Consider the following 87,190-nt stretch of genomic DNA (forward strand, 5'->3'; position numbering starts at 1 on the left):
CATGCCAGCGGGCCTGTTCCACGAGGGGCGCTCGTTGAACCGAGCCGTCCATCGCGGAAACCGGCAATGGGGTGGCCTGAACGGCCTGCCCCAGTCCAATCGCCCCGCCCAACATGCCGAAACAGACGATCATCCAACGCAAGACACGCATGACGTTCACCTCCCTGTCACTCTACGGGTGCCGGTCCGCCGGTGGTGGACCGGCGACGCCGGGGAAGAGGAACGGCCACGCTGGCAAAACGGTTCGGTCTGCACCACTTCGTGATGGTTCCGGCCGCGCGGCGAAGGTTGCCGCCGCACCGATTGTCCCCGTGAAGACGAGAGCCCATGCCGATCACGATTCCGGCCCGACTGCGCGCGTTCCTTCCCCGGCGGTGGCGTAAATCCAGGCCCCGCGTCGCGGTGATTCGTCTGAGCGGCGCCATCGGCGCGGTGTCGCCGTTCCGGTCCGGGCTGTCCATCGCCGGTGTGGCCGGCAGCCTGGAACGCGCGTTCGCGATGCCGGGGATCGCGGCGGTCGCTCTGGTGATCAATTCACCGGGCGGCTCGCCCGCGCAGTCCCATCTCATCCATCGGCGAATCCGGGCGCTGGCCGCGGAGAAGAAGCTGCCGGTGATCGCGTTCGTGGAGGATATCGCGGCATCCGGCGGCTACATGATCGCCTGCGCGGCGGACGAGATCATCGCGGACCCGACCTCCCTCGTCGGTTCGATCGGGGTGGTCTCGGCCGGCTTCGGTTTCGACAAGCTCATCGACCGGCTCGGCATCGACCGGCGCGTCCATACCCAGGGCGAGGCCAAGGGGATGCTCGACCCCTTCCGTCCCGAAGACCCTCTCGACGTCGTGCGCCTCAAGGCGATCCAGGCCGATGTGCAGGACCTCTTCACGACTCTGGTGAAGGGACGCCGTCCAAGCATCGACCCGAACGGCGAGAACCTGTTCACCGGCGCCGTCTGGACCGGCCGTCAGGGTCTGCGCCTGGGCCTCGTCGACGCTCTGGGCGATGCGCGCGCGACCCTACGGGAGCGCTATGGCGACAAGGTCGAACTCAGGTTCATCGCGGAAAAGCAGGGGTCTTTCGTCGCCCGTCTGCTGCGCCGAGCGGCACCCGGAAGCACCGCCACTGGGCTCGCGGCCGAATCCCTCGCGGCGGTGGAGGACCGAGCGCTGTGGGCGCGCTACGGCCTGTAAGCGGATCGCTTCAGCGTATGCAGCCGTCGGCCTTCGCGCCGTAGCCGGCATAGACCACCCGAACCTTCCGCGAGCAGGTCTCGGTCGCGACCGGCGCCGGCACCGTGACGACGTCGATCGGAGTCACCATTGCCGGCATCTGGACGCTGTCGGAATGATCAGGGGTCGCCAGAGCGTTCGACGCGGTAATCACCAGCGGCGTCGCGACCAGGGAAGCGGCAACGATGGCGGCGAAGACTGTGAGAGACTGGCGCATGGCGCGATGTTCCGAACTGTTCGACCGTCGGTGACGACGGTGTCGACCCCTTGATTGCTGCATAAACTTGGCAGCAAGCGAGACAGTTCCGGCCCTAAATCCGATCGTGGCGAAATTGTGTGTGTTGGCACACCGGAAGCGTCGCAATTCGCTCGCTTGACACCCTCGACCCGGCTCTTAAACGCTGGCCGCCCCTTCACGGACCGGATTGCCCATGTCGAGCGCCGTCGATCTCGCGCCCAAAACCTCGTTCCAGGGCCTGATCCTGACGCTGCAGCGGTTCTGGGCCGCGCAGGGCTGCGTCATCCTGCAGCCTTACGACATGGAAGTCGGCGCCGGGACCTTCCATCCGGCCACCACCCTGCGGGCGCTCGGGCCGAAGCCCTGGAAGGCGGCCTACGTTCAGCCCTCGCGCCGGCCCAAGGATGGCCGCTACGGCGAAAACCCCAATCGTCTGCAGCATTACTACCAGTTCCAGGTGATCCTGAAGCCGAACCCGCCGAACCTTCAGGAACTCTACCTCGCCTCCCTCGATGCGATCGGCGTCGATCTCAAGCTGCACGATATCCGTTTCGTCGAGGACGACTGGGAGAGTCCGACGCTCGGCGCCTGGGGGCTTGGCTGGGAATGCTGGTGCGACGGCATGGAGGTGAGCCAGTTCACCTACTTCCAGCAGGTCGCCGGCTTCGAATGTTCTCCGGTTGCGGGCGAGCTCACCTACGGTCTCGAGCGCCTCGCCATGTACGTCCAGGGCGTCGAGAACGTCTACGATCTCAACTTCAATGGAGCGGAGGGTGACGACAAGGTCACCTACGGCGACGTCTTCCTCCAGGCCGAGCAGGAATATTCACGTCACAACTTCGAGGCGGCCGACACTACGATGCTGTTTCGCCAGTTCACCGACGCGGAGAAGGCCTGCCGGACCTACCTCGACGCCGGTGCCCCGGCTTCGGAGACAGAACGCCATAAGATGGCTCAGCCGGCCTACGACCAGTGCATCAAGGCGAGCCACGTCTTCAACCTGCTCGATGCCCGCGGGGTGATCTCGGTGACCGAGCGCCAGAGCTATATCCTGCGGGTGCGCGAGCTCGCCAAGGCCTGCGGCGCGGCGTGGCTGAAGACGGCCGGCGGCGGTGCCGCATGAGCGCGTTTCGCCAGCGGCTGATGCTCGGCATTGCTCTGCTCCTCGCGTGTGCCGCCTCGCCTGCCCTGGCGCAATCGGCCACGGACCCGGCCGAGACCGTGCGCGAACTCTACGCGGCCGACGACATCACGGTGTGGCGCTTCCACGCGCGCAGCCTTCGCGCCTTGTTCGAGAAAGACCGCAAGGACGCCCAGGGCGAGATGGGCCGGCTCGATTTCGCCTATCACGTCAACGGTCAGGACACCGAGGACGACTGGGCCAAGACCCTGACCGTGACGACCCTCGCCAACGACGAGACCCGGGCTGAGGTCCAGGCCCGCTTCCGCAATTTCTCCGCCCAGGACATCCGATACGACCTGGTCAAGGAAAACGGCCGCTGGCTGGTGGAGGACGTGCGCGCCCTCACCAAGGCGCGCTGGCGGCTCTCCACGATCCTGAAGGGCGAGGCGCGCTGATCGCGGCGTCCGATCGCCCGAATTCGCGTTGTGGCGCTGGCCGGTGACGCCCGGCGTCGCCGTCGCGGTCCTGTTCGCCGCCTTTCTGCATGCGGGCTGGAACGCCCTGCTGCTCGGCGGCCAGGACCGGCATTGGGCGTCGGCCCTGATGTGCCTCGCGATGGCGGCGGTCTCGGCCCTCGTGCTCCTCGCGGTGCCGGCCCCGGACCGGGCGTCGTGGCCCTACGCCGCGGCGTCTGGAGTCCTGCATATCGGCTACATGTTCGCGCTGACCGCGACCTACCGCTCGGGCGACCTCGGCGAGACCTACCCGATCGCGCGTGGCGTCTCGCCGGCCCTGGTGGCGTTGGCCGCCGCCCTCGTCGCGGGCGAGACGCTCGGCCTTGCCGCCGGGATCGGTGTGGTGCTGGTCTCGTGCGGCATCGTCTCGCTGGCACTCGCGCGGGGCGGAATCCGGCTCGGCACCCTGCCGGCCGCTCTGCTCACGGGCGTGTTCATCGCCGGCTATACGGTGGTCGATGGGATCGGGGTCCGTCACGCCGGTGATCCCGTAGCCTACACCGCCGCGATGTCGCTCGGCTGGTGCCTCGTCCTGCCGCTCATCGTCGTGGTGCGGGCCGGCGGCATTCCGCCTGTCTCGCGGAGGCAGACGCTGTCCGGACTCGCGGGCGGGCTCGTCTCGATCGTCGCCTACGGTATCGTCATCGCCGCGATGCAGCGCGACGCCATGGGGCCAGTGTCGGCCTTGCGCGAGACCAGCGTCGTGTTCGCCGCCCTGATCGGCTGGATCGCCCTCGGCGAGCGCCTGACGCCGCGTCGGATCGCGAGCTGCCTCGCCATCGCGCTCGGTGCCGCCTGTCTCGCGATTCCGGGGTGATGCGCGCGGGCATGCGCGGCCTCTCGACACCCCCGGCGAGCGGCCTTATTGCCACGCCATGCCCGATTTGCTCCTCGAACTCCGCTCCGAAGAGATTCCCGCCCGCATGCAGCGGCGTGCGGCCGAGGATCTGAGGAAGCTCGTCACCGATGCGTTGGTGGAGCGCGGCTTCCTCTACGAGGGCGCCAAGGCCTTCGCCACGCCGCGCCGCCTCGCCCTTCATGTCGCCGGCCTGCCGGCGCGCGGCCAGGACGTTCGCGAGGAGCGCAAGGGTCCGCGCGTCGGCGCGCCGGACGGCGCGGTCCAGGGCTTCCTCAAGAGCGCGGGGCTGGCCAGCCTGGATCAGGCGACCATCGTCACGGACCCCAAGAAGGGCGAGTTCTACGTCGCGGTGATCGAGCGGCCGGGTCGCTCCACCCTCGACGTGCTCGCCGAAATCCTGCCCGCCATCATCAAGAGCTTCCCCTGGCCGAAATCGATGCGGTGGGGCAAGGCCTCGGCCCAACCCGGCGCCCTGCGCTGGGTGCGCCCGCTGCAATCCATCGTCGCCACCTTCGGTCCCGAGACCGAGACGCCCGATTTGGTGCCGTTCGCGGTGGATGGGATCGTGGCCGGCACCACCACCTACGGCCACCGCTTCCTGGCCCCCGAGGCGATCGAGGTGCGCCGCTTCGACGATTACGTGCCGGCGCTGGAGCGGGCCAAGGTCGTGCTCGACGCGGACCGGCGCAAGGACATCATCCTGCACGATGCCCGCGACCTCGCCTTCGCCCGGGGCCTGGAGCTGGTCGAGGATGACGGCCTGCTGGAGGAGGTCGCCGGCCTCGTCGAATGGCCCGTGGTGCTGATGGGGTCGTTCGACGCCGCCTTCCTCGACATCCCGGCCGAGGCGATCCGCGCCACCATCCGCGCCAACCAGAAATGCTTCGTGCTGCGCGAGCCCGGCGCCGAATGTCTGGCGCCGGCCTTCGTCCTCGTCTCGAACCTCATTGCGAGCGACGGTGGCCTCGCGATCACGGCGGGCAACGAGCGTGTGGTGCGCGCCCGGCTCTCGGACGCGAAATTCTTCTGGGAGACCGACAAGGCGATCAAGCTGCAGGATCGGTTGCCGAAGCTCGATTCCATCGTGTTCCACGAAAAGCTCGGGACGCAGGGCGAGCGCGTCCAGCGCATCGCGGCGCTTGCCCGCGAACTCGCGCCCCTGGTCGGCGCCGACCCGGACCTCGCCGAGCGCGCCGCGCGGCTGGCCAAGGCCGACCTCGTTACCGAAATGGTCGGCGAATTCCCGGAGTTACAGGGCCTGATGGGCCGTAAATACGCGACGCTGGAGGGAGAGCACCCGAGCGTCGCGGCAGCCATCGAGGAGCATTACAAGCCGGTGGGACCGTCCGACCGCGTGCCGACCGATCCGGTTTCGGTGGCGGTGGCGTTGGCGGACAAGCTCGACACGCTGGTGGGTTTTTGGGCGATCGACGAGAAGCCGACAGGGAGCAAGGACCCTTATGCTCTGCGGCGGGCGGCTTTGGGCGTGATCCGGCTGATCCTCGACGAGGAGGCCCGCCTTCGCCTGATGCCGATCATTGTCGGGCGCATGGCGCTGGTCCAGGCCGTGACGAAGGTCGATGGACACGATGCCGAAGTCGCGGAAACCTCACCCGGTCTCCAGTCCGACAAGGTGAAGCAAGACGTCCGCAAGGGAGTGAGTAGCGATCTCCTCGCCTTCTTCGCGGACCGCCTGAAGGTCTACCTCCGCGATCAAGGCGCCCGTCACGATCTGATCGATGCCGTTTTCGCCCTGCCCGGTCAGGACGATCTGCTGATGGTCGTCCGCCGGGTCGAGGCGCTGGGCAAGTTCCTCGAAACCGACGACGGCAGGAACCTGCTCGCCGGCTACAAGCGCGCGGCCAACATCCTGCGCATCGAGGAGAAGAAGGACGGCCGCTCCTACGAGGCCGCGCCCGATGCATCCCTGGCGGCGCGGGGCGAACCCGAGGAGCGGGCCCTGTCGGACGCCCTCGCCAGCGCGCGTCAGGCGGCTTCGACCGCCGTCGAACGGGAAGACTTCGCCGGCGCCATGCAGGCCTTGTCGAGCCTGCGCGCGCCTGTCGACGCATTCTTCGAAAAGGTCACGGTGAATGCCGAAGACCCCGCCTTGCGCGAAAACCGCCTCGCCCTGCTCAATGCCCTGCGGGCGGCGACCCGCGAAGTCGCGGATTTCTCACGCATCGAGGGATGAGACGGTGGGCGGGTGCGCGGCTCGCGCAACCTGAAAGACCGGCGCGTTGGCCCTCACAGAACCTTGACGTAGCGCCAAGCCTCCATCCCGTCCTCGTAGTAATCCGGGATCACCGCGAAGCGCACGTAGCCGCGGCGCTCGTAGAGGCGGATGCCGGCGCCGTTATCGCCCCGGACTTCGAGGCGCAGGCGGCTGCAGCCATGCTGTTTCGCGTCGGCCTCGGCGGCGTCGAGGACGAGGCCGCCGAGGCCCGAGCCGGCACGGGCCGGCGAGACTGCGATGGAGGAGAGTCGCGCATTGAGGCTGCCGCGGCGGCGCTCCAGGGTGGCGGCGCCCACCAGCATGGGGCGGCCCGTATCGTCCTCGGTGAGCGCCACCAGGAGGCTCATGCTGGCCGAGCGGATCGCGTGGCGGATCGCCCGGCGTTCGGCCCGGTCGCCCGAGAAGGCGGCGTGTTCCAGCGCCACGAGGGCGTCGAGGTCGGCCAGGACCGCCGGGCGAATCGCGATGGCGGCCGGCGCCTCGGACTTGTGCGACGTGACGCTCACGCGGCGGTCCAGGGATAGACCCAGGTCTCCGACAGCGCCCGGCCATTGGCCCTCAGGAAGGCGCGCAGGTCCGTCGTCTGGCCAATGGCCTCGACGGTGACGTCGATGGCCGCACGCAGGCCCCCGGTCTGCGGGTTCGGGATGATCGAGGTCGCGGTGATCCGGGCGCCCGAGGCTCCGGCGACCACCTCCACCCGGCTCGGATCGGCGAGGTAATAGGCGAGGTCGCCCCCGGCGAAATCGACGAGGAAGCGGCGGCTGAGCGCCCCCTTGGTCTCGTCCCCTTTCGCGGTGCCGCTGGCGACGGTGGCGGCGGCGAAGGTGTTCACCACGCGCGCACCGGGATGCAGCGCCTCTGCGCCGATGGCCCGGACCCGGTAGGACAACGTCACCGGTTCACCCGCCGGATAGGGCTCCTTGGGGTGCCACCACGCCACGATGTTGTCGTTGGTCTCGGTGTCGGTGGGCAACTCCATCAGCATCACCGCGCCCTCCCCCCAGGCCCCGTCCGGCTCGACGAAATAGCCGGGGCGGCGGTGATAGGCGGCTTCGAGATCCTGGTAGCTGCCGAAGCTTCGGTCGCGCTGCATCAGCCCGAACCCCTTCGGATCGCGGTCGGCGAAGGTGGAGATGCGACGACCGGCCGGATTGTCGAGGGGGCGCCAGAGCCATTCGCCGCTGCCCGCCGCGATCTGCAGCCCGTCCGAATCGTGGAGTTCCGGCCGGTAATCGTCGGAATGCCGGCGGTCGTTCTCGCCGATGAAGTACATCGACGTCAGCGGCGCGAGGCCGACCGCCGCCAGATCGACCCTCGGGTTGAGGGTCGCGCGGACCGAGACGCTGGTGGACTCGCCCGGATCCACGGTGAACCGGAACGCGCCGGTGACCGAAGGGCTGTCGAGGAGCGCGTGGATCACCAGGGATTCGGCGGTCTTCTCGGGCACCGAGACCCAGAACTCGCGGAACACCGGGAATTCCTCCGGGCCGCCCTCGCCCGGCACGTTGAGGGCGAGCCCGCGCGCCGAGAGCCCATAGAGTTCGTCGCGGCCGAGGAAGCGGTAGTAGCTCGCGCCGAGAAACACGATCAACTCGTCGAGGAGATTCGGCTTGTTGAGGGGCGCGTGGATACGGATTCCGGCAAAGCCGAGGTCGACGGGGAGCGGCTTGTCGACCTTGGTCCGGCCCATGTCAAACAGGCTAGCCTGGTAGGCGATCGGGGTCGCCACCCCGCCGCGCACGAGGTTCACGGTCACCGGCCGGTTGTAGAGGAAGCCGAGGTGGAACAGCTGAAGGCGGAACGGGCTGCCCTCGGCGCCGAGGAACGCCTTGTCCGGCTTGAAGCGGATGTCGCGCCAGGCATCGTAGTCGAGCTTGGCGATGGGCGCCGGCAGGGCGGGGATGCGCGCATCGTAGGGAGACTTGGCGAGCTCGCGGGCGCGGCGCTCCACGTCCTCGAACCCGAACGGCTTGGGCCGTCCGTCCTGGGCCTCGCCCAGGGCCGGCAGCAGCGCAGTGGCCGCGAGGCCCGCGACGACGGCGCGACGGTGAAGCTCTGTCATGATCCTGCGCTCTGGTGAGACCGTCTTCTGCGAAATCGCCCGCTTGATGACCCGTCCGCAGCGGCTTGGAAAGGGGCGGCTGCGGTGAGCGCGGCGTTTGTGCAACAAACAGAGACTGCGACGGGATCACGCGTGGAAAAACCGCGTTTTTCCTTGTGGCCGGAAGGCCCTGCCCGTATATCGCACTTGCCCAATTTCGCACGTGCCTGTGGCCGCGTGTCGGTTGGTGGGCATCCGGCCAACTGCCGGACAGCCGCCAGGGGTCTTAAAGGATCGATGGTCGATAGGGTGGATTCCCTCCGGCCGGCATCCAGGTGGCAACACCGGACCCCGACAACAACCGGCAGCCGGAGGCGAAACCGGCGAACCCCGCTCTCCACGGGGGACGCAGCTTAAAGCAACGACGAACGGGCTTTTTTGGTCTCGTCGGCCCTCCAAAGGCCGGCACCGAAGAGGCTTGTTTCTCTTTGCCCGGCGTGCGGTGGGGATCTCCCTTCCAATCCAAGGCAGCTTCCGGGTGTTCTCGCGCCCGTGTTCGACGTCGTGTCTCCACAGCACGCCGCGCGACGCGTCGCATGACCCCAGACGCCGGACGACGTCACGTCGTCCTGACATTCGACAACGCGTCCCCGCGAACGGGCGCCTGCGAACCCATGGGTTGGAAACGTCATGACCGATCGCATCCGCGACTTCCTGCGCGCACGCCGCGACATGGGCCAGGACGAGGGCCCGGTGATGGTGCTCGACCTCGACGTCGTCCGTGACAACTACACCGCGTTCGCCCGCGCACTGCCGGACACCCGCGTGTTCTACGCGGTGAAGGCGAACCCGGCTCCCGAGGTGCTGCGCCTCCTGGCCGAGATGGGCTCGTGCTTCGACACCGCCTCGGTGGTCGAGGTCGAGATGGCTCTCGCCGCCGGCGCCACCGCCGAGCGCATCTCCTTCGGCAACACCATCAAGAAGGAGCGTTGCATCGGCCGCGCCCTCAAGCTCGGCGTGCGCCTGTTCGCCGTCGATTGCGAGGCCGAGGTCGAGAAGATCGCGCGCGCCGCCGAAGCGGCCGGCATCGTCGCCGGCGAGGTCCAGGTGTTCTGCCGGATTCTCTGCGATGGGGCTGGGGCGGAATGGCCGTTGTCCCGCAAGTTCGGCTGCGTGCCGGAGATGGCGGTGGACGTGCTGGAGCACGCCTGCCGGCAGGGGCTGCACGCCTACGGCGTGTCGTTCCACGTCGGCTCCCAGCAGGGCAATGTCGGCGCCTGGGACGGGGCGTTGGCCTCCGCTTCGATGATCTTCCATGCCTGCGCCGAGCGCGGCATCGCCCTGTCGATGGTCAATCTCGGCGGCGGCTTTCCCACCAAGTACCTCAAGGCGGTGCCGGGCGTGGAATCCTACGGCGACGCGATCTTCCGGGCGCTCACCAAGCATTTCGGCAACCACCTGCCCGAGACCATCATCGAGCCGGGCCGCGGCATGGTCGGCAATGCCGGGATGATCGAGGCCGAGGTCGTTCTCGTCTCGAAGAAGTCCGATGCCGAGGACGAGGTGCGCTGGGTCTATCTCGATATCGGCAAGTTCGGTGGCCTCGCCGAAACCATGGACGAGTCGATCCGCTACGCGATCCGCACCGACCATGACGGGGATCGGATGTCCCCCTGCGTGCTCGCCGGCCCGACCTGCGATTCCGCCGACGTGCTCTACGAGAAGGTGCCGTATCCGCTCCCGGTCTCGCTCTCCATCGGCGACAAGGTGCTGATCGAAGGCGCGGGCGCCTACACCACCACCTACGCGGCGGTGGCGTTCAACGGCTTCCCGCCCCTTCAGCAATACGTCATCTGATCCGTGCGAGACCGTCGCGCGCCCGCCTTCGACGCGGGCGCGGCATAGTCCCCAACTCACCCCGGACGAACGGCCCAACCCGGTCGGACGCGAGGATCGTCGCGTCGCCTGCCCAACGCTCGGGAAGGGTGCAGTCATGGTTCTGATTCGCGATGAACGGCCGGGTGATCACGTCGCCCGCGACCGGTTGCTCGACACCTGCTTCGGCGACAGCCGACTGATGAAGACCTCTGAGCGTCTGCGCGAAGGCCGTCTGACCGCGTGGGGGCTTGCCCTCATCGCAGAACGGCAGGGCCGGACCATCGGCACCGTGCGGCTCTGGCATGTTGAGGCGGGGGCTGGCCGCGCCGCGCTTCTGCTCGGGCCAATCGCAGTGGATCCGACGCTACAGAGCTGCGGCCTCGGCGGGAGACTCATGCGGGCGGCCCTGCAGCGGGCGCAGGCGCTCGGTCACGGCGGCGTGGTGCTGGTCGGCGATGCGCCCTACTATGCCCGCTTCGGCTTTGCGCAGGGGATCGTCGAAGGGCTGTTCATGCCCGGCCCATTCGAGCGCAAACGCTTTCTCGGCCTCGAACTGCGCAGGGGGGCGCTCGACGGCGCCAGAGGCGTCCTGCGGGCGAGCGGCGTCTTCGACCGGACCGGTCTGCCAGCCGTCGCCGACGCCGCTGCGGCGTCGCGACGACGGGTAGCCTGACGTCGGTTCGATCAGGCGCAAGTTCGATCAAGTGCCAGTTCGATCAAGCGTCGGTGTGGCGGGCGGTCTTGGCGGCGAGATCGCAGCGACGCTGGAAAGCGGCGTCGTGCTGACGACCGATGGCACGCAGGACGGTGGCGGCCAGGGTGATCACGCCGGGATCGCGATCGAGCGGCTCGTCGGCGGGGCGGGGCAAGTTGGAAACGAGAAAGGCGAGCATGGGCTGAAATCCGTGGCGTCGGGTGACGGTTTCCTCGTGGTTTGTTGCAGTGCAATATCGGCTCGGCGACAGAGGCTCGCAACGCCATCTGGTGGGACTGCGCCCTGCATTGGGGACATGCGGGCGTTTAATCCTTGTTAGCCTTTCGCTTTCGTCGGGGCGGCCGTGATTGTCCGATGGTTGACCCGCATCCCGCCAGCGGCCACTAGAGCGCCTTCGCCTCAAGTGGTCCCGGCTGACGTTGGAAGACGACGCGACCACGCGACGACGGGGACGGCATTAGCCCGTCGCTCGCTCGTCATTTCCGCCGACTAAGGACGTCGGTCGCTCGCAGATATCAGCGACGCATCGAGAAGGATCGTCATCGCATGACCGAAGCCGCCACTTCCTGGCCTGTCCACGGCCGCATCACCGGCCCCATCGTGATGATCGGCTTCGGCTCCATCGGCCGCGGCACCCTGCCCCTGATCGAGCGCCACTTCGCGTACGACAAGGCGCGCTTCACGGTGGTGGAGCCCTCCGACGCGCACAAGGACCTCGCCGACAAGCACGGCCTACGCTTCGAGCAGGTGGCGCTGACCCGGGACAACTACCGCGAAATCCTCACTCCGCTGCTCACCGAGGGCGGTGGACAGGGCTTCTGCGTCAACGTCTCGGTCGACACCTCGTCGCGCGCGATCATGGAACTGTGCCGGGAACTCGGCGCCTTCTACATCGACACCGTGGCCGAGCCCTGGCCGGGCTTCTACTTCGACAAGACCAAGAGCCAGGGCGACCGCACCAACTACGCGCTGCGCCAGGACATCCTCGACGCCCGCACCGCGAGCCTGGGCGGCATAACCGCGGTTTCCTGCTGCGGCGCCAACCCCGGCATGGTGTCGTGGTTCGTCAAGCAGGCGCTCCTCAACGTCGCCGGCGACATCGGTCTGACCACCGCCGAGCCGACGGACCGCGCCGGCTGGGCGAAGCTGATGCAGGAGGTCGGCGTCAAGGGTATCCACATCGCCGAGCGCGACACCCAGCGCGCCAAGACCCCCAAGCCCATGGGCGTCTTCGTCAACACCTGGTCGGTGGAAGGCTTCGTTTCCGAGGGCAACCAGCCGGCCGAACTCGGCTGGGGCACGCACGAGACCTGGCGTCCGGACAACGCCCGCGATCAGGAGAAGGGCTCGCGCTGCGCGATCTACCTGCTGCAGCCCGGCGCCGACACCCGCGTGCGCTCGTGGACCCCGACCGCGCAGGCGCAGTTCGGCTTCCTCGTGACCCACAACGAGGCGGTGTCGATCTCGGATTACTACACTGTGCTCGAAGGCGAGCGCGCCGCCTACCGCCCGACCTGCCATTATGCCTACCACCCGGCCAACGACGCCGTGCTGTCCCTGCACGAGATGTTCGGTAAGGCAGCGGCGGTGCAGGAGAAGCACCACATCCTCGACGAGAACGAGATCGTCGATGGCATCGATGAGCTCGGTGTCCTGCTCTACGGCCACGAGAAGAACGCCTACTGGTTCGGCTCGCAGCTCTCCATTGAGGAGACCCGCCGTATCGCCCCCTACCAGAACGCCACAGGCCTGCAGGTGACCTCGGCCGTGCTCGCCGGCATGGTCTGGGCTCTGGAGAATCCGGAGGCCGGCATCGTCGAGGCCGACGAGATGGATTTCCGCCGCTGCCTCGAAGTGCAGATGCCGTATCTCGGCCCTGTCGTCGGCGTCTACACCGACTGGACTCCGCTCACCGGCCGTCCCGGCCTGTTCCCGGAGAACATCGACGAGACCGATCCCTGGCAGTTCCGCAACGTGCTGGTTCAAGGCTGATCGCAGCGCGAGCGATGCCGTCCGCGTGAGCTCGGGCGGCAACTTTGCAGTGACGCATGGACGGTGACCGGCACGGGTCTGAAGCGAAGGCCCGGTCGGCGACGCGCATCGGAAATCTCTCGACGGGCACTGTCATCGCCCGCTGCGCGCTATCTGCCGATCGTCGCCGATCTCATCGGGCGGCACGCCGCGCGCGCGTTTACTCGCACAGCCGAGGCGGCATCGTGTTCTGCAACGGAGTCGAGCGCCGCCGTTGCAGGTCGCTCCCGGAATGCTACCATCCTGGCTTCGGTCGGGAGAGACAGACATGGCCGTCGCAGCGCGACGCGAGACCCGCAGGAACGTCGCCGATTCTTCCGGCTGGGTCGCGGAGCGGCCAGACGACGAGCCCTGCGCGCCGATCGATCGCCGCACCCTGTCCGATCTTGCCATCCCGAGTACTACCACCGTCGATCTGGCGCCGATTCCGGTTTTGCGCGTAACTGAGGCGCCTCGGCTCCCGACCATTCCTTCGTCGGACCGGATCCTTGTCATCGCTCAAGAGGAGGTACGGCGCGGTGCTGCATCCGGTCCGGCATCGACATTTCGTCCGGTGACGGCATGCTCGACCTGATGGAATGCGGCGGGTCGGTTGCGGCCCGCCACTTCGACACCGACATCGTCTCTTAGACCTGCGCAACACCCGGCGCGCCCATTCAAGGTTTTGCCCTTGCCCCACTTCGAAGATTTCTACGCCGACAAGCTGCGTGGCTCCCTCGGCGTCACCGATGCCGAATCCGTGCTCGACCTGCGCGGGACCAACCGCCCGACCGCCGAAGCGTCTCTGAACGACATGCTGGAGCGGAGCCGGTTCGGTAAGGGCAAGACCGTGGCGATCCGCTTCGACCCGCCGCCCGAAGGCGGAGGCGAGACGCTGTTTCAGCCGATCGGTCGCCTCCTTCTCGACGCCAAGCGCAAGGGCCTCGTCGATCGGCTGCAGACCCTGCCGGCCGGCGACGGTCTCGGATTCTACGTGGCACTCTCCGGCAAGGCTGCGCGTCCCGCCGACTGACCCCGTGACCGGACGACGCGTGATCGTGCCCCCCACGAGCGGGATATGCCCTTCGCCAAATTCTCCGACCATCGACGAGACCGACGATGCGGTCCTGCGGGCGGGATGCTGGGTGACCTGACCACCGCAGCCGTCGCGTTGACAGACGGACGGCCGGTGCCGATACCCGCCCGGTCCCGGAGCCCCTGGACCCGGAGCCCATGCAGAAGCGGACTTTCAAGACGGCGGTGATGGTTGTCCACGATCTCGTGGCGACGGCCCTCGCCGTCATTCTCACCTTCGTATTTCGGTTCAACGGCGATCTCCTCGCGGAGCGGCTGCATGCATTGCCGCTGCTGCTGCCGCCGTTCCTGATCTTCGCCGGGCTGACCTACGGCTATTTCAAGCTCTACCGGACCAAGTGGCGCTTCGCCTCGCTGCCCGATCTCGCCGGGATCGTACGGGCGGCGAGCGTCCTCGCGATGACGCTGTTGATCCTCGACTACGTGCTCGTCTCATCGACGATGTACGGCTTCTACTTCTTCGGAAAGATCGCCATCGCCCTGTACTGGGTACTGCAGGTCTTCCTGCTCGGCGGCCCGCGACTGGCCTTTCGCTACCTGAAATACACCCGCTCGCGTCAGACCCACGCAAAGGCCGCCACGACGCCGACCCTGTTGCTCGGCCGCGGCACCGATATCGAGCTCCTGGTCCGGGCCATCGAGGCCGGCTCGGTCAAGCGCCTCAGCCCGAAGGGCATCCTCTCGCCGCGCGCCGACGAGACCGGGCAGATGATGCGCGGCGTGCCGGTACTCGGCGGATTTGTGGATCTGGAACGGGTGGTCGCGGCTCTGGCGGAGGAGGGCACGCCGGTACGTCGCCTCGTCGCCGTGCCGAGCGCGCTGGCGCCCGAGGCCGAGCCCGATGCCCTTATCGCCCGTGCCCGCCGCCTCGGACTTCCCCTTTCCCGGGTCACGAGCCTCGGCGAAGGCACGCGCGACACCGAACTCGCACCTCTCGAAATCGAGGATCTTCTGCTCCGGCCGACGGTGGCCATCGACCGGCCGCGCCTGGAGCGGTTCCTCGCGGGACGCCGGGTCATCGTTACTGGCGGCGGCGGCTCGATCGGCTCCGAAATCTGCGCCCGCGCCGTCGCCTTCGGCGCTTCCGCTGTTCTGATCCTAGAGAGTTCGGAACCGGCCTTGCACGGCATCCTGAGCCAGCCGACCGTGACAGAGTCCGAGGCCGAGGTGACGGGCGTTCTCGCCGATATTCGCGACCGAGAGCGCCTCCACGCAGTCTTCGCAGCGTTCCGGCCCGATTACGTGTTCCACGCCGCTGCGCTGAAGCAGGTGCCCTATCTCGAGCGTGACTGGACCGAGGGCATCAAGACCAACGTGCTCGGTTCGATCAATGTCGCGGACGCTGCCGTGGCCGTGGGCGCCCGCGCCATGGTGATGATCTCCACCGACAAGGCGATCGAGCCGGTGTCGCAACTCGGCGTCACCAAGCGTTTCGCCGAGATGGTCGCCCAGGCCCTCGATGCCGAGCAGGCCGCCGGCGGCGCCGCGCACCCGACGCGGCTCGTAGCGGTACGCTTCGGCAACGTCCTCGGCTCGGTCGGCTCGGTGGTTCCGGTGTTCAAGGCGCAGATCGCGCGGGGCGGCCCGGTGACTGTGACCCACCCGGACATGGTCCGTTATTTCATGACGGTGCGCGAAGCGGCGGACCTCGTCCTGACCGCGGCATCGCACGCCGATCGCGAGGCGCGCGAGACGAAGTCGGCCTCGGATCAGCGTGCCGCGGTCTACGTGCTCAAGATGGGCCAGCCTGTCCGTATCCGCGAACTCGCCGAGCGCATGGTGCGGCTCGCCGGGTTCGAGCCCGGCGAGGATATCGAGATCGTCTTCTCCGGGTCGCGGCCCGGGGAGCGCCTCAACGAGATCCTGTTCGGGCAGGAGGAGCCGCGCGTGGCCCTCGACGGAATCGACGGGGTGATGGCGGCCAAACCGGTCTTCGCGGACAGACCGGTGCTCGAGGGCTGGATCGACCGTCTCCGCCGAGCGGTGGCGGTGCAGGATCGTGCGGCGGCCGAGTCCGTGTTCGACGAGGCGATCCCGGAGTTCAGGCATCGAGCCGGTGGCCCTGGGCAAGAGGCGAGCGTGGTGGCTGCTGCGCCCCCTCGCCTCGCATCGGCACCGACGTTTTAGCCCCATTTCAGGGATCGGCCGGGGGAACTCTCCGTTCTGGTGCGCTGTTCTCACCCCTCAGTTTGGGGAACCAACGGCTGCGCTTCGCCATTGAGGCGCTGATCATGGACACGACGACGCGTGTTTCGCGTTCGCGGTGTGTCTCGACGTCCATGCGAGGAGGTTTATGTGCAGACGATTTCCAAGATAATGGCCGGTACAGCGCTGGTGATGAGCATCGGCCTCGGTGCCGCCCCCGCCTTTGCGCAGGGTATCTCCATCGGACCCGGCGGCGTACAGGTCGATCCCGGCTATCGCCGCGGCTTAGACGATCGTGGTCCGCCGCGTAGCGAACTCAGCCGGGGCGACGCCGCGCGCATCGCCCGTCGCGAGGGCTTGGTCGACGTGGACGGCGTCGACCGTCGCGGTCCCCGGATGATGGTGCGTGGTTCGGATCGTCGCGGCGACGACATTAGTGTCATCCTCGACAGCCGTTCGGGCGATGTGATCGACGTTCGCCGCTGATCGGACCGATCGGACAAAGAGGTCGGCCCGGCTTTCGAGCCGGGCCTTTTTTATGGGCGGGACCCGATGGGTCGCGTCAGGGCCGCGAGCCCATCGCGAGGCCTTATCGGAGGCTGCCAGCCCAGCTCAGTGAGGCCATCGGCACGGGCGACGAGACTGGTGGACAGGCGTTCGAACATCTCGTCGCGCCGGGCGATCCGGCAGCCCCATCTCAGCAAGGCCTGCGGCATCGGCACGATTCCGGGGCTTCGCCCGAGCCCGGACCGCAGAGCGCCGATCATCTCGGGCAGCGTCAACGGCTCCGGCTCCGCCACGATGAGCGGCCCTGCGATCCGGTCGGGTGCGTTCAAGACCGTGACGACGGCCTCCGCGAGGCTTTCCACCGAGACGAGAGAGCGGCGCCCGGCAAGGCTGCCGAGGGGCAGCGGATACGGCGTGCGGGCCAGCCGCATCAGGGCCGCCATATTGCCCTTCACACCGGCCCCGTAGACCAGCACCGGACGCAGGGCGACCCAGTCGAGGCCGATCTCCGCCAGGGCTTCCTCTGCCGCGAGCTTCGAGCGGCCATAGGCGTCAGTGGGCGCCGCCGTATCGGCTTCCGTGACGATCCCGTCGGCGAATGCCCCGGTCTGTGCCCGGATCGACGACAAGAAGACGAAGCGCTGGACCCGGGCTCGCGCTGCGGCCTCCGCCAGCCCGCGGGTCGCCTGCGTGTTGGAGCTGCGATAATCGTCCTCCGGCGCGCCGGACATGGCGTGGGCGAGACCCGCGGAATGGACCACGGCATCGACGCCCGCCAACGCCGCAGCCATGTTGATCGGCCGGCTCAGATCGCCGACCACGGCGCCGCTGGCGCCCTCCGGCACCTCCACCGGCCGCCGCAGGAGGACGCGAACCCGAAACCCCCGCGCGGACAATGCCTGCAGGAGATGGCGCCCGATGAAGCCGGTGGCCCCGGTCAATGCGATGAGTTTGGTGCTCAACGGACGAGCCTTCCCTTGTCTTGCCCGGGCTGGCGGCCGCGCGCAAAATCGCGCAGCACCCTCGTGACGAGGCCAGCACCCAACGCCCCCGCTCCGACGGTGGCGGGCCAGGACGGCCAAAGCAAGGTGACGGCGGCCAGTGCAGCCAGCGCAAGGTTCAAAGCGAAGACCCGCGTCACCACCGCGATCACCGACCAGCCGTTGGCGGTGGCACGCTGGTAGTAATGGCTGCGATGGGCCTGCCAGACCGGCTCACGCCGAGCCGCGCGCTGGGCCAGCGTCAAGCTCGCATCGGCGAGATAGTAGAGCGGCAGTAGGATCGCGGCGGCCAACGCCCCCTCGAGGGCGAGCCGGTAGAGCAGCCACGCGACCAGGAGCCCGATCGGCAACGAACCGACGTCGCCGAGGAAGAGCCGGGCCACAGGCCGGTTGAAGGGTGCGAAGCCGAGCATCGCCCCGAGTAGGACGGCGGCTACCAGCATCGGCAGGAACGGCACCCCACCCACCATACCGATGAGCATCAGCGCGCCAGAAACCGGTACGATCTCCGCCACCGTCATCCAGTCGAGCCCGTCCATGAAGTTGACGAGGTTGACGAACCAGACGCCGGCCAGGATCGCGAGACCGCGCTCCAGCGGCAATGGGATTTCAGGAAGCAACCGCCCGCCGACCGCCGCCACGAGGCCTGCCACCACGAGGATCTGCGCCCCAAGGCGCAAGGAGGCCGGCAGCGGCCGGATGTCGTCGACGGCGCCGACAATGGCGAGGGCGAGGACCGCATGGGCGAGGACGAGCGCTTCCATCGCCTCAAACCCGACTCCCGCCACCGACAGTCCGGCGCCTGCCGTGACGAGGACCGCCAGCACGATGGCGATGCCTGCCCCCTGGGGCGTCGGCACGGTATGGCTGGAGCGGGCGGTCGGCCGTGCCAGGGCGTAACGCTGCAGCCACGGCCGAAAGGCCACGATGAGGGCTGCGCTCAGGCCTGCGGCGAGCGGAACGGCGATGAGCGGCGCGAGGACCATGCGGAGTGGTGGTTTTCGGGGGGGGCGGTGAGGAGCCGGCTGGCCCCTATCCGGCTTTTCTGTTGGCAAGGGAAGCTTGCTGCCGACGGAAAGGTTCAGCGCGTCAGGTCGTGCACTGAGGAGGGGCCGGATTGGGTTGCCGATCCGAAAAGACCTTCGACGGACGCGCCCTGGGCTCCTGACGCGCACGACAGTCGCTGACCGTGCCGTCCCGACCTCCTACTCCTCCTCGTCCTGAGGTGCAGTCGCGAAGCGGCGGCCTCGAAGGAGCGCTTCCATGATCGCACTGCGAACAGGAGATCTCTTTCGAGGCCACTGACGCGGCACCGCGATCAGGTCGAACTCGCAGCCTGCGCCGCTTGGTTAGAACACCTTCTCGGCGCCCTCGGCGCGGCGGCCGACGCCATCGGCCTTGTCTGCCGCCTGCTTGTCGAGCGCCCGGTTCACCACCTTGGCGAGACCGATCATGATGGTGTCGAGGATGTAGTCCTTCGGGGTGAAGACCGCCGTCACGCCCATGTTCTTCAGGACCAGCTCGTCGTCCGGCGAGATGATGCCGCCGACGACCACGGGGATGTGGTCGAGGCCGGCCTCCCGCATCTTCGCCTTGACGTCGCGCACCAGCGGTACGTGGCTGCCCGACAGGATCGACAGGCCGACCACGTGGGCGCCGGTCTCCTTGGCCTTGGCGACGATCTCCGCTGGGGTCTGACGGATGCCGTCATAGGTCACGTCGAAGCCGACGTCGCGGGCGCGCAGGGCGATCTGCTCGGCGCCGTTGGAGTGACCGTCGAGGCCCGGCTTGCCGACCACGAGCTTCGGGGTCTCGCCCAGCCGCTCGCCGAGATCGGCGATGAGGAGCTTGGCTTCGTCGGCGGCGCCCGACGAGACCGTGTCGAGGCCGACGCCTGTGGGCGCACGATACTCGCCGAAGACCTGGCGTAGGCGCGTGCCCCATTCACCGGTGGTGACCCCGGCCTTCGCCGCCGCGATGGAGAAAGGCATGATGTTGGCGTCCGAGCGGGCTGCCGCCTCCAGATCAGCGAGGGCCTTCTCCACGGCCTTGTCGTCGCGCTTCGAGCGCCATTCGCGGATGCGCTGCTCGGCCTCCATCTCGACCGTCTCGGAGACGGTGAAGATCGCACCTTCGCCGGCGGTGAGCGGCGATGGCTCGCCCGCCTGGAACTTGTTGACGCCGACCACGACCTGATCGCCGGCCTCGATGGCCGAGATGCGTTTGGCGTTGGACTCCACCAGCGCGCGTTTGAGCGCGCCTGTCTCCACCGCCGCCACCGCGCCGCCGATGCTGCCGATCTGTTCGAGGGCCGCGCGTGTCTCGGCCTTGAGGGATTCGACCTTGGCATCGATGACCTTCGAGCCGTCGAAGATGTCGTCGTATTCGAGGAGATCGGTCTCGAAGGCGAGGATCTGCTGCATGCGCATCGACCATTGCTGGTCCCACGGCCGGGGGAGGCCGAGCGCCTCGTTCCAGGCCGGCAATTGCACCGCACGGGCGCGGGCGCGTTTCGACAGCGTGACTGCCAGCATCTCGATGAGGATGCGGTGGACGTTGTTCTCGGGCTGCTGCTCGGTGAGCCCCAGCGAGTTCACCTGAACGCCATACCGGAAGATCCGCTTCTTCGGGTCGGTGATGCCGTAGCGTTCCTGGGCGATCTCGTCCCAGAGCTCCGAGAATGCCCGCATCTTGCAGATCTCGGTGACGAACCGCATGCCAGCATTCACGAAGAACGAGATGCGGCTGAAGACGTCGGCGAAGCTCGCCTCGTCGAAATCGGGGTCGTCGCGCACGGTGTCGAGCACCGCGATGGCGATGGCGAGTGCGTAGGACAGCTCCTGGACCGGCGTCGCGCCGGCTTCCTGCAGATGGTAGGAGCAGACGTTCATCGGGTTCCACTTCGGCACTTCCTTGGTCGTGAACAGGATCACGTCCTTGGTCAGGCGAAGCGAGGGGGCGGGCGGGAACACGTAGGTGCCGCGCGACAGGTATTCCTTGATGATGTCGTTCTGCGTGGTGCCCTGAAGCCCCGAGAACGGCACGCCCTGCTCCTCGGCCACCGCGAGGTAGAGCGACAGCAGCCACGGCGCCGTGGCGTTGATCGTCATCGAGGTGTTCATCTGGGCGAGCGGAATCTTGTCGAACAGCATCCGCATGTCGCCGAGGTGAGCGATGGAGACGCCGACCTTGCCGACCTCGCCGCGGGCGAGTTCGTGGTCCGGGTCGTAGCCCGTCTGCGTCGGCAGGTCGAAGGCCACCGAGAGGCCGGTCTGGCCCTTGGCGAGGTTGCCGCGATAGAGCGCGTTCGATTCCTTGGCATTGGAATGTCCGGCGTAGGTCCGGATGATCCAGGGCTTGTCGCGCTTGACCTCTGCGGGGGCCGGGTTCGCACTCATTCGGGTGGCTCCGTCTCGATCGTGTCATGCCGCGCACGAGACGCCGCCTGTTGGGCGGCACCCTAGCCAAGCCTCCGACGCACGTCATCCGGCACCGGCGCGTTTGCCGGCCCTGCCGACCTCAGGATGCGTGAAATAATTCTTGGGCCAGCCATGAAATCCACTGACGACGCCAAGGGCTGATCGCCCCGGCGTCGCGTCGCGTCGCGTCTCGTCTTCGACGGCGGTAAGGATGAATATTGAATACGTGCCGAGTCTGAGCCGGTCGGAACTTTTTTCAAAGCAGCGGGAAAGATTCTTGGCCTTTCTGGGGCCTTGGAGGGTTCCGGGTTCGCCGATATAGGGTCGCACGACAATAGACTGACGGGGAGGCCGAAATGGCTGCGAGCGCTGCGTTGAGCCCGGTGGGCGGCAAAGACCTGTACGAGATGGGCGAGATTCCGCCGCTGGGTCATGTGCCCGCCAAGATGTACGCCTGGGCGATCCGGCGCGAGCGGCATGGGCCGCCGGAAGAGTCGTTCCAGCTCGAAGTGGTCCCCACCTGGTCGATCGGCGACGACGAAGTGCTCGTCTACGTCATGGCCGCGGGCGTGAACTACAACGGCGTCTGGGCCGGGCTCGGCGAGCCGATCTCGCCGTTCGACGTCCACAAGGGCGATATCCATATCGCCGGCTCCGATGCGTCTGGCATCGTCTGGGCGGTGGGCGCCAAGGTGAAGCGCTGGAAGATCGGCGACGAGGTCATCGTCCACTGCAACCAGGATGACGGCGACGACGAGGAGTGCAACGGCGGCGATCCGATGTTCTCGCCCTCGCAGCGCATCTGGGGCTACGAGACCCCGGACGGCTCTTTCGCGCAGTTCTGCCGGGTGCAGTCGCGCCAGCTGATGCCGCGCCCCAAGCACCTCACCTGGGAAGAGGGTGCCTGCTACACCCTGACCCTCGCCACCGCCTACCGCATGCTGTTCGGCCATGCGCCGCACACGGTGCGCCCGGGCCAGAACGTGCTGATCTGGGGCGCCTCCGGCGGCCTCGGCGTGTTCGGCGTGCAGCTCTGCGCGGCCTCCGGCGCCAATGCCATCGCGGTGATCTCCGACGAGAGCAAGCGCGACTACGTCATGAGCCTCGGCGCCAAGGGCGTCATCAATCGCAAGGACTTCGATTGCTGGGGCCAGCTGCCGAAGGTCAACAGCCCCGAATACAACGTCTGGCTCAAGGAAGCCCGCAAGTTCGGCAAGGCGATCTGGGACATCACCGGCAAGGGCAACGACGTCGACATCGTGTTCGAGCATCCGGGTGAGGCGACCTTCCCGGTCTCGACCCTGGTGTCCAAGCGTGGCGGCATGATCGTATTCTGCGCCGGCACCACCGGCTTCAACATCACTTTCGATGCCCGCTACGTCTGGATGCGGCAGAAGCGCATCCAGGGCTCGCACTTCGCCCACCTCAAGCAGGCCTCGGCCGCCAACCAGTTCGTTCTGGATCAGCGCGTCGACCCGTGCATGAGCGAGGTGTTCCCCTGGGAGAAGATCCCGGCGGCCCACACCAAGATGTGGAAGAACCAGCATCCGCCCGGCAACATGGCCTGCCTCGTCAATGCCCCGCGTGCCGGCCTGCGGACGCTCGACGACGTGATCGAGGCCTACAAGGGCTGATCCACGCCTCCAAAGACGGTCTCGACGGTCACCTGCCCTTATCATTCGAGGGCAGGTGCTTGGCGTAATCCTCGCGCTCCTCGCGCTGCTTGATGAGGTCCGCGTAAGCCTGCCGCATCTCCGGCGAGACCGTCACCGACCGAGTTTTCTCCTTCTTGCGCTTGGGCGCTTTCTTGAACTGGTTGGCGGTCTCGGTCATCGGATCGTCCCGGATTGGTCGCGTCGCCCCCAGCATAGGCGAGCGGGACGACGATCGCGAAACGCGATCGTCAGGCGCTTTCGATGTCGCGGGCGCGCTGATAGACAGGGCGCCAATGCACGACGCGGCTTCTCGGGCGTCGGGACGACGGGCGAAAGACCATGGACAAGTTCACTACCCTTGAGGGCGTCGCGGCGCCCATGCGGATCATCAACGTCGACACCGACCGGATCATCCCCAAGCAGTATCTCAAGACGATCAAGCGCACCGGCCTCGGCAAGGGCCTGTTCTCGGAGATGCGGTACAACGACGACGGTTCCGAGAATCCGGATTTCGTCCTCAACCGTCCGGCCTATCGCAACACCAAGATCCTCGTCGTCGGCGACAATTTCGGCTGCGGCTCCTCGCGCGAGCATGCGCCGTGGGCGCTGACGGATTTCGGCATCCGCTGCGTGATCTCCACGAGCTTTGCCGACATTTTCTTCAACAACTGCGCCAAGAACGGTATCCTGGCGATCGTAGTGTCGCCGGAAGACCTCGAGAAGCTGTTCGAGGATGCCGAGCGCGGCGCCAACGCGACGCTTTCGATCGATCTCGCGGCCCAGACCATCAAGGGGCCGGACGGTGGAACTCTGCATTTCGCGATCGATGCCGGCCGCAAGGAGAGCCTGCTCAACGGCCTCGACGAGATCGGCCTGACCCTCAAGCGGGCGCCGGCCATCGACGCCTACGAGGCGAAGCTCGCCGCGCGCGGCTTCGCCTGACGCGGATCGGCCTAACGCGGATTGGTCCGTTCGTCTCAACCGTTCGTTAACCGTGGTGTCGCCTGAATCGCGCATCACATTTTGCGCGAACGTCGGTAGGGAGATCGCGATGGCATTGGGCCTCTGGGACAAGACGGCGAGGCTCCCCCTCGGACTCCTTGCCACCCTGCTCGCGACGACCGGGATGGCGCGGGCCGACTTCCAGGGCTGCCTGTCCGGCCTGCAATCCCAGGCCGCGGCGCAGGGCGTTTCCGCGCAGACGTTCCGGGCCGCCACCAGCGGGATCAGCTACGACGACAAGGTCATCGAGCTGTCCCAGGCGCAGCCCGAGTTCAAGACGCCGATCTGGGATTACATGGCGGCTCTGGTCGACGACGAGCGGGTCGACGACGGCAAGGCGGCGATGAAGCAGCACGGCCAAGCACTCGCCAATGCCGAGGCGCGCTACGGCGTCGATCGCTACACCATCGCCGCGGTGTGGGGTGTCGAGTCGAACTTCGGCAAGAACCTCGGCAAGATGGGTCTGGTGCAGTCGCTCGCGACCTTGGCCTGCTCTGGCAACCGCAGGCGCGACTTCTTCCGCGGCGAGTTGATGGCGACGCTCAAGATCATCGAGCGCGGCGACATCGCGCCCGAGCGCCTCACCGGCTCCTGGGCCGGAGCGTTCGGCCAGACCCAGTTCATGCCGACCACCTATCAGCGCCTCGCAGTCGACGGCGATGGCGATGGCCGCCGCGACGTGGTCGATTCCGTGCCGGACGCCGTGGCCTCCACCGCGAACTTCCTGCACGTGGCCAAGTGGTCGAACGGCCAGAGCTGGGGCTACGAGGTCCGCCTGCCCAGGGGCTTCAACGCCGGAGCGGCGGGGCGCAAGAACAGACATCCCACCGGCCATTGGGCGTCGATGGGCGTCACCCGCGTCGACGGGCGTCCGCTCATCGGTGAAGGCCCGATCGGGATCATGATCCCGGCGGGCGTCGACGGCCCGGCCTTCGCGGTCACGAAGAATTTCGACGCGATCTACTCCTATAACGCCGCCGAATCCTATGGTCTCGCCATCGCCGTGCTGTCCGACCGGCTGCGCGGCCGGGCCGGCATCCAGGCGGAATGGCCCACCGACGATCCGCCGCTGTCGCGCGCCGAGCGCCGCGACCTCCAGGCCCGCCTGACCGCGCGCGGCTACGATGTCGGTGAGCCGGACGGCAAGGTCGGCGCCAAGACCCGCGATGCGATCAAGGAGGTCGAGCGCAGCCTCGGCATGCCGGCCACCGGACGTCCCGGGGCGAAGGTGCTGGAAGCGCTGCGGCGCGGCTGAGCGGGAGCCGTCGACCCTGAGCGCGGTGACGCCGGCTTTTCGCCTCGGTGCGTAACCGGTACGGCGAGCGCGGCGAAAGGCAGGCGACGGTCGTTTGTCTTGATAGGGTGGCCGTGACGCACGATGCCGCTCGGCCGGGAGGGGGCGAGGCGTATGCTGCGAGTGTCCGCGGCGCCACGGCGCCGATCGATCGTCCTCGCGCTGCTGCGTGGCGTCTGGCGGTTCTACGCCCGCTTCGTGCGGGTGCTGATGTCGGTCCTGTTCGGGATCACGCTCCTCTTCCTCGGCGTGCTCTTCCTCAATTACGTCGTGCTCTCCACGAGCAAGGCCCGCGCCTACCGCAATCTCGACCCGTCGGCTCCGGTGTGCCGGGATGGTCTCGCCACCGGCTGGACGATCCTCGCCGATCTCGGGCGGGACGCCCTGCGGAATGCCAAAGAACCGGATGACGGCGGCTGGGTCGATGCCAGCAACGACGAGGCCGCCGCTTTGGCCCGCGACGGGGGGTGGGGGACCCGCCTGCGCTGCGCCCTGCAGCGCCACGTGGTCCCGGCGGTCAAACCCGAGAACAAGTCCCTCGACTACCACCTCGGCTTTCTCGAATTCCAGGAGAACGGCGAGCCCTACGCCCTCGTCGCCGGCGGCCTCGGCATGCAGGACAAGGCGATCGACAGCGCGATGCTGGGTAACGCCATGCAGCGGGAGATGCATCGCCGGTCGGCCCCGGTCGCCGAGATCCGGCCGGTTCTGAGCCAGCTCGATGCGTTGCGCGATCACTTCGCAAGCGGCTCGCATTACGTTCTCGTCTTCATCCATGGCTGGCGCCACGATGCCCGGATTGGCGATGGTAATGTCGCGGACCTGCGCCTCTATGCAGCCCATGCCGCCCGGTTCCTGGCGCAGCGCTGCCCGCTCGAGCCGTCCTATTGCGACATGAAGGTGACCGCTCTGTATATCGGTTGGCGCGGCGCCCGCGTCGACGAGAAGGGGCTGCGGGCCTATTTCGGCAATGCCATTGGCGGGTTTTTCGGCGATCTCTCCGCGGGCGCCACCCTGTTCGATCGCAAGCCGGTGAGTGAGGCGGTGGCGCCGGCTGCGATCTCGGCGCTCCGCACCATCGAGGGTGTCCTGACCAAGCCCGGGACGGACGGCGCGGCACACAACCGGATGATCGTGTTCGGTCACAGCCTCGGCGGCAACATGCTGGCGACGGGGCTCAAGGACGACCTCATCAAGGCGGTGCGCCGGCACCGGTTCGGCGAGACCCTGCCCAACGTGCTCGGCAACCTCGTCGTCCTGATCAATCCGGCCTCGGAGGCGACGAAATGGACCGCGATCCAACGCGAGGTCTGGAATCGCACCGCGTTTCACACCGACGCGAATACCGGCCCCGCCGACGTGGCACGCGACCAACGGCTTTTCCCCGACGACCAGCGCCCGGTGATGGTGTCTGTGACGGCTGCCCTGGCGTTTCCGGCCGGCGGGCTGCGCGCCGGGGATTGCGCCTGGATCGGGCTCGATCTCGACGACGGCTATCGCATGGCGCGGGAGAAGATCCGCAGGCGGCTCGCCAACACCGACACCATGTTCGCCTCGGGCGTCGATTACGACTGGGCGACCCATGACCTGTTTCCGACCTTCAAGTTCGATTTTCGGCCGGCCGCGGGCTACCTCGACAGGGTGGCGGCCCGCATCGAGGGACGTCAGCCCGCCGGTGAGAGCTGTACGGCGGGAGCCCGCGCCGGCCTCGTCGCCCGAGCCGAGACCCTGCCGATCCGGACATTGGCGCTGCTCGCCGAGACCTTCCCGTTCCAGAACTCCGCGCCGGAGGAATCGCACACCATCGGCAATCTCGATCCACCGCGCCCAGCGGCGGGCGTGCTGGCGGATGCCTACCCGTCCGCTGCCCCGTTTGGGACGACACACGAGTTGCTGGGTCTTCACGCGGCGGGCGCCGAGGCGCACAACCCCTATGCGACGCTGGCCGATGCGGCCATCGATTGCCCGGTGGCGAATCGCTGGCTGACGCGGGCGCGCATGCGGCGACAGGAGAGTTTCGGTCAGTTCTGGGACAGCGAAGACCTCGCCGCTCCCGCGCCGGGACTTGCCGGCCAGGGCAGGCCGGCGGCGCAGTTCCTCCACGGTCAGCACCTCACCGGCATCGCACCGATTACTCGCGCCAACGATCCGTTCTGGAATTTGCGCGCGTTCGACAACGCTCTGTCGCGCCACGACGGCTATCGCCTCACCTCGTTCATCTGCGCGATGAACCAGCTGGTGATGGACGACATCACGCAAGCGCCGACCCGGATGGAGCGCATGATGATCGACGAAAGCGGCATGGCCGCCCGGATGTCGGCTCCCTAGACTGCAACGAAAAACCCGCAGCGTTGCAGCTGCGGGTTGACCGATGCGGACGTCGCTACCCCGCCTCGCGGCGCGGGCAGCAGATTCCGAGAATTATTCGGCGGCGGTCTTCGCGGCGGACTTGGCGGCCTTCTCGGCCTTGCGGGCGTCCTTGTTCGCCTTCGACGCATCGGCCTTGGCGGCCTTCTCGGCGGGGCGGTCGGCGCGCTCGACGATACGGGCGGACTTACCGCGACGATCGCGCAGGTAGTACAGCTTGGCGCGACGCACCTTGCCGCGACGGACGACGACGATCGAATCGATCAGCGGCGAGTAGAGCGGGAACACGCGCTCGACGCCTTCGCCATAGGAGATCTTGCGGACGGTGAAGCTCTCGTTGAGGCTGCCACCGGAGCGTGCGATGCAGACGCCTTCGTAGGCCTGAACGCGGGTGCGCTCGCCTTCCTTCACCTTGACGTTCACGGTCACCGTGTCGCCGGGCTGGAAGTCGGGGATGGTCTTGCCGAGCGAAGCGATCTGCTCCTGCTCGAGCTGCTGGATGATGTTCATCGGTCAAGTTCCTGCCGGTGCGCGCCCGTGATCCCCGGATGGGTTCGCGGGCGTCAGGATTTCGGCATCCTGTTTTGAGTTGAGGCGGCGGATACACGAGGCCGGCCGACTTGTCCAGAAAAGGGGCCCGAACCGATGGGTCGCGTCGGCGACGCAAATCATCGCCACCACGTCACGGTTGAGAAAATCACCCGCGCGGTCCACATGTGAGGGTGTGCCGGGCGCTCCCGGTGCCATTCCCGGCCGGCCTTGAACCGGCGCAGCGGACGAGGATTTTTGTCGCCATGTTCATTCAGACCGAAGCCACCCCGAACCCCGCCACCCTGAAGTTCCTGCCCGGCCGGGTGGTGATGGCCGAATCGACCTTCGAGGCGCGCGACGCCGCGGCCGCTGCCCGTTCGCCGCTGGCGCAGCGCCTCTTCGACGTGCCGGGCGTGTCCGGCGTCTATCTCGGCCACGACTTCATCTCGGTGACCAAGGCCGAGGACGACAACCTCTGGCCCCAGGTGAAGCCCGCCGTGCTCGGCGCGATCATGGAGCATTTCCAGTCCGGCGCGCCGGTGCTGGCGGAGGGAGTGGTCAGCGGCGAGGACGACGCCGAGGAGTTCTTCGATCCGGCCGATGCCGAGACCGTGGTGACCATCAAGGACCTGCTCGAGACCCGCGTGCGGCCGGCGGTGGCCGGTGATGGCGGCGACATCACCTTCCGCGGCTACAAGGAAGGCGTGGTCTATCTCGAGATGAAGGGGGCCTGCTCGGGCTGCCCGTCTTCCACCGCCACTCTGCGCAACGGCGTCCAGAACCTGTTCCGCCACTTCCTGCCGGAAATCCGCGAAGTTCAGGCGATCTGACCCGGCTGCGACGCAAAGCGGCAACACTGCGCCTCGAATTCACCGCGATCGGCCGCCCCGCACTGACGGGGCGGTCGTTTTTGTCCTAACGTCACGCTCCCGGCGGGAGCGCACCGAGCTCGTCGGATCGCGGCACGATCGGGAGTGACGTTGCGTATTCTGGCCATCGACACGGCGCTCGACGCCTGTTCCGTCTGCATCGCGACGGACGCGTCCGACGATCTCCTCGCGCAGGAGTCGATGATCCTCGGGCGCGGCCATGCCGAGGCGCTGCTTCCCATGGTGGAGCGCGTGGTGTCCCGCGTGGAGGGCGGTTTCGAGGCCCTCGACCGCGTTGCCGTGACGGTGGGCCCGGGCAGCTACACCGGACTTCGCGTCGGGCTTTCGGCCGCCCGCGCCATCGGACTGGCCGCCGAGATTCCCGTGGTGGGGGTCACCACCCTGTCCGCCCTGCTCGCTCCGCTTCTCGCCACCAACGGCATCGGCCTCATCGTCGCGGCGATCGATGCGCGCCACGGCGCGGTCTATCTCCAGGCGATGAGCATGGCCGACGGGATCGTCGTGCCGCCGAGCCTCGTGAAGATCGAGGACGCCGTCGCGATGCTCGACGGCATCGTCACCCTGGTGGGCTCCGGCGCCCCGGCGCTCGCCGCCGCCGCCACCGCGCGCGGCATCGATGTCCAGGTCGCCGGGACCGGTGCCGCCGACATCGCCTGGATCGCCTCCCTCGGGATGCTGGCCGATCCCGAACAGGCCCTCCCCCGGCCGCTCTATCTGCGCGGCCCCGACGCACAGCCGCAGGATCACGCGAGGCTCGCCCGCCGATGACGCGACCGATGACCCCGTTCTGGCCCCTCGAGGTCTGGTCCGCCTGGTGGGAGGCGTGGGGAACCGCGCCCTACGTCGCCCTGCTGCGTGATTCGGGGCAGGCCCGTGTCCTCGCGCGCCTCCACGCCACCGCCTTCGCCCGCCCCTGGGACGCGCACGAGTTCGAGCGCATGCTGTGCGAACGCTCCACAGAGGCGCATGCCTTGTGGAAGAGCGGCGCGATCCAGGGCTTCGTCCTGTCGCGCCGGGCTGCCGACGAGGCCGAAATCCTCACCGTGGTGCTGGCACCGAACATGCGCGGCGGCGGTCTGTCGCATCGCCTGGTGCGCGAGCATCTGGCGCATCTGGCGTTGAGCGGCGTGCGCAACGTCCATCTCGAAGTCGACGAGGGCAACGCACCGGCGCTGAAGCTCTATGCCCGGCACGGCTTCCAGCAGGTCGGCGAGCGCACCGGCTACTACACCCGCGCCGATGGCGGCCGCGCCACCGCACTCACCATGACGGCTGTGCTGTCGTGAGCGCCCCGCGCACGGCCTGACCGAGGAATGACGCGCTTCGGCACGATCGTCCGCCTCGTTCTCTGTGCACTGGCTTTCGGGCTCATGGTCGGCCCGCAGGCGTTGAGCCTGCGCTACGGCCGCGGGCGCATCGCCGCCCACCTGCCGACCTGGTTCCACCGGACGTTCCTGTGGCTGTTCGGCGTCCGCGTGACCCAGAGCGGCACGCCGCCGGCGCCGGGTGAGCCGGCTCTGGTGCTCTCCAACCACGTGTCGTGGCTCGACATCATCGCCCTCGGCTCCCTGCGCCCGCTCTCCTTCGTCGCCAAATCCGAGATCGCCGGCTGGCCGGTGGTCGGCATGCTGGCCCGGCTGCAGCGCACCGTCTTCATCGACCGGGCGCGGCGCGGCGCCACCGCCAGCGTCAACGCCACGGTGGCGGGGCGGCTGGCGGGTGGCGACCTCATCGTCCTGTTCGCCGAGGGCACCACCAGCGACGGCACCCGCCTGTTGCCGTTCCGCTCGTCGCTGGTCGGCGCCGCCCGCACCGCCCTCGACGGGGCGGAGGGCGGCCTCGACCGCGTCCGGCTCCAGCCGCTCGCCATCACCTATCCGCGCCGCAACGGCCTGCCGCTGGTCCGGTCCGAGCGGCCCGAGATCGCCTGGTACGGCGACATGGATCTGGCCCCGCACCTCGCCGTCTTCCTGGCTCAGGGGCCGATCGACGTCCACGTGGTCTGGGGGGCACCAATCGCGTTCGATGCCGCCACCGACCGCAAGCGCGCCACCGCCCAGGCCGAGGCGTCCGTGCGCGAGGCGCTCCAGCGCGCGGTGACCGGGCGGGCGCCCCAGGGACCGGTCTGGACGGGCGGGATCAGGCCGAGCGGCGCGTCCGACCTGTCCGATTCGGGCGTGCCGGCGGTCTGACGCGATCCGCGACGCGGCGGAGGAACCGTGCTACAGGCGTGGCGCGAAAACGATCGTCGGGACCGGACTTTTGAAGAAAGCCTTCGTCAAATCCTACGGCTGCCAAATGAACGCCTACGACGCCGCCCGCATGGCGGACGTCCTGACCGCCGAGGGCTACACCCCGACCGAGGTGGTGGAAGAGGCGGACGTCGTCGTCCTCAACACCTGCCACATCCGTGAGAAGGCCGCCGACAAGGTCTATTCGGAACTCGGCCGCCTGCGCGTCCTCAAGGCCGCGCGCGCCGAGGTCGGGCAGGATACGACGATCGTGGTGGCGGGCTGCGTCGCCCAGGCCGAGGGCGCCGAGATCCTCGCGCGCGCGCCCGCGGTCGATGTGGTCGTCGGCCCGCAGAACTATCACCGTCTCACCGACCTCCTCGCCCGCTCGCGGGTGAAGCGCGTGGTCGACACCGAATTTCCGGTGGAGGACAAGTTCGACCACCTGCCCGCGCGGCGGACCCAGGGCGTCTCCGCCTTCCTCACGGTTCAGGAAGGCTGCGACAAGTTCTGCGCCTTCTGCGTGGTGCCCTACACCCGGGGTGCCGAGGTCTCCCGGTCGGTGGCGGCCATCGTCGCGGAGGCGACCGCGCTGGTGCGGGGCGGCGTCCGCGAGATCACCCTGATCGGCCAGAACGTGAACGCCTATCACGGGCACGGCGCGGACGGCGCCTCCGCGAACCTGCCGGTTCTGTTGCGTGCGCTCCAGGACATCCCCGGTATCCTGCGCCTGCGCTACACCACCAGCCATCCCAACGACATGGCGGCGGACCTGATCGCGGCGCATGGCGAAATCCCGGCGCTGATGCCCTACCTGCATCTGCCGGTGCAATCGGGCTCGGACCGGGTGCTGAAGGCGATGAACCGCAAGCACGATGCCGAGACCTATCGGGACATCATCGCGCGGGTGCGGGCCGTCCGGCCCGACGTCGCCCTGTCGTCGGATTTCATCGTCGGCTTCCCCGGCGAGACCGATGCCGAGTTCGACGAGACCATGCGGCTCGTGGCCGAGATCGGCTTCGCCAGTGCCTACTCGTTCAAGTACAGCCCCCGCCCCGGCACGCCCGCGGCGGACTGGGCCGATCCGGTGCCGGAGGACGTGAAGTCCCGGCGCCTCGCGGCCCTTCAGGGTCTGCTCGACGACCAGCGCCACGCCTTCAACGCGGCGGCGGTGGGCACCGTGGTCGAGGTGCTGGTGGAGAAGGCCGGGCGTCATCCGGGACAGGTCGCGGGCAAGACGCCGCACCTCCTCCCCGTTCAGTTCGATGCGCCCACCTCTACCATCGGCACTCTGGTTCCGGTCCGGATCGTGCGGGCGGGGTCGAACAGCCTGTTCGGCGAGGCCGTGTCCGACGCCGCAGCCGCGGCGTGATCAGCGGGCCGACCACTCCACGAGGGAGCATTGCGTGCCAGGATCTGAGGGTTTGAGCGGACGCGGCGGCGTGCGCGGCCGGGGGCCGGCGACACGCGCCGACGAGATCGTCGAATCCGTCGAAGTTTCGCTGACATTCGACGACAACCGCCTCGCGAGCCTCGTCTTCGGCCAGTACGACCAGAACGTCGCCCATATCGAGCGCCGCCTCTCGGTGACCGCCACGGCGCTCGGCAATCACCTCGTCCTCAAGGGCTCACCGGAAACCGCCGAGAAATCGCGCAAGGTGTTCGAGCGCCTCTACGCCCGCGTGAAGGCGAGCGGCACCGCGCTCACGCTCGGCGACGTCGACGGCGCGATCCAGGAGACGACGCAGCAGGGAAATCTGTTCCCGGCCGCCGAGGTCAGCGCCGAGCCGGACCGCGCGGTCTTCGACCAGATCGCCACCCGCCGCCGTGGCGCCGTGCGCGCCCGCAACGCGGCGCAGGACGCCTACATCAAGGCCTTGCGGACCAACGAACTCGTCTTCGCCGAGGGGCCGGCCGGTACCGGCAAGACCTGGCTCGCGGTGGGTCACGCGGTCTCGCTGCTGGAACAGGGCCATGTCGAGCGCCTGATCCTGTCGCGCCCCGCCGTCGAGGCCGGCGAGCGCCTCGGCTTCCTGCCCGGCGACATGCGCGACAAGGTCGATCCCTACCTGCGCCCGATCTACGACGCGCTCTATGATTTCATGGAGGCGCGCCATGTCGACCGCAGCCTGCAGACCGGCATCATCGAGATCGCGCCGCTCGCCTTCATGCGTGGTCGCACGCTCACCAATGCCGTGGTGCTGCTCGACGAGGCGCAGAACACCACCTCGATGCAGATGAAGATGTTCCTGACCCGGCTCGGCGAGAATTCCCGGATGATCATCACCGGAGATCCGAGCCAGGTCGACCTGCCGCCGGGCCAGCGCTCGGGGTTGGTCGAGGCGGTCAACATCCTCGACGGCGTCGAGGGCATCGGCCGCGTCACCTTCCGGGATGTCGACGTGGTGCGTCACGACCTCGTGCGCCGCATCGTGACGGCCTATGAATCGGCCGCCCACGGCGAGCACGAGGCGGACCGCAACCCCAACCCGCGTCGCCGCCTGTATTGACGAGTGCCATGACCAACGCCATCGAAGCCGAGATCGACGTCGCCGTCGCGGACCCGCGCTGGGAGACGGTGGCGCCCGATCTCGAGGCGTTCGTGATTCGCGCCGTCGAGGCCGCTCTGGCGATCGCACCGAAGCCGCCGGACAGCGCCGTCGAAATCAGCATCCTGCTGACCACCGATGCGATGGTCCAGGACCTCAATAAGACGTGGCGCGGCAAGGACAAACCCACCAACGTCCTGTCGTTTCCGGCCCCGCCGCAACCCGCCCATGCGGGTGTCGCGACCCCGCTCGGCGATGTCGTTCTTGCGTATGACACGATGCTGCGCGAGAGTGCCGAGCAGTCGAAGCCGCTCAGCCACCATCTTGCGCACCTCCTCGTCCATGGCACCCTTCATCTCCTCGGCCAGGACCACGAGACCGGCGAATCGGATGCGGAGGCTATGGAAGCCCTCGAAATCGCGGCGCTTCGTGCTCTCGGTGTGCCCGACCCCTACGCCGATTGAGCGGCGATACCGGCGATACCGCCTGAACTCCCAGATCAGAGAGACATGACCAACGATCGAAGTCGCGGCGCGGCCCAGGCCGCGTCCAGCAGCAGTGATGGCGAGGCCCACGTCCGTGAGCCTTGGTACGACCGTCTCCTGCAGGTTTTCCACCTTCGGCCGCGCGATTCGTTGCGCGACGATATCGAAGACGCCCTGGCCGAGCCCGGCACGGGCGAGAACGCGTTCTCGCCGCTCGAGCGGGCGATGCTCAAGAACGTGCTCGGCCTGCACAAGGTGCGGGTGGACGACGTGATGATTCCGCGGGCCGATATCGTCGCCGTCTCGATGGAGACCAGCCTCGGCGATCTCCTCAAGCTGTTCCGCACCGCCGGCCATTCGCGCCTGCCGGTCTATGGCGACACCCTCGATGACCCGCGCGGGATGGTTCACATCCGCGACTTCGTCGACCACATCGCCGCCCGCGCCGAAGCGAGCACCCGGCGTCCCGCCACGCCGCCGCCCGCGACCGATGGGGTCGTCGAGCCCGTCGCTCCGGTGCCCCGTGCCCGGCGCGGGGTCAGGGCCCAGCGCGCGCTCAACCTCGGCAACGTCGATCTGTCGGTGACGCTGGCCGCCACCCGCATCCAGCGCCCGGTGCTGTTCGTGCCGCCCTCGATGCCGGCCATCGACCTGCTGGTGCGGATGCAGGCGACCCGCACCCACATGGCCCTCGTCATCGACGAGTATGGCGGCACCGACGGCCTCATCTCCATCGAGGATCTCATCGAGATGGTGGTGGGCGATATCGAGGACGAACACGACGTCGCCGAGGGACGCCTCGTCCATCGGGTCGACGGCGAGGGCGATGTCTTCGTCGCCGATGCCCGCGCGGGTCTCGCCGAGGTCTCGGAGGCCAGCGGCGTCGATCTCGTGGCGGCCGTCGGCGAGATGGCCGAGGAGATCGATACCATCGGCGGCCTGATCGTGACCCTGGCCGGCCGGGTGCCGTCGCGCGGCGAATTGATCGCCGGGCCGGGCGATCTCGAATTCGAGGTGCTCGACGCCGATCCGCGCCGGGTCAAGCGCCTGCGCCTGCATCGCGGCCAGGCCAAGATCACCGCCGTGGTGCCGCTGGCCCTGCCCCCGCCGAGTTCCCCCGTCGAGGCGCCCGCCCCGTGACGGACTCGGTATGATGAGCGAGACCTTCGACGGCCCCGCCGCGCACGCCTTTCGCGCGCCGGCGACGGGCCCGCTCTCGGGGCTCGCGCACTGGGTGATGCTCACCTCGGGCTGGCGTCGCCTCGTGCTCGCCGCGATGGCCGGTGCGTTTGGCGCCTTGGCGATGCCGCCCTTCGGCCTGCTGCCGGCCCTCGCGGTCTCGCTCACCGTCGCGGTCTGGCTCATCGACGGGGCGGCCACCGGCCGGCGCGGCAATCTCGGCGCGGTCCTCGCCTGTGCGGTGATCGGCTGGGCCTGGGGCTTCGGCTATCTCACCGCCGGCTTGTGGTGGCTGGGCTCCGCCTTCCTCGTCGAGGCGGAGGAATTCCTGTGGGCCTTGCCGCTCGGGGTCGTCGGCCTGCCGGCGGTGCTGGCGCTGTTCTATGCCTTCGGCTTTGCCCTCGCGCGGCTGGTCTGGTCGCGCGGCAATGGCCGTCTGTTCGCCTTGGCCTTCGGTCTGGCCACCTGCGAGTGGCTGCGCGGCCACCTGTTCACCGGCTTTCCCTGGAACACCCTCGGCATGGCGCTCGGCCAGAATCTCTGGCTGATGCAGGGCGCGGCGGTGATCGGGCTCTACGGTCTGACCCTCCTCGTCATCGCCATCGCCGCCGCCCCGGCGACGCTGGCGACAGCCGACACCACGGCCGGGCGCCTCGGCCCCGTTGCCCTCGCCGCAGTGGCGCTTGCCGCCCTCGCCGCCTTCGGCGTGGCGCGTCTTCCCGCCGGCCCGGATCCGCGCGTGGCCGGAGTGCGGCTTCGCCTCGTCCAGCCGAACCTCAATCAGGACGCCAAGTTCCGCCCGGAAAATCGCGAGGACATCCTCGATCGCTACCTCGCATTGAGCGACCGCGCCGCCGCTCCCGACCGCTCCGGCATCGCCGATGTCACCCACGTGATCTGGCCCGAATCGGCATTCCCGTTCCTGATCCAGCGCGATCCGCGGGCGCTCGCCCGCATCGCCGCCGCGTTCCCGCCCGGCAAGCAGCTCATCACCGGGGCGGCCCGCGCCGAAGAAGCGTTGCCCAACGAGCGCCCGCGCTTCTTCAACGCGATTTTCACCATCGCCGCCGGACCGAAGCTCGGGGACGTCTACGACAAGGTCCACCTCGTCCCCTTCGGCGAGTACCTGCCGGCGCCCCTCGATGCGTTCCTGCGTGCCCTCCACATCCGCCAGTTCGTGTCGATCCCGGGCGGCTTCACCGCCGGCACCCGCGCCGGTCAGCGCATCCTCACCGTGCCGGGCCTGCCGCCGGTAGCGGCCACCATCTGCTACGAGGCGATCTTTCCCGGTCAGATCGTCCCGATGGCGGCCCCCGGAGCGCCGCCGGTGGTCCCGGGCCTGATCCTGAACCTCACGAACGATGCGTGGTTCGGCGATACGCCCGGCCCGCGCCAGCACTTCGCCCAGGCCCGCCTGCGGGCCGTCGAGGAGGGGCTGCCTCTGGTGCGCGACGCCAATACCGGCATCTCGGCGGTGGTCGACGCGCACGGGCGCATCACCGCGAGCCTGCCCCTCGGTGTCGAGGGTGTGCTCGATGCGGATCTGCCGGCGCGGATCTCCGGTCGGACGCTCTATGCAAGCCTGGGCGATGCGCCGTTCGGCATCCTGCTCGCGGCGAGCCTGCTCTGCGCCATCGCGGCGAGGCGACGCGGCGCGTGACATCCGGGACGCAGACCACCACGCGGCCCGTTCTCGTCGGGCTCGGGATCGTGTTCGTGGCGTTCAACATGCGTCCGGCGCTCACCACTGTCGGGCCATTGCTCGCGACGATCCGCAGCGACATCGGCCTGAGTGCGGCCGGCGCGGCGTTCCTCACCACCCTGCCCGTCCTGTGCATCGGCCTCGCCTGCGCCCTCGGGCCCTTAGTGATCCGGCATCTCGGCCCCGACCGGGGCGTGCTCGCGGCGGTGGTGATCGTGGCGATCGGCTCGGCATTGCGCGGTTTTGGCGGCACCGTCCCGCTGTTTGCCGGCGCCTGCCTCGCGGCCCTCGGGATCGGGCTTTCCGGCGTGCTGTTGCCCGGCCTGGTCAAGCGCGATTTTCCCGGCCAGGCCGGCGCGATGACCGGGCTCTACACCATGGTGTTGTGCCTCGGCGCGGCCGCCGGCGCCGGCCTCTCGGTGCCGCTTGCCGACACGCTGGGTGGCTGGTCCACCGCGCTCGCCGTATGGGGCGTGCCCGCCCTTTTCGCGGCTTGCGCCTGGGCGCCCTTCGCACGCGCCGCCCCGCCGGCCGAGGGCGCGGTACGTCGCCCTTCGCTCTGGCGCGACGGGCTCGCGTGGCAGGTGACCGGCTTCATGGGACTGCAATCGTCGCTGGCCTACATCATGTTCGGCTGGCTGCCGGTCCTGCTGCACGACCGCGGCCTGAGCGCGGTCGATGCCGGGTTCGTGTCGTCGCTGATGAGCCTCGGGCAGGCGCCGGCCGCGCTTCTGGTGCCCACCCTCGCCGCCCGTGTCCGCGATCAACGCCTGTTCGTGGTCGGACTCCTCGCGCTGGCCGTCGGCGCGCTGCTCGCCTTGGCGATCGGCCCGGTCGGCCTCGCCCGGCCGATCGGGATGCTGCTCGGCTTCGGCCTCGGCGGCCTGTTCGGCCTCGGGCTCACCATCATCGTCCTGCGCGCGCGCGACGCCGCCTCGACGGCGTCCCTGGCGGCGATGTCCCAGAGCGTCGGCTACACCCTCGCCGCCTTCGGTCCCTTGAGCTTCGGCCTCGCCCACGACCGCAGCGGCGGGTGGGGCGCCTCCATCGTACTGTTCTGCGCGATCGCGTTCGGCGCCCTGGTTTTCGGGCTCGGTGCCGGCCGCGATCGCAAGGTCGGCGCTCCCTGACGAACGCGCGCGACGTCCGCTCTCGACGTCCCGCAGCCCCGTTTGGGGTCGATGCACGCTGTCTTGGGAGACGACGAAGCGCGGTTCAGGCGATAGCCCGAATCGAAGGGTAATTTTCCGTCGTGCCGGTCGCCGTAATTGGGGCGGTGATAGCGTTCTGCGTTATCCAGGCGAGGGTCTGCGTCTGCGGCATGGGCCGTGCGAAATAGTAGCCCTGCAGGACGGGACATCCGAGACCGGTCAGTATCTCCGCCTGCGCCTTGGTCTCGATGCCTTCGGCGACCACATCGACTCCGAGGGATTGCGCGAAGGCGAAGATCGCTCCCGTGAGCCGGCGATCCTTATGGTCGCCACCGACATCCTGGATGAAGCTCTTGTCGATCTTGATGCCGTCGAAGTTGATCGTGCGCAGGGAGCCAATCGACGAATAGGCGACGCCGAAATCGTCGACGATGATTCGGACGCCCATCCGTCTCAAGGCGGCGAGATCGTCGCCTCCGCGCTCGGTGGAGTACACGGCCTCTTCGGTGATCTCGACGGCGATCGATGTCGGGGCGATCCTGTGCGTCGTCAGTTCCTCGGCGATCATGTCGGCGACCCGATAAGTGCCGAACTCGTCAGGCGAGACATTGAGCGACACGACGATGTCCGGGCGTCCCAGCTGCGCGAGGACCTGTGCCATGCGGCACACGCCCTGAAACACGGCCCGGGTGAGACGCTCGGATTGCCGTGTGGCGGCCGCGGCCTTGACCACATCGGGCGGTGACAGCCATCCGAGTTCATGATGCTTCCAGCGCAGGAGCGCTTCCAATCCGCAGACCTTGCCGGTCCGGCTATCAACCTGCGGCTGGAACCAGACCTCGATGCGTCCCTCGTCGACAGCGAGGGTGAGGTCCCGTCCGATCCGTTGCCGGGTCACCGTCTCGCGCCGCATGTCGTCGCTGAAGGCGCACCAGGTCGAGCGGCCAGCCGACTTCGCGTGGTAGAGGGCGATATCGGCGCAGACCTGGAGGTCCTTCATCGTGGCACCGTCTTTCGGAAAGCGTGCGAAGCCGACGCTGGCGCCGGCTTGCCACGCCCGATCGGAGAGCCGGAAAGGCTCGCGGAGCCTGTCCACGATCGTTGCGGCGATCGCCTCGTCCTCCGCCTCCATCCTCGGCCGGAAGATGAGCGCGGCGAATTCGTCGCCGCCGAGACGTGCGATGAGATCGTCGGGGGTGAGAAGGCTGTTCAGCCGGCGAGCAACTTCTATCAATGCCTCGTCGCCTTCCGCATGTCCGAGCGTGTCGTTGATCTCCTTGAAGTGGTCCAGATCGATCAACATGACCGTCACATCGCCCTCGCCCGAGGAGGAACGCGTCAGAAACTGGTCGAACGCCTTCTGATAGGCGACCCGGTTGGCGAGACCGGTGAGGTGATCGTGGTTCGCGACGTATTCCAGGCGATGGACAGCCTGCGTCGCCACGACATTCGCCGCTTGCAACGATTCGGCGAGGTGAGTCGCCTCGTACTTCAGGCGTGTGGAATCCTTGAAGTGCCGCTCGGTCTTGCTCGTGGACCTGACCATCATGACGAAGAGCAGGAGCAGGTTCATTGCGATAACCCGCGATGCGATCAGGTCGGCGCTCGCGTAGAGCAGGATCAGCACGAGATTGCTTGGGAGGACGAAGGCGGGGACGACCCCCCGGTGTGCCCGCGATTCGATCACCGCACCAGCCGTAATCCCGCAAAAAGCCAGACCCGTTGCGATGGTGTAGGCCTGCCCGGCAATCGCGATCCCGATGAGACCGACCGTCCAGCTGAGGCCGGAGAAAAATGCGCCGATGGTCAAATAGCGGAGCACGCGATCGGGGTGCCGCTCCGACGTCCCGCTCCGCCACCAGTATGAGGCCAGGCTGATACGAATGGCGTTGTAGACGGCATTGGAGCCGACCCAGGCGAGCAGGAACCTGTGGTCGACGCTGGGCCACATCATGAAGGTGAGACAGAAAGAAACGAAGACGTTCGAGATCAGCGTGGTGAATAACGCATGGTGGACGGCGCTGAGTTGATCTCGCATTACGAGCGACTCGATTGTCTGCGACTGTCTGCTCATCGTTCGCGCAACCTGCTCACCGTGGCGAAAAATGATTCGCACAACCAGACCTCCCCAATAGGCAGCGAGAAACATGAAAAAAATCTTGCCAGCAGGCGGGAGTGGTGACGAGATACAAATAGTCTGGTGAATAAATTTGTGGATAGACGGTATTATACAGAGATTAAGCCGATTCTTATCAAGAATTAATCGAGAATATAGACGTATATACCGGTAAATATCCGGCAACACGACAATCCGATTTTCGGAGATAAGCTTTTGGTGCGAAAACGGGCTTGCGATTTCTAGCAGGCCATGACGCCACATCGCTGCTGCGTCGGGGCGCGTGCCGGCGGTTTCTTCATCGGCACGTCGCGTGCTTACTGTTGCTTGTTGAGCGTCGTCTCCAACTTGCCCAGGGTCGCATCACAGTCACCGCTCTGTCGGCCCGGCCCCGGCAGGGCGCCGCATTTGGGCACGAAAAAGCCCCGCAGGGTCGGAGGACCCTGCGAGGCTCTTGGCCGTCCTGGAACGACGACGATCTCAGTTCACTCGGCGGCGACGCGGTGGGCGTGGCTGCCATCGGTGTAGGTCTCGGCCTGGAGACGCTGTCCCGGAGCCGCGCGGCCCGGCAGCGGCGGCAGGGCAAGGGCCTTTCGAAGGTCGATGCCCGCCCCCTCGGCGACCCGGCGGCCGTAGTCGGCGTCGGCATGAGAGAAGTGCCAGACCATCCGGAGCTGGATCGCCTCGGGGCATTCCTTCATGTCGGCCACGAGATTGGCGATCAGGTCGTCGCGCTCCCAGGTCTCGAACGAGCGGTAGCGCACGCCGGCCTGGACGTAGTCGTCCTCGGTGCGGCTCGTCTGATAGCGACCGAGCTGCCCCTGGATCGGCTGGTGATACTCGCGCGCGGGCTTGGGTGCCTCCGCGAGGCCGCCCTGGATCGTGCTCGGCTCGTAGTTGACGTGCTTGTTCGAACCGAGCCCGTCGACGTAGTGGGTCATCTGGCCGTCACGCTGGTTGCTGGCGACCTTCACGCCGGGAGCCGGCGCGTTGATCGGAAGCTGCAGGTAGTTCGGGCCGACGCGGTAGCGCTGGGTGTCCGAGTAGGACAGCGTGCGCCCCTGGAGCATCTTGTCGTCCGAGAAGTCGATGCCGTCCACGAGCACGCCGGTACCGAAGGCCGATTGCTCGACCTCGGCGAAGAAGTTGTCGGGCACCCGGTCGAGCACCATCCGGCCGCAGGGGCGCAGCGGGAAGTCTTCCACCGGCCACAGCTTGGTGTCGTCGAGGGGATCGAACGACAGGTGATCGTTCGGGCCGTCCGGCATGATCTGCACCGAGAATTCCCACTCGGGGAAATTGCCGGCGGCGATGGTGTCGTACAGGTCCTTCGTGGCGTGGCCGACATCCTTGGCCTGCACCGCTTCGGCCTGGGCCGAGGTCAGGTTCCGCACGCCCTGCTTCGGGGTCCAGTGGAACTTGCACAGCACCGCTTCGCCCGCATCGTTGACGAGCTTGTAGGTGTTGACGCCCGAGCCCTCCATCTCGCGATAGTTCGCGGGGATGCCCCAGGGCGACTTCAGGTGCGTGACCATGTGGATCGACTCGGGGTGGGCCGCCACGAAGTCGAAGAAGCGCCAGGCCTCCTGGCGGTTGGTCACCGGGTCGGGCTTGAACGCGTGGATCATGTCGGGGAACTTGATCGCGTCACGAATGAAGAAGACCTTGAGGTTGTTGCCGACGAGATCCCAGTTTCCGTCGACGGTCTTGAACTTCACCGCAAAGCCGCGCGGGTCGCGGGCGGTCTCGGGGCTCTCCTTGGCACCGGCCACGGTGGAGAAGCGCACGAACATCGGCGTCTTCACGCCGGTCTCGTTGAGGACGCGGGCGCGGGTGTACTTGGAAGCCGGCTCGTCGCCGATCGTGCCATAGGCCTCGAAGAAGCCGTGGGCGCCGGTCCCGCGGGCATGCACCACGCGCTCGGGGATACGCTCGCGGTCGAAATGCGTGATCTTCTCGATGAACTGGTAGTTCTCGAGGGTCGCCGGGCCGCGCTCGCCGACCGTGCGGGTGCTCTGGTTGTCACGGACCGGATGGCCCTGGCGGGTGGTCAGTATCGGACGTTGATCGCTCATGCGGCGCGCGCTCCTCGGCTCAAGGCGGCCAGGACGGGGATGCGGGGGGACATCGGCCTCGCCCTTCTCCGACCCTGGAATGGTTCTGAGACCGCGTTATGAACCGGTCTCCACCCTTTGACCAATGCATCGTGGCAAAGGTTCTGATAGGCTGAGCCTATGAACCTATCGGGATTGTCGCTCCGTGACCTCGAATACGTGGTGGCGGTGGCCGAGGAGACGCATTTCGGGCGGGCGGCCGAGCGCTGCAATGTCAGCCAGCCGACCCTGAGCGTTCAGGTGCGCAAGCTCGAAGAAGCCTTGGGCCTGGTGCTGTTCGAACGCAGCAACCGCCGGGTGATGCTGACCCCCGCCGGCCAGGGCATCGTCAGGCAGGCCCGCATCGTCCTGGCGGAGGCGCAGCGGCTCCTCGTGCTGGCGAGCGAGGGGCGCGGCGCGCCGCTCACCGGCCGGTTGGTGCTGGCCGCGATCCAGACCCTCGGACCCTACCTGTTCCCGCTGGTGCTGCGCAGCCTGCGCCAGGAATTCCCGCTGCTGGCGCTGGCGCTGAGCGAGGCGCGCACCGCCGAGATCCTCGAAGGGCTCCGCGACGGCCGCATCGACGCGGCCCTGGTGTCGCTGCCGGTGCCGATCTCGGGGCTGGCGATCACGCCGCTCTTCGTCGAGCCGTTCCTGCTCGCCTGCCCGTCGGACCATCCGCTGGCGCAAGGCGGGACCCCGCGCGCCCGGGACATCGCCGGGCCGGACCTGCTCCTCCTCGACGAAGGCAATTGCCTGCGCGACCAGACCGTCACGGCCTGTGGCGCCGGAAGCGCCGCCGGGCGCCATGCCACCAGCCTCGAGACCCTGCGCTCGATGGTGGCGGCCGGCGCCGGCTACACCCTGCTGCCGGCGCTGGCGGTGCCGTCGGGGCCCGATCCGAGCGGCCTCACGGTGACGCGCAGCTTCGACATCGACGGGCCCGGCCGCACGGTGGCGCTGGCCTGGCGCTCCAGCGACCCGCGCGGCGCCGGCCTCGCCCATCTGGCGGCGTTCTTCAGAACCCACGCGCCGGAGGGGACCACGGCCTGCATCGCCGACGAACCGGCTTCGCCCGGCCCGCACCGTGACAGCGCGGGTCATCCGGTGTAGCGCCCGGCCACGCTTCCGATCCTCTCATTCGGCTGACCGCGTGTTCTCCATCCGATCGATCGGCCTGTGGGCGGCCCTCGTCCTGACCTCCGGTGCCCTCGCCTACGGGTTGTCGGTGGCCGGCTTTCCGGCGGCGCTCCTGCTCGGGCCGATGCTGGCGGCCATCGCCTTCGGGGTGAAGGGCGCGCGGCTGTCGGTGCCGAGGGCGGGATTCCAGGCGGCGCAGGCGATGATCGGCTGCCTCGTCGCCAAATCCGTCACCGCCGAGATCGTGGCGACGCTCACCGGCCACGGCCTGCTCATCCTGGCGGTGGTGCTGGTGACGGTGCTGGCCGGCGCCGTCGTCGGCTGGACGCTGACGCGCCTTCGCGTCTTGCCCGGCACCACCGCCGCGTGGGGGTCGTCCCCCGGAGGGGCCGCCGCCATGGTGGCGATGTCGGAGGATTACGGGGCCGACCCGCGCCTCGTCGCCTTCATGCAGTACGTCCGCGTCGTCGCCGTGGTGCTGTCGGCGTCCCTCGTCGCGCGGCTGCTCACCGACGTGTCCACCCCCGGTGGCGTCGCGGCCGCCGCCGCGGAGGCGAGCACGCCGCTCTCCGTCGCCGCGACGCTGGCCATCGCCGCCGCCGGGGCCGGGATCGCGCTCGCCCTGAGGATGCCGGCCGGTGGCCTGATCGGACCGATGGTGCTCGGTGCCGTGCTGCACGCCACCGGAACGGTCGCGATGGCGCTGCCCCTGCCGCTCCTCGACCTCGCCTATGCGACGATCGGCTGGTACGTCGGCCTGCGTTTTCGCGAGGAGACTCTGCGGGAGACGGTCACGGCCCTGCCCGGAATCCTCATCGCAACGCTCGGCGTCATCGCCCTGTGCGGCCTCTGGGCGTACGGGCTGACCTACCTGCTGCCTGTGGACTTCCTCACCGCCTACCTCGCCACCAGCCCCGGCGGCCTCGATTCGGTGGCGATCATCGCGGTCGGTTCGAAGGTCGACGTGTCGTTCGTCCTCGCGGTGCAGACCCTGCGGCTGTTCGTGGTGCTCATCACCGGTCCGGTGCTGGCGAAATGGATCGCCCGCGGCGCGCCCACCGACAACGCCTGAGCCCGCGATGCACGCCCTCTACCTCGCCTTCCTGAATTCCTGGCGCGGCCTCGTCCACGGGGCCCGTACCGAACGCGCGGTGCGCCTCGAACTGGCGCTCCTCGGCATCGGCGTGCCGTTGGCGTGTCTGGTGGGGGCGAGCCTGTGGGTGCGGGTGGCGCTCATCGTGAGCCTCCTGCTGATGCTCGCCGCCGAATTCCTGAACACCGCCATCGAGAAGCTGTGCGACCATCTCCACCCCGACCACCATCCGCGGATCGGGATCGTCAAGGATCTGGCCTCGGCCGGGACCTTCCTGGCGCAGGGCATCGCCGCCCTGGTCTGGCTCGCGGCCCTCTACGAGCGGCTGCCGTAGCGGCCGAGTAAGCGCGGCGGATATCGGCAAGGCCGCCCTTTCGAGCATGACGTCCGCCGCGAGGGTGAAGTGGTCGCGCTCGCTTCTGCGCTGCACAAGACCTATGTGCGAGGAGATAGACTCGACCGTATCCTGATCCGGGGCCCGCGTTTCCTTGACCGACTACATCCGCAAGATCCTCACCGCCCGCGTCTACGACGTCGCCATCGAGAGCCCGCTCGATCCGATGCCGCGCATGTCGGTGCGCCTCGGCCGTCCGGTGCTGCTGAAGCGCGAGGACCTGCAGCCGGTCTTCTCGTTCAAGCTGCGCGGCGCCTACAACAAGATGTCGGGGCTCTCAGCCGAGGTTCTGGCGCAAGGGGTCGTCTGCGCCTCCGCCGGCAACCATGCGCAGGGCGTCGCCCTGGCGGCTGCGCGTCTCACCGTGCGCGCCGTCATCGTGATGCCGCGGACCACGCCGGCCATCAAGGTCGATGCCTGCCGGGCGCGCGGCGCCGAGGTGATCCTGTTCGGCGACACCTTCGACGAGGCTCTGGGCCATGCCCGCAAGCTCGAGGTCGAGCAGGGCCTGACCTTCCTGCACCCGTTCGACGATCCCGACGTGATCGCCGGCCAGGGCACCATCGGCATGGAAATCCTGACCCAGCATTCCGGTCCGATCGAGGCGATCTTCGTCCCCATCGGCGGCGGCGGCCTCGCGGCCGGCATCGCCACCTTCGTGAAGTACCTGCGCCCCGAGACCAAGGTCATCGGGGTCGAGCCCGACGATGCCGCCTGCATGAAGGCCGCTCTGGATGCCGACGAGCGGGTGATCCTGCCGACGGTGGGCCTCTTCGCCGATGGCGTTGCCGTGCGCCAGGCCGGCGAGGAGACGTTCCGCCTGTGCCGTGAGCATCTCGACGAAGTCATCACCGTCGATACCGACGCCATGTGCGCGGCGGTCAAGGACATCTTCGACGACACCCGGGCGATCTCGGAGCCGTCGGGCGCCCTGGCTCTGGCCGGCGCCAAGGCCTACGCGGCGCGGGGCGGCGATGCCGGCGGGACCCTCGTGGCGATCTCCAGCGGGGCCAATCTCAATTTCGACCGCCTGCGCCACATCGCCGAGCGCGCCGAAATCGGCGAGCAGCGCGAGGTCTTACTCGGTGTCACCATCCCCGAGCGACCGGGCGCCTATCGGACCTTCATCCGCACCCTCGGGCCGCGGGCCATCACCGAGTTCAACTATCGCTACGCCAGGGATGCGGATGCGCAGATCTTCGTCGGCATCAACCTGGCCGGCGGCGCGCCCGAGAAGCGCGCGCTGATCGCGGATCTCCGCGACAACGGCTACCGCGTGCTCGACATGAGCGACAACGAGATGGCCAAGGTCCATATTCGCTACATGGTCGGTGGCCGGGCGACGGGATTGGCGCATGAGCGCCTCTACCGCTTCCAGTTTCCGGAGCGCCCGGGGGCGTTGCTGAAGTTCCTCGACTGTCTCGGCGACGGGTTCGACATCTCCCTGTTCCATTACCGCAACCACGGCGCCGATTATGGCCGGGTGCTGGCGGGCATCGACGTGGCGCCGGCCGATCGTACGCGCTTCGACGCGGCGGTGGCGGCGCTCGATTATCCGTGCGTCGACGAGACCGACAACCCGGCCTATCGGATGTTCCTCGACGATGGTGCGCAGGATTCCGCCGGTGGCTTGCCGGGCGCCTAAGACGTCGAAAGCCGCGTCAGCGGTTTCCGATGAACGCGTGCGGGCCAATCATGCAGATCTCGGAACGGCATCGAAAATTCCGAGTCGATCGACGCACCCGATATTGGCGATGTGATTTTCCGCGCATGGACTTACCCTGACTTGGGAAATCGAGCGGAACGAAAACTGAAAGGATTTTCTTAAAGCGCTGTGTGCGATGCCATGAGGGTTCCCCGTATCGGTGCTCTCATGTCCCTGTTCGCCAGCCTCAATACCCGCCTCCCGGCGATCATCGTCGGCCTGGCCCTCGTCAGCTCGACCGCCATGGGTGGCTTGAGCTGGTACTCGGCCCGGGCTGGCCTCGTCGCAGCGGCCGAAGACCGGCTGGATCTGGCGGCCACTGCCCGCAAGACCGGCATCGAACTGGTGGTGGAACGCGCCGGCGGCGATCTCGCCACCACGGCATCGAATGCGCAGGTCAGCGGCAATTTCGGCGATCTGGTTGAGGCGCTCGACCCGGCCAAGCCGGACTTCGCCCAGCTCGTCCAGACCTATTCCGGCGCGGCCACGCCGGAAGGGCGGATGGCGGCCGAGGCGCCCGCAACCATGTACGGCCGCCGCCATGCGAAGGTGCAGGAAGTGGCGCGCAAGCTCGTCGAGCGGCCCGGCTACGCCGACCTCGTCTTCGTCTCCGAGGATGGACGGATCGTCTACACCACCACGAAGGGCGCCGATTTCTCGCACGACCTGTCCGAGCCCGCCTTGAAGGAGACCGGTCTCGCCAAGCTCATCGAACGCCTGAAGGCGGCCGATGCGGACGCGACCCTGTTCGAGGATTTCGCGCCGTATCCCGCGGAGGCGGCTCCCTCCGCTTTCCTCGGCCGCGCGGTGGCGCGTCGCGCCAACGTGGCCATGGGCACCGGTCAAGCGGCCGCCCGCATCGGCTTCGTCGTGATGCGGGTGACCCCGGCCCTGTTCGACCGGACCCTGTCCGATCGCGGCGGCCTCGGCGACACCGGACGGATCATGGCCGTCGGCACCGATGGCCTGTTGCGGAGCAATCCGCCCCTGTCCGGTGGCGAGAAGGCGGGCAGCCCCGTTGCCCAGCTCGGCATTGACAAGGCGGCTTTGGGCAGCGCCCATCCGTTCACCTACACCGCTGCGGACGGAACCCGGATGGCCGCCACCGCGCAGGTCTCCGTCATGGGCGCGCCGTGGACGATCGTCGCCGAACAATCGCAGAACGAGACGCTGAAGGCGGTCGGCGCCCTCACCCGCTCCCTGGCCCTCGTGGCCCTGCTGGTTCTGCTCGCGACCGCCGTCCTCGGCTTCGTCTTCTCCCGCAGTATCGTCGGGCCGCTCGGTGCACTCACCCGTGCGCTGGAAGCTCTGGCCCGCCGCGAGACCCTAGCCGAGGTGCCCGGCAGCCGCCGCAACGACGAGATCGGCGGGATTGCCCGCGCGGTGGTGACGATCCGCGACATCTCGCTCGAGGAGGCCGCACGCCAGCTGGAGACCACCCATGCCGAGCGGATGCGCCAGGAGACGGAGCGTCGCGAGATGCTCAAGCACCTCGCCGACGATTTCGAGCGTTCCGTCGGCCGGATCGTCGAGCACGTGGCCCAGGCGTCGCACGGCCTCCAGGACGCCTCCGGTACCATGACCCTGGCGGTGGAGGGCACCGCGCAGCGCTCGAACTCCGTCGCCCTCAACGCCCATGAGACCGCCGGCAACGTCAACACCGTCGCGGCGGCGGCCGAGGAACTCGGCGCCACCGTTCAGGAGATCGGCCGTCAGGTCGAGCAGGCCGCCGAGATGTCGCGCTTTGCAGTGGACGAGGCCAACCGGACCGCGGAGAGCATGCGTTCGCTCTCGGCCGCTGCCACCCGCATCGGCAACGTGGTCGGCCTCGTCTCGCAGATCGCCTCGCAGACCAACCTGTTGGCGCTCAATGCCACCATCGAGGCGGCGCGCGCCGGCGAGGCCGGCCGTGGCTTCTCCGTCGTCGCGGCCGAGGTGAAGAGCCTCGCCGAACAGACCGCGCGGGCCACCACCGAGATCGGCGAGCAGGTGCAGGCGATCCAGGGCGCGGCCGGCGGTGCGACCGGTGCCATCCAGGGCATCGTCACCCGCATCGAGGGCATGAGCATGGTCACCAGCAGCATCGCTGCGGCGGTGGAGGAGCAGAGCCTGACGACCCAGGAGATCGTGCGCAACATGAGCCAGGCTTCGGCCGGCACCAGCGCGATGACCACCGATATCGAGGAGGTCGCCCGCTCGGCCGCAGAGGCCGGCGCCTCCGCCAGCCAGCTCATGCAGGCCTCCGGCGACCTGTCGCGTCAGTCGGAGAGCCTGAGCTCCGAGGTCGCCCAGTTCCTCGCCACCGTGCGGGCCGCCTGAGCGATCGCCGCAGCGCAGGGTGTCGGAAGAGGCGCGAACCGACTCAGAAGTGACTGAACGATCCGGCGGACGGGAGCGCAATGGGCCCGTCCGCGGATCGGAAGACGGGCGCCCCCGCCCCCGCCGTGACGGTGCCGATCACCGTCATGGGTACGCCGACGGCATTCGCGTCGAAGAGGCAGGCGGCGAGATGCTCGGGAGCCACCGCGCAGAGGATCTCGTAATCGTCGCCGCCGGTAAGGATCGTGGTCAGGAGATCGGGTGCGAGGGCGAGCGCCCGGGCGGCAGCCTCCGACAGCGGCAGGTCGGCGAGCGCGATCGCGGCCGAGCGTCCCCCACCCTCCGGCGCCGTGCCTTTCAGCATCTTTGCGAGGTCGCCGGCGAGGCCGTCGGAGATGTCCATCGCCGCGCGTGCGTGCCGGCGCAGGACCGGCCCCAGCGCGAGGCGGGGCTGCGGGTGCCAATAGCGGTCTATGAGGACATCACACCCCTGCGCGCCGAGCGCCGTCCCCCAGGCCGGCATCGGCCCGCTGCGCAGGAGCAGGCCGAGGGCGGCGTCGCCGATGGTGCCGCTGACGCAGATCCGGTCGCCGATGCGCGCCGTCATCCGCCGCACCATGGTGCCGGCCGGAACTTCGCCGAGCGCCGTCACCCCGATCGAGGTCGGGCCGGCGGCCCGCACCGTATCGCCACCCAGCAGCGGAATGCCGAAATCGCGGATCGCTCCTGCGAGGCCGGCGGCGAAGTCCGCGAGCCACGCCTCGGTCCAGTCGTCGGCCAGCGCCAGGGTGAGGAGGATGCCGCGCGGGCTGGCGCCCTTGGCGGCCAGATCCGAGCAATTCACCCCGAGCGCCTTGCGGGCGATGGAGGCCGGCGGGTCGTCGGGAAAGAAATGCACGCCGGCGACGATGGCGTCCGCGGTCAGGACGAGGTCGCAGCCGGGGCTTGGCGTCAGGGTCGCCGCGTCGTCGGACAGACCGTCCGCACCGGGACCGGCGAGCGGCGCGAAGTAGCGCGCGATCAGGCCGTCCTCGGTGGAGCGGGACCCGCTCACGCCGGGTCCGATCAAGCTTTACCCGAGCCCGGCAGCCCGGCGAATTCCGCGCCGCGGACTTCGCGGGCGATCTTGTCCAGCACGGCATTGACCATGCCGGGCTCGTCGCCGCCGTAGAAGCTGTAGGCCACGTCGACATATTCGGAGATCGCCGCCCGCGCCGGCACGTCGCGCCGATACATCAGCTCGTAGGCGCCGGCCCGCAGGATCGCCCGCAGCACCGCCTCGATCCGCTTCAGCGGCCAACCCTGCGCCAGGGCACCGTCGAGCTGCGGATCGATCGCCCGCTGCTCCTCGACCACGCCGCGCAGCAGGTCGCGGAAGAACGCGGTTTCCGCTGGCGGGTGCTCGATGCCCTCCACCGTCCGGCCGATCCAGAAGGTCTCGAACTCGGCCATCGCCTCGATCACGCCCTTGCCGGAAATTTCCATCTCGTAGAGGGCCTGCACCACGGCCAGGCGGGCGCCGCTGCGCGCGATCGACTTCGCCATGATCTTATTCCTCTCCCACCGACGCGGCAGCGGCGGCGCGCTTCAGGGCCAGAACCGCCAGCGCGGCTTCGGCCGCGCCGCCACCCTTGTTCATCTCCGCCACGCGGGCACGGGCGAAGGCCTGCGCCTCCGTCTCGACGGTGAGGATGCCGTTGCCGAGCGGGAGCCGTAGGTTCACCGACATGTCCATGAGCGCCCGCGCGCTTTCGCCGGCGACGATGTCGTAATGTCCGGTTTCGCCGCGGATGACACAGCCGAGGGCCACGGCCGCATCGTAGGGGCGCCCCGCACGGGCGGCGGCCTCGACGAGGATCGCGATGGCGGCGGGAATCTCTAGGGCGCCCGGTACCGTGACGATGGTCGATTCGGCCTCGGCGGCGTCGAGGACGCCCTGCGCGCCGGCCAGGAGTTCGTCCGCCAACTCACCATAGTAGCGCGCCTCGACCACGAGGACGCGGGCACCCTTGACGGTGTCGGCGACGGGGCGGGACGCGGGTGGTGTCGAAACCATCGAAAGGCCTTGAGCAGGATGGAGCGGACGCCACCCTTCCGCGACGCATGGGGATGGGTGACGGGATCGGGGTTGCGGCGCTGGACCGCGTCGGTCGTTGCGACGCGCGGCCTTCTGAGTCAGCCGTCACGGGCCGCTCGGTCATTGCCGCGAGCGATAGACCGAAGGGGGCGCTGCCACAAGCGCTGTGCTTACCCCCCGATCTCCGCACGGCTCTCGGCGAGCCGGGCGGCGTAGCGGGCGATCAGGTCGACTTCGAGATTGAGCCGGTCGCCGACCCGGCGCTCGCCCCAGGTGGTCACCGCGAGCGTGTGCGGGATCAGCAGCACCGAGAACAGGTCGCCCTGCACGCTGTTGACGGTGAGCGAGGTGCCGTCGAGGCAGACCGAGCCCTTCTCGGCGATGAAGCGGGCGAGCGCGGCGGGCGCCCGCAGGGTGAAGCGGTCGCTCGGCGCCCATTGCGGATCGCCCTCCCCCCCGGTGACGCTCTCGCGCGCCACGATCTCGGCAAGGCCGTCGACATGGCCGGTGACGAGGTGACCGCCGAGCTCATCGCCGATCCTGAGCGAGCGTTCGAGATTGATCCGGGTGCCCTCGCGCCATCTCCCCACGTTGGTGCGCTCCAGCGTCTCGGCGGCAGCGTCGACGCCGAACAGGCAGCCATCCTCGGTCGGCGCGATGGTCACGGCGGTGAGACAGGGCCCGGAACAGGCGATGGAGGCGCCGAGCGCGATGGTGGCCGGATCGTAGGACGCCCGGATGGTCAGGTGGCGCAGGCGATCCGTGCCGGAGACGGCGACGACGCGGCCGACATCCGTGACGAGTCCGGTGAACATCTTCAGTGGCTCCGTTCGTAGGTCACGGCACGGTCGGGACCCAGAATCCGAGTCTCCACCGGCGCGAGGTGGCCGCTGGCGAGGCGCTCACCGAGGCAGGGACCGATGGCGGGAAGGCCACCGGAGCCTGTCAGGTTCGCCGGGCCGGTGATCAGGGTGCAGACGTCGATGAGATCGGCCTGGGCCAGCGCGTCGGCAAGGTGCGGGCCGCCCTCGCAGCAGATCCGCGTGAGGCCACGCTCGCCCAGGGCGCGGAGGGCCGCCGACAGGTCGATCCGGCCCGATGCCTCGGAATCGACCTGCAGAATCTCGACGCCGAGCGACGTTAGCATGCGCTTGGCGTGGATGGGCGCGCGCCGCGTGGTGATCACCAGTGTCGGGATGTCGCGCGCGGCGCGCACCAGATGGGCGGTGGGCAGGATACGCAGGTTCGAATCGAGCACGATGCGCAACGGCGAGCGCTGGCCGAGGCCCGGAAGGCGTACGGTGAGCGAGGGATCGTCCGCCCGCGCCGTGCCGATGCCGACCAGGATCGCATCGGCATGTGCGCGCCAGAGATGGACCATCCCGTCGGCGATCGGGCCGGTGATGCGCAGGCGTTCGTGCGGCGCACCGGCGGCGAAGCCGTCACGGGTCTGGGCGAGCTTGAGGTGGAGGCTCGGGCGCCCTTTGGTGACACGGGTGACGTGTCCGATATGGTCGCGCGCCGCCTGCTCGGAGAGCACACCGGTGGTGAGCGCGATTCCGGCCTGGGTGAGGAGCGCGTACCCGCGCCCGGCGACCCGCGGGTCCGGATCCTCCAGCGCCGTGACCACGCGCGCGATCCCGGCGGCGAGGATGGCCTCGGTACAGGGCGGCGTCCGTCCGTGATGCGAGCACGGCTCCAGGGTGACGTAGAGTGTTGCGCCCCGTGCCGCGCCGTCGGCCATGGCCAAAGCCACGGGCTCGCCATGGGGGCGCCCGCCCGGCGCGGTGACAGCCTGGCCGACGATGCGTCCGTCGTCCGTCACAACCACGGCCCCGACGGAGGGGTTCGGCCAGGTCCGCCCGAGGTTGCGCAGTCCGAGCGCCAAGGCGAGGCGCATGAAACGTGGGTCGGCCTCGCTCATGAGTGCGGCCGCGGGATGCGCTTGGGGCGCAGAGGGACGATCTCGGCCGCAGATTCGTCCTCGACCGGGAGGATCGCGGCGTCACCGAGGGTTCCGAGCAGCGCCTTGAAGTCGCTGGCCTCGCGAAAATTCTTGTAGACCGAGGCGAAGCGGACATAGGCGACGTCGTCCAGCCCCTTCAGCCCCTCCATCACCGCCTCGCCGATGGTCTCGCTGGTGATCTCGGCCTCGCCGCTGCTTTCGAGCTGGCGGGTGATGCCGCTCACGAGCCGTTCGATCCGGTCGGGCGCCACCGGGCGCTTGCGCAGGGCCACGCCGATGGAGCGCTGGAGCTTGTCACGGTCGAAGGGCACGCGCTTGCCCGAGCGCTTGAGGACGGTGAGCTCGCGCAGTTGCACCCGTTCGAAGGTGGTGAAGCGTCCGCCGCAATCCGGGCAGACCCGCCGCCGCCGGATCGCCGCCGCATCGTCGCTGGGGCGGGAATCCTTCACCTGGGTGTCGGGGCCACTGCAATAGGGACAGCGCATCGGGCGGACACCTGTGCTGTGACGAAAAACGAGGAACGGCCGCGGATCACCGATCCGCGGCCGTTCCTTAGCGTGTTGCGGTGCACGCGTTAAGCGGCACCATCGGCAATCAGCCGTAGATCGGGAACCGATCGGTCAGCGCGTGGACCTTGGTCTTCACGCTGGCCTCGACATCCGCATCGCCCTCGTCGCCCTTGGCCACAAGACCGTCGAGCACTTCGACGATGAAGCCGCCGATCTGCTTGAACTCGGCGACGCCGAAGCCGCGCGAGGTGCCGGCCGGGGTGCCGAGGCGGATGCCCGAGGTGATCGTCGGCTTGGCCGGATCGAAGGGCACGCCGTTCTTGTTGCAGGTGATGTCGGCCCGCGTCAGGGCCGCTTCCGCTGCCTTGCCGGTGAGGCCCTTCTTCTGCAGGTCCACCAGCATCAGGTGGTTGTCGGTGCCGCCCGAGGTGATGTCGTAGCCGCCGGTCATCAGGGTGTCGGCGAGCGCCTTGGCGTTCTCGATGATCTGACGGGCGTAGATCTTGAACTCGGGCTTCAGCGCCTCGCCGAAGGCCACGGCCTTGCCGGCGATGACGTGCATGAGCGGCCCGCCCTGGAGGCCGGGGAAGATCGCCGAGTTGAACTTCTTGGCGAGCGCCTCGTCGTTCGTCAGGATCATGCCGCCGCGCGGGCCGCGCAGGGTCTTGTGCGTGGTGGTGGTGGCCACGTGCGCGTGCGGGAACGGCGACGGGTGCACGCCAGCGGCGACGAGGCCGGCGAAGTGCGCCATGTCGACGAGGAAGTAGGCGCCGACCGCATCGGCGATCTCACGGAACTTGGCGAAATCCCAGTGGCGCGGGTAGCCCGAACCGCCGGCGATGATCACCTTGGGCTTGTGCTCATGGGCGAGCGCCTCGACCTGCTCCATGTCGATGCGCTGGTCGTCGCGGCGCACGGTGTAGGACACCGGCTTGAACCACTTGCCCGACATGTTCGGCGGGGCGCCGTGGGTGAGGTGGCCGCCGGCGGCGAGATCGAGACCGAGGAAGGTGTCGCCCGGCTGCATCAGCGCCAGGAACACGCCCTGATTCGCCTGGGAGCCCGAGTTCGGCTGCACGTTGGCGAAGCCGCAATCGAACAGGCGCTTGGCGCGCTCGATGGCGAGGTTCTCGGCGATGTCGACGAACTGACAGCCGCCGTAATAGCGACGGCCCGGATAGCCCTCGGCGTACTTGTTGGTGAGCACCGAGCCCTGCGCTTCCAGCACCGCCCGGGAGACGATGTTCTCGGAGGCGATCAACTCGATCTCATGCTGCTGGCGGCCGAGTTCCTTGCTGATGGCGCTCGCCACCTCGGGATCGACGTCAGCCAGCGAGGCGCTGAAGAAGGAATTCGAGAAATGCTTGTCGCTTGCGGTGCCGGCGCTCATGGATAGCCTCGATTGTTGAACGGGCCGATGCACCCGTTATCCGCTGGCGTGAGGCGGACGGGCGTTCGATGCTTGATTACTACACTGGCGGATGCCCAAGTCCAAGACACAGGAATTTGCCGGATGTTTCAAAAAATCTTTCGGCAGGCTTCGGGCTAAGTCGGGCGGGGTCAGGCGGCTCCTGCTGTCGATTCAAGCCGACCCAGTACGTCAAATAGCGAGAACAAATATCGAACATCTTGCCATCTTGAATCAGGTGTAGGAAAATGAACCTGATTCGAAGGAGGGCTGTTCCGATGTCGTTGCCGCCGCCTGTGACTCACCGCCGCTGCGAAATCGCCGCGATTCGTCTGCGGATCGCAGTTCTTCAGGCTGCTTGCGATGCCCTGAAAGCCGGGTTCAACGAAGATCAGTCCCGCAGCCCAAAAGGTCGTTGGGATGGCGGCTGAGGCGGGTCGCGTGTCGTTGTCGTTCGCAGGGATCGAACCGGTAACGCAAAGATCGATCTGACCGCAGATCGCTGAATAGAGATCGTGAAAGATGTCGTCGCCAATGTAGGACCAGGGATGGGCCCTGTCTGCGGGACAAGTATCCCTAGTGAAGCTGCAAAACTCATCAGAAATTACGATCTGCCTGGGATTGGTCTGCGCGGTGTCGAACAGAGCTTCAGCTTAGGCGATCTGGTCCGGTATGGCCTCGACGGTAGTATCCGGACCGATGCCATTCTGCGGGACGGCAGAACCATCGCTGCGCCGGTTTTGGCCGTGTTCGACATCAAAACCGGAGGCGCAAAGCTTACCCCAGAACGTGCAGACGAAATCCGGATGCACCTCGGCGTTGGTAAAGATGTTCCCGTGATCGAGCTGCATATATCGAAGGGATTAGACGCGAAGAGTTGTTTGTATATCCTGGTCTCTTGATTGTATTTCAAAGGAAAAATGCAATGAGTATGGATCTTTATGTAATGTTTGACGGCCAAATACCAAGCCTAGGAATCTGGCAAAAAAGTATTGACGAGTTACGATTTGATCTGAAGTTTTCGTCTAATCTAAAGATACCAGACGATGGAGCGATGATCAGTGCTCTCTGGAAAGGCCGTGCCGTACAATTCGAGTGTCGTCCCTGCAAGTTTGATGCATTGACGGACACTTATGACGACATCGATTTCGAATTCAGGTGAACTGAAGTGCGCGCGATTTACTGGGTTGGGCTGCCGGATTGCGTTGCAGCCTGTATTGCCGCGGCAACACTCGCGCACATATGCGACGGAATCGTCTTCGATCCGCAGGACAGTCTGATCCTCAGGGGCGAGGCAGCACTGACTATGGCCCGTGGAAACGAACTTCTGCTACCGAAGATCGAGGCTTCACTCCAGGATGGACGCCTGTGAGAGTTGAATGTTCGGGATGAGCTCCGTGAAGCTCATCCCGAACGAAGGGCTTGGTTGAGAAGTCTATCCCTGTCTTGCTGGATTAGTTCTCTTCGTCGCCCGGCTCGAAGCTCTGGACTTGCTCGGCGCTGGCGACCGGAGTCGGAGCCGACAGGGTCGACGGCACATTGACGCCGTCGCGCTTGTAGATGTCGTCGCGGAACTGCACCGAGCCGTCCGGGGTCGCCCAGGCAGTGATGTAGGTCCAGTAGACCGGCACGGGGGTGCTCAGGGTGGCGTCGACGCGCTTGCCGCTCTCGATGGCCTGCTCGACCTGCTCACGGCCCCAGCCGGGCGTGTCCTTGAGCAACCAGGTGATGTACTCGCGCACGTTCTGTACGCGCACGCAGCCCGAGGAGATGAAGCGGAAATCGTCGCCGAACACGCCCTTGGTGTTCGTGTCGTGCATGAACACGCCGTAGGGGTTCGGGATGTTGATGCGCACGATGCCCATCGAGTTGAAGTCGGCGCCCGAATCCTGGCGGTAGCGGTAGCGCGTGCCCTCTTCCGAGTTCCAGTTCACCGAGGCCGGCGAAATCTCGGTCTCGCCGGAGAAGATGCGGATCTTGTTCTCGGTGAGGTAGGTCGGGTCCTTCTGCATCTTGGGGATGAGGTCCTTCTTCACGATGGAAGCCGGGACCGTCCAGAACGGGTTGAAATTGATCTGCGTCGCCTTGGTGTTCATGATCGGCGACTGGCGGTCGAACTTGCCGACGCCCGCGGCGTGCAGGGTCACGACCTGACCGTTCTCCACCGTCTGAACCAGGGCGGCGGGGATGTTGGTGATGACGAAACGGTTGCCGAGATTGCCCGAATAGGAGCGCAGGCGCACCGAATTGATCTCGAGCTGGTGCAGACGCACATCCGCCGGCACGTTCATCGCCTGCTGGGTGGCCGCGCTCATGGCGCCGCTCTGGCTCAGGCCGTGGCGCGCCTGGAAACGCTTCACGCCGGCCGAGACGTAGGAATCGTAGACGCCCGAGCCGCCCGAGGCCGCGTCGAGATCGCCGGTGACGATGAGGCGCTGGCGCAGGGCGGCCACCGCCGGGCCCTTGGCGCCGACGCGCAGGCGGTCGGCACCCGAGACCGGCTTCCAGCCGCCGCGCCCGACGATCTCCTTGTAGCGCTCGATCGTCTGCTCGGTGGCCGCGATAGTCTGCGGCGACAGGATCGGCGTCGACGAACGCTGCACCTGCATGGTCGCGGGGGATGAGTAATCCTGCGCCCATTCGGCCTGGGCGAAGCTGCCCTGCTCGCGCGCCGCTGCCGGCTGGCCGAGTACGGCCACCGATGCGAGGAGCGCGAGGCCGAGCGAGCGGGTGTGGAAAGCCTGTTTCAGCATCGGACGGAAACTCTGATCTGACTTATGAAGCGACATGTGACTTGCCCGGTCGCGGCGCTTTGCACCGTGGCGGGAAATCCCCTCGTCGCGAACGTGTCGGGGTGGGGTTAAGAACCCATGGCGGCCTGGCCAGAATGTGGCACGCGGGTCGTTTTCCCCGACTTCCCCTGGAGTGCGGCGCGTCTGCCACAGTGCGCCCGGGACACGAATCCGCGATGTGGCGGCTGCCTTTCCGATCGCGTATGTCTCGCGCCACGATGAAACGCAGCCTCACCAGAACGGGGACCTTGCGCGCGGTCACTGCGGTGGTCGCGCTCTACGCGTTGGTGCTGCATGCCTTCCTCGGCGGCCTGATGCCGCTGCCCTCGCCGCTGCATGGCGGCGCCCTTTGCCTCGGGCAGACCGATGGCGGTGGTGCCGATCCCGATACGGGCGGTGTCGTCCATCACCAGCCGTGCTGCACGGTTCCGGGCTTGTTCGCCAAGGCCGAGGACCCGGTCCTCGCCGCGGCCGCCATCGTCTGGCCCCCGCGCGGTGCGACCCGGATCGCCTGGCGCAGCGAAGTGCGGGTCGCCGCGCGCGGCCCGCCGGGGTCGATCGCCCATCCGCGCGGTCCGCCGACACTCTGAATCGATCGCCAAGACCCGATCCCTTCAGACTGTCAGGATTGTCCCATGAACCGGTTTTCGCGAAGCTACGCCTGCGCCGCGCTCCTCAGCGTTTCGAGCACCGCCGCCTTTGCCCACGCCACCCTCGCGGTCCGCGAGGCGCAGCCCAATGAGAGCTATCGCGGCGTCGTGCAGATCACCCATGGCTGCAACGGCCAGCCGACCAATCGGGTCAGCGTCACGATCCCCGAGGGTGTGGTCGGCGCCAAGCCGATGGCGAAGCCCGGCTGGCAGATCGCCACCGAGACGGGGCCTTACGCCCGGGCCTATCCCTACTACCACGGTGACATCCGTGAGGGCGTGAAGACCATCACCTGGACCGGCGGCAGCCTGCCGGACGATCAGGTCGACGAATTCACCTTCCTGGCCCGCGTCACCGACGCGTTCGCGCCCGGCAGCACCGTGTACTTTCCGATCGAGCAGGATTGCACGAGCGGCACTTATCGCTGGAGCGAGATCCCGGCTGCCGGCCAGGATGCGCATGCCCTGAAATCTCCGGCCCCCGCTGTGACGATCGTCGCGGCGGCGCACAGCATGGCTGCGGCCCCGGCGGTAAAGACCGGCGACCTCAAGATCGAGACGCCGTGGATGCGGGCGACCCCCGGCGGCGCCACCGTGGCGGGGGGCTACGTCCGGATCACCAACACCGGCACCGAACCCGATCGGCTCACCGGGGCGTCGATCCCGCTTGCCGGCTCCGGTTCGATCCATTCCATGACCATGGACGGCACCGTGATGAAGATGGCGGCCGTGACCGGCGGCCTCGTCATCAAGCCGGGAGAGACCGTGGAGTTGAAGCCCGGCGGCTTGCACCTGATGTTCGAGGACCTGAAGGCCTCGCCCAAGGTCGGCGACGCCATCGTCGGCACGCTGACCTTCGAGCGGGCCGGCACGGTTCCGGTGACGTTCGCAGTGGCGCCGATCGGGGCGCTCAAGCCCGGGGCCGCGGCAGCCGCGCCGGCTGCCGAAGGCCATCAGCACCACTGAGCGTCGCCGCCGCGCCCTCCGACAGGGCGCGGCCCGCTCTCCCGACCCTCATCACTCACCGGCGCAGCCCCGTCGCGAGCGATCTCGCGGCGTGTCGCGGCGCGCTCGGCCGGAGTCCGTCCCATGATCGATCCCGTTCCATCTGTTGCCTTCCTCCGCGCCGGTGCCGTCGCGTTCTGCCTCCTGTCCTCCGTCTCGGGGTCCGCTCTCGCCCAGGGAATCCCGAGTGCGACCTTGTCGGAACTCAGCGTCGAGGGCGCCGCGGCCGGCTCGCTCACGGTGCCGAGCGTCGCCGCGCAGCGTGAGGCGGTGAACGCCACCGTCGGCGCGGTGGCCTTCGTCGATGCCACCGCGTTCGAGAACCGCTACGCCAACACCCTGCGCGACGTCCTGAAGGATACGCCCGGCGTGTTCGTGCAGGAGCGCTATGGCCAGGAATTGCGGCTGTCGGTGCGCGGCTCGGGGATCTCCCGCGGCTTCCACCTGCGCGGTCTCGAATTGCTGCAGGACGGCATCCCGCTCAACCTCGCCGATGGCAGCGGCGACTTCTATCAGGTCGATCCGCTCGGGCTGCGCTCGGTGGAGGTCTACAAGGGCGGCAACGCGCTGACCTTCGGCGCCACGACGCTCGGCGGCGCCATCAACGTCGTCACGCCCACCGCCTATACGGCGTTCGCGCCCAACGTCCTGCGCATCGATGGCGGAAGCTTCGGGACGATCCGCGAGAACTTCCAGGTCTCGCGCATATCTGGTCCGGTGGACGTTCTCATCAACGGCACGCTCACTAATTCCGAGGGCTACCGGGCGCACGAGGCGCAGCGCACCCAGAACTTCAACGCCAATATCGGCTACCGGATCGCCCCCGGGATCGAGACCCGGTTCTATATCGGTGTCTACCTCACCGACCAGAAGCTGCCCGGTACCCTGAGCCTGTTCAATGCGCTCGCCAACCCGACGCTGGCCAATCCGAGCGCGCTCACCGGAAACCAATCCCGCAAGGTCGAGACCGAGCGGATCGCCAATCGGACCTCGTTCGTGCTCGATGTCGGCAAGCTCGATATCGACACCTGGGCGATCCACAAGTCGCTGTACCATCCGATCTTCCAGGCCATCGACCAGGATGGCTGGACCTACGGCATCGCGCCGCGCTGGGCCGGCAGCTTCGACATCGGCGGCTATCGCAACGATACGATCCTCGGCCTGAGGGCATTCGCCGGCCAGAATTCGGCGCTCCAGTTCGTCAATGTCGCCGGCCAGCGCGGCGTCCAGACCCTCAACGCGCTTCAATCCGCCTCGAACCTCGAAGCCTATGGCGAGAACCGGTTCTGGTTCCTGCCCGACGTCGCCCTGATGACCGGCGCCAAGGCGTTGTCCGCGAACCGCACCTACAGCAACAAGGGCGGCCTGGCGGCGAGCCCCAACGTCCAGTTCGCCGACACCACCTACGAGGGCATCAACCCGAAGATCGGCCTGCTGTGGCAGCCCCTGCCCGGCATTCAAGTGTTCGGCGATATCGCCCGCTCGCGCGACGTGCCCGATTTCTCCGATCTGGTGCAGCAGAACACCCTGAGGACTACCTTCGTCCCGCTCCAGGCCCAACGCGCCTGGACCTATGAGGCCGGCACCCGCGGCCGGATCGATCGCCTGGCCTGGGACGTGACCCTGTACCGATCCGAACTCCGCGACGAGCTCATCAACTTCTCGTCCGGCATCGGGGCCGCCATCAACATCCCGGCCGCGACGTTCAATGCGCCCCGCACCGTGCACCAGGGCGTCGAGGCCGCATTCTCCCTCGATCTGGCACGCGATCTCACCGGGATCGGCGATACCCTGGTGGTCTCGCAGGTCTGGACGCACAACGACTTCCGCTTCGTCGCCGATCCGGTCTTCGGCAACAACCGCATCGCCGGCATCCCGCAGGACGTGCTGCGCACCGTGCTCGCCTACGCCCATCCGAGCGGGTTCCACGTGGCGCCGTCGGTGGATTGGGTCCCCGCCGGCGCGTTCGCCGATCACGCCAACACCCTGCAGGTGCCGGGCTACGCGCTATTCAACATCGAGGCCGGGTTCGATTTCCGCAACGGCGTGTCGCTGTTCGTCGACGCCCGCAACCTGATGGATGCGCGCTACGTCTCCGACATCTCCGTGGTGACGAACGCGGCGAGCGTCGTCGGCGGGCCGGTGGCGTTCTATCCCGGCACCGGGCGCAGCGTATTCGGCGGGATGCGGGCCTCGTTCTGAAAACTCCGCACAGTGCTCGTCCGACGACCAGTGCACTCATGGCCCGGCGCTGGGCCGTGATTCGCCTCGAGGGCTGGTGCGCCGGAGAGGGAGCCCGTCTAGATACGCGGGATGAGTTCCCCTGCCCCGACGCTGTCCTCCGATGACGCCGCCCTGTCCCATCCCGACGTCCATATCGGCACGGACGGATGGCTGTTCCTCGTCGGCGGCAGCAACGCCGTCCTGACGCAGTACCGCGAACCCGGCGTCGCGCGGGCCGATCTCTGGCGCTGGCGCCGTATCCTGGAGGCGCGGACGTTCCGCTGCGCCCGGCTCGGGGCCCGGTATGTCCATGTGGTCGCGCCCGAAAAGCTCGCGATCTACGATCACGCCCTGGGCGACCTCGCCCTCGATGCCGGGCGGGCCCCGGCGCTCCGGCTGGAGCGTTGGCTCACCGCGTCCATCGCCAGACGGGCCTGGATCGACCTCGTGCGTCCGTTCCGCGCCGGCTCCGAGGGAGCTGCCCTCTACCGCCGCACCGACACCCACTGGACCTTCGACGGCTGTTATCTCGCCTACCGGGAAATCTGCCGCCGCCTCGGCGTGGCACCGCGCGATGACATCGCGTCACGCCGGACCGGCGTCGAGACGACCTTCAGCGGCGATCTCGGCCTGAAGTTCACCCCGCCGCTCACCGAGCGCGCCGAGCCCTGCCTGTTCGAAAGCGAAGCGCGGCGCATCTACGCCAACGACCTCGTCACCACCTTCGAGGCGATGGGGCGCGGGCGGGACGCGCATATCGGCGCCCATGTGGTCTTCCGAAATCCGTCGCCGCAAGCCGACCCACGGACGCTCGTGCTGTTCGGGGATTCGTACGCGCACCACACCCCGAATCCGTGCACCGGCACCCTCACGCCGATGCTCGCCGACACGTTTCGCGAGGTCCACCTGTTGTGGTCCACCAGCGTCGACTGGGGCTATGTCGCACGGGTGCGGCCGCATTTCGTGGTGTCGGAGATCGCCGAGCGCTTCCTGGTCGACGTGCCGCAGACGGGCTTCACTATCGAGAAGCTCTCGGCCCTGGCCCTCGCGCGCAAGACTGCTTGAGGCAAGAGCCGCTTAGGCAAGACCGCCCGATTCAATGCGGCTGGGCCGATGCAGGCTGAGCGAATGGACGCCGCTTGATCGCGTCGGTCTCTTGCAAGCGCGGGTTTCGGAGAGTTCGCGCCCCTCACCCCAACCCTCTCCCAAAAGGGAGAGGGAGTCTGTTCAGGCCGTTCCGACCGCGGTGATCGACCGGAAGCCGTGTCGTCGCCTAGCGGTCAGTAGAGGCCGCCGGCCTGCGCTGCGCGGTCGGCATCCGGCGGTACGGACGCGGGAGCGGCGGGCGCGCCGCCCGCGGACGGTGAGGCGACATAGCTGTCCGGCGGGGCGGTGCCCGGCTTGAACGCCTCGAGGATGGTGCCGGCGCCCTCGCCGGAGCCGGCGCGCATGCCCGACGCCACGTTGACGCGGATCAGCTTGATGCCGGGCGGGACGCGGAACGGCGTGGGCGGCTTGTCCTTGAGCGCCTGCTTGAGGAAGTCGAGGGCGATGGGCGCCGAGAGGCCACCACCGGTGGCACGGTCGCCGAGCGAGCGCGGCTTGTCGAAGCCGAGATAGACGCCCACCGCGAGGTCCGGGGAGAAGCCGACGAACCACGCGTCTTTGGCGTCGTTGGTCGTCCCGGTCTTGCCGGCCAGCGGCTTGCCGATCTGCTTGAGCAGGGTCGCGGTGCCGCGCTGGACCACGCCTTCCATGATCGAGACCATCTGGTAGGCGGTGAGCGGATCGAGCACCTGCTCGGAATCGTCCACGAGCTTGGGCTCGTCCTGGCCCGACCACTTCTCCGCATCGCAGCCGATGCACTTGCGGGCGTCGTGCTTGTAGATCGTCTCGCCGACCCGATCCTGGATGCGGTCGATCAGCGTCGGACGGATTCGCCGGCCGCCATTGGCGAGCATCGAATAGGCGGTGACCATGCGCATGACCGTGGTCTCGCCGGCACCGAGCGACATCGGCAGCACGGGGAGCATGTCGTCGTAGACACCGAAGCGCCGGGCATATTCGGCGATGAGCGGCATGCCGACATCCTTGGCGAGCCGCACCGTCATCAGGTTCTTCGAGTGCTCGATGCCATAGCGCAGGGTATGCGGGCCGCCCGACTTGCCGTCGTAGTTCGACGGGCTCCAGGCCTCCTGGCCGGGGCCGGCCTCGATGGTGATCGGCGAATCCTGCACGATGGAGGACGGGGTGTAGCCGTTGTCGAGGGCGGCCGAGTAGACGATCGGCTTGAACGACGAGCCCGGCTGGCGCTGCGCCTGCGTCGCCCGGTTGAACTGACTCTCGTCATAGGAGAACCCACCCACCATGGCGTGGACGCGGCCGGTATAGGGGTCCATCGCCACGATGGCGCCGGAGACCTCGGGCCGCTGGCGCAGGCGGTACTGTCCGCGTCCGCCATCCATCGCCTCGACATAGACCACGTCGCCGGCATTGAGCGCGGCGGATGGCGAGCGGCCGGTCCAGCGGGTGCCGTCGGCGGCGATGGTGCCGGTCTCGCGATCCTTTGAGATCTGACCCGACGATTCGCGGCGCGGCTGCAACCCGATCTGGGCGGTGCCGCCGCTGGTGCTCAGCACCACGGCGAGGCGCCACGGGGCGACGTCGCCCAAAGCCGGAACCTCGGCGACGGCCAAGCCCCAGTCGCGTCCGACGAGGTCGACCTTGGCCTGGGCCCCGCGCCAGCCATGCGACTGGTCGTAGCGGATGAGGCCGTCCACCAGCGCCTTGCGCGCCCAGGCCTGCATCTTCGGGTCGAGGGTCGCCCGCACCGAAAGACCGCCCTCGTAGAGCTTCTTCTCGCCGTAGCGCTCGGCGATCTCGCGCCGGACCTCTTCGGTGAAGTAGTTGGCGTTGGCGGCGTTGGCGAAGGCGACGCGCGGGTTGACGCCGAGCGGCATCTTGCGGGCGGCCTCGCCCTCTTCCTTGGTGATGTAGCCGTTGGCGGCCATCAGGCCGATGATCTCGTTGCGCCGGTCGAGGGCCTTCTGGGTCTGCCGGTAGGGGTGGTAGTTGTTGGGCCCCTTCGGGAGAGCGGCGAGATAGGCCGCTTCGTTGATCGTCAACTCGTGGACCGACTTGCCGAAATAATCGAGCGCGGCGGCCGCGACGCCATGCAGGTTGCGGCCCGGCACGATGGTGCCAAGGAAGATCTCGTTGAGATAGAGTTCGAGGATCTTGTCCTTCGAGTAGGTCGCTTCGATCCGCAGCGCGATCAGCGCTTCCTTGATCTTACGGTCGAAGGTCTGCTCGTTCGACAGGAGAAAGTTCTTGGCGACCTGCTGGGTGATCGTCGAGGCGCCCTGCCGCTTGCCGCTCTTGGCGTTGGTCAGCGCTGCGCGGACGATCCCCTCGGGATCGATGCCGCCGTGCTTGTAGAAGTTCTTGTCCTCGGCCGATAGGAAGGCCGCGACGACGATCTTGGGCATCGCCTGGATCGGCAGGTAGAGCCGACGCTCGGTGGCGTATTCGGCGAGCAGGCTGCCGTCGGCGGCATGGACGCGGCTCATCACCGGCGGCTCGTAATTCGCGAGCGCGGCGTGGTCCGGCAGGTCCTGGCTGTACTTCCAGTAGAAGAACGCACCGGCAGCGGCCAAAACGACGAACAGCATCGCACCGATGCTGAACAGGAAGCCAAAGAAACGAAGGATGAAGCGCATCCGGGTCCCGTCCGTCGATGGATCGTCCGCCGGTCACTCGCGCAATCGGAGTCCACACGCAAGCAAGCTCGCGCGCAAGAAACTCGCCACGCATCGAGGGCGACGGTCATGAGCAATGGCGGCGATCGCGTGGTTCCCCGCGCGGCCGTTCCCGCCGAAATCTCGACGTCGGGCTGACCGGGGCGCCGTGAGCCCCGGTTTCACTACCTATCTATGGTGAAACTGGGGCGATTGCCGCCGAGCGTCGTGCCGGCTGCGGCCGGGTGAGCGAGGTCCGGTTGCCGAAGAAGGCGTCGATGGCCTTGGCCATGCCGCCGGTCACGTCGGCGCGCCAGCTGTCCGATTGCAGCAGATCGAGGTCGTGCTGGCTCGACAGATAGCCGAGTTCCACGAGCACCGAGGGCACGTCGGGGGAGCGCAGGACCATGAAGCCGGCCTCGCGGTGGGGCTTCGGGCTCATCGCCATCACCGGGCCGAGCTGCGACATCAGGCCCTTGGCAAAGCCCGACGAAAAGGTGCGGGTCTCGCGCAGGGTCAGCTCTTGGAGGATGTCGGCGACGTGGCCGGGTCCTTCGTTCGATTCGGTGCCGGCGGCAGCATCGGCCTTGTTCTCGCGTTCGGCGAGCTTGGCTGATTCGGCGTCCGTCGCCTTTTCCGAGCCGGTATAGATCGTGGCACCGCGCACCTGCGGGGCGGCCGAGATCGAATCGGCGTGGATCGAGACGAACAGGTCGGCCTTGGCTTCGCGGGCGATTCGCACGCGCTCGGAAAGCGGCACGAAGACATCGCGGTCGCGGGTCATCCGCACCCGGTAGCGTCCGGAGGCTTCGAGGCGGCTCACCAGCGCCTGGGCGAACCCGAACACGATGTCCTTCTCGAACACACCGGTGGCCGCGATGGCGCCCGGATCGGTTCCGCCATGGCCGGCATCGACCATGATCACCGGCCGTGCATCGGTCGGTTCCGATGGCGCCACGATCTTGCGAAGCGCCGGCGACGGATCGCTCGATACCGCGGCGCGGCGGAAGGCATCGCGGTCCGCGCGCTGGAATTCGACGCTGAGCAGCACCGCGCCGTCGCGGGGCCGGGTGACGGTCTCGATCCGGCCCACGGTGGCGGCCTGGGCGAGATCCACGACGATCCGGGACCGACCCGGTGCGAACAGGCCGTAGCGGAACGACGACACCAGGCCCTCGCGCTTGCGCCCGGTCTCGGCCCCGAGTTGGAAGTTGACCTCCGCCAGATCGATCACGGCCCGGTCGGGCCGCTCCATCACGAAGGCGCGCGCCTCGATCGGCTTCGACAGGGTGAGGGTGAGCTTGGTCGCGCCGTTGGCACCCACCGAGAGATCGGCCGCGATGGCGACGGCGGCGGTCGCCACGGTGGAGGTGTTCGTCTTGGCCCGATCGCCGTCCTGGGCGTCGGCGGGCAGGCCGGCCATGAGGGCGAGGGCCACGGCGCAGGTGCGGATCAGGCGGGCATGTGTCGGCATCGATCCGGCAACCGTTTCCGTGAGAACGTGACCCTGTCGCTTTGGACCTATGCGATACGGGCCGGATGGTTAACCGTTCCTCAAGCCGGCCGGTTCGGTTGGACGGTGCTTGTTGCTCGGGGGCGACAGCGTCGTGACGCGAATGCCACCGGAAGAGACTTTAACGCCTTGCCAAGAGCCCGCGACGATCTGTAATGGTAGAGTCCCCTTCCCGGTGCCGGGCGGTTTCATCCGCGGCCCGCGGGCGTATTGAGGCATCCGCCCCGGTACCTTCGCAGTCGGTTCACCGCGTCAGAAACGTCGGCTTCTCTCAAGTCCGGGCGGGTGTCGGTTCATACGGCGGCGTTTTTCGTCGCCGCGCCGTTCTTGAAAAATCTGCGGCTGGTCCGAGGACCGGTCCACAAGTCTTCGCGAGGTCAGGGAAGGGATGGTCGGACGCACAGCATCGGTTGCCGTTGCTCGTGTTCAACGCTTGCGCGATTCGCGTGGCGCCGCCTACCCGTCACCCCTGGCCAGGATCAACCCCACGCGCGCCGATCTCCGGCGCCCAACGGCGGTTGACGGCAATCCCTTCCCCACAGCCCCCGCGACTCCGCTTTTCGGGTCGTCGCGCGCGTTGACCGTCCGTGCCGATGGGCCGGGACGGGGCGGCGCGCTTTCGGGGCCGCTCGGTTCGAGGAGAACGACGTCGGCCGCCATGTCGAAAGTTCGTCATGGCCAACAACAACAAGATGCTCATCGACGCGATGCATCCGGAAGAGACCCGGGTCGTCACGGTTCACGGATCCCGCGTCGAGGAATTTGATTTCGAGGCCGCCAACCGGCGGCAGCTTCGCGGAAACATCTATCTCGCCAAGGTGACGCGGGTGGAGCCGTCGCTCCAGGCCGCCTTCATCGAGTATGGCGGCAACCGCCACGGCTTCCTCGCCTTCAGCGAGATCCACCCGGACTATTACCAGATCCCCCTGGCCGACCGGCAGGCGCTGCTGGAAGACGAGGCGCGCGACGCCGAGGAGCATCGCGAGCGCGAGGAGCGCAAGCCGCGCCGGCGTTCGCGTGGCCGCCGCGCCGAGGCCGCCTCCGCCAAGACCGGCGAGACGGTGAGCGCCGAGGATAGCTCGGAGCTGACCGCCACCGACGGGCAGACCGGCGAAGGTCATGATGGCGGAGAAGGCCACGACGCCGCGTCCGCCGATGTCGCCCCCGCCCATGAGCACCACGATGCCGAAACCCACCTGACCGATGCCGGCGACTCCGCCGGAGCGGATGCGCTCGCGCCGGGAAGCGACGCCTCCGCGGACCTGCCGCAGGACGCCCTCGACTCCGCGGCGCCGTCCGACGCGTCGGTGGAGCCCGCTGCTGAGCTTGCGCGCGAGGCCGATCCGATGGGCGAGCCCGCCTCGGAGCACGATGGGCAGGCCGAGCCTGTGGCCGAAGGTCATCCGGAGGCTGCGGCCGACGAATCCGACGATGAGTCCGAGGACGAATCCGACGAGGATGAAGAGGACGACGAGGACGAGGATGAGGAGTCCGACGAGGACGACGATTCCGACGACGAGGATCACGAAGGCGAGGACGGCGAGCACGAGCAGAAGATCGCGCAGGTCGGCGGCAACGGCGATGTGCTGGCCGAAATTCCCGAGCGTCCGCGCACCTACCGTCGCCACTACAAGATCCAGGAGGTGATCAAGCGCCGCCAGATCATCCTGGTCCAGGTCGTCAAGGAAGAGCGCGGCACCAAGGGCGCGGCGCTCACCACCTACCTGTCGCTCGCCGGCCGCTACTCGGTGCTGATGCCCAATACCGGCCGGGGCGGTGGCATCTCGCGCAAGATCACGTCGGCCGCCGATCGCAAGCGCCTCAAGGAAGTCGCCCAGGATCTCGAGGTGCCCGAAGGCATGGGCGTGATCCTGCGCACGGCCGGCGCCTCGCGCACCAAGCCGGAGATCAAGCGCGACTTCGAATACCTGATGCGGCTGTGGGAGAGCGTGCGCGAGCTGACGCTGTCCTCCTCCGCTCCGGCTCTGGTCTACGAGGAAGGGTCGCTGATCAAGCGCGCCATCCGCGACCTCTACAACAAGGACATCGACGACATCCTGGTGGCGGGTGACGAGGCCTACCGCGAGGCGCGCGACTTCATGCGCATGCTGATGCCGGGCCAGTCCAAGGTGGTTCAGCCCTATCGCGACCCGACGCCGATCTTCGCGCGCCACGGGGTCGAGCAGCAGCTCGACGCGATGTTCTCGACGCACGTGACGCTCAAGTCCGGCGGCTATCTGGTGATCAACCCGACGGAGGCGCTCGTCTCCATCGACGTGAACTCCGGCCGGTCCACCCGCGAGCACGACATCGAGGATACGGCGCTCCGCACCAACATGGAGGCGGCCGAGGAGGTCGCCCGCCAGCTGCGCCTGCGCGACCTCGCCGGCCTCGTGGTGATCGACTTCATCGACATGGAGGAGAAGCGCAACAACCGCGCTGTCGAGAAGAAGCTCAACGAGTGCCTGAAGAACGACCGCGCCCGGATCCAGGTCGGCCGGATCTCGCCGTTCGGTCTGCTCGAGATGAGCCGCCAGCGCATCCGCACCGGCATGCTCGAGAGCTCGTCCCTGCCGTGCGTGCATTGCGGTGGATCGGGCTTCGTGCGGGCCACGTCGTCGGTGGCTCTGCAGATCCTGCGCGCCATCGAGGAATCGCTCCTCAAGAGCGCGACGCACAACCTCGTGCTGCGCACCCGGACCGAGGCGGCGCTCTACATCCTCAACCAGAAACGCGCCCACCTGCGCGAACTGGAAGTGCGCTTCTCGGTGACCGTGACCATCGCGGCCGATGAGCGGCTTGCCTCCACCGCCGCGTTCCAGCTCGATCGCGGCGAGCCCGCCATGCGGGCCGAGGGGCCGGTCACCGGCATTCGCGCCGTTGCAATCACCTCCATGATGGAAGCCGACGACGAAGCGTTCGAGGACGACATCGTCGAAGGCGAGGTTGAAGCCGAGGTGGAGTCTGAGGCCGGTGAGCCCGAGACCGAGGCGACCCGCGACGAGACCCGCGAAAAATCCGCCGAAGGCGGTGAGGGCCGCGGCCGTCGCCGTCGTCGTCGGCGTCGGGGTGGACGCCACGAGACCGGCGAACAGTCTGGCACTGACGACAACCAGAACGAATCGGACGAGGACGGCGAGGCCGAGGGCTCCGACGAGGTCGCGGCTCAGGCCGAAGGCGACGAGACCGTGACGGCACCGGAGGCCGCGCCCGAGGGTACGCAAGCCACCGACGAGGATGGCAACGGCCGTCGTCGTCGTCGTGGCCGCCGCGGCGGTCGTGGACGCGACCGCGATGGTCGCTCCCGCGATAGCGAGTCGGACGTCTCGGCGTCCGACGACGATCAGCACGCCGACGCACCGACCGCGTTCCTGAACGCCGAAGAGCCGGTGAGCGCCGATGCGGTCATCGAAGCCACCTCGGCGCCCGAGCCGGTCTCCGTCGAGCTTCCGGTCGCGCAGACCCCTGAGGCCGCCGATGCGCCGCACGCCGATCGCGAGGCCCCGGTCTCCGAGTCGGAGACCTCGGTCGAGGTCTCGCAGGCTGCCGAGCCTGTGGCCCCCACGCCGGTGCCGGAGGATCGGCCCGTCCGTGCTCCGGAGCCGACACCGGAGCCGGTGGCGGTGATCCTCACCCCGGCCGACCCGGATCGCCCCAAGCGGGCCGGCTGGTGGTCGCGCACCAAGGCCGCGCTGACCGGCGAGTGATCGCCGCGGCATGATCTGAAAGGTCTCGGGAGGGGACGGGCGTCGGCGCCCGTCCCCTTTTGCGTTGCCGATACCGCTACTCGATGCGTCAGCGCAGCCAGGTCTGGAGGCGCTCGACGGCCTCGCGACAATCGCCGTGCGAGCCCGCGAACGAGAAGCGGACATGGTGGCCGCCATCCACCGGGTCAAAATCGAGCCCCGGAGTTGCCGCCACACCGGCCTCGTCGAGCATCCGCCGGCAGAAGGCGGAGGCGTCGTTGGTCAGGCCCGACACGTCGGCATAGAGATAGAATGCGCCATCCGCCGGGTGCGTCCGCCCCAGGCCGAGACCCGGAAAGGCATCGAGCAGCAGGGCGCGGTTCGCAGCGTAGCCGGCCCGCGTCTCGGCGATCTCCTCCACCGCGTCGAAGGCGGCCAAGGCGGCGACCTGCGAGAGGTAGGGCGCCGAGATGTAGAGGTTCTGGGCCAGCCGCTCGATCGGGCGCACCAGCCATTCCGGCACCACCATCCAGCCGATGCGCCAGCCGGTCATGCTCCAGGTCTTGGAGAACGAGTTGATGATTACGGCCTCGTCGTCGTAGCGCAGGGCGGTCTCGGTGGGCACGCCGTAGCTGAGGCCGTGATAGATCTCGTCCGAGATGAAGCGGATGTTGAGGTCGCGCGCCGTCGCGCACAGGTCGCCGAGACGCTCCGGCTCGATCACCGTTCCCGACGGGTTGGCGGGGCTCATCACCAGGATGCCGGACAGGGGGTTGCGGGCGTGTAGCGCCCGCAGGCCCTCGCCGGTGGGGGCGAAGCGATCCTCCGCCCGGAGGGTCAGGGGCGCCGGCACCAGATCGAGGGCGTTGAGGATGCTGCGATAGGCCGGATAGCCCGGCTGGGGCACCGCCACGTGCGCGCCCGCATCGAACTGGCTCAGGAAGGCCAGGATGAAGCCGGCCGAGGAGCCCGTCGTCACCACGATCCGGCTCGCCGGCACGCGAACGCCATAGGTCTCTGCATAATGCTGCGCGATCCGCTCGCGCAGGGCCGGAAGCCCGAGCGCTTGCGTGTAGGGCAACCGGCCATCGGCGAGGGCGGCCTGGGCCGCGGCGATCACCGCCCGCGGTGCCGGACCCGACGGCTGGCCCACCTCCATATGGACCACGCCCTCCCCGCGTTGCTCGCGCGCGGCGGCCGCCGACATCACGTCCATGGCGAGGAACGGCGCGACGCGGGCGGCCCGGTGCGAGGGGCCGGCGGTGCGGAAGGGGATGGGGCGGGTCATCCCCCCTCCATAAGCGGCGCGACCTGTCTTCGCCAAACCACGCGATCGCGTATCCGAGATTGACCGGCCGCCGCGAAAACGCCTAACCCGGCGGCTAACCGCTCGATCACGATCCACGATCTCTCATGGTCGGCCCCGTACGGCCGGTCGCGCCCCGCGAGGACGTATGCCCCTGCTCCGTTCGCTTCTCACCCCCTTCGTCGTCGCCGGAACCCTCGGCCTGGCGATGCCTGCGGCCTTCGCCCAGACGCCGCCGACCGCGCCCGCTGCCCCGTTCACCGACGCGCAGCGCCAGGGCATCGAGGCGATCATCAAGGATTATCTCGTCAAGAATCCGGACGTGCTGCAGGAAGCCATCGCCGAGGGCGAGCGTCGCCAGCAGGAGACGCAGCGCCTCGCACAATCGGCGGCCCTCAAGGATTCGCGCGACGCCCTCGTCAATTCTCCCCACGGCGTGGTGGTCGGCAACCCCACCGGCGACGTCACCATGGTCGAGTTCTTCGACTACAATTGCGGCTATTGCCGCAAGGCGCTCACCGACATCCAGGCGCTGATCAAGGCCGATCCGAAGCTGCGCGTGGTCCTCAAGGACTTCCCGGTGCTCGGCGCCGAATCCCTCGAGGCGAGCAAGGTGGCCCTCGCCGCCAAGCAGCAGCTCAAGGGCGACAAGCTGTTCGAATTCCACACCAAGCTGCTGGAGACCAAGGGCCGGGTGAACGGCGAGCGCGCCCTCGCCGTCGGCAAGGAGATGGGCCTCGACGTCGCCAAGCTCATCAAGGACGCCCAGGGTCCCGAGGTGAAGGCCGCGCTCTCTGAGAATGTCGGCCTCGGCGACAAACTTGGTCTGTCCGGTACGCCCGCCTTCATCATCGGCGAAGAGGTCATTCCCGGCGCCGTCGGGATCGATCCGATCCGCAAGACCATCGCCGACGTGCGCCAGTGCGGCCACGCGAGCTGCTGACGGATCAGGCGCGCCTCCGATGATCGCGATCCATGTCCTCAATGGACCGAACCTCAATCTGCTCGGGCGGCGTGAGCCCGGCATCTATGGTTCGGCCACCCTCGACGACATCGAGCACGCTCTGCGGGCGCAGGCCGAAGGTTTGGGGGTCGCCCTGACGTTCCGCCAGACCAATCACGAGGGCGAGCTCGTCGGATTCGTGCAGGAAGCCGGTGCGGCCGGTGCGGGCATCCTCATCAATGCGGCGGCCTACACCCACACCTCCATTGCCCTGCGCGATGCGATCAGCGGCAGCGCGGCTCTTGCGGTCGAGGTGCACCTCTCCAATGTCCATGCCCGTGAGACCTTTCGGCACGTCTCGCTCATCGCCCCGGTCTGTGCGGGGGTGATCTGCGGGTTCGGACCCACCAGCTATCGTCTCGGTCTCGATGCCCTCGCCGGGCTGATCGACAGCCGAAACGCCGCCGCTTCCCAGAACTGATCGTCAAGACGAGCCGATGCCCAAGGAGCCGATGTCCAAGAACGACCCTTTCGATCCCGAGCTCGTGCGTGAACTCGCCAAGCTCATCACCGAGACGGATCTCACCGAGATCGAGGTCGAGAAGGGCGACCTGCGCATTCGCGTCGTTCGCCGGATCGAACCGGTGCAGATGCAGATCGCCGCTCCGGCGCCGATGCCGGCGGTGATGGTCGCGCCTGCCCTGGTCCCCGCCCCGGTGGCTGGCCCCGGTGGGGCGGTCGAGCGGGCAAAGGCCGGAGCCGGTCATCCGGGCGCGGTACCCTCGCCCATGGTCGGCACCGCCTATCGGCGACCCTCGCCCGAGGCGAAGGCGTTCGTCGATGTCGGCTCCAAGGTCGAGGCCGGCGAAAAGCTGATCCTGATCGAGGCGATGAAGACCTTCAACGAGATCGTTGCTCCGCGCGCCGGTACCGTCACCGCGATCTTCGTCGAGGACGGCCAGCCGGTCGAGTTCGGCGAACCCCTCCTCGTCATCGAGTGAGCGGAGAGCGTCCCATGTTCGACAAGATCCTGATCGCCAATCGGGGTGAGATCGCCCTGCGCATCCTGCGTGCGGCGAAGGAACTCGGGATCGCGACCGTCGCCGTCCACTCCACCGCCGATGCCGATGCGATGCATGTGCGCCTCGCCGATGAGAGCGTCTGCATCGGCCCGCCGGCCGCGCGCGACAGCTACCTCAACATTCCCTCGATCATCGCCGCCTGCGAGATCACCGGGGCGGATGCGGTCCATCCCGGCTACGGCTTCCTCTCGGAGAATGCCGGATTCGCCGAGGTGCTCGCGCACCACAATATCGGGTTCATCGGTCCCAAGGCGGAGCATATCCGCATCATGGGCGACAAGATCGAGGCCAAGCGCACCGCCAAGCGACTCGGCATTCCGTGCGTACCGGGGTCGGAAGGCGCGGTCGAGGAGCCGGAGGAGGCCAAGCGCATCGCGGCCGGAATCGGCTATCCGGTGCTCGTGAAGGCGGCTTCGGGTGGCGGCGGCCGCGGCATGAAGGTCGCCCGCTCGGAATCCGAACTCGAACAGGCGATCGGCATGGCCCGCACGGAGGCGAAGGCGGCCTTCGGCGACGATGCGGTCTACCTCGAAAAGTACCTGGAGAAGCCGCGCCACATCGAGGTGCAGGTGCTCGGTGACGGCCAGGGCAATGCCGTGCATCTGGCCGAACGCGATTGCTCGCTCCAGCGCCGGCACCAGAAGGTCTGGGAGGAAGGCGGCTCGCCGATCATCGACACGGCGACCCGTGCCGAGATCGGCGGCATCTGCGCCCGCGCGATGCAGGAACTGAAGTACCTCGGCGCCGGGACGGTGGAGTTCCTCTACGAGGACGGCAAGTTCTACTTCATCGAGATGAACACCCGGATTCAGGTCGAGCATCCGGTCACCGAGATGATCACCGGGATCGACCTCGTCAACGAACAGATCCGCGTCGCGTCGGGCCTGCCGCTGTCGGTGACCCAATCCGACATCAAGGTCGAGGGCCACGCCATCGAGTGCCGGATCAATGCCGAGCACCCGGCGACCTTCCGGCCGTCACCGGGCCTGATCACCTATTTCCACCCGCCCGGCGGCCTCGGTGTGCGGGTCGATTCCGCGGTGTTCCAGGGCTATCGCATTCCACCGCATTACGACTCGCTGATCGGCAAGCTCATCGTCCATGGGCGGACCCGAAACGAGTGTTTGATGCGTCTGCGCCGGGCGCTCGACGAGTTCGTGGTCGACGGCGTCGATACCACCCTGCCGTTGTTCCGAACGCTGGTCCGGAATGCCGATGTCCTGAACGGCGACTACGATATCCATTGGCTCGAACACTTCCTGGCCGAGGGTGGTCTGGACGAGAAGGAAAGCGGCTGAGACGCGACGTGTCTCGGCCGGCCTGCGCGGGCCTTGCTCGCTTGAAGACATCCGGACTGGGCGTTGTTCCTGATCGTTTTTTGTAGAGGCGATCGGAACGGCCCAAGGGTGGGCACCGTTTTCAGACCATGACTGGACCGATCGGTCGGGCCGCGACGGCTCTCACCGATCAGGCCCTCACCTGATCACGAGGACTCACTGTCTTATGCGTTTCACCAAACTCATCTTCGTCGGCGCCGTGATGTTTGCGACTCCCGCCCTCGCGCAGGCGCCCAACGGCGATGTCGGCCAGCCGTCGCGCGCCGTTCCCCAGGCGGGAAGCACCACCGGCGGCCCGCTCGACAATCCGTCCAGCCGCGATATGGCGCCGGCCTCCGGAGACGCGATGCGCCCGGCCGGTGAAGCCGGCATGGCGCCCGTGGCCGGTGCGGTGGATTCGGCTAAGTCCGGCAATGCCGACCAGACGAACAAGCCGGTGTCGAACACTGGCAGCACCTCGGGCGGCCCGGCGCGCTAAAGCGACGGCCAATCCGGAACGACATCGAGGCCGGTCCCGCGTGGGGCCGGCCTTTTTTCTTGGGCTCGGTCCGCCTTTGGGCGAAGGCGGTTCGGTCGGCGAGGTGTGCGACCGCACCGAGGGTCCGGACGATTCGACGGGGCCAGGCCGCCCGTGACGTGTCGAAATCGGGCCGCCGCGACGTCCCTCGTCGACAGTTTCGACAAATTCGCCAGCGTCTACAGATGCTTCGCATTGGGTCGGGACTGGATCCTCGAATGTCAGCCCTGCCATCCTGCGACAGATCGCCGGCTCAGCGATGGCCGGAACCGAGCCGGCAAATAGGACTTCTCACTCCACGCCGGCTGGAACAGCGCGCCCTCTGCAGGGTGCGCGTCCGAGAGACCGGACTCTGAGCGACCCCAACTTTTTCCGAAAGAAACCGATGCGTACCCTTTCCTTCGCCCTCGTCGTTGCCACCCTGACCGCCACGACCGCCTTCGCGCAGTCGCCATCCGGCAATGTCGGGCAGCCCGAGCGCGCCTTTCCGCAGGGCGGCAACACCACCCGTGGCCCGATCGACAACCCCTCCGTCTATGGCGCCTATCGCAACGCCGACGGCCGGACCGACATGGACGTCACCGGCAGCGTGAAGGATGTGCCCTTCACCTCCAACCGCGAGGCGATCTTCGAGGATTCGGCCAAGGGCGGCAACGCCGAGCAGCCCAACCGGACCGTTCCGAATCTCGGCACCACGGCGGGTGGCCCGAACTACTGAAGACCACCGATAATCGGGTGTGATCGCGGCGAGGCATCGAGCCTCGCCGATTTTCGTTCGAAGGCCGCGTTCCCACGCGCGATCCCCTGGCCTTCCTGCTCCGGCGGCGCCACAGTCCGGCCTATGCTCGACGGCGACCGCGTAGACATCACGCCCGAAATCCTGCTCAAGGCCTACGCGGCGGGCATCTTCCCCATGGCGGAGGATGCCGACGATCCGGCGATCTATTGGGTCGAGCCGCGCGCACGCGGCGTGCTGCCGCTGGACGGGTTCCATGTCGCGAAGCGGCTCGCGCGGACGGTCCGGTCGGACGCGTTCGAGGTGCGCACCGATCAGGATTTCGACGCCGTGATCTCGGGCTGCGCCGCCCCGCGCCGCGATGCCGAGCGCACCTGGATCAATTCCCGTATCCGCGAGCTCTACGGCGCCCTCTACGATCGGGGGCATGCCCATACGGTCGAGGTCTATGCCGAGGGTCGCCTCGTCGGCGGTCTCTACGGGGTCTCCCTCGGCGCGGCTTTCTTCGGTGAAAGCATGTTCCACACGGTCCGGGACGCCTCGAAGGTGGCACTCGTCCATCTCGTCGCCCGCCTGCGTGCCGGTGGCTACCGCTTGGCCGACACCCAGTTCGTCACGGAGCACCTGACGCAGTTCGGCGCCGAGGAGGTTCCGCGGCACGTCTACAAGCGACGGCTGGCCGACGCGGTCGCCTGGCGAGCGACGTGGGATGTGTGGCCGCGCGATACGCCGATGCGCGGGGCCGATGTCCTGGCCGCACTCAGCCCTGGTCCCGAAGCCTGAGCGGTGCTCAGCGCCGCGTGTCGAGGGCCATGCGGACGGCGAGGCCACCGAGGACGCCTCCCATCAGCCAGCGCTGGAGCGTCAGCCAGGTCGGGCGCTTGGCGAGAAATCCGGCGATCGAGCCCGCCGCGATGGCGATACCGGCATTGACCACGAGGCTGACGGCGATCTGCGTGCTCCCGAGAACGAGCGTCTGACCGAGCACGTCGCCGCGCTCGGGGGCAACGAATTGCGGTAGCAGCGCGAGATAGAGCATCGCGATCTTCGGGTTCAGCAGATTGGTCACGAGCCCCATGACGAACAGTCGCGTCGGGCTGTCGGCCGGCAGATCACGCACCGCGAAGGGGGAGCGACCGCCCGGCCGCAGGGCCTGCCAGGCGAGGTAGGCGAGGTAGAACGCGCCGGCCAGACGCAGCCCGTCATAGGCATAGGGCACAGCCAGCACCAGGGCGGTAATGCCAAAGGCGGCGCACAGCATGTAGACGAGGAATCCCAGCGCGACGCCGCCCAGCGAGATCAGACCGGCTGTCCGTCCCTGGCAGATCGAGCGGGAGACGAGATAGACCATGTTCGGTCCCGGCGTGAGGACCATCCCGAGCGACACGGCGGCAAAGGCGAGGATCGTCGCGATCTCGGGCATCGGGGCTCCTGGTTCGCCGGGCGCTACCGGAAGATCGCGTCGAAGATCGATTGCGGCTCGCGCGGCTGCGGCGGAGCCGGGGCCGGGCCTTCGTTCGACGGGAAGAACTTTCGCGATGGCTTCTGCCGGGGCTGCACCGGAACCCCGCGCGGCGCCTCCACGTCGACCTGACCGTTCGGGTTGACCTGCTGGGCGGTGCGCGTCGCGTCCTGGCCGGCGCGGGTCCGCCGGGTCTTCTCCGGCTTGGAGGCCATGACCGGCACGTCCTCCTGCTCCTTGGCCTCGGCGATGACGTCGCTGCCGCCCTTACAATCCACCAGCCAGACATCGTAGATCGGATGCTCGATGGCGTGCAGGCCGGGGCTCGCCGCGAACATCCACCCGGTGAAGATGCGACGATATTTGTTGTCGAGGGTGACCTCGTCGACTTCGAGGAAGCCGGTGGTCTTCGGGCTCTCGGTGGGCGGCCGGCTGTAGCAGACCCGCGGCGTCAGCTGCAGGGCGCCGAACTGGACCGTCTCGTCGACGGCGACCTCGAACGAGACGATCCGGCCGGTGATCTTATCGAGACCGGAGAACACCGCGGTGGGGTTCTTGATCTTGTCGGCCGCCGCCGGCAGGGCGCACAGACTGACGGCGGCGGCGCAGAACACCAGACGCTTCAGGGCCGGGCGCGGAAATCGTGCGGTGCTGCGGCTCAAGGCTCGCCCCTCTCGAGTGCACGTCGCACGGTAAGCGACGGCGTAGTGGGCGGTTAACCGCGCAACATTGGTGGAAAAAGGGCCGTGCCGGTCCGGTCGCGCGAATTCGCGGCTCAGTCACCCGGGCTCCACGGGGCATAATCCCCCGTCGCCGCCGGACGCTTTCCGATATTGAGCTGCGACCCCTTCGGCCGGTAGGCGCCGCTGGTGCCGGTCAGATTCTCCACATGCGGCTTCTGCCACTCGCGCGGGACGTAGGTCTCCTCGCTCGGGGGCACATCGCCGTTGTGGCAGAGCCAGCCACGCCAGCCGGGCGGCACCTTCGACGCATCGGCATAGCCGTTGTAGACAACCCAGCGCCGCTCGGTGCCCACCGAGCGATCGATCAGCGGCCCCTGCGCCCGGTAATAGGTGTTCCCGGCCTCGTCGGTACCGACGAGCTGACCCTTCCGCGCTGTGTAGAGCGCGAGCGACATGGTCTGCCCGTTCCACCACGTGAAGATTCGCAGAAGCGTGTCCTTGAGAGCCATCGCGTTCGCCTGAAAGGGGTCTTGGAGAGAGAGGTCAGCGACTTGGACGAAGGCTTTGCGCCCCGCCGGTGCGTCGCGCCGGACTATGGTGAGGCAGTCCGGCGAAGTCCAGCCGCGGCGCCGACGCGAGGTGATCCGCCGCCCGCCCCTCGGGTGCGTCCCGATGCCCCCACTTGCGCCCATTAACCAAACCGCGACGCAGCAGCGGTCCGGCTCAAGCTGTGCGACGAAAATTTTCCGCGGCCGAATCCGGCAAGCCCAAACAGCACTTATCGGACCGACACCGCTATCCACAGCTTTCCGCGCGATGACACAACATCTAGTCCGGAACGTAGCCGGCACACACAAGTTGTTGACGCGAACCCCGCCGACGCGGTAGTTTACCGACATCGCCGAAGCGGTTGCGCCGAGCGGCGGATCACTGATTTTCGATCGACTGACACGCGCATCGCGGGCGTTCGCGGACGCTTGCCATCTTCATTCTTGAGAACAACGCGGCTGGTGCGGTGCGCCGGGGCGAATCGTCGATTCGACGAGGGAGACAGGTTTCATGCGGTTCGAACGGCGCCTCACCACGGCCGGGCAATCCCCCTACGCGACCATTCAATTCCGCAAGGTGCTGAGCGAGATCCGCAATCCGGACGGCTCGGTGGTGTTCCGCCTCGAGGGCATCGAGGTTCCCGAGAGCTGGAGCCAGGTCGCCAGCGACGTGCTGGCCCAAAAGTACTTTCGCAAGGCCGGCGTCCCCGCCCGCCTGCGGAAGGTCGAGGAGAACGACGTTCCGTCGTTCCTGTGGCGCTCCGTCCCCGACGAGGCCGCTTTGGCAGAGCTTCCCGAGGGCGAGCGCACCGGTTCGGAGACTTCCTCGACCCAGGTGTTCGATCGCCTCGCCGGCTGCTGGACCTATTGGGGCTGGAAGGGCGGCTATTTCACCTCCGAGGAGGATGCCTCCGCGTTCCTCGACGAGCTGCGCTTCATGCTCGCCCGCCAGATGGTGGCGCCGAACTCGCCGCAATGGTTCAACACCGGCCTGCATTGGGCCTACGGCATCGATGGTCCGGCACAGGGCCACTACTATGTTGACTATCGGACCGGCGAACTGACGAAGTCGGCCTCGTCCTATGAGCATCCGCAGCCGCACGCCTGCTTCATCCAGGGCGTGCAGGACGACCTCGTCAACGAGGGCGGAATCATGGACCTGTGGGTGCGCGAGGCGCGCCTGTTCAAGTACGGCTCCGGCACCGGCTCGAACTTCTCGATGCTGCGCGGCGAGAACGAGAAGCTCGGCGGCGGCGGCAAGTCGTCGGGGCTGATGTCGTTCCTCAAGATCGGCGACCGGGCGGCCGGCGCCATCAAGTCCGGCGGCACCACGCGCCGCGCCGCCAAGATGGTCATCGTCGATATCGACCACCCCGACATCGAGTCCTACATCGATTGGAAGGTGAAGGAGGAGCAGAAGGTCGCCGCCCTCGTCACCGGCTCGAAGATCGTCTCGAAGCACCTTCAGGCGGTGATGAAGGCCTGCACCCAGTGCGAGGCCGAGGGCGATGCCTGCTTCGACCCCGAGCGCAATCCGGCCCTGAAGAAGGCCGTGAAGGCCGCCCGCAAGGAAATGGTGCCGGACGCCTACACCAAGCGCGTGATCCAGTTCGCCCGCCAGGGCTTCACCAAGATCGACTTCCCCGTCTACGACACCGACTGGGATTCCGAGGCCTACCTGACGGTAGCCGGCCAGAACTCCAACAACTCGGTGTCGCTGACCGACGACTTCCTGCGTGCGGTGGAAGCCGATGCGGACTGGGACCTGAAGGCCCGCACCACCGGCAAGACCACCAAGACGCTGCCGGCGCGCGAGCTGTGGGACAAGATCGGCGAGGCCGCCTGGGCCTCGGCCGATCCGGGCCTGCACTTCAACACCACCATGAACGATTGGCACACCTGCCCGTCGGGCGGGCGCATCCGGGCGTCGAACCCCTGCTCCGAATACATGTTCCTCGACGACACCGCCTGCAACCTGGCCTCCGCCAACCTGCTGACGATGTACGACCAGGCCACCAACCAGTTCGACGTCGCCGCCTTCGAGCACCTCAACCGGCTCTGGACGGTGGTCCTCGAAATCTCGGTGCTGATGGCGCAGTTCCCGTCGAAGGAGATCGCCGAGCTCTCGTTCCGCTACCGCACCCTCGGTCTCGGCTACGCCAATATCGGCGGCCTGCTGATGAGCATGGGCCTGCCCTACGATTCCGAGAAGGGTCGGGCCTTGGCCGGTGCGCTCACCGCGATCATGACCGGCGTGGCCTATTCCACGTCGGCCGAGATGGCCGGTGAACTCGGGGCCTTCCCGGCCTACGAGGAGAACGCCGATGCCATGCTCAAGGTGATCCGCAACCATCGCCGCGCCGCCTATGGCGAGGCGGCCGGCTACGAGTTCCTGAGCATCGCACCGGTCCCCCTCGACCTCGCCAACGTGCCCCAGTCCGATCTCGTGGAGCGCGCGAAGATCGCCTGGGACCGCGCCCTCGCCCTTGGTGAGGAGCACGGGTTCCGCAACGCGCAGGCCACCGTCATCGCCCCCACCGGGACGATCGGCCTCGTCATGGATTGCGATACGACTGGGATCGAGCCGGACTTCGCCCTGGTGAAGTTCAAGAAGCTCGCCGGCGGCGGCTACTTCAAGATCATCAACCGCGCGGTACCGGACGCCCTGCGCACCCTCGGCTACCGCGAATCCGAGATCGCCGAGATCGAGGCCTATGCGGTGGGCCACGGCTCGATGGGCCAGGCGCCGGCGGTCAATCCCGGCAGCCTGCGGTCGAAGGGCTTCACAGACGACAAGATCGCGGCGATCGAGGCGGGATTGAAGTCGGCCTTCGACATCAAGTTCGTGTTCAACCGCTGGACGCTGGGCGACGACTTCCTCACCACCGTGCTCAAGGTCCCGGCCGAGAAGCTCAGCGACCCGACCTTCGAGATCCTGCCCTTCCTCGGCTACACCCGGAAGGACATCGAGGCCGCCAATACCCACATCTGCGGAGCGATGACGCTGGAAGGCGCGCCGCACCTCAAGGTGTCGGATTACGCGGTGTTCGATTGCGCCAACCCGTGCGGCCGCATCGGCAAGCGTTACCTCTCGGTGGAGAGCCACATCCGCATGATGGCGGCAGCCCAGCCGTTCATCTCGGGGGCGATCTCCAAGACCATCAACATGCCCAACGACGCCACGGTCGAGGATTGCAAGAACGCCTACAAGCTGTCCTGGACCCTGGCGCTGAAGGCCAACGCCCTCTACCGCGACGGCTCCAAGCTGTCGCAGCCGCTGAACTCGGCTCTCATCGCCGATGAGGAGGAGGATGCCGACGACGTGATCGAGGCCCTGGTCGCTCAGCCGGCCAGTGCCAAGGCGGCGCAGCTCGCCGAGAAGATCGTCGAGCGGGTGATCGAGCGGGTCGAGCGCATCCGTGCGCGCGAAAAGATGCCCCACCGTCGCAAGGGCTATACCCAGAAGGCCGTGGTCGGCGGGCACAAGGTCTACCTGCGCACCGGCGAATACGATGATGGCCGCCTCGGCGAGATCTTCATCGACATGCACAAGGAAGGCGCCACCTTCCGGAGCCTGATGAACAACTTCGCCATCGCGATCTCGCTCGGCCTCCAGTACGGCGTGCCGCTCGAGGAGTATGTCGAGGCCTTCACCTTCACCCGGTTCGAGCCGGCCGGTCTGGTGCAGGGCAACGATGCGATCAAGAACGCGACCTCGCTTCTCGACTACGTGTTCCGCGAGCTGGCCGTGTCGTATCTCGGCCGCACCGATCTCGCCCACGTCAATCCGTCCGAGATCGGCGGCACGGTGATCGGCGGCGGCGAGAGCGACACCACCCGCGAGCCGGGCAAGCCCGAGCAGACCGCCGCCAGCGTCGTGTCCCGCGGCCTCCTGCGCGGCTCCGCCGACCGCCTCACCCTGATCCAGGGCGGCCCGGCGGGCGGCACCGTGGGTGTCGGCGCCGCCAGCACCGGGCAATCGACCCCGGCCGGCGGCGTGGTCCACGCGGTGCGGGGCGCGACGGCGCTGAAATCCGAGTTGGAGGAGGACCGGACCGTCACCCTCGGCTTCGCACAGCCCGTTGCCCAGCCGGCGGATACCAAGGCGACGCGCCGGGCCGAAGCCAAGCTGAAAGGCTATGTCGGCGAGTCGTGCCCGGAATGCGCGAACTTCACCATGGTCCGGAACGGGACCTGCCTGAAGTGCGACACCTGCGGCTCGACGACGGGTTGCTCGTAACGGCTCAGGATCGACGCTAATGTAGCGAAGAGGCGAGTTTGGGCCCAAAAATAGGGGAGTTTGGGCACTCGCTACAGGCAAGTTTGGTCCCAACAGTCAGAAACCGTGAAGTCGGCGGGCAAAGAGTGGTCATTGCCTGGTAGCGATGAGAGGCATCGTGGGAGATGAGCAAACAGTGCTCATCGCCCATGATGCGGACGAGAACAAAACAAGTACGGACCGATACGCATCGGGTACGTTCATCAACGAAGGTTGGAATTTAAACCATCGAACCTTGGCTGGAACAAATAGTGAATCATGGTGGTTGTATAATGCCAACCCTACGTTGGCCTGCAGGCCAGCCGCGGCATATACATCCGATTTTGCTAATTCCATAGCTTGGGTCAGCTCTTTGCTATGGAAGCCATTGTGCCCGCTCAAGTTAAAATGGATAAAATGGAACTTTAACAGGCAGCATCTGAGACTATAATTTGATTGGGAGAGTCACATGGCCGACAAAAAAGTGATATTTGTTGCATTTGCTATCGAAGACGTAACGCAACGTGACTTTTTGAAAGGTCAGTCGTTAAATACTTCGTCTCCGTTTGAATACATCGATATGTCTGTGAAGGAGGCATACGATACGGGCTGGAAGGACAAGGTTAGGACTCGAATAAAGCGGTCCGATGGTGTGATCGTTCTAGTTTCTAAAAACTCTGCTGCGTCCACTGGTCAAAAATGGGAAATTCAGTGCGCCAAAGAGGAAGGCGTTAAAATACTCGGAATACGAGCCTACAAAGATGATAACGCTACAATAGCTGGTATAACTGTTAAAGATTGGACCTGGGTTGCTATTTCTACTTTTATTGACTCGTTGTAATCATAATGCGAAAAGCTCTGATAGTTGGGATTGACTATTATACAGACCTTACCCAGCTTCATGGCTGCGTAGGCGACGCAAATGCCGTGGCGACCGTACTCGGTCGTCACTACGATGAGTCAGCAAATTTTACCGCCCCAAAGGTTCTTGTAGCGGAAGGGGTACACAATCTTGTAAGTCGAAAAAATCTCCGCGATGCTATTGAAGCTCTCTTCGCTGATAAAACTGAAATTTCCCTTTTCTACTTTGCAGGACATGGCTTCGTAGACGAGACGTCTGGTTTTCTTTGCTCAAGTGACTGCAGAGACGGACATGATGGCCTATCGTTACATGATGTAATGGTCTTAGCGAGGAATTCTCCTGCAGCTAACAAAATAATCATTCTTGATAGCTGTCACGCCGGCGTTGCTGGCAATCGTGCTGGTGGAGATAGCGCGGATCTTAGTCATGGTATGACCATTCTCACCGCATCTACCGAAAAACAATATTCTTTTGAAGGTGGAAATGGAGCCCCGGGCGTATTTACAAATCTCATGGTGAATGCCCTTGAAGGTGCGGCAGCAAATTTGATCGGTGACGTCACTCCGGGCAGTGTCTACGCACATATCGATCAATCGCTTGGCCCATGGGGTGGACAACGCCCTGTTTTTAAAACGAACGTTCAGAAGTTTGTTTCTTTGCGGCGCGCGAAACCACCGATAGATTTTGAGGACTTGCGAAAACTCGCGACATACTTTCCAGAGGAAGGCTTCTTGCTTCAGCTAGATCCTTCCTATGAGCCTGAAAGATCGCAAGAGCAAAAAAACGACCCAACTATTCCGGCGCCTGATCCTACAAAGAACGCGGTTTTCAAAACATTGCAAAAATATGTGACAGTCAATCTCGTTTGTCCGGTTGATGCACCACATATGTGGCATGCAGCTATGTATTCAAAATCTTGCAGGCTTACCATTCTGGGCGAGCACTATAGGCGTCTCATATCTGGGAATCTGATATAATGGCTGCCTCATTAACAACTAACGCTGAACTCATTGAAGAACTTGCATCGATAGAGCACCAGAGATGGGCGCACTGGCAAAAGTATATGCATGAGAAGGCAACCAAGCAGCCCGATGGATCTCTCGTTTTGCCTGCAGACCTTGTAAAGCGATGGGAAAAGCAGATCGGCACACCTTATGATCTTTTATCTGCCTCCGAGAAGGAAAGCGATCGAGAACAGGTCAATTTGTACCTGCCTGTGATTGATAAGTTCATTTCAAAAATCGAAAGCGAATTCTGATGTCCAATAAGTTCGAAACTTTTAGAGATCCAGTCTTATCAATTTTTCAGTCCGCTGTTTCCGAAGTAGCCGCCAAAATCGACGCCAAGCCCAATACAAACGCACGAGGATTTGAACAAGGCCGCCCACAAAGATCAGCTTCAAGCATACTAAATGAACTGGCATTAGAAATTGCGTCAGCCGAGTACAATTCTACTCAGAGGGTGACGATTAACACGAACGCTACGCTCACTCCCCGAGAGCTTTCTAAATCTGGGATTACTAAAGTTTGTGCCGAGATGGCATTTAGATATCTTAAAGCAATGGCCAAAGGGGACAAAGTCGAAGTTGCTCGATTAGTTGGAGAGTACACAACAAGTACATGCGATCTTGAGTGGGCTACCACACTCGCAGAGTATTACAAATATTTCGGCACTGATGGAAATCTTAGGCCTATACCGTATATCCGTGCTTCCGACATCGGACCGAGCGTTATCGAAATCAAATCTGATGCTCGTATCGCCCTTGTCAGCGATTGGGGAACCGGCGCATCTCCGGCAATGGAAGTTTTGAGAAACATTAAAGCTGCAGATCCTGATATATTCATCCACTTAGGAGATATATATTATTCCGGCACACATTTGGAATGTAAGAATAATTTTCTGGAGCCGATAAACAAAATTCTTAGATCAGATAAAGACATTCCAGTTTTTACGATATCTGGGAACCATGATATGTACTGTGGCGGCATCGGGTTTTATGACTTGATTAAAACTCTAAACAAGCCCCCTTTGCAGCAGTCAGCAAGTTTTTTCTGTTTAAGAGCAGCTAATGAAAAATGGCAGATTTTAGGGCTCGATACTGGACTTCATGATTACAATCCTGCTGGTGTCAGTGCCGCTATTACTTATTTGGAAGAAGATGAAATTGAGTGGCACTGTGAACGCATTCGTGAATTCAGTGGTCGAACTATACTACTGTCACACCACCAACTTTTTTCAGCGTTTTCGCCTATTGGTCCAGCCCTTCAAGGTAAAAGATCTCCATTTAATTCAAATCTGCTAAAAGCATTTAATAGCATGAATGCGGATGGTAAGGTATCGGCTTGGTTTTGGGGTCATGAGCATTCGCTCGGCATTTATAAAGATTTTGTGGGCCTGAAATACGGTAGATGCATCGGACACGGTGCAGTTCCAGTATCGGTTGTAGACAAGATTTATGATGTCTTTCCCGATTTAGATAATGCTCCAGAGATGATTGAAGGCTGTGAACTTAAAACTCAGGGTGGAGTGTATAATCATGGGCACACCATACTAAAATTTGGCGGTGAAACATGCACAGCGGAATACTACCAAGCGTCATTAAATGGAAATAACTTAATATACCGAGAAGTAATAAATTGAATATCATCTCTGCCTGCGGCGTTTAGCGAACGGCGCGAAGACCTCAGTTCGATAGGTCGGAAGCAGGAGCTTCCTCCATCCTCGCCTTGATATCCCCTGAGGTGACCGGACGCCAATCCCAGCAATCCACCCCGACGTCGAGGCTTGTCCGGGTAGCCGGAATGCTGCCGTGGGAATGCCCGTAGACGTGAAGGTCGCCGTGCCAGGCATGGGGCCACGTGACGTGCGCGTAATGGCTGGCCCATAGCGCGACCGGTTCAGGCATGCCCGGGTCCTGAACGAAGGTGCGCATCCGGCGAAGGCCGCCTTGCTCCGAGGTCTGTCGACGTCCAGCTTTTC

At 66.9% G+C, this 87,190-nt stretch carries 76 protein-coding genes and 1 pseudogene (1 of these 77 cut by a window edge); 50 read left to right on the forward strand and 27 right to left on the reverse strand.

The genetic code is table 11. The features are described 5' to 3' along the window. A protein-coding gene (locus G3T14_RS07775) for a hypothetical protein (protein WP_163641711.1) crosses the window boundary here: on the reverse strand, positions 1-151 show its beginning. Its footprint begins 161 nt before the window's first position; only the first 151 of its 312 coding nucleotides appear in the window; it begins with the start codon at positions 149-151; its stop codon lies off the left edge, out of view. Between the two features lie 176 nt (positions 152-327). Between G3T14_RS07775 and G3T14_RS07780 the strand changes: the two genes are divergently transcribed. Further along, complete coding sequence (locus tag G3T14_RS07780) at positions 328-1,191, forward strand: S49 family peptidase (RefSeq protein ID WP_163641712.1); 864 nt, start codon at positions 328-330, stop codon at positions 1,189-1,191. Between the two features lie 10 nt (positions 1,192-1,201). On the opposite strand, the gene G3T14_RS07785 is transcribed toward G3T14_RS07780, so the two are convergent. Continuing rightward, the gene (locus G3T14_RS07785; protein ID WP_163641713.1) at positions 1,202-1,447 is read right to left on the reverse strand and encodes a hypothetical protein; all 246 of its coding nucleotides are present in this window, start codon (positions 1,445-1,447) and stop codon (positions 1,202-1,204) included. 214 nt (positions 1,448-1,661) lie between these two features. Here G3T14_RS07785 and G3T14_RS07790 point away from each other — a divergent pair, with 214 nt between their 5' ends. The 4 genes from G3T14_RS07790 to glyS are packed head-to-tail and all read left to right on the forward strand — an operon-like array spanning position 1,662 to position 6,159. Then, on the forward strand, positions 1,662-2,591 hold the full coding sequence (locus G3T14_RS07790) for a glycine--tRNA ligase subunit alpha (RefSeq protein WP_163641714.1): 930 nt from the start codon (positions 1,662-1,664) through the stop codon (positions 2,589-2,591). Further along, positions 2,588-3,046, forward strand: a complete 459-nt coding sequence (locus tag G3T14_RS07795; protein WP_163641715.1) for a DUF3828 domain-containing protein — start codon at positions 2,588-2,590, stop codon at positions 3,044-3,046. Before G3T14_RS07790 ends, G3T14_RS07795 begins: the two co-directional genes overlap by 4 nt. 28 nt (positions 3,047-3,074) lie before the next feature. After that, positions 3,075-3,923, forward strand: coding sequence for an EamA family transporter (locus G3T14_RS07800; RefSeq protein ID WP_246733049.1), 849 nt, complete (start codon positions 3,075-3,077; stop codon positions 3,921-3,923). A 58-nt stretch (positions 3,924-3,981) separates the two neighbouring features. After that, positions 3,982-6,159: a glycine--tRNA ligase subunit beta gene (gene glyS, locus G3T14_RS07805; protein ID WP_163641716.1), complete on the forward strand. Its 2,178-nt coding sequence runs from the start codon at positions 3,982-3,984 to the stop codon at positions 6,157-6,159. A 53-nt stretch (positions 6,160-6,212) separates the two neighbouring features. Here glyS and G3T14_RS07810 read toward each other — a convergent pair whose 3' ends face one another. Beyond that, positions 6,213-6,707: an N-acetyltransferase gene (locus tag G3T14_RS07810; RefSeq protein WP_348645232.1), complete on the reverse strand. Its 495-nt coding sequence runs from the start codon at positions 6,705-6,707 to the stop codon at positions 6,213-6,215. Beyond that, positions 6,704-8,266 carry a glucan biosynthesis protein G gene (locus G3T14_RS07815; protein WP_163641717.1) on the reverse strand — a complete coding sequence of 521 codons (1,563 nt, stop codon included), beginning with the start codon at positions 8,264-8,266 and terminating at the stop codon, positions 6,704-6,706. Before G3T14_RS07815 ends, G3T14_RS07810 begins: the two co-directional genes overlap by 4 nt. 669 nt (positions 8,267-8,935) lie before the next feature. On the opposite strand from G3T14_RS07815, the gene G3T14_RS07820 reads away from it, so the two are divergent. After that, positions 8,936-10,102 (forward strand): type III PLP-dependent enzyme, encoded by a 1,167-nt coding sequence (locus G3T14_RS07820; protein ID WP_163641718.1) that lies wholly within the window; start codon positions 8,936-8,938, stop codon positions 10,100-10,102. A gap of 136 nt (positions 10,103-10,238) precedes the next feature. After that, entirely contained in the window at positions 10,239-10,796 is a 558-nt protein-coding gene (locus G3T14_RS07825; protein ID WP_163641719.1) for an N-acetyltransferase, read from the forward strand. A gap of 43 nt (positions 10,797-10,839) precedes the next feature. Here the strand turns inward: G3T14_RS07825 and G3T14_RS24670 are convergent, their stop codons facing one another. Further along, complete coding sequence (locus G3T14_RS24670; RefSeq protein ID WP_204262709.1) at positions 10,840-11,016, reverse strand: hypothetical protein; 177 nt, start codon at positions 11,014-11,016, stop codon at positions 10,840-10,842. A gap of 368 nt (positions 11,017-11,384) precedes the next feature. On the opposite strand from G3T14_RS24670, the gene G3T14_RS07830 reads away from it, so the two are divergent. The 5 genes from G3T14_RS07830 to G3T14_RS07850 all read left to right on the forward strand — a co-directional run bounded on the left by G3T14_RS07830 (position 11,385) and on the right by G3T14_RS07850 (position 16,574). Continuing rightward, positions 11,385-12,830 carry a saccharopine dehydrogenase NADP-binding domain-containing protein gene (locus G3T14_RS07830; protein WP_163641720.1) on the forward strand — a complete coding sequence of 482 codons (1,446 nt, stop codon included), beginning with the start codon at positions 11,385-11,387 and terminating at the stop codon, positions 12,828-12,830. Between the two features lie 307 nt (positions 12,831-13,137). Next, entirely contained in the window at positions 13,138-13,443 is a 306-nt protein-coding gene (locus tag G3T14_RS07835; RefSeq protein ID WP_163641721.1) for a hypothetical protein, read from the forward strand. 96 nt (positions 13,444-13,539) lie between these two features. Beyond that, the gene (locus G3T14_RS07840; RefSeq protein ID WP_163641722.1) at positions 13,540-13,881 is read left to right on the forward strand and encodes a hypothetical protein; all 342 of its coding nucleotides are present in this window, start codon (positions 13,540-13,542) and stop codon (positions 13,879-13,881) included. A 200-nt stretch (positions 13,882-14,081) separates the two neighbouring features. Continuing rightward, positions 14,082-16,070 (forward strand): SDR family NAD(P)-dependent oxidoreductase, encoded by a 1,989-nt coding sequence (locus G3T14_RS07845; RefSeq protein WP_163641723.1) that lies wholly within the window; start codon positions 14,082-14,084, stop codon positions 16,068-16,070. Between the two features lie 120 nt (positions 16,071-16,190). Continuing rightward, a complete protein-coding gene (locus tag G3T14_RS07850) occupies positions 16,191-16,574 on the forward strand; it encodes a PepSY domain-containing protein (RefSeq protein ID WP_204262710.1) in 384 nt (127 codons plus the stop codon). 50 nt (positions 16,575-16,624) lie between these two features. Here G3T14_RS07850 and G3T14_RS07855 read toward each other — a convergent pair whose 3' ends face one another. The 3 genes from G3T14_RS07855 to G3T14_RS07865 all read right to left on the reverse strand — a co-directional run bounded on the left by G3T14_RS07855 (position 16,625) and on the right by G3T14_RS07865 (position 20,994). Continuing rightward, positions 16,625-17,557 (reverse strand): NAD-dependent epimerase/dehydratase family protein, encoded by a 933-nt coding sequence (locus G3T14_RS07855; protein ID WP_163641725.1) that lies wholly within the window; start codon positions 17,555-17,557, stop codon positions 16,625-16,627. Then, entirely contained in the window at positions 17,554-18,582 is a 1,029-nt protein-coding gene (locus G3T14_RS07860; protein ID WP_163641726.1) for a glycosyltransferase family 4 protein, read from the reverse strand. The genes G3T14_RS07855 and G3T14_RS07860 overlap by 4 nt, the downstream gene beginning before the upstream one ends. Before the next feature lie 363 nt (positions 18,583-18,945). Further along, a complete protein-coding gene (locus G3T14_RS07865; protein WP_163641727.1) occupies positions 18,946-20,994 on the reverse strand; it encodes a protein meaA in 2,049 nt (682 codons plus the stop codon). Positions 20,995-21,371: 377 nt separating this feature from the next. Here G3T14_RS07865 and ccrA point away from each other — a divergent pair, with 377 nt between their 5' ends. Further along, entirely contained in the window at positions 21,372-22,649 is a 1,278-nt protein-coding gene (gene ccrA, locus G3T14_RS07870) for a crotonyl-CoA carboxylase/reductase (protein WP_163641728.1), read from the forward strand. Between the two features lie 28 nt (positions 22,650-22,677). Here the strand turns inward: ccrA and G3T14_RS24675 are convergent, their stop codons facing one another. After that, entirely contained in the window at positions 22,678-22,848 is a 171-nt protein-coding gene (locus G3T14_RS24675) for a hypothetical protein (protein WP_204262711.1), read from the reverse strand. A gap of 161 nt (positions 22,849-23,009) precedes the next feature. Between G3T14_RS24675 and leuD the strand changes: the two genes are divergently transcribed. From leuD to G3T14_RS07885, 3 genes are all read left to right on the forward strand, one after another. Further along, positions 23,010-23,612 carry a 3-isopropylmalate dehydratase small subunit gene (gene leuD, locus G3T14_RS07875; RefSeq protein WP_163641729.1) on the forward strand — a complete coding sequence of 201 codons (603 nt, stop codon included), beginning with the start codon at positions 23,010-23,012 and terminating at the stop codon, positions 23,610-23,612. Between the two features lie 184 nt (positions 23,613-23,796). Then, positions 23,797-24,927: a lytic murein transglycosylase gene (locus G3T14_RS07880; RefSeq protein WP_246733066.1), complete on the forward strand. Its 1,131-nt coding sequence runs from the start codon at positions 23,797-23,799 to the stop codon at positions 24,925-24,927. Between the two features lie 153 nt (positions 24,928-25,080). After that, positions 25,081-27,294 (forward strand): hypothetical protein, encoded by a 2,214-nt coding sequence (locus G3T14_RS07885; protein WP_246733052.1) that lies wholly within the window; start codon positions 25,081-25,083, stop codon positions 27,292-27,294. A gap of 93 nt (positions 27,295-27,387) precedes the next feature. On the opposite strand, the gene rplS is transcribed toward G3T14_RS07885, so the two are convergent. Beyond that, complete coding sequence (gene rplS, locus G3T14_RS07890) at positions 27,388-27,843, reverse strand: 50S ribosomal protein L19 (RefSeq protein ID WP_163641731.1); 456 nt, start codon at positions 27,841-27,843, stop codon at positions 27,388-27,390. A 284-nt stretch (positions 27,844-28,127) separates the two neighbouring features. Here rplS and G3T14_RS07895 point away from each other — a divergent pair, with 284 nt between their 5' ends. The 10 genes from G3T14_RS07895 to G3T14_RS07940 all read left to right on the forward strand — a co-directional run bounded on the left by G3T14_RS07895 (position 28,128) and on the right by G3T14_RS07940 (position 38,030). Continuing rightward, entirely contained in the window at positions 28,128-28,694 is a 567-nt protein-coding gene (locus G3T14_RS07895; RefSeq protein ID WP_163641732.1) for a NifU family protein, read from the forward strand. 150 nt (positions 28,695-28,844) lie between these two features. After that, the gene (gene tsaB / locus G3T14_RS07900) at positions 28,845-29,522 is read left to right on the forward strand and encodes a tRNA (adenosine(37)-N6)-threonylcarbamoyltransferase complex dimerization subunit type 1 TsaB (protein ID WP_163641783.1); all 678 of its coding nucleotides are present in this window, start codon (positions 28,845-28,847) and stop codon (positions 29,520-29,522) included. Then, positions 29,519-30,040, forward strand: a complete 522-nt coding sequence (locus G3T14_RS07905) for a GNAT family N-acetyltransferase (protein ID WP_163641733.1) — start codon at positions 29,519-29,521, stop codon at positions 30,038-30,040. Before tsaB ends, G3T14_RS07905 begins: the two co-directional genes overlap by 4 nt. A 27-nt stretch (positions 30,041-30,067) precedes the next feature. After that, entirely contained in the window at positions 30,068-30,946 is an 879-nt protein-coding gene (locus G3T14_RS07910) for a lysophospholipid acyltransferase family protein (RefSeq protein WP_163641734.1), read from the forward strand. Between the two features lie 70 nt (positions 30,947-31,016). Further along, positions 31,017-32,357, forward strand: coding sequence for a tRNA (N6-isopentenyl adenosine(37)-C2)-methylthiotransferase MiaB (gene miaB, locus G3T14_RS07915; RefSeq protein ID WP_163641735.1), 1,341 nt, complete (start codon positions 31,017-31,019; stop codon positions 32,355-32,357). Between the two features lie 52 nt (positions 32,358-32,409). After that, the gene (locus tag G3T14_RS07920) at positions 32,410-33,495 is read left to right on the forward strand and encodes a PhoH family protein (RefSeq protein WP_204262712.1); all 1,086 of its coding nucleotides are present in this window, start codon (positions 32,410-32,412) and stop codon (positions 33,493-33,495) included. A gap of 8 nt (positions 33,496-33,503) precedes the next feature. Then, complete coding sequence (gene ybeY, locus G3T14_RS07925; protein WP_204262713.1) at positions 33,504-33,998, forward strand: rRNA maturation RNase YbeY; 495 nt, start codon at positions 33,504-33,506, stop codon at positions 33,996-33,998. Between the two features lie 45 nt (positions 33,999-34,043). Then, positions 34,044-35,159 (forward strand): hemolysin family protein, encoded by a 1,116-nt coding sequence (locus tag G3T14_RS07930; RefSeq protein WP_163641737.1) that lies wholly within the window; start codon positions 34,044-34,046, stop codon positions 35,157-35,159. A 97-nt stretch (positions 35,160-35,256) separates the two neighbouring features. Next, the gene (lnt, locus tag G3T14_RS07935; RefSeq protein WP_246733068.1) at positions 35,257-36,858 is read left to right on the forward strand and encodes an apolipoprotein N-acyltransferase; all 1,602 of its coding nucleotides are present in this window, start codon (positions 35,257-35,259) and stop codon (positions 36,856-36,858) included. Beyond that, entirely contained in the window at positions 36,855-38,030 is a 1,176-nt protein-coding gene (locus tag G3T14_RS07940; protein ID WP_348645233.1) for an MFS transporter, read from the forward strand. Before lnt ends, G3T14_RS07940 begins: the two co-directional genes overlap by 4 nt. Positions 38,031-38,115: 85 nt before the next feature. Here the strand turns inward: G3T14_RS07940 and G3T14_RS07945 are convergent, their stop codons facing one another. Then, positions 38,116-40,353, reverse strand: coding sequence for an EAL domain-containing protein (locus G3T14_RS07945; protein ID WP_163641739.1), 2,238 nt, complete (start codon positions 40,351-40,353; stop codon positions 38,116-38,118). A gap of 299 nt (positions 40,354-40,652) precedes the next feature. After that, entirely contained in the window at positions 40,653-42,242 is a 1,590-nt protein-coding gene (locus G3T14_RS07950) for a catalase (protein WP_163641740.1), read from the reverse strand. A 159-nt stretch (positions 42,243-42,401) separates the two neighbouring features. Here G3T14_RS07950 and G3T14_RS07955 point away from each other — a divergent pair, with 159 nt between their 5' ends. From G3T14_RS07955 to G3T14_RS07975, 5 genes are all read left to right on the forward strand, one after another. Beyond that, the gene (locus tag G3T14_RS07955; protein ID WP_163641741.1) at positions 42,402-43,373 is read left to right on the forward strand and encodes a LysR substrate-binding domain-containing protein; all 972 of its coding nucleotides are present in this window, start codon (positions 42,402-42,404) and stop codon (positions 43,371-43,373) included. 40 nt (positions 43,374-43,413) lie between these two features. After that, a complete protein-coding gene (locus G3T14_RS07960; protein ID WP_163641742.1) occupies positions 43,414-44,472 on the forward strand; it encodes an AbrB family transcriptional regulator in 1,059 nt (352 codons plus the stop codon). 7 nt (positions 44,473-44,479) lie between these two features. Continuing rightward, positions 44,480-44,827, forward strand: coding sequence for a diacylglycerol kinase (locus G3T14_RS07965; RefSeq protein ID WP_163641743.1), 348 nt, complete (start codon positions 44,480-44,482; stop codon positions 44,825-44,827). Positions 44,828-44,981: 154 nt separating this feature from the next. Continuing rightward, on the forward strand, positions 44,982-46,532 hold the full coding sequence (gene ilvA / locus G3T14_RS07970) for a threonine ammonia-lyase, biosynthetic (protein WP_163641744.1): 1,551 nt from the start codon (positions 44,982-44,984) through the stop codon (positions 46,530-46,532). Positions 46,533-46,760: 228 nt separating this feature from the next. Further along, entirely contained in the window at positions 46,761-48,911 is a 2,151-nt protein-coding gene (locus G3T14_RS07975) for a methyl-accepting chemotaxis protein (protein WP_163641745.1), read from the forward strand. Between the two features lie 43 nt (positions 48,912-48,954). On the opposite strand, the gene thiL is transcribed toward G3T14_RS07975, so the two are convergent. The 7 genes from thiL to glyA form a co-directional block, all read right to left on the reverse strand. Continuing rightward, positions 48,955-49,965: a thiamine-phosphate kinase gene (thiL, locus tag G3T14_RS07980; RefSeq protein ID WP_163641746.1), complete on the reverse strand. Its 1,011-nt coding sequence runs from the start codon at positions 49,963-49,965 to the stop codon at positions 48,955-48,957. Between the two features lie 11 nt (positions 49,966-49,976). Continuing rightward, on the reverse strand, positions 49,977-50,456 hold the full coding sequence (nusB, locus tag G3T14_RS07985; protein WP_163641747.1) for a transcription antitermination factor NusB: 480 nt from the start codon (positions 50,454-50,456) through the stop codon (positions 49,977-49,979). A 4-nt stretch (positions 50,457-50,460) separates the two neighbouring features. Then, on the reverse strand, positions 50,461-50,967 hold the full coding sequence (ribH, locus tag G3T14_RS07990; protein WP_163641748.1) for a 6,7-dimethyl-8-ribityllumazine synthase: 507 nt from the start codon (positions 50,965-50,967) through the stop codon (positions 50,461-50,463). Between the two features lie 191 nt (positions 50,968-51,158). After that, a complete protein-coding gene (locus tag G3T14_RS07995) occupies positions 51,159-51,803 on the reverse strand; it encodes a riboflavin synthase (protein ID WP_163641749.1) in 645 nt (214 codons plus the stop codon). 2 nt (positions 51,804-51,805) lie between these two features. Further along, the gene (ribD, locus tag G3T14_RS08000; RefSeq protein WP_246733054.1) at positions 51,806-52,912 is read right to left on the reverse strand and encodes a bifunctional diaminohydroxyphosphoribosylaminopyrimidine deaminase/5-amino-6-(5-phosphoribosylamino)uracil reductase RibD; all 1,107 of its coding nucleotides are present in this window, start codon (positions 52,910-52,912) and stop codon (positions 51,806-51,808) included. Then, positions 52,909-53,439 carry a transcriptional regulator NrdR gene (gene nrdR / locus G3T14_RS08005; RefSeq protein WP_163641750.1) on the reverse strand — a complete coding sequence of 177 codons (531 nt, stop codon included), beginning with the start codon at positions 53,437-53,439 and terminating at the stop codon, positions 52,909-52,911. Before nrdR ends, ribD begins: the two co-directional genes overlap by 4 nt. A 109-nt stretch (positions 53,440-53,548) precedes the next feature. Further along, the gene (glyA, locus tag G3T14_RS08010) at positions 53,549-54,853 is read right to left on the reverse strand and encodes a serine hydroxymethyltransferase (protein WP_163641751.1); all 1,305 of its coding nucleotides are present in this window, start codon (positions 54,851-54,853) and stop codon (positions 53,549-53,551) included. Positions 54,854-55,119: 266 nt separating this feature from the next. Here glyA and G3T14_RS08015 point away from each other — a divergent pair, with 266 nt between their 5' ends. Both G3T14_RS08015 and G3T14_RS08020 read left to right on the forward strand, forming a co-directional pair. Then, a complete protein-coding gene (locus tag G3T14_RS08015) occupies positions 55,120-55,302 on the forward strand; it encodes a hypothetical protein (RefSeq protein WP_163641752.1) in 183 nt (60 codons plus the stop codon). A gap of 84 nt (positions 55,303-55,386) precedes the next feature. Next, a complete protein-coding gene (locus G3T14_RS08020; RefSeq protein WP_163641753.1) occupies positions 55,387-55,773 on the forward strand; it encodes a hypothetical protein in 387 nt (128 codons plus the stop codon). 552 nt (positions 55,774-56,325) lie between these two features. On the opposite strand, the gene G3T14_RS08025 is transcribed toward G3T14_RS08020, so the two are convergent. Then, the gene (locus G3T14_RS08025) at positions 56,326-57,624 is read right to left on the reverse strand and encodes a L,D-transpeptidase family protein (protein ID WP_163641754.1); all 1,299 of its coding nucleotides are present in this window, start codon (positions 57,622-57,624) and stop codon (positions 56,326-56,328) included. 242 nt (positions 57,625-57,866) lie between these two features. On the opposite strand from G3T14_RS08025, the gene G3T14_RS08030 reads away from it, so the two are divergent. The 4 genes from G3T14_RS08030 to G3T14_RS08045 all read left to right on the forward strand — a co-directional run bounded on the left by G3T14_RS08030 (position 57,867) and on the right by G3T14_RS08045 (position 62,606). Then, the gene (locus G3T14_RS08030) at positions 57,867-58,253 is read left to right on the forward strand and encodes a hypothetical protein (protein ID WP_246733055.1); all 387 of its coding nucleotides are present in this window, start codon (positions 57,867-57,869) and stop codon (positions 58,251-58,253) included. A 45-nt stretch (positions 58,254-58,298) separates the two neighbouring features. Further along, a complete protein-coding gene (locus tag G3T14_RS08035) occupies positions 58,299-59,279 on the forward strand; it encodes a DUF1775 domain-containing protein (protein ID WP_163641755.1) in 981 nt (326 codons plus the stop codon). 123 nt (positions 59,280-59,402) lie between these two features. Continuing rightward, on the forward strand, positions 59,403-61,520 hold the full coding sequence (locus tag G3T14_RS08040) for a TonB-dependent receptor (protein ID WP_163641756.1): 2,118 nt from the start codon (positions 59,403-59,405) through the stop codon (positions 61,518-61,520). A gap of 111 nt (positions 61,521-61,631) precedes the next feature. Then, positions 61,632-62,606 carry a hypothetical protein gene (locus G3T14_RS08045; RefSeq protein ID WP_163641757.1) on the forward strand — a complete coding sequence of 325 codons (975 nt, stop codon included), beginning with the start codon at positions 61,632-61,634 and terminating at the stop codon, positions 62,604-62,606. 215 nt (positions 62,607-62,821) lie between these two features. Here G3T14_RS08045 and G3T14_RS08050 read toward each other — a convergent pair whose 3' ends face one another. Then, positions 62,822-65,260 carry a penicillin-binding protein 1A gene (locus tag G3T14_RS08050; RefSeq protein WP_163641758.1) on the reverse strand — a complete coding sequence of 813 codons (2,439 nt, stop codon included), beginning with the start codon at positions 65,258-65,260 and terminating at the stop codon, positions 62,822-62,824. A 211-nt stretch (positions 65,261-65,471) separates the two neighbouring features. After that, positions 65,472-66,752: an N-acetylmuramoyl-L-alanine amidase gene (locus G3T14_RS08055; RefSeq protein ID WP_163641759.1), complete on the reverse strand. Its 1,281-nt coding sequence runs from the start codon at positions 66,750-66,752 to the stop codon at positions 65,472-65,474. 713 nt (positions 66,753-67,465) lie between these two features. Between G3T14_RS08055 and G3T14_RS08060 the strand changes: the two genes are divergently transcribed. After that, positions 67,466-70,498, forward strand: coding sequence for a ribonuclease E/G (locus tag G3T14_RS08060; protein ID WP_163641760.1), 3,033 nt, complete (start codon positions 67,466-67,468; stop codon positions 70,496-70,498). 88 nt (positions 70,499-70,586) lie between these two features. On the opposite strand, the gene G3T14_RS08065 is transcribed toward G3T14_RS08060, so the two are convergent. Further along, positions 70,587-71,765 (reverse strand): aminotransferase class I/II-fold pyridoxal phosphate-dependent enzyme, encoded by a 1,179-nt coding sequence (locus G3T14_RS08065; protein WP_163641761.1) that lies wholly within the window; start codon positions 71,763-71,765, stop codon positions 70,587-70,589. A 166-nt stretch (positions 71,766-71,931) separates the two neighbouring features. Here G3T14_RS08065 and G3T14_RS08070 point away from each other — a divergent pair, with 166 nt between their 5' ends. The 7 genes from G3T14_RS08070 (at position 71,932) to aat (ending at position 77,181) form a co-directional block, all read left to right on the forward strand. Continuing rightward, positions 71,932-72,726 (forward strand): DsbA family protein, encoded by a 795-nt coding sequence (locus tag G3T14_RS08070; RefSeq protein ID WP_163641762.1) that lies wholly within the window; start codon positions 71,932-71,934, stop codon positions 72,724-72,726. A gap of 19 nt (positions 72,727-72,745) precedes the next feature. Continuing rightward, positions 72,746-73,207, forward strand: a complete 462-nt coding sequence (gene aroQ / locus G3T14_RS08075; protein ID WP_163641763.1) for a type II 3-dehydroquinate dehydratase — start codon at positions 72,746-72,748, stop codon at positions 73,205-73,207. A 31-nt stretch (positions 73,208-73,238) separates the two neighbouring features. Continuing rightward, positions 73,239-73,727, forward strand: coding sequence for an acetyl-CoA carboxylase biotin carboxyl carrier protein (accB, locus tag G3T14_RS08080; RefSeq protein WP_163641764.1), 489 nt, complete (start codon positions 73,239-73,241; stop codon positions 73,725-73,727). A 14-nt stretch (positions 73,728-73,741) separates the two neighbouring features. After that, the gene (accC, locus tag G3T14_RS08085; protein ID WP_163641765.1) at positions 73,742-75,106 is read left to right on the forward strand and encodes an acetyl-CoA carboxylase biotin carboxylase subunit; all 1,365 of its coding nucleotides are present in this window, start codon (positions 73,742-73,744) and stop codon (positions 75,104-75,106) included. 205 nt (positions 75,107-75,311) lie between these two features. Further along, complete coding sequence (locus G3T14_RS08090; RefSeq protein ID WP_163641766.1) at positions 75,312-75,623, forward strand: hypothetical protein; 312 nt, start codon at positions 75,312-75,314, stop codon at positions 75,621-75,623. Between the two features lie 424 nt (positions 75,624-76,047). After that, a complete protein-coding gene (locus G3T14_RS08095; RefSeq protein WP_163641767.1) occupies positions 76,048-76,380 on the forward strand; it encodes a hypothetical protein in 333 nt (110 codons plus the stop codon). A 123-nt stretch (positions 76,381-76,503) separates the two neighbouring features. Further along, positions 76,504-77,181: a leucyl/phenylalanyl-tRNA--protein transferase gene (aat, locus tag G3T14_RS08100; RefSeq protein WP_163641768.1), complete on the forward strand. Its 678-nt coding sequence runs from the start codon at positions 76,504-76,506 to the stop codon at positions 77,179-77,181. A 7-nt stretch (positions 77,182-77,188) separates the two neighbouring features. Here aat and G3T14_RS08105 read toward each other — a convergent pair whose 3' ends face one another. From G3T14_RS08105 to G3T14_RS08115, 3 genes are all read right to left on the reverse strand, one after another. Next, positions 77,189-77,821 carry a LysE family translocator gene (locus G3T14_RS08105; protein WP_163641769.1) on the reverse strand — a complete coding sequence of 211 codons (633 nt, stop codon included), beginning with the start codon at positions 77,819-77,821 and terminating at the stop codon, positions 77,189-77,191. Positions 77,822-77,844: 23 nt separating this feature from the next. Next, positions 77,845-78,486, reverse strand: coding sequence for a DUF2155 domain-containing protein (locus tag G3T14_RS08110; protein ID WP_163641788.1), 642 nt, complete (start codon positions 78,484-78,486; stop codon positions 77,845-77,847). A 149-nt stretch (positions 78,487-78,635) separates the two neighbouring features. Next, on the reverse strand, positions 78,636-79,052 hold the full coding sequence (locus G3T14_RS08115; RefSeq protein ID WP_163641770.1) for an NADH:ubiquinone oxidoreductase subunit NDUFA12: 417 nt from the start codon (positions 79,050-79,052) through the stop codon (positions 78,636-78,638). Between the two features lie 550 nt (positions 79,053-79,602). Here G3T14_RS08115 and G3T14_RS08120 point away from each other — a divergent pair. The 5 genes from G3T14_RS08120 to G3T14_RS08140 all read left to right on the forward strand — a co-directional run bounded on the left by G3T14_RS08120 (position 79,603) and on the right by G3T14_RS08140 (position 86,851). Continuing rightward, positions 79,603-83,331, forward strand: a complete 3,729-nt coding sequence (locus G3T14_RS08120) for a vitamin B12-dependent ribonucleotide reductase (protein WP_163641771.1) — start codon at positions 79,603-79,605, stop codon at positions 83,329-83,331. A gap of 487 nt (positions 83,332-83,818) precedes the next feature. Continuing rightward, positions 83,819-84,190 (forward strand): TIR domain-containing protein, encoded by a 372-nt coding sequence (locus G3T14_RS08125; protein ID WP_163641772.1) that lies wholly within the window; start codon positions 83,819-83,821, stop codon positions 84,188-84,190. Between the two features lie 5 nt (positions 84,191-84,195). Next, entirely contained in the window at positions 84,196-85,188 is a 993-nt protein-coding gene (locus tag G3T14_RS08130) for a caspase family protein (protein ID WP_163641773.1), read from the forward strand. After that, the gene (locus G3T14_RS08135; protein WP_163641774.1) at positions 85,188-85,469 is read left to right on the forward strand and encodes a hypothetical protein; all 282 of its coding nucleotides are present in this window, start codon (positions 85,188-85,190) and stop codon (positions 85,467-85,469) included. The genes G3T14_RS08130 and G3T14_RS08135 overlap by 1 nt, the downstream gene beginning before the upstream one ends. Continuing rightward, on the forward strand, positions 85,469-86,851 hold the full coding sequence (locus tag G3T14_RS08140) for a metallophosphoesterase (protein ID WP_163641775.1): 1,383 nt from the start codon (positions 85,469-85,471) through the stop codon (positions 86,849-86,851). Before G3T14_RS08135 ends, G3T14_RS08140 begins: the two co-directional genes overlap by 1 nt. Before the next feature lie 43 nt (positions 86,852-86,894). Here G3T14_RS08140 and G3T14_RS24680 read toward each other — a convergent pair. Then, positions 86,895-87,190: pseudogene (locus G3T14_RS24680) on the reverse strand (hypothetical protein); the annotation flags it as partial.

Origin of the sequence: Methylobacterium sp. BTF04 (genome assembly GCF_010692745.1) — a bacterium.
In the GTDB taxonomy this organism is placed as follows: Bacteria; Pseudomonadota; Alphaproteobacteria; order Rhizobiales; family Beijerinckiaceae; genus Methylobacterium.

What these genes read in the sequence shown, in the direction of transcription:
- nrdR (WP_163641750.1), bottom strand. Translation starts at nt 53,439, where the DNA reads ATGCGCTGTCCCTATTGCAGTGGCCCCGACACCCAGGTGAAGGATTCC.
- G3T14_RS07860 (WP_163641726.1), bottom strand. Translation starts at nt 18,582, where the DNA reads ATGGTCCTCGCGCCGCTCATCGCCGTTCCGCTCGCCGCAGGCCTGAGC.
- G3T14_RS08030 (WP_246733055.1), top strand. Translation starts at nt 57,867, where the DNA reads ATGTCTCGCGCCACGATGAAACGCAGCCTCACCAGAACGGGGACCTTG.
- G3T14_RS08060 (WP_163641760.1), top strand. Translation starts at nt 67,466, where the DNA reads ATGGCCAACAACAACAAGATGCTCATCGACGCGATGCATCCGGAAGAG.
- G3T14_RS08035 (WP_163641755.1), top strand. Translation starts at nt 58,299, where the DNA reads ATGAACCGGTTTTCGCGAAGCTACGCCTGCGCCGCGCTCCTCAGCGTT.
- G3T14_RS07820 (WP_163641718.1), top strand. Translation starts at nt 8,936, where the DNA reads ATGACCGATCGCATCCGCGACTTCCTGCGCGCACGCCGCGACATGGGC.
- accC (WP_163641765.1), top strand. Translation starts at nt 73,742, where the DNA reads ATGTTCGACAAGATCCTGATCGCCAATCGGGGTGAGATCGCCCTGCGC.
- ribD (WP_246733054.1), bottom strand. Translation starts at nt 52,912, where the DNA reads ATGAGCGAGGCCGACCCACGTTTCATGCGCCTCGCCTTGGCGCTCGGA.
- G3T14_RS08090 (WP_163641766.1), top strand. Translation starts at nt 75,312, where the DNA reads ATGCGTTTCACCAAACTCATCTTCGTCGGCGCCGTGATGTTTGCGACT.
- G3T14_RS07955 (WP_163641741.1), top strand. Translation starts at nt 42,402, where the DNA reads ATGAACCTATCGGGATTGTCGCTCCGTGACCTCGAATACGTGGTGGCG.
- G3T14_RS08065 (WP_163641761.1), bottom strand. Translation starts at nt 71,765, where the DNA reads ATGACCCGCCCCATCCCCTTCCGCACCGCCGGCCCCTCGCACCGGGCC.
- G3T14_RS08125 (WP_163641772.1), top strand. Translation starts at nt 83,819, where the DNA reads ATGGCCGACAAAAAAGTGATATTTGTTGCATTTGCTATCGAAGACGTA.
- G3T14_RS07825 (WP_163641719.1), top strand. Translation starts at nt 10,239, where the DNA reads ATGGTTCTGATTCGCGATGAACGGCCGGGTGATCACGTCGCCCGCGAC.
- G3T14_RS07950 (WP_163641740.1), bottom strand. Translation starts at nt 42,242, where the DNA reads ATGAGCGATCAACGTCCGATACTGACCACCCGCCAGGGCCATCCGGTC.
- G3T14_RS07790 (WP_163641714.1), top strand. Translation starts at nt 1,662, where the DNA reads ATGTCGAGCGCCGTCGATCTCGCGCCCAAAACCTCGTTCCAGGGCCTG.
- G3T14_RS08105 (WP_163641769.1), bottom strand. Translation starts at nt 77,821, where the DNA reads ATGCCCGAGATCGCGACGATCCTCGCCTTTGCCGCCGTGTCGCTCGGG.
- G3T14_RS24670 (WP_204262709.1), bottom strand. Translation starts at nt 11,016, where the DNA reads ATGCTCGCCTTTCTCGTTTCCAACTTGCCCCGCCCCGCCGACGAGCCG.
- G3T14_RS08055 (WP_163641759.1), bottom strand. Translation starts at nt 66,752, where the DNA reads ATGCCGACACATGCCCGCCTGATCCGCACCTGCGCCGTGGCCCTCGCC.
- G3T14_RS07910 (WP_163641734.1), top strand. Translation starts at nt 30,068, where the DNA reads ATGACGCGCTTCGGCACGATCGTCCGCCTCGTTCTCTGTGCACTGGCT.
- rplS (WP_163641731.1), bottom strand. Translation starts at nt 27,843, where the DNA reads ATGAACATCATCCAGCAGCTCGAGCAGGAGCAGATCGCTTCGCTCGGC.
- G3T14_RS08140 (WP_163641775.1), top strand. Translation starts at nt 85,469, where the DNA reads ATGTCCAATAAGTTCGAAACTTTTAGAGATCCAGTCTTATCAATTTTT.
- G3T14_RS07785 (WP_163641713.1), bottom strand. Translation starts at nt 1,447, where the DNA reads ATGCGCCAGTCTCTCACAGTCTTCGCCGCCATCGTTGCCGCTTCCCTG.
- G3T14_RS07895 (WP_163641732.1), top strand. Translation starts at nt 28,128, where the DNA reads ATGTTCATTCAGACCGAAGCCACCCCGAACCCCGCCACCCTGAAGTTC.
- G3T14_RS08095 (WP_163641767.1), top strand. Translation starts at nt 76,048, where the DNA reads ATGCGTACCCTTTCCTTCGCCCTCGTCGTTGCCACCCTGACCGCCACG.
- lnt (WP_246733068.1), top strand. Translation starts at nt 35,257, where the DNA reads ATGCTCACCTCGGGCTGGCGTCGCCTCGTGCTCGCCGCGATGGCCGGT.
- G3T14_RS08120 (WP_163641771.1), top strand. Translation starts at nt 79,603, where the DNA reads ATGCGGTTCGAACGGCGCCTCACCACGGCCGGGCAATCCCCCTACGCG.
- G3T14_RS08050 (WP_163641758.1), bottom strand. Translation starts at nt 65,260, where the DNA reads ATGCGCTTCATCCTTCGTTTCTTTGGCTTCCTGTTCAGCATCGGTGCG.
- glyS (WP_163641716.1), top strand. Translation starts at nt 3,982, where the DNA reads ATGCCCGATTTGCTCCTCGAACTCCGCTCCGAAGAGATTCCCGCCCGC.
- G3T14_RS08115 (WP_163641770.1), bottom strand. Translation starts at nt 79,052, where the DNA reads ATGGCTCTCAAGGACACGCTTCTGCGAATCTTCACGTGGTGGAACGGG.
- accB (WP_163641764.1), top strand. Translation starts at nt 73,239, where the DNA reads ATGTCCAAGAACGACCCTTTCGATCCCGAGCTCGTGCGTGAACTCGCC.
- G3T14_RS07815 (WP_163641717.1), bottom strand. Translation starts at nt 8,266, where the DNA reads ATGACAGAGCTTCACCGTCGCGCCGTCGTCGCGGGCCTCGCGGCCACT.
- G3T14_RS08025 (WP_163641754.1), bottom strand. Translation starts at nt 57,624, where the DNA reads ATGCTGAAACAGGCTTTCCACACCCGCTCGCTCGGCCTCGCGCTCCTC.
- G3T14_RS08070 (WP_163641762.1), top strand. Translation starts at nt 71,932, where the DNA reads ATGCCCCTGCTCCGTTCGCTTCTCACCCCCTTCGTCGTCGCCGGAACC.
- G3T14_RS08045 (WP_163641757.1), top strand. Translation starts at nt 61,632, where the DNA reads ATGAGTTCCCCTGCCCCGACGCTGTCCTCCGATGACGCCGCCCTGTCC.
- aat (WP_163641768.1), top strand. Translation starts at nt 76,504, where the DNA reads ATGCTCGACGGCGACCGCGTAGACATCACGCCCGAAATCCTGCTCAAG.
- G3T14_RS07845 (WP_163641723.1), top strand. Translation starts at nt 14,082, where the DNA reads ATGCAGAAGCGGACTTTCAAGACGGCGGTGATGGTTGTCCACGATCTC.
- G3T14_RS24675 (WP_204262711.1), bottom strand. Translation starts at nt 22,848, where the DNA reads ATGACCGAGACCGCCAACCAGTTCAAGAAAGCGCCCAAGCGCAAGAAG.
- ribH (WP_163641748.1), bottom strand. Translation starts at nt 50,967, where the DNA reads ATGGTTTCGACACCACCCGCGTCCCGCCCCGTCGCCGACACCGTCAAG.
- ccrA (WP_163641728.1), top strand. Translation starts at nt 21,372, where the DNA reads ATGGCTGCGAGCGCTGCGTTGAGCCCGGTGGGCGGCAAAGACCTGTAC.
- G3T14_RS08130 (WP_163641773.1), top strand. Translation starts at nt 84,196, where the DNA reads ATGCGAAAAGCTCTGATAGTTGGGATTGACTATTATACAGACCTTACC.
- aroQ (WP_163641763.1), top strand. Translation starts at nt 72,746, where the DNA reads ATGATCGCGATCCATGTCCTCAATGGACCGAACCTCAATCTGCTCGGG.
- G3T14_RS07865 (WP_163641727.1), bottom strand. Translation starts at nt 20,994, where the DNA reads ATGAGTGCGAACCCGGCCCCCGCAGAGGTCAAGCGCGACAAGCCCTGG.
- leuD (WP_163641729.1), top strand. Translation starts at nt 23,010, where the DNA reads ATGGACAAGTTCACTACCCTTGAGGGCGTCGCGGCGCCCATGCGGATC.
- G3T14_RS07965 (WP_163641743.1), top strand. Translation starts at nt 44,480, where the DNA reads ATGCACGCCCTCTACCTCGCCTTCCTGAATTCCTGGCGCGGCCTCGTC.
- G3T14_RS07930 (WP_163641737.1), top strand. Translation starts at nt 34,044, where the DNA reads ATGACCAACGATCGAAGTCGCGGCGCGGCCCAGGCCGCGTCCAGCAGC.
- glyA (WP_163641751.1), bottom strand. Translation starts at nt 54,853, where the DNA reads ATGAGCGCCGGCACCGCAAGCGACAAGCATTTCTCGAATTCCTTCTTC.
- G3T14_RS07905 (WP_163641733.1), top strand. Translation starts at nt 29,519, where the DNA reads ATGACGCGACCGATGACCCCGTTCTGGCCCCTCGAGGTCTGGTCCGCC.
- G3T14_RS07795 (WP_163641715.1), top strand. Translation starts at nt 2,588, where the DNA reads ATGAGCGCGTTTCGCCAGCGGCTGATGCTCGGCATTGCTCTGCTCCTC.
- G3T14_RS07975 (WP_163641745.1), top strand. Translation starts at nt 46,761, where the DNA reads ATGTCCCTGTTCGCCAGCCTCAATACCCGCCTCCCGGCGATCATCGTC.
- G3T14_RS07835 (WP_163641721.1), top strand. Translation starts at nt 13,138, where the DNA reads ATGGCCGTCGCAGCGCGACGCGAGACCCGCAGGAACGTCGCCGATTCT.
- G3T14_RS07885 (WP_246733052.1), top strand. Translation starts at nt 25,081, where the DNA reads ATGCTGCGAGTGTCCGCGGCGCCACGGCGCCGATCGATCGTCCTCGCG.
- G3T14_RS07830 (WP_163641720.1), top strand. Translation starts at nt 11,385, where the DNA reads ATGACCGAAGCCGCCACTTCCTGGCCTGTCCACGGCCGCATCACCGGC.
- G3T14_RS07995 (WP_163641749.1), bottom strand. Translation starts at nt 51,803, where the DNA reads ATGTTCACCGGACTCGTCACGGATGTCGGCCGCGTCGTCGCCGTCTCC.
- G3T14_RS08040 (WP_163641756.1), top strand. Translation starts at nt 59,403, where the DNA reads ATGATCGATCCCGTTCCATCTGTTGCCTTCCTCCGCGCCGGTGCCGTC.
- nusB (WP_163641747.1), bottom strand. Translation starts at nt 50,456, where the DNA reads ATGGCGAAGTCGATCGCGCGCAGCGGCGCCCGCCTGGCCGTGGTGCAG.
- G3T14_RS08135 (WP_163641774.1), top strand. Translation starts at nt 85,188, where the DNA reads ATGGCTGCCTCATTAACAACTAACGCTGAACTCATTGAAGAACTTGCA.
- G3T14_RS08015 (WP_163641752.1), top strand. Translation starts at nt 55,120, where the DNA reads ATGAACCTGATTCGAAGGAGGGCTGTTCCGATGTCGTTGCCGCCGCCT.
- ybeY (WP_204262713.1), top strand. Translation starts at nt 33,504, where the DNA reads ATGACCAACGCCATCGAAGCCGAGATCGACGTCGCCGTCGCGGACCCG.
- G3T14_RS07880 (WP_246733066.1), top strand. Translation starts at nt 23,797, where the DNA reads ATGGCGCGGGCCGACTTCCAGGGCTGCCTGTCCGGCCTGCAATCCCAG.
- G3T14_RS07780 (WP_163641712.1), top strand. Translation starts at nt 328, where the DNA reads ATGCCGATCACGATTCCGGCCCGACTGCGCGCGTTCCTTCCCCGGCGG.